This window comes from Levilactobacillus suantsaii (assembly GCF_014069315.1).
Taxonomy (GTDB): domain Bacteria; phylum Bacillota; class Bacilli; order Lactobacillales; family Lactobacillaceae; genus Levilactobacillus; species Levilactobacillus suantsaii.
In genome coordinates this window covers 1669366-1784708 of sequence record NZ_CP059603.1, presented here as the reverse complement: position 1 = coordinate 1784708, position 115343 = coordinate 1669366, and the positions used below count along the sequence as shown (strand labels likewise).

The 115343-nt window shown below is 52.2% G+C and carries 98 protein-coding genes, 1 tRNA gene and 1 pseudogene (2 of these 100 only partly in view); 18 read left to right on the top strand and 82 right to left on the bottom strand.

What is annotated here, in order from left to right:
- On the top strand, window positions 1–196 hold the 3' portion of the coding sequence (def, locus tag H3M12_RS08245; RefSeq protein ID WP_129031873.1) for a peptide deformylase. Its footprint begins 365 nt before the window's first position; only the last 196 of its 561 coding nucleotides appear in the window; its start codon lies off the left edge, out of view; it ends in the stop codon at window positions 194–196.
- A 167-nt stretch (window positions 197–363) separates the two neighbouring features.
- On the opposite strand, the gene H3M12_RS08240 is transcribed toward def, so the two are convergent.
- Entirely contained in the window at window positions 364–861 is a 498-nt protein-coding gene (locus tag H3M12_RS08240; RefSeq protein ID WP_129031871.1) for a hypothetical protein, read from the bottom strand.
- Between the two features lie 198 nt (window positions 862–1059).
- On the opposite strand from H3M12_RS08240, the gene H3M12_RS08235 reads away from it, so the two are divergent.
- The 3 genes from H3M12_RS08235 (at window position 1060) to H3M12_RS08225 (ending at window position 4080) form a co-directional block, all read left to right on the top strand.
- Window positions 1060–1278, top strand: a complete 219-nt coding sequence (locus H3M12_RS08235) for a DNA-directed RNA polymerase subunit epsilon (protein ID WP_129031870.1) — start codon at window positions 1060–1062, stop codon at window positions 1276–1278.
- A complete protein-coding gene (rnjA, locus tag H3M12_RS08230; protein WP_129031868.1) occupies window positions 1275–2954 on the top strand; it encodes a ribonuclease J1 in 1680 nt (559 codons plus the stop codon). The genes H3M12_RS08235 and rnjA overlap by 4 nt, the downstream gene beginning before the upstream one ends.
- Before the next feature lie 163 nt (window positions 2955–3117).
- Window positions 3118–4080, top strand: coding sequence for a diacylglycerol/lipid kinase family protein (locus tag H3M12_RS08225; protein ID WP_233449171.1), 963 nt, complete (start codon window positions 3118–3120; stop codon window positions 4078–4080).
- Between the two features lie 146 nt (window positions 4081–4226).
- On the opposite strand, the gene H3M12_RS08220 is transcribed toward H3M12_RS08225, so the two are convergent.
- From H3M12_RS08220 to H3M12_RS08035, 38 genes are all read right to left on the bottom strand, one after another.
- Entirely contained in the window at window positions 4227–4433 is a 207-nt protein-coding gene (locus H3M12_RS08220; protein ID WP_129031864.1) for a hypothetical protein, read from the bottom strand.
- Window positions 4434–4597: 164 nt separating this feature from the next.
- On the bottom strand, window positions 4598–6253 hold the full coding sequence (locus tag H3M12_RS08215) for a LysM peptidoglycan-binding domain-containing protein (protein ID WP_233449170.1): 1656 nt from the start codon (window positions 6251–6253) through the stop codon (window positions 4598–4600).
- A 465-nt stretch (window positions 6254–6718) separates the two neighbouring features.
- The gene (locus H3M12_RS08210; RefSeq protein ID WP_129031860.1) at window positions 6719–7759 is read right to left on the bottom strand and encodes a DUF1002 domain-containing protein; all 1041 of its coding nucleotides are present in this window, start codon (window positions 7757–7759) and stop codon (window positions 6719–6721) included.
- Between the two features lie 105 nt (window positions 7760–7864).
- The gene (locus H3M12_RS08205; RefSeq protein WP_129031858.1) at window positions 7865–8755 is read right to left on the bottom strand and encodes a C40 family peptidase; all 891 of its coding nucleotides are present in this window, start codon (window positions 8753–8755) and stop codon (window positions 7865–7867) included.
- A gap of 90 nt (window positions 8756–8845) precedes the next feature.
- Window positions 8846–10870 carry a transketolase gene (gene tkt, locus H3M12_RS08200; protein WP_129031856.1) on the bottom strand — a complete coding sequence of 675 codons (2025 nt, stop codon included), beginning with the start codon at window positions 10868–10870 and terminating at the stop codon, window positions 8846–8848.
- A gap of 354 nt (window positions 10871–11224) precedes the next feature.
- Window positions 11225–12145 (bottom strand): ribokinase, encoded by a 921-nt coding sequence (gene rbsK / locus H3M12_RS08195; protein WP_129031854.1) that lies wholly within the window; start codon window positions 12143–12145, stop codon window positions 11225–11227.
- A 117-nt stretch (window positions 12146–12262) separates the two neighbouring features.
- Window positions 12263–13279: a ribose utilization transcriptional repressor RbsR gene (gene rbsR, locus H3M12_RS08190; protein WP_129031852.1), complete on the bottom strand. Its 1017-nt coding sequence runs from the start codon at window positions 13277–13279 to the stop codon at window positions 12263–12265.
- Window positions 13280–13410: 131 nt separating this feature from the next.
- Complete coding sequence (locus H3M12_RS08185) at window positions 13411–14403, bottom strand: aldo/keto reductase (protein WP_129031850.1); 993 nt, start codon at window positions 14401–14403, stop codon at window positions 13411–13413.
- 82 nt (window positions 14404–14485) lie between these two features.
- Window positions 14486–15394 carry an N-acetylmuramic acid 6-phosphate etherase gene (gene murQ / locus H3M12_RS08180; RefSeq protein WP_129031848.1) on the bottom strand — a complete coding sequence of 303 codons (909 nt, stop codon included), beginning with the start codon at window positions 15392–15394 and terminating at the stop codon, window positions 14486–14488.
- Between the two features lie 323 nt (window positions 15395–15717).
- The gene (locus tag H3M12_RS08175; protein ID WP_129031846.1) at window positions 15718–17367 is read right to left on the bottom strand and encodes a peptide ABC transporter substrate-binding protein; all 1650 of its coding nucleotides are present in this window, start codon (window positions 17365–17367) and stop codon (window positions 15718–15720) included.
- 185 nt (window positions 17368–17552) lie between these two features.
- Window positions 17553–18605 carry an acyltransferase family protein gene (locus H3M12_RS08170; protein ID WP_129031844.1) on the bottom strand — a complete coding sequence of 351 codons (1053 nt, stop codon included), beginning with the start codon at window positions 18603–18605 and terminating at the stop codon, window positions 17553–17555.
- 132 nt (window positions 18606–18737) lie between these two features.
- Window positions 18738–19727, bottom strand: coding sequence for a ribose-phosphate diphosphokinase (locus H3M12_RS08165; RefSeq protein WP_129031842.1), 990 nt, complete (start codon window positions 19725–19727; stop codon window positions 18738–18740).
- Window positions 19728–19816: 89 nt separating this feature from the next.
- Window positions 19817–22360, bottom strand: coding sequence for an SF1B family DNA helicase RecD2 (gene recD2, locus H3M12_RS08160; protein ID WP_129031840.1), 2544 nt, complete (start codon window positions 22358–22360; stop codon window positions 19817–19819).
- Window positions 22361–22366: 6 nt separating this feature from the next.
- Window positions 22367–23047, bottom strand: coding sequence for a tetratricopeptide repeat protein (locus H3M12_RS08155; RefSeq protein ID WP_129031838.1), 681 nt, complete (start codon window positions 23045–23047; stop codon window positions 22367–22369).
- Between the two features lie 16 nt (window positions 23048–23063).
- Window positions 23064–23717, bottom strand: a complete 654-nt coding sequence (locus H3M12_RS08150) for a histidine phosphatase family protein (RefSeq protein WP_182150610.1) — start codon at window positions 23715–23717, stop codon at window positions 23064–23066.
- A gap of 249 nt (window positions 23718–23966) precedes the next feature.
- Window positions 23967–25124, bottom strand: coding sequence for a tRNA 2-thiouridine(34) synthase MnmA (mnmA, locus tag H3M12_RS08145; RefSeq protein ID WP_129031834.1), 1158 nt, complete (start codon window positions 25122–25124; stop codon window positions 23967–23969).
- Window positions 25125–25309: 185 nt separating this feature from the next.
- Window positions 25310–25651: a DUF1831 domain-containing protein gene (locus tag H3M12_RS08140; RefSeq protein ID WP_129031832.1), complete on the bottom strand. Its 342-nt coding sequence runs from the start codon at window positions 25649–25651 to the stop codon at window positions 25310–25312.
- Window position 25652: 1 nt separating this feature from the next.
- A complete protein-coding gene (locus tag H3M12_RS08135) occupies window positions 25653–26819 on the bottom strand; it encodes a cysteine desulfurase family protein (RefSeq protein WP_129031830.1) in 1167 nt (388 codons plus the stop codon).
- 25 nt (window positions 26820–26844) lie between these two features.
- Window positions 26845–27537, bottom strand: coding sequence for a 5'-methylthioadenosine/adenosylhomocysteine nucleosidase (locus H3M12_RS08130; RefSeq protein WP_129031829.1), 693 nt, complete (start codon window positions 27535–27537; stop codon window positions 26845–26847).
- A 17-nt stretch (window positions 27538–27554) separates the two neighbouring features.
- Entirely contained in the window at window positions 27555–27851 is a 297-nt protein-coding gene (locus H3M12_RS08125; protein ID WP_233449169.1) for a hypothetical protein, read from the bottom strand.
- A 3-nt stretch (window positions 27852–27854) separates the two neighbouring features.
- Window positions 27855–28397 carry an NUDIX hydrolase gene (locus H3M12_RS08120; RefSeq protein ID WP_129031825.1) on the bottom strand — a complete coding sequence of 181 codons (543 nt, stop codon included), beginning with the start codon at window positions 28395–28397 and terminating at the stop codon, window positions 27855–27857.
- A 3-nt stretch (window positions 28398–28400) separates the two neighbouring features.
- The gene (locus H3M12_RS08115) at window positions 28401–28622 is read right to left on the bottom strand and encodes a cold-shock protein (protein ID WP_129031823.1); all 222 of its coding nucleotides are present in this window, start codon (window positions 28620–28622) and stop codon (window positions 28401–28403) included.
- 162 nt (window positions 28623–28784) lie between these two features.
- Window positions 28785–31586, bottom strand: coding sequence for an isoleucine--tRNA ligase (gene ileS / locus H3M12_RS08110; protein WP_182150609.1), 2802 nt, complete (start codon window positions 31584–31586; stop codon window positions 28785–28787).
- A gap of 413 nt (window positions 31587–31999) precedes the next feature.
- A complete protein-coding gene (locus H3M12_RS08105) occupies window positions 32000–32722 on the bottom strand; it encodes a DivIVA domain-containing protein (RefSeq protein WP_129031819.1) in 723 nt (240 codons plus the stop codon).
- A 19-nt stretch (window positions 32723–32741) separates the two neighbouring features.
- On the bottom strand, window positions 32742–33521 hold the full coding sequence (locus tag H3M12_RS08100; RefSeq protein ID WP_129031817.1) for a YlmH family RNA-binding protein: 780 nt from the start codon (window positions 33519–33521) through the stop codon (window positions 32742–32744).
- Window positions 33522–33545: 24 nt separating this feature from the next.
- Entirely contained in the window at window positions 33546–33827 is a 282-nt protein-coding gene (locus tag H3M12_RS08095) for a YggT family protein (protein WP_129031925.1), read from the bottom strand.
- Window positions 33828–33866: 39 nt separating this feature from the next.
- Window positions 33867–34313 (bottom strand): cell division protein SepF, encoded by a 447-nt coding sequence (locus tag H3M12_RS08090; protein WP_129031815.1) that lies wholly within the window; start codon window positions 34311–34313, stop codon window positions 33867–33869.
- 37 nt (window positions 34314–34350) lie between these two features.
- Window positions 34351–35637, bottom strand: a complete 1287-nt coding sequence (gene ftsZ, locus H3M12_RS08085; RefSeq protein ID WP_129031813.1) for a cell division protein FtsZ — start codon at window positions 35635–35637, stop codon at window positions 34351–34353.
- 21 nt (window positions 35638–35658) lie between these two features.
- Window positions 35659–36999 (bottom strand): cell division protein FtsA, encoded by a 1341-nt coding sequence (ftsA, locus tag H3M12_RS08080; protein ID WP_182150608.1) that lies wholly within the window; start codon window positions 36997–36999, stop codon window positions 35659–35661.
- A 141-nt stretch (window positions 37000–37140) separates the two neighbouring features.
- Window positions 37141–37998, bottom strand: a complete 858-nt coding sequence (locus tag H3M12_RS08075) for a cell division protein FtsQ/DivIB (protein ID WP_129031809.1) — start codon at window positions 37996–37998, stop codon at window positions 37141–37143.
- Window positions 37999–38033: 35 nt separating this feature from the next.
- Window positions 38034–39125, bottom strand: coding sequence for an undecaprenyldiphospho-muramoylpentapeptide beta-N-acetylglucosaminyltransferase (murG, locus tag H3M12_RS08070; protein WP_129031807.1), 1092 nt, complete (start codon window positions 39123–39125; stop codon window positions 38034–38036).
- Window positions 39126–40505 carry a UDP-N-acetylmuramoyl-L-alanine--D-glutamate ligase gene (murD, locus tag H3M12_RS08065; protein ID WP_129031805.1) on the bottom strand — a complete coding sequence of 460 codons (1380 nt, stop codon included), beginning with the start codon at window positions 40503–40505 and terminating at the stop codon, window positions 39126–39128.
- A 109-nt stretch (window positions 40506–40614) separates the two neighbouring features.
- Entirely contained in the window at window positions 40615–41583 is a 969-nt protein-coding gene (gene mraY, locus H3M12_RS08060) for a phospho-N-acetylmuramoyl-pentapeptide-transferase (RefSeq protein ID WP_129031803.1), read from the bottom strand.
- A gap of 22 nt (window positions 41584–41605) precedes the next feature.
- Complete coding sequence (locus tag H3M12_RS08055) at window positions 41606–43762, bottom strand: penicillin-binding transpeptidase domain-containing protein (RefSeq protein WP_129031801.1); 2157 nt, start codon at window positions 43760–43762, stop codon at window positions 41606–41608.
- Window positions 43762–44163: a cell division protein FtsL gene (gene ftsL / locus H3M12_RS08050; RefSeq protein WP_129031799.1), complete on the bottom strand. Its 402-nt coding sequence runs from the start codon at window positions 44161–44163 to the stop codon at window positions 43762–43764. Before ftsL ends, H3M12_RS08055 begins: the two co-directional genes overlap by 1 nt.
- Before the next feature lie 47 nt (window positions 44164–44210).
- On the bottom strand, window positions 44211–45155 hold the full coding sequence (gene rsmH / locus H3M12_RS08045; protein ID WP_129031797.1) for a 16S rRNA (cytosine(1402)-N(4))-methyltransferase RsmH: 945 nt from the start codon (window positions 45153–45155) through the stop codon (window positions 44211–44213).
- A gap of 31 nt (window positions 45156–45186) precedes the next feature.
- Window positions 45187–45618: a division/cell wall cluster transcriptional repressor MraZ gene (gene mraZ / locus H3M12_RS08040; protein ID WP_129031796.1), complete on the bottom strand. Its 432-nt coding sequence runs from the start codon at window positions 45616–45618 to the stop codon at window positions 45187–45189.
- 200 nt (window positions 45619–45818) lie between these two features.
- Window positions 45819–46172 carry a DUF3397 family protein gene (locus H3M12_RS08035; RefSeq protein ID WP_129031794.1) on the bottom strand — a complete coding sequence of 118 codons (354 nt, stop codon included), beginning with the start codon at window positions 46170–46172 and terminating at the stop codon, window positions 45819–45821.
- Between the two features lie 234 nt (window positions 46173–46406).
- On the opposite strand from H3M12_RS08035, the gene H3M12_RS08030 reads away from it, so the two are divergent.
- Complete coding sequence (locus tag H3M12_RS08030) at window positions 46407–46526, top strand: DUF4044 domain-containing protein (RefSeq protein WP_129031792.1); 120 nt, start codon at window positions 46407–46409, stop codon at window positions 46524–46526.
- 82 nt (window positions 46527–46608) lie between these two features.
- Here the strand turns inward: H3M12_RS08030 and H3M12_RS08025 are convergent, their stop codons facing one another.
- The 3 genes from H3M12_RS08025 to H3M12_RS08015 form a co-directional block, all read right to left on the bottom strand.
- Complete coding sequence (locus H3M12_RS08025) at window positions 46609–48981, bottom strand: DNA translocase FtsK (protein ID WP_129031790.1); 2373 nt, start codon at window positions 48979–48981, stop codon at window positions 46609–46611.
- A gap of 27 nt (window positions 48982–49008) precedes the next feature.
- On the bottom strand, window positions 49009–49521 hold the full coding sequence (locus H3M12_RS08020) for a tRNA (cytidine(34)-2'-O)-methyltransferase (protein ID WP_129031788.1): 513 nt from the start codon (window positions 49519–49521) through the stop codon (window positions 49009–49011).
- A gap of 294 nt (window positions 49522–49815) precedes the next feature.
- Window positions 49816–50664, bottom strand: coding sequence for a methyltransferase domain-containing protein (locus H3M12_RS08015; RefSeq protein ID WP_129031786.1), 849 nt, complete (start codon window positions 50662–50664; stop codon window positions 49816–49818).
- A gap of 176 nt (window positions 50665–50840) precedes the next feature.
- On the opposite strand from H3M12_RS08015, the gene H3M12_RS08010 reads away from it, so the two are divergent.
- Window positions 50841–51464 carry a copper homeostasis protein CutC gene (locus H3M12_RS08010; protein WP_129031784.1) on the top strand — a complete coding sequence of 208 codons (624 nt, stop codon included), beginning with the start codon at window positions 50841–50843 and terminating at the stop codon, window positions 51462–51464.
- Window positions 51465–51598: 134 nt separating this feature from the next.
- Here H3M12_RS08010 and H3M12_RS08005 read toward each other — a convergent pair whose 3' ends face one another.
- The 16 genes from H3M12_RS08005 to H3M12_RS07930 all read right to left on the bottom strand — a co-directional run bounded on the left by H3M12_RS08005 (window position 51599) and on the right by H3M12_RS07930 (window position 73756).
- Window positions 51599–53119: a CapA family protein gene (locus tag H3M12_RS08005; protein WP_129031782.1), complete on the bottom strand. Its 1521-nt coding sequence runs from the start codon at window positions 53117–53119 to the stop codon at window positions 51599–51601.
- Window positions 53104–54789: a Mur ligase family protein gene (locus tag H3M12_RS08000; protein WP_129031780.1), complete on the bottom strand. Its 1686-nt coding sequence runs from the start codon at window positions 54787–54789 to the stop codon at window positions 53104–53106. Before H3M12_RS08000 ends, H3M12_RS08005 begins: the two co-directional genes overlap by 16 nt.
- Window positions 54790–54969: 180 nt before the next feature.
- Entirely contained in the window at window positions 54970–55275 is a 306-nt protein-coding gene (locus H3M12_RS07995) for a hypothetical protein (RefSeq protein ID WP_182150607.1), read from the bottom strand.
- Window positions 55226–56845, bottom strand: a complete 1620-nt coding sequence (locus tag H3M12_RS07990; protein WP_129031776.1) for a hypothetical protein — start codon at window positions 56843–56845, stop codon at window positions 55226–55228. The genes H3M12_RS07995 and H3M12_RS07990 overlap by 50 nt, the downstream gene beginning before the upstream one ends.
- Window positions 56846–56857: 12 nt before the next feature.
- On the bottom strand, window positions 56858–57592 hold the full coding sequence (locus H3M12_RS07985; RefSeq protein WP_129031774.1) for a glycosyltransferase family 2 protein: 735 nt from the start codon (window positions 57590–57592) through the stop codon (window positions 56858–56860).
- Window positions 57593–57594: 2 nt separating this feature from the next.
- On the bottom strand, window positions 57595–59196 hold the full coding sequence (locus tag H3M12_RS07980; RefSeq protein ID WP_182150606.1) for a phosphotransferase: 1602 nt from the start codon (window positions 59194–59196) through the stop codon (window positions 57595–57597).
- Between the two features lie 4 nt (window positions 59197–59200).
- Entirely contained in the window at window positions 59201–59632 is a 432-nt protein-coding gene (locus H3M12_RS07975) for an HAD family hydrolase (RefSeq protein WP_202882352.1), read from the bottom strand.
- A gap of 58 nt (window positions 59633–59690) precedes the next feature.
- Window positions 59691–61232, bottom strand: a complete 1542-nt coding sequence (locus H3M12_RS07970; protein WP_182150605.1) for a glycosyltransferase family 4 protein — start codon at window positions 61230–61232, stop codon at window positions 59691–59693.
- 13 nt (window positions 61233–61245) lie between these two features.
- The gene (locus H3M12_RS07965; protein WP_129031768.1) at window positions 61246–62769 is read right to left on the bottom strand and encodes a glycosyltransferase; all 1524 of its coding nucleotides are present in this window, start codon (window positions 62767–62769) and stop codon (window positions 61246–61248) included.
- A 19-nt stretch (window positions 62770–62788) separates the two neighbouring features.
- Window positions 62789–62983 carry a hypothetical protein gene (locus tag H3M12_RS07960; protein WP_404820004.1) on the bottom strand — a complete coding sequence of 65 codons (195 nt, stop codon included), beginning with the start codon at window positions 62981–62983 and terminating at the stop codon, window positions 62789–62791.
- Window positions 62984–62988: 5 nt separating this feature from the next.
- Entirely contained in the window at window positions 62989–64641 is a 1653-nt protein-coding gene (locus H3M12_RS07955; RefSeq protein WP_182150604.1) for a glycosyl transferase family 1, read from the bottom strand.
- Window positions 64642–64781: 140 nt separating this feature from the next.
- Window positions 64782–66170: a hypothetical protein gene (locus H3M12_RS07950; RefSeq protein WP_182150603.1), complete on the bottom strand. Its 1389-nt coding sequence runs from the start codon at window positions 66168–66170 to the stop codon at window positions 64782–64784.
- Between the two features lie 30 nt (window positions 66171–66200).
- The gene (locus H3M12_RS07945; protein ID WP_267905789.1) at window positions 66201–70625 is read right to left on the bottom strand and encodes a KxYKxGKxW signal peptide domain-containing protein; all 4425 of its coding nucleotides are present in this window, start codon (window positions 70623–70625) and stop codon (window positions 66201–66203) included.
- 695 nt (window positions 70626–71320) lie between these two features.
- On the bottom strand, window positions 71321–72223 hold the full coding sequence (locus H3M12_RS07940) for an RluA family pseudouridine synthase (RefSeq protein ID WP_129031764.1): 903 nt from the start codon (window positions 72221–72223) through the stop codon (window positions 71321–71323).
- Window positions 72220–73023, bottom strand: coding sequence for an NAD kinase (locus H3M12_RS07935; protein WP_129031763.1), 804 nt, complete (start codon window positions 73021–73023; stop codon window positions 72220–72222). Before H3M12_RS07935 ends, H3M12_RS07940 begins: the two co-directional genes overlap by 4 nt.
- Window positions 73024–73105: 82 nt before the next feature.
- Window positions 73106–73756, bottom strand: a complete 651-nt coding sequence (locus H3M12_RS07930) for a GTP pyrophosphokinase (RefSeq protein ID WP_182150601.1) — start codon at window positions 73754–73756, stop codon at window positions 73106–73108.
- A gap of 443 nt (window positions 73757–74199) precedes the next feature.
- Here H3M12_RS07930 and H3M12_RS07925 point away from each other — a divergent pair, with 443 nt between their 5' ends.
- Window positions 74200–74853 carry a DsbA family protein gene (locus H3M12_RS07925; RefSeq protein WP_182150600.1) on the top strand — a complete coding sequence of 218 codons (654 nt, stop codon included), beginning with the start codon at window positions 74200–74202 and terminating at the stop codon, window positions 74851–74853.
- Window positions 74854–74999: 146 nt separating this feature from the next.
- Window positions 75000–75860: a DegV family protein gene (locus tag H3M12_RS07920; protein WP_129031761.1), complete on the top strand. Its 861-nt coding sequence runs from the start codon at window positions 75000–75002 to the stop codon at window positions 75858–75860.
- Between the two features lie 73 nt (window positions 75861–75933).
- Here the strand turns inward: H3M12_RS07920 and pepF are convergent, their stop codons facing one another.
- The 7 genes from pepF to H3M12_RS07885 form a co-directional block, all read right to left on the bottom strand.
- A complete protein-coding gene (gene pepF, locus H3M12_RS07915) occupies window positions 75934–77739 on the bottom strand; it encodes an oligoendopeptidase F (protein ID WP_129031760.1) in 1806 nt (601 codons plus the stop codon).
- A gap of 72 nt (window positions 77740–77811) precedes the next feature.
- Window positions 77812–78867, bottom strand: a complete 1056-nt coding sequence (locus H3M12_RS07910) for a competence protein CoiA (RefSeq protein WP_129031759.1) — start codon at window positions 78865–78867, stop codon at window positions 77812–77814.
- A gap of 188 nt (window positions 78868–79055) precedes the next feature.
- A complete protein-coding gene (locus H3M12_RS07905) occupies window positions 79056–79922 on the bottom strand; it encodes an aldo/keto reductase (protein WP_182150599.1) in 867 nt (288 codons plus the stop codon).
- Between the two features lie 156 nt (window positions 79923–80078).
- The gene (gene trmB / locus H3M12_RS07900; protein ID WP_129031757.1) at window positions 80079–80729 is read right to left on the bottom strand and encodes a tRNA (guanosine(46)-N7)-methyltransferase TrmB; all 651 of its coding nucleotides are present in this window, start codon (window positions 80727–80729) and stop codon (window positions 80079–80081) included.
- 65 nt (window positions 80730–80794) lie between these two features.
- Window positions 80795–81586, bottom strand: coding sequence for a phosphotransferase family protein (locus tag H3M12_RS07895; RefSeq protein ID WP_129031921.1), 792 nt, complete (start codon window positions 81584–81586; stop codon window positions 80795–80797).
- Window positions 81587–81647: 61 nt separating this feature from the next.
- Window positions 81648–82874 carry an ABC transporter permease gene (locus H3M12_RS07890; protein ID WP_129031756.1) on the bottom strand — a complete coding sequence of 409 codons (1227 nt, stop codon included), beginning with the start codon at window positions 82872–82874 and terminating at the stop codon, window positions 81648–81650.
- Window positions 82871–83605 carry an ABC transporter ATP-binding protein gene (locus H3M12_RS07885; RefSeq protein ID WP_129031755.1) on the bottom strand — a complete coding sequence of 245 codons (735 nt, stop codon included), beginning with the start codon at window positions 83603–83605 and terminating at the stop codon, window positions 82871–82873. The genes H3M12_RS07890 and H3M12_RS07885 overlap by 4 nt, the downstream gene beginning before the upstream one ends.
- Before the next feature lie 133 nt (window positions 83606–83738).
- On the opposite strand from H3M12_RS07885, the gene H3M12_RS07880 reads away from it, so the two are divergent.
- The 3 genes from H3M12_RS07880 to H3M12_RS07870 all read left to right on the top strand — a co-directional run bounded on the left by H3M12_RS07880 (window position 83739) and on the right by H3M12_RS07870 (window position 85554).
- Complete coding sequence (locus H3M12_RS07880) at window positions 83739–84197, top strand: HIT family protein (protein WP_170954944.1); 459 nt, start codon at window positions 83739–83741, stop codon at window positions 84195–84197.
- Window positions 84198–84200: 3 nt separating this feature from the next.
- On the top strand, window positions 84201–84527 hold the full coding sequence (locus H3M12_RS07875) for a hypothetical protein (RefSeq protein WP_129031754.1): 327 nt from the start codon (window positions 84201–84203) through the stop codon (window positions 84525–84527).
- A gap of 106 nt (window positions 84528–84633) precedes the next feature.
- A complete protein-coding gene (locus H3M12_RS07870) occupies window positions 84634–85554 on the top strand; it encodes a peptidylprolyl isomerase PrsA (RefSeq protein WP_129031753.1) in 921 nt (306 codons plus the stop codon).
- A 174-nt stretch (window positions 85555–85728) separates the two neighbouring features.
- On the opposite strand, the gene H3M12_RS07865 is transcribed toward H3M12_RS07870, so the two are convergent.
- On the bottom strand, window positions 85729–86937 hold the full coding sequence (locus H3M12_RS07865) for an NAD(P)/FAD-dependent oxidoreductase (protein WP_129031752.1): 1209 nt from the start codon (window positions 86935–86937) through the stop codon (window positions 85729–85731).
- Between the two features lie 207 nt (window positions 86938–87144).
- On the opposite strand from H3M12_RS07865, the pseudogene H3M12_RS07860 reads away from it, so the two are divergent.
- A pseudogene (locus tag H3M12_RS07860) lies at window positions 87145–88607 on the top strand (catalase).
- A 208-nt stretch (window positions 88608–88815) separates the two neighbouring features.
- Here H3M12_RS07860 and H3M12_RS07855 read toward each other — a convergent pair.
- From H3M12_RS07855 to H3M12_RS07815, 9 genes are all read right to left on the bottom strand, one after another.
- The gene (locus H3M12_RS07855) at window positions 88816–89787 is read right to left on the bottom strand and encodes a 3'-5' exoribonuclease YhaM family protein (protein ID WP_129031750.1); all 972 of its coding nucleotides are present in this window, start codon (window positions 89785–89787) and stop codon (window positions 88816–88818) included.
- Between the two features lie 11 nt (window positions 89788–89798).
- Window positions 89799–92426 (bottom strand): ATP-binding protein, encoded by a 2628-nt coding sequence (locus tag H3M12_RS07850; protein ID WP_182150598.1) that lies wholly within the window; start codon window positions 92424–92426, stop codon window positions 89799–89801.
- Window positions 92416–93627 (bottom strand): metallophosphoesterase family protein, encoded by a 1212-nt coding sequence (locus tag H3M12_RS07845; protein ID WP_129031748.1) that lies wholly within the window; start codon window positions 93625–93627, stop codon window positions 92416–92418. The genes H3M12_RS07850 and H3M12_RS07845 overlap by 11 nt, the downstream gene beginning before the upstream one ends.
- Before the next feature lie 69 nt (window positions 93628–93696).
- Window positions 93697–94041: a YlbF family regulator gene (locus H3M12_RS07840; RefSeq protein WP_129031747.1), complete on the bottom strand. Its 345-nt coding sequence runs from the start codon at window positions 94039–94041 to the stop codon at window positions 93697–93699.
- An 81-nt stretch (window positions 94042–94122) separates the two neighbouring features.
- Window positions 94123–96231: a PBP1A family penicillin-binding protein gene (locus H3M12_RS07835; protein ID WP_182150597.1), complete on the bottom strand. Its 2109-nt coding sequence runs from the start codon at window positions 96229–96231 to the stop codon at window positions 94123–94125.
- Between the two features lie 268 nt (window positions 96232–96499).
- A complete protein-coding gene (locus H3M12_RS07830) occupies window positions 96500–96967 on the bottom strand; it encodes an arginine repressor (protein ID WP_129031745.1) in 468 nt (155 codons plus the stop codon).
- A gap of 176 nt (window positions 96968–97143) precedes the next feature.
- Window positions 97144–98835, bottom strand: a complete 1692-nt coding sequence (argS, locus tag H3M12_RS07825) for an arginine--tRNA ligase (RefSeq protein WP_129031744.1) — start codon at window positions 98833–98835, stop codon at window positions 97144–97146.
- Window positions 98836–99111: 276 nt separating this feature from the next.
- Window positions 99112–99182 (bottom strand) — tRNA-Gly (locus H3M12_RS07820).
- An 83-nt stretch (window positions 99183–99265) separates the two neighbouring features.
- Window positions 99266–99508 (bottom strand): DUF2187 domain-containing protein, encoded by a 243-nt coding sequence (locus H3M12_RS07815; protein WP_129031743.1) that lies wholly within the window; start codon window positions 99506–99508, stop codon window positions 99266–99268.
- A 344-nt stretch (window positions 99509–99852) separates the two neighbouring features.
- Between H3M12_RS07815 and H3M12_RS12915 the strand changes: the two genes are divergently transcribed.
- The 4 genes from H3M12_RS12915 (at window position 99853) to H3M12_RS07800 (ending at window position 102755) form a co-directional block, all read left to right on the top strand.
- On the top strand, window positions 99853–100440 hold the full coding sequence (locus H3M12_RS12915; protein ID WP_233449163.1) for a peptidoglycan recognition protein family protein: 588 nt from the start codon (window positions 99853–99855) through the stop codon (window positions 100438–100440).
- Complete coding sequence (locus tag H3M12_RS12910) at window positions 100391–101095, top strand: hypothetical protein (RefSeq protein ID WP_233449162.1); 705 nt, start codon at window positions 100391–100393, stop codon at window positions 101093–101095. Before H3M12_RS12915 ends, H3M12_RS12910 begins: the two co-directional genes overlap by 50 nt.
- Window positions 101096–101300: 205 nt before the next feature.
- Window positions 101301–102260, top strand: coding sequence for a 3-hydroxyacyl-CoA dehydrogenase family protein (locus tag H3M12_RS07805; protein ID WP_129031741.1), 960 nt, complete (start codon window positions 101301–101303; stop codon window positions 102258–102260).
- Between the two features lie 153 nt (window positions 102261–102413).
- Entirely contained in the window at window positions 102414–102755 is a 342-nt protein-coding gene (locus tag H3M12_RS07800) for a DUF1516 family protein (protein WP_129031740.1), read from the top strand.
- Between the two features lie 88 nt (window positions 102756–102843).
- Here the strand turns inward: H3M12_RS07800 and H3M12_RS07795 are convergent, their stop codons facing one another.
- From H3M12_RS07795 to H3M12_RS07780, 4 genes are all read right to left on the bottom strand, one after another.
- Window positions 102844–103560, bottom strand: coding sequence for an aspartate/glutamate racemase family protein (locus tag H3M12_RS07795; protein WP_129031739.1), 717 nt, complete (start codon window positions 103558–103560; stop codon window positions 102844–102846).
- Between the two features lie 5 nt (window positions 103561–103565).
- On the bottom strand, window positions 103566–104822 hold the full coding sequence (locus H3M12_RS07790; protein WP_129031738.1) for a carboxylate--amine ligase: 1257 nt from the start codon (window positions 104820–104822) through the stop codon (window positions 103566–103568).
- A gap of 266 nt (window positions 104823–105088) precedes the next feature.
- Window positions 105089–106969: an asparagine synthase (glutamine-hydrolyzing) gene (gene asnB / locus H3M12_RS07785; protein ID WP_129031737.1), complete on the bottom strand. Its 1881-nt coding sequence runs from the start codon at window positions 106967–106969 to the stop codon at window positions 105089–105091.
- 134 nt (window positions 106970–107103) lie between these two features.
- Window positions 107104–107808, bottom strand: coding sequence for a Crp/Fnr family transcriptional regulator (locus tag H3M12_RS07780; RefSeq protein ID WP_129031736.1), 705 nt, complete (start codon window positions 107806–107808; stop codon window positions 107104–107106).
- A 174-nt stretch (window positions 107809–107982) separates the two neighbouring features.
- Here H3M12_RS07780 and H3M12_RS07775 point away from each other — a divergent pair, with 174 nt between their 5' ends.
- Together H3M12_RS07775 and H3M12_RS07770 are read left to right on the top strand one after the other, a co-directional pair.
- Window positions 107983–109389 carry a C69 family dipeptidase gene (locus H3M12_RS07775; RefSeq protein WP_182150596.1) on the top strand — a complete coding sequence of 469 codons (1407 nt, stop codon included), beginning with the start codon at window positions 107983–107985 and terminating at the stop codon, window positions 109387–109389.
- A 69-nt stretch (window positions 109390–109458) separates the two neighbouring features.
- On the top strand, window positions 109459–109698 hold the full coding sequence (locus H3M12_RS07770) for a hypothetical protein (RefSeq protein WP_129031735.1): 240 nt from the start codon (window positions 109459–109461) through the stop codon (window positions 109696–109698).
- A gap of 123 nt (window positions 109699–109821) precedes the next feature.
- On the opposite strand, the gene H3M12_RS07765 is transcribed toward H3M12_RS07770, so the two are convergent.
- From H3M12_RS07765 to H3M12_RS07755, 3 genes are all read right to left on the bottom strand, one after another.
- Window positions 109822–111444, bottom strand: a complete 1623-nt coding sequence (locus H3M12_RS07765) for a glycoside hydrolase family 13 protein (RefSeq protein ID WP_233449236.1) — start codon at window positions 111442–111444, stop codon at window positions 109822–109824.
- Window positions 111445–111911: 467 nt separating this feature from the next.
- Entirely contained in the window at window positions 111912–114422 is a 2511-nt protein-coding gene (locus H3M12_RS07760) for an excinuclease ABC subunit UvrA (RefSeq protein ID WP_182150595.1), read from the bottom strand.
- 235 nt (window positions 114423–114657) lie between these two features.
- Window positions 114658–115343, bottom strand: partial view of an MFS transporter gene (locus tag H3M12_RS07755; protein ID WP_129033377.1) — the 3' portion only. It continues 478 nt past the right edge of the window; the window shows 686 of its 1164 coding nt (coding positions 479–1164); the start codon falls outside the window, past its right edge; it ends in the stop codon at window positions 114658–114660.

Below are 115343 nucleotides of genomic sequence, written 5' to 3'. Positions count from 1 at the left end.
CTTCGTGCCACGCCACGACCGGATCACATTGCGCTATTATGACGTCAACGGTGAAAAGCATCAAGTTCGCTTAAAGAACTATCCTGCCATCGTATGCCAACATGAAATCGATCATTTGCACGGGATTCTCTTCTACGACCACATCAACCAGGACCAACCATTTACGCGGCCTGATGATATGGTCATGATTGAGTAGTTTTTAACAATCGGACCTTTAAAGGTGTCCCCCTTAAAGGTCACCCAAATCAAAATCAAAAAAGCGCGCAAGGCTGTTAGCCTAGCGCGTTTTTTTCGTCCCTTTTCACATTCGTATAGGAACAATTAGTTTTTCAGTTTCTTCCATTATGTACCGTATATTGTGCATCATTGAACAGATGAGCTATCGATTTTCTTTAAATCTTTCAAATACTCAACGGTCGATTCGTTCATCAAATAAGCCACGTCAACGTGTAGCCGTTCCTCGTAGACCCAAATGTCACTGACCACGAAAGCGGGTCCCGAAATCACGGCTTTGACTTGGTGGTCAACGCTAAACCCCGCTAAGGCCTCATTAAAAGCGTGTTCTAAGCGGGCCACCTGGTGTTCAGCCGCCATCCCCACTGCTAAGTGGTACTCAAACGCCATCACGCCGCGCCCCCAAACATCCGCCACCGCAGCCGAAGGTGAAAGGTCACTTTCAGCTACGGTCAGCACACCATCATTGACCAGCCGCTGGACAGCAGCGGTCATCGCCACATCAGTTTCGTCTTGGGCGGTCCGCCGAACCATTCGGGTCGCCCGCTGGACAATGGTTCGGTGGATAAACACGTAAATCAGTCCCGCAATAATAATCCCAATAATGATCTCGGTTGTTAAGGCCATCTCGGTCCCTCCGTTCAAGTTACCTTTATTTTATGATAGCACGGAACGCCAGCTAGGGGTAATTCTATACAATTGGAAAAAACTATGCTAAAATTGTGCTAATTGTTGTGTAAGCAACCCGCAGTTCGGAAAGACCCAAATTATGACTTGCCGCTTAAGTTAGGACAAGTTAAATCTATTGATAAAGGAGTCTTGTTAGTGATTTACAAAGTTTATTACCAAGAAGACAAAAAACGGAATCCTAAGCGCGAGGATACCCATACGCTCTACCTGGAGGCTCAGACGGAAGTCGAAGCTCGTAGCCAAGTAGAAGCCCACACGGATCACAATATTGAGTTCATCGAGCCCATCGAAGGAAATACTCTGGCCTATGAACAACAAAATCCTAATTATAAATTGACGGAGTTCACTGAATGAACAAGCTAAACGTCAAAAATAACGAAACAGCTATCTTTGGCGTGGGTGGATTAGGTGAAATTGGGAAAAATACTTACGGCATTCAGTTTCAGGATGAAATTGTTCTGATCGATGCTGGGATTAAATTCCCCGAAGACGAATTACTAGGAATCGATTACGTGATTCCGGATTACCAATACCTCGTTGAAAACCAGTCCAAGATCAAAGCGCTAGTGATCACCCACGGCCACGAAGACCACATTGGTGGGATTCCTTATTTGCTCCAAGCGCTCAATGTTCCCGTTTATGCGGGGCCATTAGCCTTAGCTTTAATTAAGAACAAACTGGAAGAACACGGATTATTAAAATCAACTGAACTGCACACAATTGACGATGATACGGTTCTTAAGTTCCGCAAGATGAGTGTTTCTTTCTTCCGAACGACCCACTCGATTCCTGATACACTGGGGATTGCAGTGCATACGCCGGTCGGCACCATCGTCGAAACTGGGGACTACAAGTTCGACCTGACACCGGTCACCAACCAGCCGCCTGATCTCCAAAAGATGGCCAAACTGGGGGCAGATGGTGTTCTGTGCCTGATGTCCGACAGTACCAACGCAGAGCGCCCTATCTGGACGAAATCTGAAAAGTGGGTCGGAAAATCCATCCGACGTATTTTCGACCAAGTCGAAGGTCGGGTGATTTTTGCCACTTTTGCGTCTAACATTTCTCGGATTGAAACAGCGTGTGAAACTGCGCTGGCGCATAACCGGAAGATTGCCGTGTTTGGTCGCTCCATGGAAGCCGCTATCGTCAATGGTCGGGAATTAGGTTACTTAAACATTCCTGACGACGCCCTTGTCGACGCCAACACGATTCGCTCCCTTCCAGCCAACAAGGTCATGATTCTGTGTACCGGATCTCAAGGTGAACCGATGGCGGCCCTTTCACGAATTGCGAACGGGACTCACCGGCAAATCACTATTCAACCTGGCGACACCGTCGTCTTCTCGAGTAACCCGATTCCAGGCAACACTATCTCCGTCAACCACGTCATCAACGAGTTGGAAGAAGCTGGCGCCAACGTTATCCACGGCCGCGTGAACAACATCCACACGTCTGGACACGGGGGCCAAGAAGAACAGAAGCTGATGCTCCGACTGATGCAACCGAAGTTCTTCATGCCGATTCACGGAGAATACCGGATGTTAAAGATTCATACTGAGCTTGCCGAACAATGTGGCGTGCCCCTTGACCGGAGCTTTATCCTCCAAAATGGTGACGTCTTAGCGTTGACCAAGGATTCAGCCCGGGTCGCTGGTCACTTTGCTGCGGGCGATGTCTACATCGACGGCTCCGGCATCGGTGATATTGGTAACGTCGTGTTACGCGACCGGCAATTACTTTCCGAAGAAGGCTTAGTTGTTGTGGTCGCCACTATCGACCTCAAACATCAAGAAATCAAAGCTGGTCCTGACTTGCTCTCACGCGGTTTCGTCTACATGCGTGAATCTGGTGAATTACTGAATGAGGGCCGCCGACGCGTCTTCCAAACGATTCGCCGAGCGATGCGGAACCCGAAGGCAACCGAAGCCTCGATTCGCAACGCCGTTATCGACGATCTGCAAAACTTCTTGTTTGAGAAGACTGAGCGGCACCCGATGATTCTGCCAATGTTTATCATGACAAAATAAGTTGCTGTCTGAAGGGCCTGGGATAAACCCAGACCCTTTTCGTTTGCCACGACCTGGTCGCTGCTTAAGTGTTTCTTACGACCGGTCAAAGTTAATTGGGAATGACTAGGCACACGAAAAAAAGTTCGTTATAATAAGAGAGAAAAAAATTGAGAGGAGCAGTATGGTGAGTGTCCAGTACTATATCATCTTAAATGAGCATGCAGGGAGTGGCCAAGCCGGGATCCTGTGGCCCCAAATCAAGGCCCGCCTCGACGCCGCGCAGGTGACCTACCAAGTGGCGACTTCCGAGTATGCCGATCATGCCATCCTCCTAAGTGAACAGTTTGCCAAACAACTTCCCGATACCCCCCATCAAAATTGGGTCGTGCTGGCGGTCGGGGGTGACGGCACCCTCCACGAGACCATCAACGGTCTGACCCAGACGCCCCGCCAATACCCGATTCCCGTGGCGTACTTGCCAGTTGGGTCCGGAAACGATTTTGCCCGGGGCGTCGGGATGGCTCATGATTGGACCAGTGCACTGACCCAGATTATTCAGTGCACCCACCCCACCAATTACGATGTGGGCGTTTATAATGAAACGGTTAAAGAAGAACGCGGTGTTTTTACTAATAACTTTGGAATCGGTTTCGATGCTAGTATCATTGCTCGCGCCAACCAATCCAAGGCTAAAGTTTGGCTTAACCACCACCACCTCGGGTCGTTAGCCTATCTATCCGCCGCTCTAGGCGTCTATTATAACCAGCAAGGTTTCATGTTGACGGTCCACGTTAACGGTCGGCGCGACATCTTTCCGAACGCCTTTTTGGTCACGACCACTAACCACCCCTATTTCGGTGGTGGCGTCGGGATCGTTCCCAATGCGACCTTAACGGACCATCAACTCCACCTCGTCGTTATCGAGAAGCCCAATTTTCTTAAGTTGATTTGGTTGGCGTTACGGCTGGTCTTCAAACGCCACCTAACGTCCAAATCCGTGCATTACTACACCGCTAAAAACTTGCATCTGACCGTCCCCGCCATTGAGTATGGTCAATTAGACGGTGAGGAGATGGGCGGACACTTCTTCGACGTTTACGTAGGGCTCAAGCAGTATCCCTTCTGGATTGACGTGACCATGTGACGCCAATCCTTAACGGTAAACAAAAAGGTGAGACCAATTGGTCTCACCTTTTTGTTTACCACTGTTACCAGTGATGAGCCGCAACTCCCACTAAAAAATGCGGGAACTGTGGATTCTTTGCAATGAATTAGGACCCCCATGTGGGTCTAGTCTTCTGAAGCTGCCATGGCCTCAAGAATCATATCCAGCTGAGCACATTTATTCGTCAGGTAGGTCATCTCTTCGCCATAGCGCGGTTCGATTTTGACCGTCCCTGAACCTGATTGGACCCCAACAGATTCCTTTTTCTTTAACGTCGCCAACTGTGAATTTGCTTGACGATACTCTGCTAAAATCTCCGTCCGATTACTCATAACTTTCAACAACTCCTTTTCCATCAGAATATTAAGTCTTCAATAACCACGAAATGACTACTGGAGAATAATACCACGCGGGGGCGGATTTGTTAACGAAAATCTTAAAAAAACTGGCCACTTTCCTTGAGTTGGTCAGAGCCAACCGGGAAAACTTCCCACTTTTATTTGACCGTCCCAGCAAATGACGGCATAAAGTACTTGCTGATAGTCTGTACAGACACATTTTCACCGGGTTCTGGTGCCGCCACGAATTCATTGTTCCCTAAGTAAATGGCGTCATGATAAGTTGCCCCGTGGCTCCCCCAGAAGAGAATATCCCCGGGTTGAGCTTTAGCCACCGAGTGCGTTGAGACGTAGCTCTCTTGGGCCACCGTATTATGCGGCAAGCTGATGCCCTCCGCGTGTAGGTAGACGTAAGCGACCAAGCCAGAGCAGTCCATCCCGCTGAGCGAAGCACCACCCCAAACATACGGAATATTGGCGGAAGCCAGCTTCAATGCCAGACTGGTCACAGAACCACTAGTTAAGTTAGACGTGGATTTTTTACTCGTCGTACTGCTACTGCTAGAGGCCGTTGCGGCTTGGCTACTACTACTGCTACTGCTCGTTGCCGTTTGCGTTGTCTGTTTGGCCGCTGAACTGCTACTACTCGTCACTGTTGCCGCAGCCGTTGATTGCTTAGTACTGGTTGCTTGACTGGAGCTAGCCGACCGGGCTGTCGTCACTTTGAAAGTCGACCGCTTGGTCGTGGCGGCTTTGGAAGTGCTCGTCGCCGCTTGACGAGTCGAGGATACCGATTGCGACGCCTTAGTCGGTTGTGACGTTGCTACTGAAGATTGGCTTGACGCCACACTTGTTGACGAACTGGTAGGTTGCGTCGCTTGACTCTGAGCCGACCGTGATTGCTTAGCAGCTGACGATGAACTGCTCGTTTGGGTTGAAGCGGATGACGTTGAAGTCGTTGCCGCTGGCGTCGAAACGCTGGCTGAGGCAGCTTGGATACCTGATTTAGCCGTTGTTGTCGCCGATGATGATGACGTCGAGGCTGCCCGCGTATGCGCTAAGGTCGCATTAGTGTTAGACGTCGCCGCTTGGCTCGATTGTTCATTGGCACTCGACGTCTTCGTTTGACCTGATTGCGTCTTAACTTGGCTGCTGCTAGTTGTGGCCGCCTTTGACGTTGCCGTCGACTGACTATTAGCGGTGATCGTTGATGAAGCCGCCGGAGCCACTGAACTACTGCTTTGGGTTGAGGACGATGTCGTCGAAGTCGATGATTGTCGTTGTTGTTGCTGACTAGCCGCAGCTTGCTGCTGGGCTAAGATCTGGGCTTGAAAGGCACTGGCCTTTTGCGTCTGTTGACTAGTTGTTGATGGTGTAGTCGTTGTTGTTGACTTTTGACTGGTGCTAGTCTTAGCCGTCTTCGTAGCACTCGGAATGACTAGTTTCTGGCCAACACTTAACGCTGAGCCCGTCAGATGGTTCGCCTTTTGAAGCTGGGCGACCGACAGGTGGTAGTGTTGCGCCAAATCCCACAAGGTATCCCCCGACTTTACGGTATAGATTACTTTCGTGGTCGCCTTGTTCACCTGCAAGCGCTGACCCACAAAGATCAAGTGGGTGTTGCTATCTAGTGAATTCTGTTGCTCCAGCGTCTTGATTGAAACGCCATATTTCTGGGATAATCCCCAAACGGTATCGCCCGCTTGAACTTGAACACTATCGGCACTGGCGGTCATTTGTGCGCCGGCGGCTAAAACACCGAGAGCGCCAACAACGCCAACTGCGACTTTCGTTTTTCGTTGCTCTGTACTCATCTTTACACACACGTCCTTCATTTCTCAATCTGACTAACTGCTTCCCCCACGGCCGGTCAACTTACAACCGTCCTCGTTGGTTCATACTAAATACGAATTACAAATTTATCTTACCACAGCTTCGGCAGATTCCTTGTGAATTATTAAGAAAACGTTAACAGATTTTTCTTACGGAACTGACGTTCGTTTAAAACGGTTTCATTAATTAAAATCGCGCTACAATCCCAGTCTAACAAGCTTCCCCTTAGGCTTAAAGCAAACGTTAGTTCTTTTTCCGTATACAAGCTTTAATTTGCCGGCTTTTCAACAACTTTTTTTCGCGATAAATTCACAACTAATTGTACCCTACAATAAAATTGCCAGGCCGCTTTTTGTAGATTACAATATCTAATCCCACGCCGACTTTGTGAAATTTAAATTGGAACACAAAAAAACGGGCCATTCGCCCGTTAATTTGTTTAATATCTAACTAAATAGTCCCTGGAAGAAGCTGACAACTTGATGCCAGATACGCACGAGAAAGTTTTCGGCTTTCTTCGCATCGGCACTGTTGGCAAAGTCTTTCACGCTTGCCATCTTGTCCCCAATACTATTAGCAAGGTTATTCGCCACGGTCTTGACGTTGGTGACATACGATTTACTAGTAGACACGGGGGCCTTTTGGACCTTACTTAAGGCCACCGAGATGTTGTTGATCTGCGTCTGGGTAGTTTGGCTCGAGACGCCCTGTTTCGATAACGCCTTTTTCAGCATTGCTTCGATATCGGCCTTCGTGGCGAGTTTGTCGCCCTTCTGCCGTTGTTGCGCAAGGTCTGATGAAACCGACCCTACCGCTGCCATCAGCTTACCCGGATACTTCTTGTTATCACTATTGGAATTGATCGCGGGTTGGGTCGCATCTAAGACGCTATTAGCAGCTTGAGTGTTAGCCGAGTTGAGCGTCAAGCCGTCCGCAGCCAAAGCTTTATAGACTCCGGTCAACGCCGATTCCCCGGAAACAGACTTATCCGCCGTAACCGTGATGATGACGTCTTTGACCCCCGCCATAGTGGCGACCATGGCGTATTGTTGCGATTTGACTTGAGTAATATTGTTTTGACCATCATACTTCACGATATTGACCTTCACACCCGATCCCGGATCAGCAGGCGCTAGGGCAACAGAACTAATCATGCTGGCATCCGTGGTACCGGCTGAATTCAGATACTTGGCGTAGTCACTCCCCGTGGCGGTCAAACTGGTGTAGTTGGACTTCACCCCTAAGGCTGAACTAACCTTGTCCTTATCCTCACTGGCTAAGCCAGCACCATAGACGGCATAAGCTTTCGACAAGGCCTTCGTCTGGACCGTGCTGCCACTATCACTACTGGTAGAACTCTGGTCGCTTTCAACCGAGCTGCTCGTTGTCGTTCCGGTCGTATCGGCGTGACTGGTGAGGCTTAGGCTCCCCGCGGCTAAGGTCGCGCTGACGACGGCCAGCCCGACTAAGATTCGTTTTAATTTCATAAAATCGTCCTCTTCTTTCGCAAGTTTCGTCGACTCCACTAATAGTATAGCATGCCAATCGGCGAAGAAGACCGAAATACCGGGGCCTTAGGAGATTCTTCAGGATTATTGCCAGAACCGCCGGGCACCGGCATATTCTGCCGCAAAGGGCGCGGTAGTCAGTGGCGTTTGGGCGACCGTTTGTCCAGGTCGTGGGGCGTGTAACATTTGACCTTGGCCGGCGTAGAGACCGACATGGTGCACGTGCCCCGTACCGTGGTCGGTTGCAAAGAAGATCAAATCACCGGGACGTAAAGCCTCAGGAGCGATGGGATACCCCGCCGTAAATTGGTCCTGGGCATCCCGCGGAATGCGGTATCCTAACGTCCGGTGCACGCTGTAGGCCAACCCGGAGCAGTCCACGCCCTGCGGTGTCAGCCCGCCCCACAGATAAGGCGTTCCTAAGAGCTGCCGACTTAAAGCCAACAACCGGGCGCCATCATCGCCACCGGCAATGGTCAAGTGTGCTGCTTGCGCGGCGATACTGCCTGAACCTAACGGCGTGACGACCTGAATTCGGTCGCTGTCCTGTCCCGTCGTGGTCAAAATCGTCCCCATGGGTAAGGTCAAGCGGATTTGCTGGTCGGTCGTGGTGAATACCGTTGCGGGTTGGACCAAGCGTACCGTCGTTGTTGGGTAAGCGAGTTCCTGGTCCGCATCGGTCAGTTGACTGAGGGGCAACCATCCCGGATACCCGCGACGGGAAAGGCGATTCGTCTGCCGTTGAACAAAAACGTGGGCCCATCCATCTTGGATCTGATCCAACACGACCTGGTCGTTGAACAAGACTTCGGTCACCACGGCCTGCTGATCAGCCAATTGTTCCTGGTCAACCAAACTTAACTGGGCTAGCCACGGGGCCACTTGCCCTGCTAGCAGGGCTTGGGTTAACGTCTGGGGCTGTACCGGTTTCGCCCAGACCAAAGCTGTCGGTACTTTCACTCGTCGAATCTCCATAAAACCGCCTCCAAATCCGTTTGTCTTCAATATACCAAGAATTTAGAGGTCTGACCAGTCCGTTTTGACACGACGAACGCATCCCCCAATCTAGTCGAGCGCTAAGTAAGTCTGGACGACCCGTTCTGGCGTGAATCCCGCCATGGCAATCACCTGTTCACCATTGCCGCTGGCCCCAAACCGATCCTGCGAGACAACGGACCCATCCAAGCCCGTATATTGGCACCAACCAAAACCACTCGCCATTTCGATGGCCACCCGCCGGCGTAAACGCCGGGGCAAAACCCTTTCGCGGTACTCAACCGATTGGCGATTGAAGACTTCAAAACTCGGGAGGGATACGACCCGCACGTCATGCCCCTGCGCCAATAGCTGTTTTTGGGCGGTCAAAGCGATTTGGACTTCGGAACCCGAAGCCAGGAGAATCCCTTCCGCGGTATTTTGCGCATCGGCCACCACGTAGCCTCCCCGTTTCACACCACTGTGAACCCGTTGGGCGGGTTTTGGCAACGTTGGCAGCCCTTGGCGCGTTAAGACCAAAGCCGTCGGATGATCCGTTGCCTGGAGCGCTGCCAGCCACGCCGCAGCCGTTTCGTTGCCGTCAGCCGGTCGATAGACCGTAAGTCCCGGAATCGACCGTAACGCTGCTAATTGTTCGACTGGTTCGTGGGTCGGCCCATCTTCACCTACCGCTAACGAATCATGGGTAAACACGTAAATCACGGGTAGTTTTTGCAACGCTGCCAAACGAATAGCAGCCTTCATGTAGTCGGAGAAGACGAAGAACGTGGACCCGTATACTCGGGTGCCCCCGTGTAGGGCGATGCCATTCATCGCCGCGGCTTCCGCAAACTCCCGGATTCCAAACCATAGATTCTTGCCACTACGATTCGTCGCACTAAACCGTTCTGTATCGGCCACATTGGTTTTATTGGAACTAAAGAGGTCTGCTGAGCCGCCCCAAAGATTAGGACAAACGGCACTGAGACGCTGTAAAATCTCGTGCCCACTGGCTCGCGAGGCTAGCTGGTCTTTTTTATAGTACGTTGGCAACTGGTCCCGTAGGCCTTTCGGCACCGTTTGACTAACTCCCTGCGCAAACTGCGCCGCCAATTGCGGGTGCCCCGCCGAATAATGGGCGACTAAATTCGACCATTCCTGGTGACTGGCCCACCCCCGGGCTTTAATGGTACTCATGAACCGGTCGTGAACCCGCACCGGGACCGTAAAGGGATCATTTTCCCACTCGTAAAATTGGCGAGTAGTGGCCAAGTCAGCCGCACTTAGTGGCGCCCCATGCACCTGGTTCGTACCTGCGTGGGGACTACCGGCCCCAATCTGAGTCTTGACTTCGATCAAAGTCGGCCCATTTTGATTATCCTTGGCCGCATTAATGGCGGCGTCAATGGCCTGTAAGTCGTTACCGTCTGTGACCCGTAAATAATTCCAGCCGTAGCTCATGAACCGTTGACCCACGTTATCGTGACAGGCATTCGCTAACGGCCCGTCTAACGACACATCGTTGGAATCGTACAGAACAATCAATTTATTCAATTTCAGTTGGCCAGCTAAACTGGCCGCTTCAGCCGCGACTCCTTCCATCAGATCGCCGTCGCCACACAACGCGTAAGTATAATGGTCCACGATAGCGTAATTAGTCCGGTTATAGGTCGCGGCCAAGTGACTTTCAGCCATCGCCATGCCCACGGCCATCCCTACGCCCTGGCCCAACGGCCCAGTCGTGGCGTCGACGCCGGGGGTTACCCCCACTTCAGGATGCCCCGGCGTCTTACTGCCCAGTTGCCGAAAGTGCATCAAATCGTTCCGGGAGACCGCAAACCCACTCAGATGTAAAAGACTATACAACATCGCAGAACCATGACCGGCCGACAAAACGAACCGGTCGCGATTGAACCACTGGGGAAATGACGGGTCAACCCGAAGATGCCGTGAGAACAACACATAGGCCATCGGGGCCGCGCCCAAGGGCAAGCCCGGGTGCCCAGAGCGGGCCCGGGAAATCATATCCATGCTGAGCATCCGGACCGCCGTCACGGCTTGGGTGTCCGTTGCATCAAAACTTGCTGATTGTGCGACTACTTTTTCATTTAACATCTCATAAAACCTCACTTTGATTAACCAGACCATTTGCGGTCATCGAATTTAGGTCAGGACGTTAAACGTTAATTCTACCGGTAAAATCGACGTTATCCATCGACTTTCCTAACTATACCAATTTAATTTAAAAAAGTCAAGCCTTCGCATAAAAGTTATTTTATCAGTGTTTTTAGGGAAATAATTCGCAAATTGGTTCATATGCCGCTCCTATACCAATTTCAAACAACTGGAGATTTTCTCGTCAAATCCCCCCCCCCCCGAGTTGACCATCCGCGTATTTTCTCAGAATCCACAAAAGGCCCCACCGCTACTTCCACGGTGAGGCCGATCCATTAAAATTTTAGTGAGTTATTAAGCTTGGCTGGCCGCTTGGACCTGTGCGTAGGTCGGAATCGACGGCATTGCCCCCAGGCCCTGTACGGTCAGCGAACTAGCGCGTTGAGCGTACGTTAGTGCTGTTTCGATATTACTCAAATCTGGCTTCAACTGGGAACTCAATGCCCCAATGAAAGTATCCCCAGCCGCTGTGGTGTCCACAGCCTTGACCTTAAAAGCCGGCACGAACCCGGAGCCTGCGGGGGTCGCGTAGTAAGCCCCCTTACTGCCGACCGTGATGATCAGACTTTTGACGCCCATCTCCAAAAACCGCTTGGCGTTGGCGTCCATGGACGCCACGTCCGTCACCGGAATTCCCGTCAAGGACGCACTTTCCGTCTCGTTCGGGACGACCAAGTCCGTCACTTTCAGAATCGCCGGGTCGATGGTGGCGGCCGGAGCCGGATTCAGAATCGTAGTGACGCCGTGCTGTTTGGCTAACGTAAACGCCTTGAGTGTCGCAGCTTGAGGCGTTTCAAATTGGGTAATCAGGAAATCAGCCTGGGCGATTTCGTCTTCTACGGCGGCTACTTCCGCGGCCTGCACTTGTTGGTTGGCGCCTCCGTAGACCAGGATACTGTTTTGTCCCGCTTCGTCCAACAGAATAAAGGCGGAGCCAGTCCCCACCGTTTCATCGGTAATGATGGCACTGGTATCGACCTGATCGTCAGTGAGTGATTCCACCATGAATCGACCAGCTTCGTCGTTACCGACCTTACCGATAAAGCGAGTCTGCGCGCCAGACCGCGCCGCGGCGACCGCTTGGTTGGCGCCCTTACCACCAGCCGCACTGGTCTTGTTTTCCGTTAATAGTGTTTCTCCGGGTTGGGGCATCCGCGCCAACCGTAACGTGGTATCCACGTTCAAGCTCCCTAAAACTGTCACACGATTAGTCATCTGACCATCACTCCTCCATCAGGACTCAAAATTTTGTAAAAGGTTTTACGTAAAACTGACCTAACTCACTACAGCATTCCTCGTAAGATTACCATACTTCGAAAAGGCTTACAAGGCCTATTTCGCTGGATTTACGGGCGCCGTGCTCTCACGCCGCCGCAACGTCACGGGTAAATTCACATTTTGCCCGGGTTGCCGTCGATTATGAATCCGATTGATCAACAGCGTCGTGGCTTGTTCCCCCATCGTGACTACCGGTTGATGGATACTACTGAGCTTCGGCACCACGTATTCGTCGAGATCGATATCATCGTAGCCTAAGACCGACATGTCGTGCGGGACACTCAAGCCGCGTTCGTGTAGGCCACGAATCAAGCCCAATGCCGTTTCATCGTTGATGGCAAAAACGGCACTTGGATGTTGTGCCACCACGGCAGCCGTGGCTTGATAGCCCCCGAGTTTAGTCATTGGCGTGGCAATCACCTGATCCGTTTCGAGGGAAATTCCGGCCGTGGCCAATGTCTGGCGAAAACCCGTCAACCGTTCCGCCAGGTTCGGTGTCGGATGGTCCGGCATGACCACCACAATCTGCCGGTGTCCTAAATCCAAGAGATGTTGGGCGGCAACCTGGCCTCCTTGTCGGTCATCGACTCGGAACCAGTCTAAACTAGGCCCCCCATTTTGATCGACCAACAGGTACGGAATCCCGTTTTTCTTGAGGATGGTCTCGATGGCTTCACTAGTGATTGACGCACTGGCAATAATCAACCCATCGACCGCTCGTTTGATCAATTCTTGCAGGTAGTAGCTCTCCAATTTCGGGTCGTGGTCGGCCCCAAAAACCAACGGAATGAAGTGCTGCTCACGACTAGCGGCTTGGACCCCCCGAATAAACATGCCAAAAAACGGGTTCCCCAAATTAGGGACCAAGACGCCCAGGGTTTGCGCCGATTTCATAATCAAATTACGGGCGTTAAAGTCCGGCACATAGCTCATTTCTTCCTGGAGTTGGTGCACCCGCCGCCGGGTATCCAGGCTGAACCGCTCACCCTTTCCGTTTAAAATCTGTGAGACCGTCGTTACCGAGACCCCTGCGGCTTGCGCCAGGTCTCGAATCGTTACTTTCCGTGTCATAGGCCCTCCTCAACGTTTCGTTTAGTTAATTATACCGCATCGCTTGGACCTTTCGGGCGCCTTTTTGGAAATCTCGCGGACCTCAAAAAAGGCGCCGTCTGGGTGGACGACGCCTTAAGACCGATCTTCAATTAAGCCTTTAAAATCTTATCGATAGCGGCCAATTCTTCCGAATCGAAAGATAGGTTTTGAACCGCCTTCAGGTTTTCAGCCAAATGTTCTGGCTTGGATGCCCCGGTAATCACACTGGTGACCACGGGATCGTGTAACAACCAAGCTAACGCCATGTGGGCCAATTTTTGCCCCCGGCTTTGGGCAATCTTGTTCAGCGCCTGCAACTTGTGAAAAATCTTGTCGCGACCATTGTCGAAGATATATTGGCTCGACCAATGGATGTTCAAGTCTTCAGGAATCCCATCCAAGTACTTGTCGGTCAGTAAGCCCTCAGCCAGTGGGCCGTACGCCATGATGCCGGCATTATTTTCCCGCATCCGGTCAAACAGTCCGTCTTGAGCGGCCTTCTGGTTCAACATATTGTACGACACTTGGTCAATGACAAACGGCGTGTGCAAGTCCTTAAAAATCTTGACCATGGCCATGGCTTGGGGCGCCGTGTAGTTCGAAATCCCCACGTACAGCGTCTTACCTTGCTTGACCAAATCGTTCAACGCGACAGCCGTTTCTTCCGGTGACGTGTTGGGATCAAAGCGGTGACTATAGTAAACATCCACGTAATCCAGGCCCATCCGTTCGAGGGATTGGTCCAGTGACGCGACTAAGGCCTTGCGAGAACTCATTTCCCCGTAAGGTCCTGGCCACATGTGGAAACCTGCCTTGGTGCTGATGACGAGTTCATCACGGTAAGGTGCCAGTTCACGATGAAAGACCTGGCCAAAGAGGCGTTCGGCTTCTCCCGTTCCTGGACCATAGTTCGCAGCTAAGTCAAAACTAAAAATCCCGGCGTCAAACGCCTTCAACATGATGTCACGGGTATCCGCGTAGTTCGCGGTCTCTCCGTAACTGTGCCACATCCCAAAGGAGATTGCGGGTAATTGGAACCCGGTGTTGCCGGCGCGTCGAATCGGCATCTTCTTATCGTACCGATGTTCATCTGCTACGTACATATTTGCCACATTCCTTTCTACTCAATACCTACGTCGAGTATAAGGGAATTGGTGCGGACCAGTCAAGGCGGTCGACCCGATTTTAATGGCGATTGTCACTCAACTTGACGGCTTGTGACACGTGGCCGTCGGTAGCGGCTAAAAGTTCCTTAGCTTCGGCAATCGTCCCCTTGGTATCAATCAAGACGATAGCGAGCGGTACGTTGTTCTTGGCTCGGGCCAATGCGCGTTCCGCCGCTAACGTCGATGTCTGGGTCGCTTCGGCAATGATCTTCTTGGCCCGTTCAAAGGTCTTATCGTTGGTCGGGACCACATTGATCATCAAATTCTGGTAAACCTTTCCCGTCTTGATCATGATGCCAGTCGACAGCATGTTCAAGACCATCTTTTCTGCGGTCCCCGCTTTCAACAGCGTGGCCCCGGTAATCACTTCGGGACCGACCACGGGCGTGATGGGATAGTCCGCCAATTGGGCCAAGGGGCTGTCGGCAATGCAAGAAAAGCCAATGCCTAAAGCGCCCTGGTCTTGCGCTGCCTTCAAGGCCGCCACCGTATATGGCGTCCGCCCTGAAGCCGCACTAGCAACAACAATATCTTGGTCGGTCAATTCGACCGCTTGCAAATCCTTTTGGGCCAGCTCCGGCGAATCTTCAGCGTCCTGAATCGTTTTGGTCAGCGCCGCCGTACCCCCGGCAATCAGCCCAAACGTCTGTTGGGCCGTTAAACCGTAAGTGGGTTGTAATTCCGTGGCGTCCATCACCCCTAATCGACCGGACGTCCCGGCCCCAATGTAAATCAGCCGACCGCCCTGGTCGAATTTAGGATAAGCCGCATCGATGGCCGCCGCAATCTGGGGCAACTGTTTCTGCACCGCGCGAGCAACCCGCTGATCCTCACGGTTAATCGTGCCCACCATGTCGAGCGTGGATTCCCGATCAATGTGCGTCGACCGGTGATTGCGTTGTTCCGTTAAGATTTCATCTAATTGCATCTCGTCATCCTCCAACCTAACCGTTCCGTCGTTTATGTATTCGTTTTCACGAGTCCTAACTTAGGTATACCATGTTCCATAAAAAATTTCAATTCTTTACTGAAGAATGTTAGTAACCGTTTTCATTTCTCCCAATAATCCCCATCTGTTGAAACACAGCTCGAAAGCCCCGGCGCCACAGCAAAAAGGCCGCCCAGCAAATCCGTAGATTTAACTGGGCGACCCCCATTGACAATTTATTTTATTTTCCCGCGGTTAACTCGCCAAAATAGAAAGTTAGGCTTGTGATTACAAAAATTTATTCCTGCAACTGGAAAATCAGCTTACTTTTCAACTTTCATCCATTGATAACCACGACTCATTCCGGCGGGGTTCCAAACGTACACTTTAACCTTCGAGTTCCAAAGCTCGGCTGTCGCTGGTTGATACAGTGGCACGACCCCTTGTTGGGTCATCAAGCGCTTTTCGGCCTTGACCAAGTCATTGTATCGGGCAGTTGGCCGGTTGGCATCCTGGTTCTCGGAGCGCTTGATCAACGCGTCGTAAGTGGCATCGCTGAAGTCCCCGTTATTATTAGTATTTCCGGTAGCCATCAGTGACAAGAAGTTGATTGGATCCGCGAAATCGGCGCCCCAACTAGAAATAACTAAGTCAAAGTTCCCGGAGTTCGACCGGCTCAACCGCGTCTTGTACGGTAAGGTATTGATCGATACCTTAACATTCGGCATTTTCTGCAGTTCAGCCTGAATGTACTGGGCCACAGTCTTGGTAACTGAGGTATCATCGCACATCAGCGTCAGGTTCAATTGCTTGGTCCCACTAGCCTTCAATCCGGCCTTCATCAGCTTCTTAGCTTGTGGCAGATTGTGGGTGACACCTTCCTTGACGTAAGCGTCCTTGGCAAAGTCCTTCTTAGTCTTCGGGTTTTGGGTCAAATTCTGGGAGACGAACCCTAACGGCGCTTTCGAGCCATCCCGCAGGACCCGTTTAGCCAACTGTTGTTTATCGATGGCTAACGACAACGCTTTACGGACCTTCACGTTCCGTAAAGCCTTAATGCGTTTCTGGTTCATCTGCATGTAGTAGGTCGTCCCACCCACGTAGGTCTTCAAGTTGGGATTGTTCTTCAAATTAGCAACCTGCGTCCCATCGAGGGTCGTGGCGTCCAAGGACTTCTTTTGGAACAAGTTCAAGCCCGTCGATGCGTTGGAGACCACTTGGAAGTTTAATGACTTCAACGTGATGTCCTTGTGGTCCCAGAACTTCGAATTCTTCACCAGTTTCCAGCTCTGCGACGTCCCGGTCCACTTGGTCATCTTGAACGGCCCATCGTACGCCGTAGCGCTACCTGAGTGACCGTAATTGCTACCCTCTTTTTCCACGACGCTTTGTTCTTGTGGGAAGAACGTTGGGAAAGCCAGCAGCAACTTGAAGTAAGCCACCGGTTTACTCAACGTGACTTCCAAGCGGTAATTGTTCAATGCCTTGACGCCCAATTTGCTAGGTTTCATCTTTCCGGACTGAATCTGCTTATAGTTCTTCACACCAGCCATTAAGTAGGCGTATTCGGACGCGGTCTTGGGGTTGACCGTCCGTTGCCACGAGTAAACGAAATCGTGGGCTGTGACCGGTTTGCCATCATTCCACTTGTTGTTCCGCCGCAAGTTGAAGACGTAACGGGTCCCGTCCTTGCTGACCTTGGTCTTCGTCGCTAAGGCATTGATCAGCTTCTCGTTTTTGCCTAATCGAAACAACCCTTCTTGGGTGTGGTAGAGCATGGTCAAACTCGTCGAATCAGAAGCCTTAGAAACATCCAGTGTCGTGACCTCTGACTTGGCCGACAGGTTGACGGTCTGTTTCGCCGCCAACTGCCCCTGGCCTGACGACTGGCTACTCGACTTGCCACAAGCGGCAAGACCGCCGACGACTAAGAGGGTAATACCTAATAAAGCCCCAATATGTTTTCCGTTCACAATGGATCCTCCTCAATCTATGGGGACCGCTAGCTGCCGCACTGATCATCCCAACCTCATGCGCCGAGTCGGCCCCATTAAAATGCTAATTATTCGTAAGCAAAAAAATCCTGTTCAACCATACCGATTTTCAAAATACATTGCAAGTCAGACGGCTTCCACATTAAAAATTATCACCATTCTCCTCATTGCGTTGTCATCTTTACTCGTTGCCAGCCCCAATGCAAACAATAAGTCGTGGCAAAAGCAACAATCCAGGTCGCCCCATAACTAAGTAAGATTCGCCAGCCCAAGGCCAGTCCGTCCGTCAACGGCCACAACCAGTAGAGCCAAAACGCGTGACTCAAATAGGCCCGATAAGCGTACGTGGCCAACCAATGAATCACTGGAAGCCACGTTGAACGGCGCTGTAATTGTGCCACAGCTAGGCAACTGACCAACCCAATCACGCCCAACGCGTACATCAGAGCAGACGGCTGGTAGTAACCGGTGGCTGGTAAGCTGACCGGCAACCCCCGCCGTTTTAGTTGCCAGCCCAGCCACATAAATCCTAGCGCCCACCAGAGTAGTCCCACGAGCCAATGGTGACGCAGTGCCACGGCCACCCGCGGAAACTGCCACCACAGTACCCCTAAGACGGCGTACGGCAAAAAACTAAGGGCTAAGCGGTCCACTAAGTAAGTGGGCGCATGCGGAAACCAGGCCAACCACAACGCGTAAAAAATCGCCACCGCGCCCACACTTAGTTGAGCGCGGTATCGGGAAGACCCGACCCAAGCCGACCAGGCCCAAAACAGTGGCATGACCACGATAAATTGCAACATCATGGTGTTGTACCAGAGATGTGGGGCGGCATTACCGTTCACCGCCTGCCACAAGAAACTACCTAAATCATGGAAGGGCTGATGTTGCTGCAACTTAGGCGTGATAATCAAATACACCAAGGTCCACCACACACTGGGCACGCCCAACGCGGCCCACTGTTGGCGCCAGTATTGGCGCTTAGTCACGGGCGTCATCGCATGCTGACGCAAGGTGGTGTACAGGATACCAAAAATGAAGGCCGGTGCCGTAAACTTCACCAGGTCATAAGCTTGTCCAATCGCCCATTGCGCCGCGGCGCCTGGTCGGGTGGCCAGCGCCAAACCAAGTACGGTCTGGGCCATGACCGCCGTACACGCGGCGACCTTCAAATAATCGCCAATATCAGTTACCGCTGCCGTTTTCCTCAATTGCATCTACTCACTCAGTCCTTACTTTCTTAGCGCACACTTTTTCTCATCACCATAAACAAACGGACCTGAGAGTTACCCCCAGGCCCGTTTTTCGGTTGACTATTCCGGTCGAGTCACTCCCGCCGGTCAGTCAGCTTATTGTTGTTGCATCTTCAACGGTGACCGGAAGAGCTGGTCGACCGGTTGTTCGTTGTAAATCAACGTGATGGCCCGCCCGAAGAGTTCATCAACGGACATGACCACAAACTTATCACTCTGCTTTTCGGCGGGGATTCGAATGGAATCCGACACCACGACCTTTTCCAACGGTGAGGCGTCGATATGCTTGGTCGCATCCCCCGACAACACGGCGTGGGTCGCACTGGCAAAGACATGGGCCGCCCCCGCGTTACGCAGCGCTTGGGCCGATACGGAGATCCGCACGGCCGTGTCGATGATATCATCAACTAAGATGGCATTCTTGCCGGTCACATCACCAATCACGGCGTCCGGATGAGCCGCATTTTCGGTCTCACTGCGGTTGTCGATGATGGCGATGGGCGTGCCTAACAGCTCGGCTAAGCGCCGTGCTCGACTGACCCCCGCGTGATCCGGGGCGACGACGACCGTGTTATCCGCGGTCAAATCGGACCGACCTTCAAAGTAGCTGGCCAACAGCCGGTCACTTTGCAAGTGATCCACCGGAATATCAAAGAAGCCTTGTAACTGGGCAGCGTGCAGGTCCAGCGCAATCACACGGCTGACCCCATCCATCTGCAACAACGACGCCACGAGCTTGGCCGTAATGGGTTCCCGCGACCGGGCTTTCCGGTCAGCCCGAGAATACCCATAGTACGGGATAACCACGTTGATCTTCGCTGCGCTGGCCCGCCGAGCGGCATCCACCATGATCAGTAATTCCATGAGATTGGTATTCACGGGATCAGAGACGGATTGAATGATAAAGAGTTCATCACCCCGGATGCTTTCATCAATACTAATTTGAATTTCACCGTCACTAAAATGATTAACCGTTGCCTTTCCTAATTCGACCCCGGCGACCCGGGCAATCTTTTCGGCTAAGGGCCGGTTAGAGCTCAAGGCAAACACCTTCATCTTGCCCGCTTCGACCTGTTCTACCACCATAACTGCCTCCTATGCATATTCACTGTTCCATAAATGTGTCTTTATTATCGCAATTTATCCCCGTAAACGCAACGCTTAACCGAACGTTTTTAAGCCTGGGGCATAAATTGTTGGGGCGTAATCCCCTGCATGCCAATCATCGGGTCAATTTGCCCCGCTAAGGCCAGTTCGGGGGTCAACCGGTAATCGGTGGGCGTCGCCGGTGCCGCGGTCGCTGGCGTCCTTTTTTCGGCGTCTGCGGTGGGTCCTGCCGTCACCGATTCACCCGCAGTCGGCGTGGCGTCCTTTTCTGCTGGCTGGGTCTCAGCTTCAGCGGTGGGACTAGGCGTCTGGTCCGGTGCCAGTACGGCTTGAATCCGTTGGGTCAAGGTAGTGGCCCGGTTGACCGAAAGGTTCTCCACACAAGTCGCAAAGGCTTGGGGTTCCCCGACCAGAATCAGCATGTCGGCGGCCCGCGTCACCGCCGTGTAGAGCAAATTCCGTTGCAGCATTCGGTTGTACTGACTGACCATCGGCAAGATGACCAACTTAAATTCGGAACCCTGGGCTTTGTGAATTGACATGCAGTAGGCCAAGGTCAACCGAATCCAGTCGTTGCGTTGGTAGGTGACCTCGGTCTGTTCAAAGGCAATCGTCAATTGATCGCTTTTGACCTTACTGTGGGGGTCACTCGCCAAATCGATTCCGGTAATGGTCCCGATATCGCCGTTAAAGACGTTGTTCTCGGGACTATTGACCAGGTGTAAGACCTTGTCGCCGATACGGAATTGCTGATTCCGGAAAGTGACTTCCTTGGTCCGTTCATCTTTCTTGGGATTCAAAATCTCCTGCAAGATCTCGTTCAAGTGATCAATGCCGGCTGTTCCCCGGTACATCGGGGCCAATACTTGGATATCAGCGGCCGAGAAGCCCTTGACGTGGGCTTTAGCCACAATCTGGTCGATGACGTCGGCTACTTGGTTGGCCCGGCACGCAATAAACGACCGGTCCCGTTGATTCTTGGTGAAATCAGCGGGCAATTGCCCCTTCTTGATGGCGTGGGCTAACGGGATAATCGACGACCCATCGCCTTGGCGATAAATCGTGTCGAGTTGAATCTTTGGCAATTGATCACTGGCCAAGAGGTCGTGAAAGACCTGGCCGGGGCCCACGGAAGGTAATTGGTCCTTATCACCGACCAAGATGACCTGCATGCCTACCGGTACTGCTCGCAAAAGCACCTTCATCAGTGAGACATCGACCATCGACACCTCATCGATGATTAATAACCCGCCTTCCAAATCCTTGGTGGTGGCGTCTTCAATATTGCCTTCCCGGCCGGTCAAGCCTAATAAGCGGTGAATCGTACTGGCTGGCAGATCCGTGGTCTCACTCATCCGTTTTGCGGCCCGCCCCGTGGGCGCCGCTAGTAGGACAGGAAACGGTCGTTCCTTATACTCGTTGATGTCTAACGAAACGTCGTGCATCTTGGCGTACAGGTGGACTAGTCCGCGAATAATGGTGGTCTTCCCGGTCCCTGGGCCCCCGGTCAACAGCAGGACCTTAGCGCGAATCGCCGCGGTCAACGCGGCCGTTTGCGACTCGTCGTAGGTGATGTCGAGTTGCTTTTCGACTTTCCGCAACTGTTGCTGAATGGCTTTATCGCTAAAGGTCTGCTTATTTTCTTCATCGTCATCCTGCAACAAGCGGTTGAAGTGTTCGGCAATCTGCCACTCATCGTCATAGAGCGGTTTTAAGTAGATGCGTTGCTCATCGCCGACCACTTTTTGTTGCTTGGCCAATTCTAAGAGTTGGTCGGCCAACTGTTGCGGGTTCAAGCGCACGTTGCGGCTATTTTCAAGTAGGCTCAACGTGTTGGTCAGTAACGGCTTGGCCGTGGTGTAAGTATCCCCGTTGGCCACCGACAGATCCCGCAAGGTCTGTAGGATCCCAGCGCGTAACCGTTCGGGCCGGTCCGGGGCATAGCCCAGTTGCGTGGCAATCTGGTCGGCACGCTTGAAGCTGACCCTAGTGATGTCTTCGGCCAACTGGTACGGGTTATCGTGAATCACATCAAGAGTCTTTTCTTGGTAGCGGTTATAGATGGCGGCCGCTAAGGTGCTGCCAAACCCGTACCCATTCAGCCCGATGATAATCTGTTCCATCCCATTATTGGTCTGAAGTTGGGTGACCAACGTCTGGGTCACCTTAGGCGACAACCCCAACGGATCGAGGACCGAGTGGTCGTTTAAAATCGCATCGATAGCATCGGCACCCAGGGCGTCGACCACCTTTTCCGCCGTTTTCTTCCCCACGCCAGGAAAGTCATCCCCACTCAAATAGGCAATGACCCCGTTGCGGGAAGTTGGCGTTTCGTTTTGGTAGTTCGTAGCCTGAAACTGCACGCCGTACTTGGGGTGTTCCACCCGTTTACCCGTAAAACGATAGACCACGTCATCCTTGATGTCGGCAAAGTTACCCGTGACTACGATTTCGTCTTCGTGCCAATCTAAACTGGTCTCGCTGACTTTGATCAGTAAGACCTTATAAAAACTATCCTGACTGGTGAAAAAGACCGCACTGACCGAGCCCACGACGTAATCGCCCTGTTGGCCCCGGTCCGTCGCCAGCAGGTCCATAGATTCGGTTGCCATCCCACATTACTCCTTCTGTTGATGCTGCGTGTGAATGAATTTCTCGATATCGACCAACTTCTTCTGGCCCTTGGCATAATACGCTGGATCAAGTTGTTTGGCCTTAGCAAAGTAATCGGCATAAGCCTCGCCTTGCACCATTGCCACTAGTCCGCGGTCGAATTGTGCGTGCCCGTTCTTAGCATCCAGTGCCAAGACCCGGTCATAATAAGTAGCGGCTTGGGCCATGTCACCCACGGCTAAGAGGTTTTCGGCAACCACCTGGAGGGTGGCCACATCGTTGGGTTGGCTGGCCAACGCCGTTAGCGCAAAGGCCAACGCCCGCTTATGGTCGCCATTTGCCATGTGAATTTGGGCGATCATCAAATAGCCAACCCCTTTGAACTGGTCACCCAACTGGTCAAACTGGGCGATAGCTTTGGGGTAATCCTGGGCCGCATAGTACACGTTCCCCAGCCCGTAGTGTAAACGTTCGACCGCCTCGGGTTGCGCCTGAAACAAGCCGAGCGCCTTCATCAAGAGCTCTTCGGCCTGGGCATAAGACTTGAGGTCGACCAACACGGTGGCTAGTTCGTAATAGGGCTTGAACTCCCCAGGGTGTTGGGTAATCTGTTGCACCAGTTGATGGACTAATTTTTCCGAGCGTTGTTTGTCCGCTGCTCGCTTGGCGGAAGGTTCCGTTGTCATAACATTATCACCTGCATTAAATAGTATCGGTCGGGGTGGCGCTGGCCGTTAGAAAACTAGTATTGTTCCAGTCCAACAGGTCAAAGTATTGCCCGTCATGGGTCTCGAGCACCGTCACGCTAGTATTCCGAATACCGCCCCGTTTGCGCAGGTCGGCTAACGGCGTCTGTAACAACGCGTTGATCTCGGCGTTGAGCGCTGCCCCGTGACCCACGATCATCACGTTGGCGGTGTCCGGGTTATGCGCCACAATGGTCTGAATGGCCGGCGTCATCCGGTCGATGACCTGCGTAAAGGTCTCGCCGCCCACCTTTTGGGTGGTGTAGCGATCCGGATGGTTACGAAACGCATCCAGCTCCGTGGGGAACCGTTCCTGAATCGACGCAAACGTCTGACCTTCCATCACGCCTAAATGAAACTCTTCTAAGCGACTCATTAGGGTCAGTGGCACGCGTTGATGGGCTTCTCGCAATACCCGCCGTGCTGTGACCCGGGCTCGTTTGATGGGACTCGAATAGGCGTGCGTGAATTTAACATCGCGCAAAAAACGCCCTAATTGAATCATTTGCTGATAACTAGCCGGCAGTAACGGCGAATCACCACCGGCGCCCTGAAACCGTCCTTCCAAGTTCCACTGTGTCTTCCCATGTCGAATAAAGTATAGTTTCATTGTTTGTAAACGTCCTTTCACCATTAATTGCGCTCACTGTTACCCGATTAGCAGACGCGAAAACTCATTTACCGCTTAAATCGAGTCACTGCGCTCAGCAATTAACGACCCAATCTCTACATATTATGCCAGTTTTTGCCGCGTTTTCAAAGTAACTGTGTCAAACTGCCGGCTCGTTAGTCCGAAAAAGGGCCTGATAACTCAAAAAGGGTCCGAGAAATAACTCCCAGACCCTTTCGTCGCACTAAATTAGATTAATTGTAACTTGCCAGCACCCTCGTGTGTAGCGTTAATGCTGGTCTCACCGTATGCCGCATCGATAATCGCACTGCCCAGGCACTCGTCGCCGTCGTAGAAAACGACCGCTTGGCCGGGTGTGATGGCCCGAGCTGGCTCGTCGAAAGTTACCGTGACCTTCTGGCCATCGTCACTCAGATGAACGGTCACGCCGGTATCTTTTTGGCGGTAACGGAACTTCGCCGTGCAACGGAAGTCTTGACCCCGGTCAATCGTGTTGACCCAGTGGATATCCGAAGCTTCCAAGTACGTGGCGTAAAGGTGCGGGTTGTGGTACCCCTTGCCCACGTACAAGATGTTCTTGGACAGGTCCTTACCAATGACGAACCAAGGCTGGTTGTCGACTCCGTCGCCACCAATGCCTAAGCCGCGCCGCTGACCGATCGTGTAGTACATCAAGCCGGCGTGCTCACCCTTGACCTCACCGTCAACGGTCATCATCTTGCCAGGCTTGGCTGGTAAGTAGTGGTTCAAAAAGTCCTTGAAATTACCTTTTTCACCGATGAAGCAAATGCCCATGGAGTCGGGCTTCTTAGCGGTCGCCAAACCGGCGTCTGCCGCCATCTGCCGGACCTGGGTCTTCTTGACCAAGTCCCCGATTGGGAACATGACCCGGTCGAGCTGCTCAGCCGAAAGCTGGCTCAAGAAGTACGTCTGATCCTTGTTGGCATCAACGGCCCGCAACAAGTGATTATGACCGTCAGCATCCCGCGTCAACTGGGCATAATGCCCCGTGGCGATGTAGTCGGCCCCCAGCTCTAAGGCGTAGTCGAGAAACGCCTTGAACTTGATTTCCTTGTTACAGATGACGTCCGGGTTGGGCGTCCGACCCTTCTTGTACTCGTCCAAGAAGTACGTGAACACGCGGTCCCAGTACTCCTTTTCGAAGTTGACCGAGTAGTACGGAATCCCAATCTTTGCGGCCACCTTGGCCACGTCCTTGTAATCTTCAGTTGCGGTGCAGACGCCGTTCTCATCCGTGTCGTCCCAATTCTTCATAAAGACGCCCACGACGTCGTAGCCCTGCTGCTTTAAGCGCAAGGCCACGACGGAGGAATCCACACCACCACTCATTCCGACAACGACACGCGTTTGGCTGTTGTCTTGCATGGTATCACCATCATTTCTATCAGATTCTGGAGAATCTACGAGTTGAAGGTCGCACAAGTCCAGTATTTATCAGTGTAACGATTTAGCTTACATTTTGCAAGCCTGGTGTTTCTTTTCCTGAAAACGGCTCACAGCCCATGAAAAAGGGAGTCCCAGCGTTCCTGCTGGTGACTCCCTACACCCGGTTACTGTTTCTTCAAAATCTCCCGGTCGATTAGATTTTGCATGATGAAATGGTACTGCTCAACGTTACCCTTGGCGTGGGGGCCTTTAAAGATATTCAGCCGCCGATTGCCCGACGCGTTGGTGGTCGCCATCTTGAACCCGGACAGGTCCTTGGCCACCGTCACCTTGAGCATCTGGTTACGGTTATACGGTGAAGTCGGGTCGACCGACCGTTCCAACGTGTAGTTGCCCGCGTTTGTCACCTGAAAGCCGACGTCCTTTAAAGCGTACGGCTTAATGTTGGGGTGGAGCGTATAGCTGTCCTGGTCCCCTTCAATCTGCATCGTTTTTTTAAATAACACGCTACTTCACCTCGTTGGTGTGCTTTAATCGCGTCACAATTTTAGTCACGGCCTGGATAAAGGCGTCCAGGTCGGCTTCGGTGGTGTAGGTCCCAAAGGACAACCGTAACGACTCACCGATGCGGGGACTATCAGCCCCGAACATCGCCGTCAAGACGTGCGACGGCTCGATGGAGCCCGCCGTGCAGGCCGAGCCACCGGAAACGGCGATCCCCGCGAGGTCCAGGTTAGTCTGCATGACGTAGGTCGAAATACCCTTGATCCAGAGGTTCAAGACGTGGTTCAGGTTCTCTCCGTCTAATGACCCGTTGACGGCAAAGTCAACACCGTTAGCGGTCAGACCGTCGACCACGTGTTGCTTGAAGCCCTGATACTTAGCCTGGCGCTTAGCCTTGACCTCGGGCGTCAACGCCTGCACGGCCGTGGCAAAGCCCGCCATCGCCGGGACGTTCTCGGTCCCAGCCCGGCGCTTTTCTTCTTGGTCGCCGCCCTTGACCAAACTCGGGAAGTTCACGCCTTCCCGCCGGTACAAGAAACCAATCATCTTGGGCCCATTGATTTTGTGGGCCGATGTTGACAGCATGTCGATGTGGTCGCGTTGGACGTCGATGTCCAGTAACCCATAGGCTTGCACGGCATCGGTGTGGAACCACGCCTGGTGGTCCTTTAAGATTTCGCCGATTTCGTGGATTGGCATCCGACTACCAACCTCGTTGTTCCCGGTCATGATGGACACCAGGATGGTATCATCGCGCAAGGCGGCCTTGAAGTCGTCAAGACTGATGTGTCCCTGCTGGTCGACCGGCAGGTAGGTCACCTCAAAGCCCTCCTGCTCTAACGCCCGGAGCGGCTCCAAAATCGCCTTGTGTTCGATGGCCGTCGTAATGATATGCTTGCCCAGTTTTTGCCGGGCGTGGGCCGTTTGGGTAATCGCCGTGTTATCACTTTCACTACCGCCACTGGTAAAGATGATTTCGTCGTCGCTAGCGGCGTTGATGCTATCCGCAATCACCTGCCGACTATTTTCCATCACCGTATGAGCTTCGCGTCCCAAGCCATACAACGTTGAGGCGTTGCCAAAGACGTTAGCCATTTTATCCGTCATCTCAGCTAAGACGGCGGGCGACATGGGCGTCGTGGCCGCATTATCTAAGTAAATCTCCTTCACAACTAAACCCTCCTAGAAACTGAAGCTAGTGCTGCGCGGCAAACAGGGCCAGTAACATCTGGGCCGATTGCCGACCAGCATCAATAATAAAGTCATCAAAATCAACGCCGGAATTGTTATCCGCCGTATCGGACATGGCCCGCACCACGACGTAAGGCACGTCGAATTGGTGGGCGACTTGGCCGACCGCGGCCCCTTCCATTTCACCGGACAAAGCTTCGGGGAAGTGTGCCAAGATGGGGTTCGTGGCTGCCGGCCCGTTTAAGAACTGGTCGCCGGACACGATCAAGCCTTGCTTGGTGGTCAGGCCCGTTTGCTTCGCGGCCGCAGCTAATTCCGCGCCCCACTTTTTGGACGCTTCAAAACGTGCCGGTTGTTGCGGCAATTGGCCATAAACGTAGCCAAAGGCCCGGGCGTCGGCATCGTGGTAGGCCGTTTCGGTCGAGATGACCACGTCGCCAATGTTCAGGTCGGGCGCTAAGGCACCAGCTGAACCCGAATTGATGACGACATCCACGTCGAATTGGGTGATCAGTAAGGCCGTGGTTAAACCGGCTTCGACTTTCCCAATTCCGGAACGCACGAGCACCACGTTTTGACCGGAAATGGTCCCGCGGTAAAATTCTAACCCGTGGATGGTCGTGGTTTGACCGTCCTGTAAGGCGGCCTTTAATTCTTTGATTTCTTCTTCCATGGCACAAATTACGCCAAATGTCATGATGCTTGGTCACTCCTTTAAAATTCAACAAAAAATAAAATAATATACACGGTAATAATCAAAACGACCAGCCAAAAGATGACCCAGTTTAACCGACGACCTAACCGCCGCTGCTTATACTCAGACTGGCTGAGTGGTGCCGTATCGCCATTTTGTTCCAGGCCTTGCGGATTATCCGTCACCGGACTGTCAGGCCTTACGTCCTGGCCCCGCCGGCGTTGGTGTGACTGGTTGGCTTGCTCTTGTTCGCGGCGGTAATCCGCTCGCGTCTTGGGTTGATCGTCGTCCGATTGCCAATCATTACGCACTGCCATCACCTACTTCTGTAAGAGCCAGTAGTAAATGGCCATAATGGTCTTGGCGTCTTCAATTTCGCCGCTAGCAATCATGGCCTGCGCCTGGGTCTTGGTGACCGTGGACAACTCGAGGTTTTCCCCCTGGTCACGCGGTAATTCCGTCTTGACGGGCGTTAAGTCAGTTGCCATAAACAACGTCATGTACTCGTCGGAAAAGCCAACACTGGAATAAAAACCAGTAATCCGTTTCAACGTCCCCGGTTCATAGCGAATCTCTTCATTGAGTTCGCGCCGGACCGCATGCTCAATGTTATCGGCGTCGCGACTATCCAGCTTACCAGCCGGAATCTCTAACGTTGCCTTGGCAGCGGGGGCCCGCCACTGCCGCTCCAAAATCATGTGGTCGGCGTCCGTTAAGGCTAAAATACCTACAGCACCTGCATGCCGCACGATTTCACGCGTGGCTGCTTCGCCGTTCGGCAAGCGCACCTGTTGACGTTCTAAGCGCACGATAACGCCATCGTACAATGTTTCAGATGATTCAACGTGTTCTTCTAAATCCATACTCTATGCCTCCTGGTCTGCGGTCACCACGGGCGTGACTTTAGCCGCTTGGGGCCCCTTTTGGCCCTGAACGATCACGAACTGAACCGTTTGACCCGCTTCGAGTTTCCGGAAACCGTCACCTAAAATCCCCGTGTAATAAACGAAGACATCGCCATCATCCGGGGTCGTGATGAAGCCAAAGCCCCGTTGCTCACTATAACTTTTTACTTTACCGATTAGCATGATGCACTGGTCTCCCTTCCGTCTTGACATACAAGCAGATTATACCCGTTTTAGCCGGCCCCCGCAAACCACGAGGAACGCCCGGGTGATTCGGATTGGAAAACACAAAACGGACCTGGTTTATCCAGGCCCGTTTACGGGTAAATCTAAAGTTTCATTTAATTAGTCATCAAAGCCGGTCGTGGCTGTTTCTGGGTAATCCCGGCGGACGATAGCGGCACAGCGGGCACAGAAGTGCGGATAAGCGGCGTCACTGCCGACATCGGTCTTGATCAACCGGCAGCGTTGGCATTCGTCCCCTTCAGCGGCGGTGACCACAATGGCCACGTCGTCAAAGTCGACGGCATCAGCCGGCTTTTGATCGTAGTCTTGAACGTCCAGACCGGAAACCAGCAGGATCTGTTGCACGTTGATGTCCAATTGCTTGAACAAGGTCGCAATCTCAGGCTTCACGTAGAGGTCCAAGTGCGCTTCGGCAGCCTTCCCAATCAACTTGGCGTTCCGGGCTTCTTCGAGCGCCTTCAACACATCGCTACGGACCGTCATGAATTGGTCCCAAGCCGACGGGTCACCGTCTTCGTTGGTGGTTGGCAGGTCTAAGACCTTCGGCATTTCCGCTAATTGGACGAAGTCTTCCGGTTCCTTCAAGAAGGTCCAGATTTCTTCGGTCGTGTGCGGGATGATGGGCGTCAACAGCTTGGTCAACGTCACCGCAATCTGGTAGAAGACCGTCTGCATCGAGCGCCGGACCGGACTGTTTTCGGATTCGATGTACAAGACATCCTTGGCGAAGTCCAGGTAGAAGGCGGACAACTCGGTGATGACAAAGTTCATCAGTTCTTTGTAGATGCTCAAGAAGTCGTACTGGTCATAGTGACCCTTGACCGACTTAGTAAACTCATTGAGCCGGTATAGCATGTGCCGGTCGACGGCTTGTAAATCGGCCACGGCAACGGCGTCTTTTTCCGGATCGAAGTCCGTCGTGTTGGCCAACAGGTAGCGCATCGTGTTCCGCAGCTTCTTGTAGCTGTCCGAAATCTTCACGAAGGCTTCGGTCGAGACCCGCACGTCAGCGGACGCGTCCACGGACGTGACCCACAACCGGACAATGTCGGCCCCCATCTTCTTGATGATTTCGTCTGGGGCAATCGTGTTCCCTAAGGACTTGGACATCTTGTGGCCGTCTTTATCCAAGGTAAAGCCTTGGGAAACGACCTGCCTGTAAGGCGCCTTGCCTTCAGCGGCCACACTGGTAATCAAACTAGAGTTGAACCAGCCCCGGTATTGGTCGGACCCTTCCAAATAAAGGTTGGCTGGGTAAACCAGGTCATCACGCTGGGCTAAGACCCCTTGGTGCGAGGAACCGGAGTCGAACCACACATCCATGATGTCAGTTTCCTTAGTGAATTCACCGTGCGGGGAGTGTTCGTTGGTGTATCCATCTGGTAAGAGGTCCTTGGCGTCACGATCGAACCAGACGTTGGAGCCGTACTTGCCAAATAAGTCCGCCACGTGAGCAACCGTTTCTGGTTCGATGATGGCCGTGCCATCTTCCGCGTAGAAGATTGGCAGCGGCACACCCCAGACCCGTTGCCGGGAGATGACCCAGTCGCCACGGTCCTTAATCATGTTGGCTAAGCGCCGTTGACCCCAGTCTGGCTTGAAGGAAACGTCCTTTAAGTTGTCCAGAATCTCATCACGAATCTTATCAACTGAGGCAAACCACTGTGGCGTGGCCCGGAAGATGACCGGCTTTTTGGTACGCCAGTCAAACGGGTAACTGTGTTCGTACGGCATGTAATCCAGCAAAGCGTTCGTAGCCTTAAGCTTGTCCAAAGCAATTTGGTTAGCATCTTCGTAGAAGACACCCTTGAAATCAGGACCAGCTTCTTCGGTCATGTACCCCTTGTCGTCAACAGGGACTAAGACGGGTAAGTGGTATAAGGCCCCCACGTTAAAGTCATCTTCCCCTAAACCAGGTGCCGTGTGGACCAACCCAGTCCCGGAATCGGTCGTCACGAAGTCGCCTAACATGACCACGAGTTTCCGGTCGGCGATAAATGGATGTTGAGCCGTGATGTTTTCGAGGTCCTTGCCCAAAACGGTCTTGACCACTTGGACATCTTCCCAGCCAAACCGTTCGGCATTTTCCGCCACTAAGGTGCTGGCCAGAACGAACTTCCGGTCATCGTTGGCGGGTTTGACCACCGCGTACTCGATACCGGCATCAATCGTGATCCCTTCGGAAGCGGGAATGGTCCACGGCGTCGTGGTCCAAACCACAAAGTAGGTCTGATCATCCAAGACGCCCTTGCCATCGGCCACTTCTTCCACGAAGAAGGCGGACGGTGAGGTCACATCATGGTATTCAACTTCGGCTTCGGCCATCGCAGATTCAGAAGACCAGGACCAGTAGACCGGCTTTTTGCCCCGATAGATCAAGCCGCGCTTGGCCATTTCTCCGAAGACGCGCACTTCTGCGGCTTCGAATTCAGGGGTCAACGTCATATACGGGTTATCCCAATCGCCAGAAACGCCTAAGCGTTTGAAGCCTTCACGTTGTTGGTCGACTTGCTTTAGCGCGTATTCGCGACAAAGATCCCGGAACGCCGACGTCGACATCTTTTTGCGGTCGTAACCGGCCTTGGTCAATTGTTGTTCAATTGGCAGTCCGTGCGTATCCCAACCGGGCACGTACGGGGCGCGAAAACCGTTCATCGACTTGTAGCGCACGATGATATCCTTGGAAATCTTGTTCAACGCGTGACCCATGTGAATCGGGCCGTTCGCGTACGGGGGACCATCATGTAGAATAAAGGTCGGTTTCCCCTCGTTTAATTTCTGGCGGGCTTGATACAAATGGTTATCAGCCCACGCCTTTTGCCGGTCAACTTCCTTGACCGGCAAATTGCCTCGCATTTTAAACTTGGTCTTACCCAAGTTCAGCGTGTCTTTTACTCGCATACCAGCAATTCCTCCTTGTTGTCATGACTCTTCCACGGTGCGTGACCGGTGAGCTCAAGTGTCCCACTGGAGGCCACCTCAGCTCACCGGTCAAACGCCTTATTTTTCACTTGCATCCTAACCATAAAAAAACGACCCGCCGCAAGGGACGAAGTCGTTCGTGGTACCACCCAAATTTAGAAATTAACTCCCGCTAATTTCCCTCAATACCGTAACGGGGTACCACCCAAATTTAGAAATTAACTCCCGCTAATTTCCCTCAATACCGTAACGGGGTACCCGTTAAGACCTACTTCGTTTTCAGTCCTAAAGCCACTCAGAATGATCACGCCAAGGTCTCTGAATCGCTGGTCTTCCACCTTCACCAGCTCGCTAGGACCGTCTACCTTGTCGTTGTGTTTCCTCAAGCATTTTTATTGTTGGTTGTAATGTTTTTGATCATTGTCCGGGAAGATGACGACGGTCTCTTGACTCGGGTCACCCGTGTCCGTGACGGGCGTTTCGGTGACTTGAGTCTGACCATCTGTTTCGTCAGTCGCATCCGTTGACGATGATGTTTCTGAGTCTACGCCTTGTTCTGGCGCCTTGTCAAGTCGGTCGCCCACGACCTTCTTAATCTCCTCATAGCTGGACATGGAACCTTCCTTGAGCAACTCGTCCCAATCGTTAGATTTAACGACTTCCAGTTGGCTTTCTAACATGACTTGGAGCCGTTGCCGGAAGACCCGGGTACTCTTCTTCAAGTCGTCCGTCTCGACCGCCAGTTTCTTGGCGCGTTTCGAGGCTTCCGTCATAATTTGGTTGCCCTTGTTGGTGGCTTCGGAAACGATGTCGGAACTTTGCTTTTGCGCCTCACGAATAATAATTTCGGATTCCTTTTGCGAGTTGGCCTTGACCTTATCAGCGGCCTCCTGGGCGACCAAGATCGATTGGTTCAACGAATCTTTTAAGTCGTTAAAGTATTTCAACTTTTCGTTGGCTGCATCTAACTGTTCACCCAGCTCCTTATTATGGTTCAACGTGATTTGATAATCCTTGATGACCTGATCTAAGAAGTCATTGACCTCATCAACGTTGTAACCCCGCATTTTGGTTCCGAACTCTTTATTATGAATATCTAATGGACTTAGTACCATTTGTACGTTCCCTCCGCATCTATTTCTTCAGCACCGCTAGGATGACCCGAATTTTTTCTTTTTTCGTCCGCCCGCCGACCTCGTCGAGCCGAATCCGCCCGAAATGTCGTACGGACACAATATCTGCCACGGCTAACTCGTAGTCGGGCTTTTCCGTATCGGCCCAGTTGACCCGGACCCGACCGCCCTCGATGAGTTCTTTGGCGCGGTGACGGGATAAGTGAAAGCCTGTCCCGACGATACTATCTAATCGTAGCGACGATAACGTCGCCGCTTCAGGTTCCCACTCGTCTTCTGGCTGGACCAACGTTTCCAACGTGGTAGGAACCAGGCGAGCCTTGACCCGACCAATACGGTCGACTTGGCCCGTTAAGTAATCGGTCATCGCCGATTCGGTCACCAATTGCCAGGTGAGACCGTCCGTGACGATATCGCCGATGATTTCACGTTCAATGCCCGACCCCAGGAGGGTGCCTAAGATCTGACTATGATGTAACGTGGCAAACTTGATGGGATAATCGACCTGCAGTAATGCCAGCTCGAAGTCCCGGGTTTCCGGCGTGTAGTACTCCGGATAAAAGAGGGCTCGTTGCATCTCCGCCCCCGCGTAACCACCGTTGAACCGAACCGCAATGTCGGCCCGATGGGCTAACGTGGTAGCGACGTAAACTTGACGCGGATTCAGGAAATGCGTGAGCACTGGCCGGTACTCATCCTGAACCCGCTGCAACCAGTTCCCAACCGCATCGATGAAGGGGGCTTCATCCGGCCGGAAATGTTGCGTGATATTCTCATCCACGGCCGTTTCCTCCTCTCATCATCGTCACAGTAATAACTGGATAACGAACCCTTCGATGGCTTGTAGCCCGATCTGAACCACCGATAACACGACGATGGCAACAATTGGGCCAAAACCTAAGGGTCCAATGGCAATGAAGTTAAAGTAACTTAAGAACGGTTCGACTAAGCGACCGATAATCTGACCAAACCGGGACTGATAGCCTCCGGGAAGCCAGCTTAGTAACGCGTAAATCACGATTAACAGGATGTACGCGCCGACCAACCAGTTCAAAACTTGAAAGACAAACATGACCAATTTGAGCATGGCTGCACTTATTCCAGCGTTAATCAAAGCATCCGCTCCTTATGACGTAAATTGATTGCCGAGATTGGCCGCAACATCGCCGGTCACCTCGAAGTTATGTGGCGTGCAAAGAAAGATTTCTTCGCCAATTCGTTTGATTTCACCGCCGACAGCAAACGCCGTCCCGTTCAAAAAATCCACAATGCGCTGGGCTTGAGCTTCATCGACCCGGGCAAAATTAACGATAACGGCATCCCCGCTGGTAATTTGCTTGGCGATTCCCTTCGCATCTGAGTAAATCCGGGGCTCACAAATCGTGATGTGACTTGAATTAGTAGCGGAACGCATAGCAACCACCTTCCGTGTGTCAACTGGACGTTGCGGCGCTACTGGATGAGCCGCTTGAGGCTGTCGTTGAGCGACCGAATTGGATTTTTGATAGTCGTCGTCATCATCATAATCATCGTTCATGCCGAAAAACTTGCTGAGACTAAACTTATCCGCCATAGCTAATCACTCCTCTCACAACAGCTCACCACATCAGTTATTTCCGCCGCCGCTTAAAGAACGGTGGCGTGTCTTCACCCTGATTGTCGTCCGCCGCTGAATGCTGGTTAGAACTTGGGTTGAAAATATTAAAGTCAGGCTTGTCGACCCCGGCAAACTCATCGCTACCGGATGATGGCTTGGGTTCCGGCCGGTGCGCTGGTTCACGAATATCCCAGTTACCAAACGGATCACTCTTTTGTTCACGATGGTCAGCTTGAGATTGACGCGTCTCACCATGGTTGGTCGGTTGGCTCCCCGCGTTATTATTATTTTGCGCATTCGCCCGCCGAGCTACCCGAGAACGGCCTGCCGCTTTTTCTTCCCGCTTCCGGTCAATCCCGGTTGCAATCACGGTGACCCGAACTTCGTCGCCTAACTCTTCGTCGATGGACGTTCCAAAGATGATGTTGACATCACTCGTCGCAGCATCTGACACGATTTGGGAAGCCGCTTGGGCTTCAAACAAGGACAAGTCGGGACCACCGGTAATGTTCAAGAGAACTTGTTCGGCCCCGTCAATGGACACTTCCAGTAATGGTGACGAGATGGCTTTCTTGGTGGCATCCTCCGTGCGATTTTCGCCGTTGGCCGAGCCAATCCCCATCAACGCAGATCCTTGGTCCTTCATGACCGTCTTGACGTCGGCAAAATCCAAGTTGACATAGCCGGGACTCGTGATCAAATCAGAAATCCCCTGAACCCCTTGCCGTAAGACATTGTCGGCTTCTTGGAAGGCTTCCATCATTGGCGTCTTCTTGTCGACGATTTCTAACAAGCGGTTATTGGCGATAATAATCAACGTATCGACGTTCTCCTTCATCGCCGCGACCCCTTCGGCCGCAAAACGGGCCCGCCGTGGACCTTCAAAGCTAAATGGACGGGTCACAACACCAACGGTCAACGCACCGCCTTCCTTGGCGATTTTGGCCACGATTGGGGCGGCACCGTTCCCGGTACCACCGCCCATGCCGGCCGTAACGAAGACCATGTCGGCGCCTTCTAAGGCTTCCGTGATAGCTTCTTCGCTTTCTTCAGCCGCCTTGGCGCCGATTTCAGGATTGGCACCGGCACCTAACCCCCGGGTCAGTTTCGGCCCTAATTGGATTTTGGTCTCCGCTTTAGACGCTTCTAAGGCTTGCACGTCGGTGTTGGCGACGATAAATTCAACCCCCTTCACGTCTTCGGTGATCATTCGGTTAACGGCGTTGTTGCCCCCGCCGCCGACGCCAATGACTTTGATGTTGGCGCCGTGATTTTGAGCAGAATCTAATGAATATTCCATTGTGTATTCCTCCATCTCACATTAGTCGAAGAAGTCGCTAAAGAACTTCTTTACCCGTTCAGTTCGGCTTTTCTTTTTAGGTTTTGCTTTCTTGTCGTTAGTCTGACTGTGCGGTTGCGGCTCGACCGAAGCATCACTTTGTGGTGCCGCTTCAGCCTCCCGTTGACGAATTTCATCAGTTTCATCGGCTAACTGAGTCGACCCCGTCAAGGCGCTCTTAATCAATAAATCAATTTCATTGAGGCCACCAAAGTAGTTCACTAAGGCCAGGGCCAAGGTAAACGATGGATGCCGCAGTCCCATTTGATCCGGAACGTACACCCGCACGTTGGTGCCAAACTCATCGGTAGCCAGCTCCGTAATGCCCGGTAAAGCCGCGACCCCACCAGTCAATACGATACCACCAGGTAACTCTAGTGCCTGGACCTTATCTAAATTGGCCCATAGCCGCTTCAAGATTTGGTCTAAACGCGCTTCGATAATCTCTGCTAAGTATTTTTCCGAAATGGGTGTTGGTTGGCTTTGGCCGACCACACCTACCGGGAACTCATCCTCATCGCTGGCCTGGGTCGAATCCGCATACCCGTAATCGCGTTTGAGCTTTTCCGCGCTGTCCAGTGAAGTGTTCAGAACCACCGAGATATCCTTGGTGATGAACTGCCCACCTTCCTGGTCCACGTCAATGTATTTGAGCTGGTGATCGTGAATCACTGCGGCCGTCGCTTGGCCACCACCCAGGTCAACCAGGATAGTGCCAAAGTCTTGCTCGCCGTCGTTCATGACCATCATTCCTTGAGCCATGGGGTCGATAACGGTTCCCCGGATGGCCAAGCCAGCTTGCTCAACCGCCTTACGGGTATTATGCATGATGGTCTTCGGTCCCGTAAACAGGGTCCCGTGAAGTTCCAACCGGACCCCCACCATTCCGCGGGGGTCTTTAATCCCGTCGAAACCGTCCACCACGAATTCATCGGCTAAAATATCAACGATTTCGCGCTCGGGGGGCAGGCTCTGAATCAAAGCGGCCGCCGCAACGTTGCGGACATCGCGGCCGGTAATCTCACGAGACTGATCATCGATGGCAATCATGCCACTACACGTTTCAATTTTTAACATATTTGCGGGTATCCCCACAATGACATCGTGGATTTCGATACTAGCCTTTTCTTCGGCTTGTCGAATAGCGCGCTGAATCGCTTCAGCTGCTTTGTCAATGTCCACGATCACACCGCGGCTGACACCATTCGAACGTTCATTCCCCACGCCAATAACGTTCATTTGCCCTTTAACATTTTCAGCAACAATGACTTTTATTGAGGTGGTTCCTATATCGAGACCTACGTACATCCCTGAATTATCCATAGAAAAAGGAACCTCCTAAGCTAATCGATCTATTAACACGTATGAATTCGCTTTTTCTCCTAATTATTCTTCAGCTTACCACATTTACTAGGGGTTGAAAAAGCCTTTATAAACGCTTTTAACGCTGAAATCAAAATGAAATTATTTCGTAAAAGCGGACGAATACGCGCCGACTTCCAAATGCACGACACCCTTTTGTTTCATCCTGTGTGCAATGCTGGGATAATACGCCATCTTTTTGGCGAAGCTCCCAATACTAGCATACACTTCATTGCCGTCATTCATGAACAAATGCACTCGCTGAGCGTTCATTTTTGTGGGTGCCGCTTGAATTTCACTAATACTATGCTTGATAGCGGTGCTCAGTCGTGCGTACTGCAAGATCATGCGGTGCAATGCTTTCGTGGATTTAAACTTCCCGTAAACCGGGGTCCCACTCTTCGGTTGACTGACCGATTGTTGACTGACGACACCGTTCTCCAGCACCTCGTAGTACTGGCCGTTACGAACCACGTAACCAGCAGTTGCGTATTCATGGACCCGAACGGTCACCCGGTTAGGCGCCTGGAACTGCACTCGCACCCGTTTCAACCGGGTACTGTGCTGAGGTGCTACCCGTTGCAGGCGCTTTTGGTGTCCAACCACCTTGAAGATGGAATCACCTGGCCGAATTCCTACGGCCCGTTGCACCTGTTTGGCTGACAATTCTTGAGTCCCCTTCACGGTAACCGCCTGCACGTGACTGAGCGGAGAAATCAAGTAAACCATGACCCCGATGACGACCAAAAAGATCGACAAGAGCAGGGCTAACCGCCGAGCCAATTCTCGGTGACGTTGCTGCCGTAACCGGGGCAGCTTATCCCCAATCCGCTTGGTTCGGCGATACCATCTTGGGGTCTGAGCCCGTTTTCGCTGCTGGGCCGCCCGTGATTGGTACTTTTCCCAGGGCGTTTGCTCCCGGGACCTTGGGGCTTGTTTTCGGTCGTGCCGAAATTTCACGAGCGTCCACCTCCGCTTCTGCTAACTAGCCAACTTTACTTTTTTAGGGACAAGACCACGTCTAAGACCCGGTCGGCCGCATCTGGCACTCCTAAGTGCTTCGACGCTTCGGCCATCCCCTGGCGCAACTGGTCGTCTTGCATCAGTTGGTCGGCCTGCTTCACCAGGGACTCACCAGTCAAATCGGCTTCCTTGATGATTTCCGCCGCCCCCACGTTGACCAACGACTGGGCGTTCTTGGTCTGGTGGTCCGCCGTGACGTACGGGCTAGGAATCAAGATCGACGGAATCCCGTCGGCCGTGATTTCGGCCAAACTAGTCGCCCCGGCGCGGCCCACAATGGCCGCCACGTGCGGCAAGACCTCCGGCATGTTACTGATGTATGGCTTGATAACCACGTTGGGCGCCACCGTCTGGTCCTTGAGCTGGGCCATCACCCCATCGTAGCGTTTCTGCCCGGTCACAAAGACTACCTGGTAGTCGCGCTGGTTAAACGCCGGGATTGCCGCCACCGTTGCTGCATTGATTTTTAACGCCCCTTGGGAACCGCCAAAAATCAGTAACGTCGGCACGTCAGATTTTAAATCGTACTCCGACCAATCAAAGTGACTGACCACTTCGGCGGCTTCTTGGGCCCGCGGGTTCCCCGTCTTGACCATCTTACTAGCCGGTAACTGGTCGACAGCCGCGTCAAATACATAAGCAATCTTATCGACGTAGCGACTCAAGAACTTGTTGGTGATGCCCACGACACTGTTTTGTTCGTGAATCATCGTCGGCACGTGCAATCGACTGGCCGCATAGACGACGGCCCCGGAGACATAGCCCCCGGTCCCAACGACAACGTCAGGCTTGAACTCACGAATCAGTTGCTTGGCCCGGTGCACGCTCTTCAAGAAGAGATAAATGGTCTTGAAGTTCTCCAGCGACAGCGAGCGCTTGAACCCCTGAATGTGCGTGGCTTCAAACGCGATTCCCTTAGCAGGAACGATAGTACTTTCTAGGCCCCGCTGTGAACCGACGTACATCACCGCGGCATCCGGGTCCCGTTTTTTTAAGGCCTTGATCAAAGCCAGTGCTGGGTATATGTGACCACCCGTGCCACCACCCGATACCATTAAACGCATTTAAACTTCCTCCTGTTTCCCGGTCAATTTTTCGACTGCTTGAATAAACTTGTCACCCCGAACTTCGAAGTTCGGGTACTGATCCCAGCTAGCATTGGCCGGTGACAGGAGAATGATATCGCCTGGGTCACTCAGCTCATACGCGACCGGCACCCCGGTCTCAGCGTTTTCCGTCATCTTGATAGTCGCGATCCCCGCTTGTTTAGCGGTCTCCGCCAATAACTTGGCGGTTTCCCCAAACAAGACGATGGCTTTGACGTGTTCCTTGAATGCTGGAATCATCTTTTCAAAGGTGTACCCGCGGTCCAAGCCCCCGGCAAGCAAGACGACTGGCGCTTGGAACCCCTTGAGGGCCATTTCCGTTGCTTCCATATCCGTGGCCTTGGAATCGTTGTAGTACTGGCGACCATCAGCTTCAAGGACGAACTGGGTTCGGTGCCGTACCCCACCAAAGGCCCGCAGAACGGACACGATGGAAGCGGTGCTGACGCCCTTGATTTTAGCGACCGCAATGGCCGCCAGGGCGTTTTCAATATTGTGGTCGCCAGGGACCTTGACTTCACTTGCCGGCATGATGGCTTCTTGTTGGTAGTACAACGTCCCGTTGGCTTCGTAAGCGCCATCCTGGGTCACGTTTTGCCGGGAGAACGGCACGACCTGAGCCGCCGAGTGGGTACTGAGTTCCCGCCATTCGGGATCATCGAAGTTCACGACGAAGTAATCGCTGGCCGTTTGGTTAGCCGTAATCTTCATCTTCGCGGCCACGTAATTGGCCCGCGTCTTGTGGTAATCCAAGTGGTTCGAGAAGATATTGGTCAGCACCGCAATGTGCGGGTTGAACGTGGTCGTCCCCACTAACATGAAGCTGGAGACCTCTAAGACCAACGTATCCACGCTGGTGACCTGTTGGGCCACCTGACTGGCCGGAATCCCGATGTTGCCGGCGTAGACCGACTTACCCGTCTCACGGTCGTGGGCCAACATCTTTTGAATCATGGTCGTCGTGGTGGTCTTACCGTTACTGCCAGTCACCGCCACGAGTTCGGCATCGGCCACCTCGCTGGCCAGTTCCATTTCACTGATAATGGGCAGCTTTAGTTCCAAGGCCCGCTTGACGACGGGAACATCGTACGGAATACCGGGATTTTTGACCACTAAGTCGTACCCCGCATCCAAGAGATCAGGCGTTTGCTGGCCCGTAATCACTTTGAAACCCGCTTCTTGTAGTTCTTTAGCCTCCGTATTTTGGGCCAAAGGTTGCACGTCACTAACGGTGACCAAAGCCCCTAGGCGTTTCAACAGCTTGGCGGCGTTGAAGCCACTCTTGGCCAACCCTAAAACTAAGACCCGTTTATCCACATACGTTGTGATCTCTTTCATAACTACTGCTCGCTCTCCGTTCACTCTTATTAATTTCGTTGTCATGTTCTAAAAAAGGGCTAACCCAACTCTAACGAGCCCGGTTAGCCCATTAGTCGGTCGCTGATTATCAAGCAAGGATGGCCCAGACGCCGGTCAGCGCCGTTACCAAGCCCACACCCCAGAAAGTCAAATCAATCTTCCACTCACTCCAGCCTAACATTTCAAAGTGGTGGTGGATGGGACTCATCAAGAAGATGCGCTTCCCCGTTAATTTATACGAGGCTACTTGCAAAATCACACTGGCCGTCTCGATCACGTAGACCAGACCAATCCATAATAGGGACACTTCGTGGTGTAACAGGATGGCCACGGCGGCTAAAGCGCCCCCTAAGGCCAACGACCCGGTATCCCCCATGAAGATTTTGGCTGGTTTATGGTTGAAGATCAAGAACCCTAGCAGACCGCCGACTACGGCAAAACAAAAGATACTGATATTGAATTGGTGTTGGATCAACGCAACCCAGCCGTAAGCCGCAAAGGAAATGCTGGCTAAACCACTGACTAGGCCGTCCAGACCGTCAGATAAATTGACGGCGTTAGAAAAGCCAACTAACCAAATGATAGCAAAGAGGGCGTACCAACCACCCATCCGCCAGGTGCCGAGGCCCGGAATCGCTAAGGCCATGGGCAACCCTTCATGCGTGTAGACCCCAAAAAGGAATAGTGCCCCGATGATTTGACCCAGTAACTTTTGCCAAGCCTTGAGGCCTTCATTCTGGCGGTGGAACAGCTTGATACTATCATCCCAAGCGCCCAACGCCCCGTACAGGACCAGGATAAACAGTAGAATCCAGGTCGTGGGCAAAACGCGATGTGGCGCAGCGCCCCAGCTTACCAATAAGGTCACCACCAGAATCGCGATGATGAAGAGCAAGCCCCCCATCGTTGGGGTCCCGGACTTTTTTTCGTGCCAGCTCGGACCCTCTTCCCGAATCATCTGTCCTTCATGTCGGGCGCGGAAATACCGAATCAATGCCGGCATAAACGCTACCGTAATTATAAAGCCGCCTAAAAGGGGCACCAGTGCAGTTATCATGTTTTCTACTCAATCCCTATTCTCATTTATTTTGTTTCAGTGTGACGGTCAATTTGTCCCCTGACGAAACGGTCGTTCCAGTCTTCAGACTTTGCTTGGTAACGTAGCCGTCACCGTCAGTGGTCACCTTGAGCCCCAGCAACTGTGCTAATTTTACCACATCCCCCTTCGACCAACCGGTCAAATTCGGGATAGTCACAGTACCGCCAGTCGATAAGAAGACCCGTTGGCCCTGGTAAAGTACGCTATCGGCCTTCACCGACTGCCGTTTGACCGTCTTACCACTACCTAGGCGCGTGACCGTCATACCCAATTTCTTGAGCTGCTTGGTCGCCTTAGTCGCACTTGACCCGGTGACCGTTGGCATCTTGACTTGCTTGGTTGTCGTCGCGTTGTCTTCTTGAAGAGCTCGGGCCAACACGGGCTTCGTAATGGACGCCAACAGTTTCGTCGCCGTCTTGCTCCCCAAGTGGGGCTGTTTCATGGTGATATACATCACGTACTTTGGATTGCTAGCCGGCACCATGGCGGCAACGGAGTACAGATAGCTATCGTCGCCCGATAAATAACCGGATTTACCATTGCTGACCTGCGCCGTCCCGGTCTTAGCCGCGACGAGTTGCCCGCTCATCTTGTAGTCGCTCCCAATCCCATAACTCTTGTAGACCACATCTTCCATGTGCTTACGCACGGCCTTGGCCGTCTTGGCCGAAATCGGGTGACCCACCTTCGTTGGTGAGTAAGACTTGACGGTCTTGTTGGTGTTTGGGTTAACGACTTTACTAACGATGTACGGTTTCATCATGGTCCCATTATTGCTGACTGCCGTCAAGGCCTGTAGCATCTGAAAGGCCGTGACTTGAATCCCCTGGCCGAACGAGGTATCCGCTTGTTCGATTGGCCGCGAGAAGGCGATGCTCCCGCTCAGCTCTCCGGGCAAGCCCGAATGGGTACTCTTTAAGAAACGGAAACGATTGATATATTTTTTCCAAGTTTTAGCCCCCATTTGTTGTTCCAAATGGGCCATGGCGACGTTACTGGAAAGGGCGAACCCTTTATTATAAGTAATCGTTCCCCAACCAGAGGTGTTCCAGTCGGGTACGACTTGGTTCCCAATCTTGTAACGCCCAGACTGGTAAGTCACATTCCCGTTGTAATTCCCACTATCGATGGAAGCGGCTAGACTGAAAATCTTCATCGTGGACCCCGGCTCATAAGCATCCTGGACCAAGGTGTCCCGCCAAATCTTGCTCAAGCCCGATTTGGTGGTGGCATTGAACGTCGGCCGCTGGGTAGCGGCCAAGATGGCCCCGGTCTTCGCGTTCATCAAGACCGCGTTCATCGACTTGGCCTTGACCTGCTTTTGGACGTTACTCATTTCCGTTTCCAGTAGCGTCTGCAAGCGAGTATCCAAGGTGGTGTACACGTTGTCCCCGTTCTGGGCTTTGCGATACTTTTGCTTGGTCCCCGGTAACTGGTAGCCATAAGTATCCTTCTTGATCTTTTGGGACCCATCCTTCCCGGTCAGTTCCTTGTTGAAGGCTTGTTCAATTCCCATCGTCCCCGTCAAGGTCGTCTGGTTGTTCTTCGTGGACGACTGAGCCAAGCCAATCAAGTGGGAGGCAAAGATCCCATTCGGATACAACCGCGCCTCTTGTTGGACGAAATTGATGCCGCTCAGGTGGTAGTGCTGGATCTTTTGCTTGGTCGCCAGTGAAATGTTTTGTCCGGCCGTCCCGAATTCTACTTGGAAGGGATTCCCCTTGCTCGGATTCAGAATCTTTAACGCCTTTTTTTCACTGATTGGTAAGTATTTGGCCAAGACCTTGGCAATCTTGGGCTTGTTGGTGGCGTACAACTTTTGATTGTTGGTTCCCACCTGCCGTTTGTCCAGGACCACGTATAGGGAATACACGCTGGTGTCCTCGGAAATCGGCTGATTATTGGCATCATAAATCGTGCCCCGCTTGGCCTTCAGCGTTTTGTTCGCCGTGTAGAGTTTCTGGGCTGACGCACTCAGATTAACGTTTTGGACTTTCTTGCCAATGGAGATGTAAGAAAAACGCACCGCAATGAGAATAAAAACGCCGATGAAAAGGAAAAACAGAAACTGGCCTACGATCTTCCGGTTTCTGCGCGCGTTTGTATTTTTCATTGGGTGCTTTGGGGAATCATTCATTATTTATCAACAGTCCTTATTCGCGCATTTTCCAAACTCAGCCCTTGCTTCTGCGCAATCTTATCAAGCCGGGTCCGACTCTGCAACTCGTTGATTTCTTGTCGCGTGTTGGTGTTCCGATTGCGATAAGTCGTCGTTGTCTGATTAACCGTTTGTAAATCATGCTGCGCATTGCTCATCGCAATTTTAGCGGAAACGACACACACCATCAAACCAGCTAAAACCAGGCCACAGACCAAGACTAGACATTTCTCAAATTTGGAAACGGGTAATTTTTGCCGGTGAAGCTGCCCTGCAGGTTGCCCCTGGGGCTGCACTTGCGGCTGTGGTTGTGCTATGTTTGGGCGTTGCTGCGGTTCTTTTGTGAGTGGAACCGCTTCTGCTAAGCTATTTTGCGCCATAAATAATCATCTTCCTATGTCCGAATAATTAAGTTCTCATCAGGGAGCTAGTCTAGCTTTTCTAAGATCCGTAATTTAGCACTATGGGCTCGGTGATTAGCGGCCAACTCCGCCGCAGATGGCAGAATCGGTTTACGATTGACAAGTTTATAATCCGGCTGCATTTGTTCCGGAATCACGGGTAACCCGTGTGGGAGTTCTGGTAACGAAGACTGTTCCCGAAACATGGTTTTGACCAGCCGGTCTTCCAACGACTGAAACGTGATGACACTGATCCGGCCTTTCGGCGCGAGTAAGCCAATGGCTTGTTCTAACGACGCTTCCAGGGCACCTAACTCGTCATTGACCGCGATGCGGATAGCTTGAAAGACCTTCTTGGCGGGATGTCCCCCGTGCCGGCGAGCGGCCGCGGGGATGCCTTCCTTGATGATCTCCACCAGTTGTCCCGTCGTGTCGATGGGAGCCGTCGCCCGGTGCCGTTCAATGGCTCGGGCAATGGACTTGGCGAATTTTTCCTCTCCATAACGGTGGAAGATTCGCAAAAGTTCGTTAAATGACCATTCGTTAACCACGGTCCAGGCGCTCAACTTCGCGCTTTGGTCCATTCGCATGTCCAGCGGCGCGTCGTGTTGATAGCTAAACCCGCGGTCAGCCTCATCGAACTGGGGTGACGAAACCCCCAAATCGTAGAGTACGCCATCCACTTGGGTGACGCCTTGGTCGGCAAGCTGTGCCTTTATGTCCCGAAAATTACTCTTGATGAAGGTCACCTTGCCGGCAGCCAACGCCGTTTTTAAATGGTCTTGATTATAGTCGATTGCGGTCTGGTCTTGATCAAAGGCGTACAGGTGACCGGTCGTCAGTTGGTCCAAGATCTTCTGACTGTGTCCGCCACCCCCCAGCGTGCAATCCACATAGGTCCCGGTTGGTTGAATCGCCAACCCGTTGACCGCTTCATTTAAAAGTACCGTAACGTGATGAAAGTCTTCCAATGGGCACGCTCCTTCCGTCTAAAATCTCAAGTTACAAGTCAAAATCAATCAAGTTTTCCGCAATATCATCGAAGTTTTCCTCCGCTGAAGCTGAGAATTTCGCCCAGCGGTCGGCACTCCAAATTTCAAAGCGATTCGCCACGCCCACAATCACGCAAGCCTTCTGGAGGTCCGCGTGGGTGCGTAACGATTGGGGTAAATTAATCCGCCCTTGCTTGTCCAAGTCACACTCGGTGGCCGCCGAATAAAAGAACCGCACGAACGCCCGTGCATCTTTGCGATTCACCGGCAACGCCTTTAATTTATCCTGCAAAGCGGCCCATTCCGTCATGGGATAGCCGAATAAACAACCATCCATGCCTCGAGTCACCACGAAATGGGACCCGAGTTGCTCCCGAAATTTAGCGGGGATAATGAGCCGGCCCTTGGTATCAATCGAATGTTCAAATTCGCCCATGAACATAGCCATTACCCCTAACTTGTAACTATCACCAAGTTTACCACATACCCCCACTTTCTACCACAATGTTACCGTATTTTTATAAATTTCTCCCCAGAGACCCCAAAAGCCGCGGCGAACACTTGTTCACCGCGGCTGGAAACGTTTCCGTATTGTCCCGAAAAACGAGTCAATACTCAACTTAATTTATATTTATACATTTTCTAACTAATCGTAAGTAAAAAGCACGCGGCGAACCCAAACAACCAATACAAGTCCGATAACCGCCAAAAAGTTTTCCAAAATCGCGGATAAAGTAATTCGTGATTATGCACCGCCTGGAGCAGTGCGACCCCGATGCCAATCAGCATCCATCCAATGACCACCCAAGGAAGGAGGTGCCCCGCCCCTTGAGGAATCAAAATGATACTGCACAAGATAAGTAATGGTGTCATCAAATCCCACGGCACCAGCTCTTGCGGCCAATGATGGCGCATTAACCGACGCACACTATGTATCACCAACCATCCCAACAGTAAAATAGCCAATTGGCCTCCTGGCGAGACCCAAAACCGCATGTCGATTCCCCCTGTTCATCCGTCCACCACTATGGTTAAGTTTTGGCAACGATACTCGCTGTTCCCCGTAACTGATCCGAGTACCCGTGTAATTCATGTCCGTCCTATTATAAATATTTTGTGAATAACTTGCAATTCATAACTCACGCATCACGGTCAAGAGTTGCAATTCGGCGGCACTCACGGTAAACTATTTGGGAAAGAACTGTAGGTAAAGAGGTGGCTTAAGCTCGTATGGAAAAGAAAAAGAAATCAACATTTCAAAAAATAACTAACGTCTTTGTCTGGATTATGATTATTGCAACTTTAGGCTCACTGATTTTCGGCGCCATTTCCTCAATTATGACGGCTTAATATCACGGTTAAATGTCAAAATGGTCGGTAACTTTCTGCGTGAAAGTTACCGACCATTTTTTGACTCATTTTACATTGTCGTTCAATCCGCCTTTGGCGTTTCACTGCCTTCCGGCGGATCCGGTTGCTTATAGACCTGGCGGGGTTTGCTCCCCTCCTGGGGGCCAATATAACCCCGTTGTTCCAAATCATCGATGATGCGGGCCGCCCGATTATAACCGATGCGAAACCGCCGTTGTAACAGCGACGTGCTGGCTTTTTGCTGGTCCACCACGAAGGCCAAGGCATCGTCGAACAAGGCGTCATCGCTGTCGCCCTGTTCGGTCTGCTGCATTTCTTCGTCGGTGACCATCATGTCTTCGTCGTAATCCGCGGTCTGTTGTTGCTTGATGAAGTCCACCACGTGGTTAACGTCTTCGTCCGGGATAAAGGCACCCTGGACCCGAACCGGTGAGTTGGCGTCGACTGGCTGGAAGAGCATATCTCCTCGACCAAGTAACTTTTCGGCGCCGTTGGTATCCAGAATGGTCCGCGAATCGACCCCGCTGGAAACTGCGAATGCGATACGCGATGGCACGTTGGCCTTGATCAACCCCGTAATGACGTCGACCGAGGGCCGTTGGGTGGCTAAGATCATGTGGACCCCGGCGGCCCGCCCCATCTGGGCCAAGCGAATGATGGCGTCTTCAACTTCACTAGAGACCGTCATCATCAAGTCGGCCAATTCGTCGACAATGACCACGATGTACGGTAGCGTGGGCCGCGCCTGATTGTCTTCAGCGTTGGCCTGCTTGACGTAGGCGTTATACCCGGCGATTTTTCGTTGCCCAAACTGGGAAAAGAGATCGTAGCGCCGTTCCATTTCCGCCACCACTTTATGTAACGCACGGGCCGCCTTTTTCGGCTCAGAGACCACGGGGGTCAAGAGATGTGGGACCCCGTTGTACACGCTCAGTTCGACCTTCTTAGGGTCAATCAACATCAGTTTGACCTGGTCTGGCCGGGCGTTCATCAAAATACTAGTGATAATATCGTTAATCGCCACGGACTTCCCACTCCCGGTCGCTCCCGCAATCAGTAAATGGGGCATCTTGGTCAAATCCATTGTGACCACTTGTCCCGTGACGTTCCGACCCAACGGTACCTCCAAGGGGTGTCCCGGGTGTGGTGGTTGCGACTCGACCACGTCGCGGAACGAGACCGTGGAAACCTCCTTGTTCGGGACTTCAATCCCAATCAAGGACTTGCCCGGAATCGGCGCTTGAATCCGAATCCCCTTCGCGGCTAGTGCTAACGCCAAGTCGTCCGCTAAGTTCACGATACGGGACACCTTGACCCCGATGGCTGGGTGCAACTCGTACTCGGTCACGGACGGTCCTAAGCTCACGTTTTTGACCTCGGCATCCACGCCGAAGCTATCCAACGTCTGTTTCAAGATTTTAGTATTGGCGTCGATAGCGTTCACTTCCGCGGTCTGATCAGCCGGGGGCACTTGCTTCAAAAGGTCAGCCGTCGGTAATTGGTAATTCGGGTCGACTTCAGTGGTTCCCACTAACGCGGATTCAGCTTCTTCACCATCATCCGGCGCCGACGTTTCTGGTGCCGACGCTGCCGATGACGGTGTCGGTGCTGGGTGTTCGTTAGCGGCCACCGTCACGTGATAACTGGGTTCGGCCGACGAAGACGCCGGCTGAGCGGGCGCCGTGGGTGCTGGCTGATCTGCCGGTTGCTCATCTTTGGGGGCGGCCGATGAATCCGGCGACGTGGCCACCTGTTTAGCGGTCCGTTCCCGGTGCGCCTTGAGTGCTGCGCGTCCCCGGTCAACAGTGGCTTGTAACCAATCTAACCCTGCCACTAACCATCGGCCGATCCGTTGCAGACCGTGCTGGACATCGGTCAGTGGAATCTGGAAGAAGACTAGAACCCCGCCAGCCATGATGACCCACGCGGCAATCTGGGCACCCAGTAAGGCAATCAACCAGGCGATGACTGATAGCGCCAGCGCCCCAATCAGGCCGCCACCCAAGTCGCTGGTCCGGCCAGCGGAGACCAGGTCAGCCAACCCATTATTCCAGATGGTCACCAAAAAACCGCTGTGTTGGTTAGCCGCCGTGAACGTGGTCGCACTAGCCCATAAGAGCCACCCGGCATACACGATACCACTGCCCACCAGATAGTGCCGTGGTAAGTCCGGCCAGGTGCTGGTCACGGCCAACGTGACGCCTAATGCCCCAATGACCACCAGACCAACCTGGTACGATTCACCGACCAGTAGCCGGGTCAAATTGGCACACAACGTCCCTAACATCCCTAAGTTGAATAACCCCAACGCCGCTAACACCAGCAAGACTAGGCCAACGACGTTACGCGTATACGGAAACGGTTGAGTGCTTTTGCGTTTCGCAGGACGCCGCCGGGAAGTCTTGCGGCGAGTTGTTTTTCGTTTTGTCGCCAAGTTGCGGCCTCCTTTCTGCTCAAACGATTATTTTAATTTATCGTGTGGGTACCGGTGCACCCGTTCCAATTGTGGAAAAGCCTGTTGACGTAAAGCCTCGTAAATCACGATAGCCGCACTGTTCGACAGGTTCAAAGCCCGAATATGGCTGTCATCTTGCGGAATCCGGATACATTTTTCCGGATTTTGGCGCATGAAGGATTCCGGCAAGCCCGTGGTCTCCTTGCCAAACAAGAAGTAGTGGTCGTTGTCGTTGACCGTGTAATCGGGCTCGGTGTAGTCGCGTTCGGCAAACTTTGACACCAAGTACAACTGGGTCTGGTCCGGAATCGTCGCCAAAAAGGCTGGCAGGTTTTCGTGATACCGTACGTCGACCTTATCCCAGTAATCTAGGCCGGCACGTTTCAAGTGCGTATCATCGACCGAAAACCCGAGGGGCTTAATCAAATCCAACACGGTATCGGTCCCGGCACAGGTCCGTGCAATGTTCCCGGTGTTTGCCGGAAACAACGGTTCAAATAAAGCAATATGATTCGTCATAGATTTTTCTCCGTCCTCTGCTCAAACATTCGTTCTGTCTCATTATTATAGTCAACCCACCTGGGCTTTGACAAGGCGTGGGGCTTAAAAGTCCCCAGATTCAAGCTCAGCCCACAAAAAAAGTAGCTCCTCGGTGTGGGCACGGCGAGGGACTACCTTAGTGAAGTACTACTTGTCAGCCGCTAACAGTTACCCGCTGATATCGACTACCAAACGATTTCTCATTGCTCAATATAACACGCTCCTGCGCGGTCTTCAAGGGGCAATGGGCAAATAATTCACCCACTAGCCTTACTAAAACCGGGCCTGTAAGAGCGTCACGTCGACCGTGATCTGGGAAAATGGCGCCGCGGCAACCCGTTCTAACTGTGCCTCACTGGCGCCCCAATGCATCGGTGTCATCAGCATCAAATCACTAAAGCGTTCGGGCGCAATTGGTACCTGATAGCGGATTCGTTGGCTGGTCGCTTCCGGATAGTGGCGCTTGAACAGGGACAATACGTTGCTATTATCATACTGCGCGTGCGGATTATCAGCGGCAAACAAAGCCTGCCGCAACTCGATTAGGTAGTCGGGATTCGGAATGACCTTTAATAACTGGCCGCCCGGGGCGATGATCCGGTTAAACTCCTGGTAGGCCGACGGGGAAAAGAGGTCGAGGACCGCCGTGAATTGATGGTCGGTAAACGGCATTTGGGCCAAATCGGCGACACAGAAAAAGGCTGGCGTGTCCAGTTGGGTGGCCAGGTTGATCCCAGGCTTGGAGATATCGAACCCCACGGCCGTGTCGTTTCCCGCGCGATGACTCAACACTTCGGTCAGCGGGGTCCCCTCGCCACACCCCACGTCCAGAATCGTCTGCGGCTCTTGGGGCAATTGGTTGGCAAACGCGGTGGTGATGCCCGTGAACAATCCGGCTTGTAGCATGCGTCGGCGGGCCGCTAGCATCGCGTCATCGTATTCACTGGCCACCGCTCGTTGCATAAAGTACAGCGTCCCCTTCTTGGACAGGTCCACATTGTGTCCAGCCGGACAAATCAGGCTGTTGCCGGCCACGTGATCGTAAGCGGCGTGACACACGGGGCAGCGAAACAGGCTGGCATGGCGGGATAAAAAGGCCGCCGCCCGTTCAATTTTCTTCATGTTTTTTCTTACTCCCATCACTACGAGGCTCGCCCCTTTACTTCCGACCGCAAACCTGCGTAAAATGTAGAGTGCATGATTACCCGTCAGTTGCCAAAGGACGCTCGTGAAATTAGTGCATCAATTGTACCATACTCCCCGCTGTCCGCGGCCGAATTTAGAAAGGATGACCTTTTTTGCGATTAATTGAACCATTACTTGAAAATTACGGCCCCCTGGTCACCGCCGTTGAAGCCGGGGCCAAACGCGTCGCTCTCGCCGATAACCTCGCCGTCGGTGGCACTACCGTCAGCAAGGGTGTCATCGGTGAAGCTGTCCGTTACGCTCACGAACACCAAGTTAGTCTTGATTTGGTGATTGCCCCTAGAGGTGGCAACACCCCCTACGATGACGTTGAAATCAAAATCATGGAAGCCGATATCTTAGAAGCTCAACAACTCGGCGTCGATGGTGTCATCTTTGGTGCCTTAGACGCCAACCAACGTATCGACCGTGAAGGCTTACGGCCGCTAGTAGCCGCCGCCGGTGGAATGACCATGACCTTCAGCCGCGATTGGGATGCCATTCGGCCCCAAGATCGTGGGGGCGCCATTGATTGGCTCAACACCCAGGGCTTTGACCGACTCATGAGCGTGGGGAACCCCAAAGACCGCTTTAACGATTGGCAGACGACCAAGCGCCTCGCCGATAGTGTCGGTATCACCTTAGTGGCGGCCGAAGTCGCCGCAGCAGACATCCCCGAAGTGGCCGATAAACTGGGCCTCAACTTTTTCATCGGGACGAATAGCTTAGCGTTATAGACCGTGCAAAAACGACTAAGTCGCTCGTAGTCTAACTAAAGCTTCATAGCAAAAGGTGGGAAGAAAAGCCTCGATTTTAGAGGACTTTTCTTCCCGCCTTTTAATTTTTGATCAGGAGACTAATACTCTGTTTGCTAAAATGGGAGGACTAGGGCATTGACGTTCCCCGCCAACTGCGTCACTGCAAACCGCGGTTGATTGAACTGGGCCACCTTCTCAAAGTCAGCGGCCGAGACAAAGTCCGGTTGCCAAAAAGTTTTTAGGTTATTGGCGTAGATGGGGCACCAATAGAGTTGTCGCTTGGCCAAATCTAACCGTAAAACCGCCGCATACGGCGGAACCCCCCGGCGTTCAAACTCACCATCGTTATTGAAGACACCATTGCCAATGCTGTAAAGGACTGGTACGGCCCCCACGTATTCGATCGGTTGCAGACGGTGGGGCCCATGACCAATAATTAAGTCCGCTCCCGCCCGCACGAGTCGTTCAGCGGTCGTCCGTTGCGCGGGTTTAATGACTCCGTAATCGGTCCCCCAGTGTGCACTCACGATGACCGTCGCCCCTGGATGGCTCTGTTTATATTGCCGAATATCATCAGCCATCATCGTATCTAGACAATTCACCCCGGCATGGTCCGCACTCGCGTAAAAATCAAACAGATTATATGCTGGATTACGGTACCAGTACCCATTAAACAACGCCACTTGCTGATTGCCGTAGGTCAATTCAACGATTTTACGAGCTTCTAACCGGTCATTTCCCGCGCCAATGGTCGAGATTCCCGCCTGATTAAATTGAGTCAGTGTCGTGGACAGTGCCCGTGACCCGTAGTCGTTGGCGTGATTGTTCCCTAACATAGCTAAATTAAAATGAAGATGCTTAAACTCAGCTAACGTTGGTGCTGCAGCCGCATCTAAGACGAACGGTTTGACGGCATCTAATGGACTCACCCCCTGGGCAAATACTGCTTCAAAGTTAAAGACATTGTACGCATCACGCCCAAAGAATGGACGGAGCTTTTCAAACGAATGACTATAGCCGAATTTTTGCAGAGCATCTTCCCTGCCGTGTCGCTTGCGGCGCCGCGTATAGTCCTCGCCAAAATAAGTATCCGCCAAGAAGTTGACCACTGGACTCGTCAACGTAACGGATTCGACCTTTGGTGTCCCTGGCTGTGCGTCTACGGTCACCATATCCTCTGCTAACGCATCCGCATAGGCAACGTGGGGACTATCCAAGACTGCCAACACGTGTTTTTGCCGCTTAGCGACCCAAAACAGCAGCCCTGTCCGCTCTTGTTGATCTTGAAAAATCGAGCCTAGCGTTTTACCCGTCTTCGTCAATTGCGACCGTTTCTGCAGCCAGTGGCCATTGAACATGGCGTGTTGTGCGCCCAATAAACTAAAGACTTCGTTTGGGAGTTGGCAATAAGCCGCCCCAATTTTTTTCAGATCCGCCAGGTACGTTCGTTGAGCCCGCTTCGTTGGCCGACCGGTAATGTTATGCGTGGTATCTGCCGTTAATCCTAAGGTCCGACCCATATGTTGAACCCCAATGAACGCTTTATGGTTACTGCCATACAGATATTCCGCCAAATTAAGAATGACATCCGGAACCGACGCCACGATAGCAGCGGTGACTAATTCATAGACCAATAGCTGGTCCCCTTGCGGACGTCGACCTTGTTGACACTGCGTTCCGCCGCTAGATCCGTGACGATGGGCACCTGGTCCGTCAACCGTAATTTACCGTTCGCCAGGCGTTTAAGTACCTCCAAAACGACCAATAATCGGCCAACACCGATGGTCACGTATGCCGCCTCATTTTCCGCCACGACCGACATGGCAAAATGATTATGATCACTACTTGTATAGGCCAACCGTTTTGCTAACCGCGGGGCAATTGAATCGATTGTGCTATCTCGGCTACTTCCCTTGATAAAGATGACCAAATCTTGGTGTGGTTCCGCAGCAATTGCCCGTAAAATCTGATTGGGTGTCGTATAGTAACCAGCAAAAGTCCCTGGTTGGGCTACCGGAATCACCTGGTCGATTTCCGGTCCATAAAGATAAAAGTGATCAAAATGCGCTTGATTTAATGATTCCAGGACTTCCTTGTGGACCTGGTAAGCGTGCTGCCGCAAATTGATGATGCGTCCCGCAATAAAAATCTTTCGGGTCCGTTCCCCAACAGGATAATTCTGGGCATAATCAATAAAATTCTTAACCGATAGTCGCTCAGCGTTATGCGTGTCATCAATAATCGTGACATGGCGTTCATTCGCTTCAAAATGCATTACTTTTCGGGTAGTTGTATGTGCGCACTGCTGACTGAACTCGGCCATAATCGCGGAACTCATGGTACCTCCTAGTAAATCGTAGGCAGCTAAGGCGCCAATCACATCACTAATGGTCCCCGTATCTAATCCCGATACCGATAGCGTCGTCAGCTTATTTTCCCCGTGAAATAATGTTAATTGGCCATCCGTGACTTGCCCCCGATAATCACTATCCGCAGCCAATCCGTACGTGACCAAATTTTTAGTGAACCGGTAGACGTCGGTTTTAACTTCCGCAATATTCTTAATGTCCGCATTGACTAAAAATGGTTGACCAGGTTTTAAAGCGACCCCCATCCGAGTCTTAATGTCCGCTGTGCGACTGGCACTCCAGCCCTTTTGCCCCGCATCGACTTGGGTCAAGACAGCCAAATCAAGCGACAATAGCGACGCTACGCCACCCAACCCGTGACCGGGTTCCTTGTAGCTCAGTCCCGTAGCAGCAATCTCTAAAACGTTGAATTGCCGACAATCGTGGTTCATCGCCTGAATTTTGACACTGGTCCGGGAGTTGAGATTCCCTGGTGTGGTGCTGGTCGTGCCAATGTGGCTCAGTAAGTCTGCGATAAATTTTCTGGTCGTACTCTTACCGACCGTCCCCGTGACGCCAATACTCTTACCGGTGTAATCTTTGGCCGTCGCAACGACTAATTTTTCCAGAGCATCGTACGCGTTTGGGACCATCAATTGAGGAACTTCGGCTTCAGTAACCGGCCGTTCGACAATGGCCATTCCTATGTACGGCTGTAGCGTTAAAACCATTGAATGATTGTCACGAAACGTCGTGGCGTAAATTCCGGTGTTTTTCGTCCCCGCTTGCCAATGCTTGAGCGACATCGCAAAAAGTAGATTTGCCGGCCCGATATCCTGTCGCAACTCACCCTTATACAGGGCATAATGCAGCACAGGTTGATCCATATCTGCTGGTGCCTTCACCCATTTTCCGCCTACGATTGCTGAAATTTGCCGCATCGTTAGTGGTTTCATCCCATCGACCTCCTCACAAAGTTAAAATGCACCAATTGCTCGTCGTCACTCAACTGGCCCTCCACCATGACGCGTAAGTTGGCACATTTACGAAAACAATCATTTACTTACAGCTATCGACATCCCCACTTCACCTCATATCTCCGTGGAACGTCTTTTCAGTTAGTCCTGAGCTAACCTTTACTTCGCTTGTTTCATCGGTCCAAACAGCTGGTGCTTCACCAAATAGGTGTATGTTTGTTCATAACGCTTGAACCGGCCGTTGAAGAACTTCTGTAAATACGTCCAATACTTGACGTCGTGGGTAATCTCTAAGGCCATTTCGACCACCCGTTGACGGGTCTTACGTTTCTGAGCTTTTCGTAATCGTTCGATTTCGGCATCGAACAGCGCAATCATTTTCTGCGGGTCCTTTCCAACTGCCTCTTCAAACACCTTAAATCCCGTGGGGAAGAACGCCTGAAAAACGAACTTGGTCTGTACCACGCTGTTCTTGGCAACCGGTTTTCCCTGGTCCACAAAGTATAGATACCGGGCCAAAATATAACCGGCCGTTTCGGCGTCCATCCGGTGATGTTGCATATGAAAACGCCCGAAGAAATCCGTGATGCCGCAGGGCTTCGGCTTGATCACCTGGTGATAAGACCCCCTGGCGGAGCAACCAACCCACGACCAAGGTACTGAAACGGTTCCCCGTGCGAGCGCTACTCATCAAATAAGGGGCACTATCGGCTGGTTGTAAATCGTGTTCCAACCAGAAATCAAGTAAGGTCTGACTGACGCGCCCATCCCGTTCGCAAGTTCGCCAAATTTTGGCAGCTTGATCTGGCGTGATACCCGGCAACTGATACTGAACTGACTGGGCATAATCCCCCGGTTGGTCGGCTAAAGGTGACGCCAATGGTCGCAACCACTCACGCGGCGAGAAGTCTTTATTCTGCCGAAAGTCTTGCATCTCTTGGTATTCCGCCGATGTCATCCGACCAAAAAGGTCCGCCGTGGGGTGCTGTAATTTTTGCAGAATATTCTTGGTCGCCACTTCTTTAACTGGTGGCTGTTCGGGTTCGGGTGCCGACTTACGCCACCAGTGCTTACGTTTAGGCTCTGTCGATTCCGCAGTAACGGGTTGAGCCAAAAACTGGTCCAAAATCGTTTGCGACCTAAAAGTGACCCCGAGTTCATTGTGGCGCAAATGCCCCGCTTGACCGGAATGGAAAAAGTCGGAAAATTCGATGGGCAAAGTCACCTTGCCTAAACTCTTCGCGGCAACTAAAGTACCGATACGAAAATGGGTGGCAAGCAACCCAAAGTACGTCGCGTAAAGCCGCTGGAAAAATTGCGGAAATTGGGTTCCCCCCTGTTCTGTGTAGGTCTTAAGATCCCTTAGCAAGAACCGAAAATTAATGACTCGATAGTAATCACGCAAAACGGGATAGTCCCGGACGAACGGGTAAATGAAAAACTGGATGTTAGCAACTAATTCCCGGTTCAGATATAACTCGGCGGCGTCAAAGTTGATTAGCTTTGCCATATCCTCGCGATACCCCATAAACGCAAAGTCCGCGAATTGGACCAACCGGCCAGACCGCGCCTTGAAAATGGCAATTTGGCGGTGAAATTCCTGCGGGAACGCGGTGAGGCCCCGTTGCTCGGCCACTTCACGGACCAACGGCAAGGGATCCGGCTCATCCAACATCTTCATCAATTTTCGTGTTGCCGGTAACGCCCGGTCCGTTCGGGTCTTGATCACGATGGCGTCGTCCGGAATAAAATCCAAAGCCGCCTGAAGCTGTGTGGCTTGGCGCCAATAATTAAAGGAGTTCGTCGTCGAGCGACCGATTTTCTTTTCGAGCGGCTGTGAGGTGACTACCGCCACGTGATTGGCAGCTAATTGCTGGTCCAAACCCGGAATGGTGGCCACCTCATCGCGCCAAGTGCTCAACACGATACCCTGAATGATGCCTTGGTCGCGACACCGCAACAAATAGTCCAGCATCAACCGAAAATCCACTTCGTCCCGTAACGTTCCACAAATGACTGCCCACACAGTTCGCACAATGAATCCCTCCTAGTCCGTCGTTGACGGCTTTTTAGCGTCCCGAAAAACGGCCAATTCTTCCGGCGTACCCAACACATGGACCGTCTTCGCCGGAATCTCCTTGGTGGTCACCGTCCCCGGGTGATCTTGAATCAAATAATGATAAAACGAGGCCACGAAGGTCTCGCCGTAATCTTCACGGACCTGGGCCGCGTGATGGTGGTACAGGTTGGCAAAATCCAAGAAACGGTCAAAGTAATAAAACCCGACCGACGCTAACGATGAAATGTGTTTCTTTTCGACCACGTCAACCACCTGACCCTGATCGTTCAACTTCACGAATGACCAGTGGTCGCCCGGCGCGGAAAAGGTGGTCAAATGACCGGTACAATTCGTCAAATCCGACCGCAGAATTTGACCGGGTTCAACGTAGGTGTCGATGTTATAAATCGCGACACTTTCCAGCGGGTTCACCACGGTCAAGGCCGCCATGACGGTCGCCGCTTGCCCCGATGTCAAGGCATCAATCTCCACCAACTGGTAATTTTGAATCCCAGCGGCCGCAATCAATTCCTTAAGCCGGTCCGGGTCGTACTGTCCCTGCCGGACCACAAAAAAGAACTTTTCGTGGATAAAGTCCTGCAGTGAGCGCATCGCCCATTCAAATAAAGTCTTCCCGCGCACCTCAATTTCGTGCTTGGGCTGGGTGTAACCGACCCGCTTGAACCGCGACCCGCGGCCCGCCATCGTAATCACAAGTTGCATGTCTAATCCTCCCTTACTTGAGCCATAAACGGCGCAAACTTAGTGACCCCGACCGCCAACATGGCCTTTTGACGTTCTGGTTTATCTTTGTGTAACGGAATCATACTCAAGAACAGCAACGCCTCAATCAGTTGGATTTGACGATAAACCGTTGTATCCCCCAGATGTTGCTGCAATTGTCGTTCGAAGAGCTCACCGACCTGTTGTTCATTTCCCGTCACATCTAACTGGTAGTTAATTTTTCCCGTTGTATCCGCCTCAAGTTGGAACATATCCGAAATAATGCAGTCATACTTGCCCGAAAAACTGTGCATCATCTTGGCATAGTCGTACTTGGCATCCCCGTAGATGTCGAAGCGCCCGAACTTACCCCGCGGGTCGATCAAGCGCATCACCCGCTGCGTGTTGTCGTACAAGACATTGCTCAAACAAAAGTCCCCGTGAATGATGCTGAACCGGTGACCGATCAAAACGCCCGATTGAGCCAAGACTTCCGGTAGCGCTGTCAAAATAGTCGTCAGACTAGGAAAAGTCTGACCGTTGATCTGTAACGGCTTATCGGCAATCTCAGCAAAGAAATCCTGTTCCTTGATCAGCCGGTGCAATCGGTCAGTGGTTTTAGTCAGATACATTTCACTGACCGTGGTTCGATACTCGCTTTCATCCACGTCCACCTGGTAGCGTTCCATTTCGGCCCGCAAAAAGAAGAGTTCGTCGATAATCTCCCGCCAGACCCCAATCTCCAAGTTGCCGTATAAAAAGAGATTATGGAGACTCTCGTACGAGAAGTATTCCATTTCAACAAACGGTGCGTTGTAGTTCAACGAATAGTCAAAGATTCGCGGCGCCAAGTAAGTCAAACGCTTGGGCAGCTTCAAATACCACTTGATTTCACCTAGGAATTTGTCGACATCGGTACTCTCTTTGCGCAAAATGCCGCGTTTGAAATCAACGGTCGTGTGATTGAAGAACCGCGCTTCGACCGCTTTTTTGGCCTCGATGTACTTATCACGATGACCAAAGTCCATCCAGTGGGGGGCATCTACCGGCGTCAAGGTTTGGTACTGGTCATAACGACATAAATTATCATAAAATCCCCGCTGGCCTTGCCAGTGCTCAGCTAACCAGTCGCCCGCACTCAGGGTAAAGACCCCCACGGCAGCGTGCAGTGTTTCGCTGGTCGGGACTGGCACAACCTTATCGTTAAAGGCTAAATGGTGCTGGTCATCGACCGTAACGGTGGTCCACCGCCCAGCGTCGGCGACCGTGTGCGTCAAGATGACGTCCGGTTGGGTCACGGCGTCAGATTTGACCACGGTATCGCCAAAGATGATGGTTAAGGTTCCCAGCGGTTCCTGGTCCCGCAACTGGGCCAAAGCCTGGGCGACCGACTCGCTCAGACTCAGCCCATCGGCGACCACCAGGGGGTTGATAGCTAAGTGCTTAGTTTGGATATAATCCGTAATCGTGGTGTCTTGGGCGTTGACCACGATAAATAACCGGTCGTAAGCGGCCGCATACTGGGTCACGGTTCGGTCGATGATCCGTTCACCATCGGTCACGGGAATCATGGCGGGATAGATAGAACCAAAATTATTTTGCATATCTTCAGCCACCTTGGCGGCTGATAGCATCACTAGAGTTCGCCTCAATGCACGTCACGCTCCTTTGCGACCAACGCTTCCAGTTCCTCGGGCGGGTGATAAACTCACTGGGCCGAAACGCCCGGTCATCGATGTAGTATCCCCCACGACCCGCCCAGGGCTTACCAAAGAGGATCTCATCGTAGGGCACCGCGTATTTGGCCAGCCACTGGGCGGTCATGGGCGCCGTGTACTTGTTGATTTTTCCGAGATTGCCCTTGTAGGTGCGCATCTGCCGTGACGTAAACAAGATGATATGAAATCCCGCGGCCTGGTAGCGTCGCAATTGGTCAATCACTTGCGTCTTCGGCGCCACGTCTAGGTAACTTTGTTCCGACGTCTTCAAGTCACATAATGTCCCGTCAATGTCGACCACTAAACTGGTTGTTTGATCCATCGCTATATCTCCCAACTCCTGTTGACTGACTTAACCTAACGACTGGGCAACCGGCTACTTAAGCAGTCACCGTAGCTTGTGGCGTTTTGGCCGCAAAGTAATCGATCAATTCCTGCCACTTGGCATAAACCGCGGCGGCGGAGTAGCGCTTAGCGTTGTCATATGCGGCTTCACGGTACTGGTCCAGCAATTGTGGATCATTGAATAACTTCAGCATCGCGTCGGCTAATTGTTGGACTTGACCGTCCTGCGTCAAGATCCCACTGACACCATCCTGAATGATATCACTTGGGCCGTATTTGACGTCGTTAGCAATCATCGGCACACCATGGGCTTGGGCTTCCAGCAAGGTCAAAGAGAACCCTTCGGCCCGACTTGGCAGTAGGCCCAATTCTGCCCGGTTGTAATCTGCGTTGACGTCCATCGTGTACCCCTTAAACAACACCGCGTCTCCTAAGTGGAGCTTGGCAACTTGTTGATGCAACTTCTTAGCAGTATCCCCGTTGGCGTAGCCCCATAGTTCCAGCTTAGCGTCTGGGAATTGCTGGTGGACCTGCGCAAAGGCCTTGATGGAGTGTTCCTGTTGCTTTTCGGGAGCTAAACGGGCCACATGGATGACCAGGTGTTTCTGCCGTTGCGTCCCGTCATGGTGTGAGGCCGCCAAAGTAGCATCGCTGACGTACCCAACTGGAATCGTGAAGGCTGGAATATCGGTCCCAAAACGGGCTTGGACGTCCCGTGTCTGTTCTGGCGTAGCCGAAATGACCGCGTCCCATTGTTGCCAGTTCACCAGCGCATTTTGGTAATTATTATTGAGCGGTGAATGCAACATGTCGTTTGAATCACTGACATGGTTATTATGCAAGTGCAAGACCCGGTAGACCGGGGTCTTCATGTTGAACAATCCCCAGTCACATTCCACGGTCCGGTCACAGATCATCACGTTGCGTTCCTCGTTCAAACTGTTGAGTTCATCGTAGAAGAACCGCGTCAACGCGTTCATCCCGCGGAAGGTCCAACTTTGGCCCTTGTAATTCAAGACACGCCAGCTGATTTGTTCCTTACCAGCCCGATTCAACAGATGGCTCTTCTCGACGTGGACTTGACCGTCAGGACCGAAGTATTGTTCCAGCGCGATTTTGCCATCCCAGTCGAAATTTTGCTCTAAGCACTTGAAACCCCGAACATCCCACCAGGTCATCTTCAGAGTCCGGCCATTGACGTCGAAATATTGGATGTTGCTGATGACATCCGAATCAGCTGACCGTAAGTAGACAATCATCAGTAGCTTGCCCTGCATGAAGACCTGACATTGCTTATCCTTTTGGCTCACCGTGGTATTCGCAGGAAGCGCCAAAGTCTTCAAACTCATCTCCCGCGGTGCCACGTCACTGCTGCCACAGAAGAACTCAAATAAGTTCACGAAATTTTTCCGGTCAATCCCAGATTGTTCCAACACATCGGTCAAGTTCATCGCAAAAATGCGCGTCACGATTTTAACCGGGATACCATGCTGGTTAAAGAGCCGTAACCGATTGATCTCGGCGTGTTCGATTCCGGACTTAGAAAATTGCATATTATCATTTAAAAAGTAGTACATCGTCATTCCCCCTCTACGCCAATACTGGTTGCCCTAAAAGCTTCTGCCAGCGGTTCCAGACCTTTTGTTGCGTCCAAGTGGTATGCGCCGTATGGTACGCCGCCGTACTCAACTTAGTCCACAAATCGGGGTCCTTGAACAAGTCGGCGATCTTTTCAGCCACAGCGAGTGGATTCCCAGGAGCGACTAAGTACCCGTTGGTGCCCGATTCGAGGACTTCCTTTGGGCCGTAGTTGAATGGATAACTGACGACCGGAACGCCATGACTCAGGGCTTCCAGCATTCCGAGTGGTTCCGCATCGGCTAAGGACAAGTTGACCATCGCCCGGTAGCGGTCGTAATGCTGGCTCAGTTGCGGGTCGTAATCCTTAAAGGTTACGGCATCCGTCAGGTTCAATTCCTTGACCAAGGCAGTCATTTGCTTGACATAATCGGCTTGACCGTACCCGTACAAATCAAAGGAGGCGTCAGGAACACGGTCCTTGACCAAGGCAAACATCCGTAAGAGTTGGTCGACTTGCTTGTCTGGCGCGATCCGACCCACGTATAGCAATTGGTGCCCCGGCCGTTCGGTGACCGGAACCACTTTGGTCTTGTTAGCCGGCGTCGTGGTGACCGGTGGTACGGCCGCCACCCGGATGCCCGGAAAACGGGCGGACAAGTGGTCAGCTTGCTTGGTGGTCGCCGTGATAAAGCCATCAAACTGTTGGTAATGCTCGAAGGCCGGTTGTAAGAAACCGTCGAGTTCCGCGTGCAAGGGATCACTGGGGTCCTTCACGTGATTAATCGGTAAGTACAGGTATTTCTTCGCCGCACTGGTCAAGCCCAATAACGGTTGAACCGCCGTTCCCGGCCGGTCACCGATAAAGGTGGTCTGACCAGTATCCTGGCGAGCTAACTCTTCCAAGAAGAAGCTAAACAAATCGTCACTGTTTTGGAAGAACCGGTCACCCTTCCCTTGATAATTCTTCAAGATAATTCGCGATGTCAGCGGGTTCCCTGCCGTATCCGGAACCAGGTATTCATCCATCACGATACGTCCAGTCGGGGTGTAGTACCGTTGCATCATCAATTTCCCGTTCTGACCAAAGTACTGGGTAGCGGACTTGAACCCCCGCCAATCCCACAGATCAGTCTCAATCACGTTACCTAGCGAATCCATGAATTCCTGGTAGAAAACTCGGCCAATGGTGCCCGGGATAAAGCCGACGTTACCGGTCTGCACGTCACCTTCAAAGACCCGGCTGAAGTTGGCTCCAACCATGACTTCCGATTCAACTGGCAGGTGAATGTCGTCCGTATGTAGGACTTTCGGGGTCCCCAAATCGGTAGCTTCTTGAAAGAAGTCGAACATGTTGACAACGTCATGATTTCCCAACCCAAAGGTGTCCATCGTCCGGTGCAGGAGCCGGTCATAAATCTTGGTTACGATTTTAGCGGGTTGTTTGTAATGGTTGAACAATTTGACCCGCTTCATCGCGGTATGTTCAACACTTGAGTTTTTTTGCAAAATATATTCATTAATAAAGTAAAACACGGCACTCACTCCATTCTACTTAATATTCCCACGGGTACTTACCATTGCGGTCTTTCTTGGTGTGCTTCATCATATATTCGGTCCGCTTATCGATACGCTTACGGGTCTTCTTCTTATTATGCGCGCGAACACATAAAACAATAATACCCAAAATGATGTATAGCAGCATGCGCAAGAAAAACTGAATATTCTTATAAGCAATTACTGCTCCCACGATTGTCATAGGCTCACCCCTTGATTGGTATAGCTATAGTAGTTAATCAGTCCTGATAGGAAATGTTCACAATCATCGATTCGCGTCCGGAAGTGGTCGTGCCGGGCGAAGAAGCCCCCAACGAATTTCGATGGATGGTAAAAGTACATCGCCAGTTCTGGCTGGAAGCTTCCCGTTTCCAGTTCATAACTCGCTCGGTAACGCCAAGCCCGATGGAGCCGGCCTAAATCATATGGCGCCAGCAAATCATCGTTACCGGTTCGCTTAATGAGATCGGTCATCTTGATTGCCGCATCCAGAAGTTCCAACAAGGTCGGGTAAGACGTATCCCGTTCCTCGATAAAGGTCAAATGGTTGTAGACGTTCTCCAACCCCATCTGCATGTAATCACGGTTGGCTGGGAAAATCTGCAAGGCTTCATTAATAGCGTAAGACAACCAGTGGTCATGGTACTTACCGTAATGGTGCGCCACCATAAAGTCCAAAGTTTGTTGCATCAGTTGCGCAACCTGGTCGTTAGGAACTAGTTCATAGTAACGCGCCATCGCAAAGGTGATTTCCCCTTCATAGTAAATAATCCGGAAAGCATCTTTGACCGTTAAGTCGGCATTGAGCACGTGATTGAACTGTCCTGACGGCTTCAAGAAACTCGTGATTCCAGCAAAAGCTTGCTGGATGATGGGTAAATACTCATCATCCTGGGTGACTTCTTGATATTTACATAGTGCCAACATCAGCATTGCCTGACCGCCCAGCTTCAACTCAATACTACCATCTTTTCGGGGTTCACTGACGAAGATGGCGTCACCTTTAGTAAGAACCAAGTTTTTAATTCCCCATTGAAGCGCTGACTTGACTTTGGGCAGATCTGCCGTTCGCCCCGTAAAATTAATCGCTTCCAATAAAGCGTAAAGCGAGGAAAAATGGCGCACGCTGTTATAACTGCTCAAGATACGTTGCCGGGCTGGGTAGTATCCATAGATAAACTGACCGCTATCTTTGATTTGCCGGCATAAGAAAGCTTCGCCTGCTGTAATCGTTGTGCGTAACTCGGTATTCAAATCCGTCAGTTGGCGAATCCCCTGGCCATGGACATCTTGGCTCAGTTTGCGAATTTTATCGCCATCATAGAAGATGCCTGCCGTCAAAAACGTCCATACAAATGAAGACTCAGCCAAATCTTGTGGTTGTTCCCCATTGCGGCGGGTCAGGTACTTTGTCATAGCCGGGAAATCAAGATAGCTATTGGAGGCCGTCTTACCAATTTTATGGCCTTTCCCGGGCCTGATGAACTCATGACCGTTGATTTCCATTTCTAGTAATGCGGTCTTAAAGTCGGAATCAAAGCTAATTCCCCGGCGCCAATAGTTCATCCGAAATAGTTTCTTCAGTTGCTGCTGCAACCGACTCAGTTCAATCTTTTGAATGGCTTGGGGCACGTCGATGCGGGCCCAGGCTGTATTGGGTGTCGATGCCATGAGCGTTGCTACTTGGTCCCAGGCCTGATTAAAGCTCGTTCCCCGGAAGAAATGGACCTCGGCTCGGTGTCGCTGATCAGACGTTGAGACCGCCAAAGTAAAGGTCCCGGTCGCTACATCACAGAGGTCGCCTAAATCAGCCACCCGCGCTTTGAGTTCTTTCACAATTGTCTTCTTCATTGGATAACCGCCCACCTTAATCATTAAATTTAAAAACTCATATGTACGCAGAAACTTCCACAGGTAAAACCTATGGAAGTTTCTTGCCTAACTCGATTGTACTAATCTTGTTGCACAAACGAAACTATTTAGTCTCGTTTTTAATTATCATCGTGCTTACGCCGCTTGCCAGCGAAGAACCACCAGGAGCCACCAGCCAAGGCAATGAGGGCGGCTGCAAGAGCACCCCACAACGTCTTGTGATCCGATTGCTCATCAGCTGAGCGGTTGACGCCGTCATTCGTTTCACCCGCGGTTGCAGCTTGCGAGCCATCCGCAGCTTTCTTCTTGTTGGCTGCTTGCTTCTTATCCGAATTGTTAGTATCGGAATCAGAATCGCTGACTGCTTGATCCGCTGAAGCTGCAGTGGTCAAATCAACTGGTGCTTGCGGTGCCGGTGCTTGTGGTGCTGACGCCGTTGCTGCCGTTGCCGTTTCACTTGGGTTGACACCCCGGTAAATTGGCGTTGCAGCTAAGTTGGTTGCCACTGCCGTTTGCGTAGCGGTTCCTTGGTTACCAGCCCCACTGTTCGTTGCATTAGTGGTTCCAGTAGTCGTGGTTCCTGAACCGTTGTTAGTGCCACCGGTAGTAGTCCCAGATCCATTATTGGTGTTGGAACCAGTGTTGGATCCATTACCGTTGCCAGTTCCAGCATCACCTGCTGAGCCGGTATCTGCATCGGTGTCGCTATCAGAGTCCGTATCACTGTCAGTATCGGAATCGCTGTCAGTGTCGGAGTCACTGTCGCTATCGGAATCCGTATCACTGTCGGTATCGCTATCGCTGTCCGTATCGCTGTCGGTGTCGGAATCGGTATCGCTATCGGAGTCCGTGTCACTGTCAGTATCCGAATCAGTATCGCTATCGCTGTCAGTATCACTGTCGGTGTCGGAGTCCGTATCGCTGTCAGTGTCGGAATCACTGTCGGTATCCGAATCAGTGTCGCTATCGCTGTCCGTATCACTGTCAGTATCCGAATCACTGTCGGTGTCAGAGTCCGTATCGCTATCGGTGTCGGTATCGCTGTCCGTGTCGCTATCAGAGTCCGTATCGCTGTCAGTATCGGAATCACTGTCAGTATCCGAATCAGTGTCGCTATCAGAGTCCGTATCACTGTCAGTGTCGGAATCGGTATCACTATCGGAGTCTGCGTCACTGTCGCCTTCGTCATCGCTATCATCGGAATCAGAATTATCTTCAGCGCCAATTGCCAAATTAGCGTAAGAGTGCGCATCACTGGCTGAACTAGAAGCCTTGTCTTTTGACTCTGCTGCAGTAGATGCTGCATCAGAGGCCTCTGCAGCGTGACTTTGAGCAGCCGAGTTATCACCCGCTGCTTCAGCGGAATTAGCATTTTCATAAGCTTCGGAGGCAGCTGCAGCCGCGGAAGAAGCAGCAGTGGCTGCAGAAGCAGCTTCACTAGCAGCATTTGTAGCTTGAGCTGCATATGAGCTAGCTGCCGAATTCTGACCACTATATTGATCCGCCACATTCGCGTAAGAATTTGCGACGGAAGCATATTATCCGGCTTCGTTAGCCGCAGAAGACGCCATCGTTGCGGAGGATGAAGCAGCTTCACTAGCCGTTGCGTTGACCGTCAATTGACCGGCACCTAACGTAGTCGTTGCTGTACCAGATGTTACAACCAGGTAGTAGTACCCTGCATCGCTGGACTTAACATTACTTAAACTCAGAGTTGCATCTGTCGCTCCGGAAATTGCCGTACCACCAGAAGTGGCATCAGTTGTGGAGTAGTACCACTGATAAGTGACAGAGTCATCATCGGAAGTGGTACCACCAACTGGCTTCCAGTCAAGTTTACTACCTGCATCGACTGTTTGATCTTCCAGTCCGCTACCGATTGTAATTTCCTTCGAGGCCGAATAAGTGGTGCCATCTGCGTTGGTGATTGTGGCCGTCAACGTAATCGTTCCACTTGCACCAGTCACTGGGGCAACATAACCATCATCATTAATAGTTGCAATCGACGTATCACTGCTGGTCCAAGTAATTGTTCCCGTAGCGTTCCCCGGATTCGTGGTAGCCGTGTAAACACCCGTTTCGGTGTTCAACAGGTAGTCATCCCCGGAGACTTCGATTCCTGATGCGTCAATGTCCTTATCGTAAACATCGACTTCAGCTAAATTACTGTAGTAATTGGTGGTGTACGATATTGTCGACAAGCCATAAGCCGCACGGAATTGGAACGTTAGGTTTCCGGTAAAACTAGAATCGACCGTTACCGTTAAGGTACTGGAAAGGTTAGCCAAATCCCAGACACTCGTATTTGCTGCCTGGCTCACTGTAATAACATCCGGGACATTACCCGTCGTAAGATTATACCATTCTCCATTATATTGAACATACCAGTAGGCCTTCGTTGCGCCATTAACTGCGATTGCGCCAGTTCTAGCCGCCCCCGTTAACGTAAAGGTACTTCCGGAAGTCGTCGAGGTTACCGTAGCAGGTTGTTGCGTAATCCCGCCCAAAACTGTCCAGCCAAAGATCTTCGTGGCATCACCTGTTGGCTTTGACTGCCAGGATGACAGGTTATTCGAGTAATTTACTGCGTCCACCGCTGCCGAACTACCCAAACTAGCAGCAGTCGTCGCCGCCGTAGCGTAAGAACTAGCTTCAGACATGGCATCATTTGCGGCAGTGACATAAGAACTAGCTTCGTTGAAACTACCAGCTGCAACTGCTGAAGAGGCCATCGTCATGTAACTTGTCGCTGCCGAAGCCGCTTCACTGCCCATTGCTGCCGCGGATTGTGCGTCTTGAGCATAACTGGCGGTCATAGCTGTGTAGGAAGCCCCTAAACTCGTATTAGTCGTATTAGCTGCTGCTAAGGATGAAGCAACCGAAGCCGCCGAGGAGCCTAATTCATTAGCTGCTGAAGCAGCTTCAGTCGCTGCCGTGGCAACGGAATTTGTATAAGATGATTGCGCATCAACCACGCTCTGGGTCGCTGCTGCGGCAGCACTAGAAGCCGCACTAAGATTATCATTGACCAGAGCCAAATAAGTGTTCGCGTCATCGGCGGCACTAGAGGCTTCAGCGAAGTCTGATCCCGTAAAGGTTGCCGCTAAAGAAGCTGCTGAACTGGCAGCCGCCGCGTTAGAAGCAGCCGCACTAGCTGCTGAATTAGCCGCATTCATATAATCTGTTGCGGTTGAATTAAAGTCCGGTGCAGACGAGTAAGCATTGTTCGCATCGTTCGCGTGCGAATTAGCTATAGTGGCAACACTAGAAGCCGCACTAGCTAAGGAAGCCGCCGTTTCCGCATAACTGGAAGCCAAATAATTCGCGGTTGAGTCCTGTCCAGAACCCGCAGCCGCTTTCTGTAAGGCCGTATCAACATAACTCAATGCAGTGCTTGCCGCCGTACTGGTCTGAACGCTGTATGAACTGGCAACCGTCGCATAAGAAGCCGCGTTAACCGCGTAGGAACTCGCGAGATCGTAACTCCCGTTAGTTTCGTTTTCAGCGGCTAAGCTTTGGGCTTCACTAGCTGCTGTAGCGGCTGAAGTTGCTAAAGTTGCGTACGAACTAGCTTCATTGTAACTAGCAACGGCTTTAGTCGCGTAAGAACTTGGCGTAACACCGCTTACATTGGCAATGTCATACATGTTGTCGATTGCCGAACTTGCTGCAGTGGCTGCAGAATTAGCCGCTGAAGCGTAATCCGATGCCAGACTTGCTGAACTCTTCGCCTGCGTTGTGTAATCCCCGTTTTCATCCGTTACAACGACCGTTACAACATCAGATGCTACACTAAAGCTGGTTCCCAGTAAGCCCTTTTTCCCAGTAACAAGGAGTTGATAGTAATAAGTTCCTGCCGAGGCTATTGTTGCCGTGTAGTTATCCGTTTTGCTTGAAGTCGTTGATGCTGAAGTCTGGACCTGTGTCCAGGTTTTACCATCTGTCGACATATACCAAGTATAAGTAATATTTGACGTTGAACTAAGTGATGCTGAATTCGAAACGGTGGCATCAATATTGACACTGTCGCCAACAGATAAAGTATCGTTCGTCACATCCACTGCTACTGAAACGCTACTATCTTCACCAGTTTGTGCATTATCAACATCTGCGTAAAATTCTTGCGCGTACATGGCGGCACTCGAAGCTTGTAAGGTTGCTTCCTGTGTCGTGTTAGCCGCACTCGAAGCTACCCGGTATAACGAATTAGCTTCTTTGGTAGTCGATGCTACCGCTGCCGCAGATGCCGCGCTGCTGGCTACTGCCGCTGCTGATTGCGCAGTAGATGCATATTCAGAAGCCGCTACAACATACAGTGCAGACTGCGATCCGCCACTATACTGAGCGGCATCACTGGCATAACTTGTTGCGTCAGTTGCGGAACTAGCCGCTAACTGAGCACTGCTGCTGGCCATGCTTGCGGCTGTGCTGACCGTTGTAGTCGTCGCCAGACTGGCCGCCGATTCAGCCGTGCTGGTTGCGGTGCTGGCAATAGCATAATTATCGCTACTTTGACTGGCTAATGTTTGAGCCGTGACTAAAGCATCACTGGCTGCCGTGTAATCGCCACTTTCAGCGGCACTATTGGCTGTGCTGTAAGCTGCTTGAGCGGCAGTCGCTAAGCTGTTAGCGGTAATCGCGGCACTCGAGGCAACCTTAGCAGCACTGTTGGCTTGCGAGTAAGCGTTTGCAGCTGTCGAATTGGTTTTATCGTATTGCATCGACTCATAAGCGGCACTAGCTGCCGCCGAAGCCGTAGTAGCCATGGAATTCGCGGCACTGGCTTCAGAGTAAGTCGTACTATTCGTGCTGCTGACCAAACTATTAAGGTTTTGAGCTGCCGCTAATTCTGCCGCTTCGGCTGCGCTTGTAGCTACACTAGCGTAACTAACGGCTGCTTGAACATATGAATCTGCGGCCGTTGAAGCTTTTCCATAGCTAATCGACATGTCTGATGGTACCGAAGCGACATCTAATGCATCTATATACATTGATGCCAAACTATTGTAGTGCAAGGCTAAGTCAGCAGCCGTTGATGTTGCGATATAAGCACTTTGAGCCACTGAATTAGCGGCCGAAACTGGGTTATCAGTCGAAACAGAAGAGGCGCCAGAAGTATTGAATATTTCTGCATAGCTGCTGGCAGCCATCGCAGCGGAAGACGCACTAGCCGCGGTACTAGCAGCTGCAGTGGCAACTGAAGCATATTCGCTACTCAGCTTATCCTCTGCAGTTAATGCCGCAGCCGATTCTGTAGACGCTGCAGACGACACAGTTGCTGCAGTGGCCACGGCCGTCGTAGCGCTTTTACTAGTCGTAGTCGTTTGGGTGACGGCCGACGTAATGTTAGTCGTTAACGTCACATCCGCAACAGTTGCGGCGGCTGAACTTGCGGCCGAATTAATCGTTTGGTCGGCCGTAGCCGTACTAGTGGCCACCGCCGATGTTTGACTCGATTCAGTTGTGGCTGCGCTGACCGCTGACGTGGCACTAGAACTCGTCGTAGCTGAACTCAGGGCTTCACTGGCGACAGTTACGCTGCTTGAAGCTGCACTACTCGCGCTTGAGCTGGTAGCTGAACTGCTACTGGTACTGCTCGAACTACTACTTGCGGCACTCGAGCTAGTAGCTGAACTGCTACTGGTACTACTCGAACTGCTGCTCGTGGCGCTCGAACTGGTAGCTGAACTGCTACTGGTACTACTCGAACTGCTACTTGCGGCGCTCGAACTCGTCGCCGCACTACTAGTACTGCTCGAATTAGACTGGATCTCAGACTCTGTCGTTGTATCCTTAGTAACTACACTACTGCTTTCAGCTTGTGCGGAGGTATCCGCATGAGCCATCATTTGAGGTGCCCCCAAAAGTGAGAACGATGCCATAGCAGTGAAGACCCAGATCTTCCCAACCTTAAACATCTTGTATCTCAGCTTCGGATCACCGTAAAAAGCTTTATTCCGCATGAATTTCACTTTATACGTCCTCCTTTTAAATTACTCACTCGAAAAATAACTCTCCCTAAAATTGATGTATGAGACCATTAAGTAAGATAAGCGATTGCATCTATAATTTGTTCATATTGAAAACAAACGCTTATTCATAAGAAATGTTATAACAAATACATCATATATACCATTAAAAAAGGAACTATTTAATCCAAATATGATTCATAACTAAAAGATAATTAGCGATTCGTTTCACGACTTAATACATTATTTTTTATAAAATAAGAAAAAATATTAGAGTTCTAACTCAATCGACAAAATCGCTCTATGCCGCTAAAGAAAACGATTAAAATACCATCAAACGCCGCAAGTACGCGCTTGCAAAAACATTTTTAACGAAATATTTATTTTTGATTTGTGTATTAATTCCATAATAATTAAAAAAATAATATCTAGACCAATACAATATTTTTGCCCATTTTTAATGTCTTGTGTATAAATTATTGTGGCTTTTTTTACTGTGGTTTTAGACAAAAAAGTTTAAATGGACAACTCATTTTTGGAAGGAATTGCTTCAAAAATTGCGTCGAGATTCTTTTACACCCCTTAATTGCACACGATTTTCTGCCCTTATCGTCAAAATTTTCGTTCAAAAAAACCGTCCATGATCGACAAAATTCATCGATCATGGACGGTTCGTTTTAAATTTTTGGTTAGGAATCTAGTCCTTCATGCGTAATCAAGCTGGCCAAATCGGTCGGTAAAGGTGCGTAGCAAGTTATCCAGCGTTCCAAAAACGGCTGGTAGAACCGCAACCGTGCACAGTGCAAGGCTTGGCGGTGAATCCACGGATTAGTAGCATCGCCGTACAGCCAATCCCCCATCAAAGGATGGCCAATGGCCTGACAATGGACCCGAATCTGGTGCGTCCGACCAGTATGCAGCTTAATTGCCAACAACGTGGCCGTCGTCGACCGCCGCCGACACCAGAGTTCCGTCTTGGCCGCCTGCCCTGAGGCGCGCACGGTCCGCTTGATAAAGGACCCCTCCGCGCGCCCCAGCGGGTACGTGATCACCTGGTGGTCGGGTTCGACTCGGCCAGTAGCGACCGCAATGTAGCGTTTATCCAGTTGACCCAACTTCAACTGCTTATCCAAGATGGAATGGGCAAAGTGGTGTTTAGCAAACAGGACCGCCCCACTGGTGTCCCGGTCTAGGCGTGTCACGATGTGAGTCACCGTGCTGGGCGCGTGAATCGTCGTGAGGTGGCCTTTGACTCGGTTGGCCAACGTATCATCCGGGTACAGATGCGATGGGACACTCGCCATCCCCGCGGGCTTATTGACCACCAGAAAATGGTCGTCTTCATATAAGATGTCTAGTGGCTGAAACGACGTCGCCACGTGCGGGTTGGGCGCTTCCGGGGGCAACTGCAATCCCACAGTCTGCCCCGGGTGTGCCATGGCAATCACCCGGACGGCTTGCCCATCGAGTGTCACGACCCCGCCGTGGAACTTGACGCGTTTGAGATAGGTCCGTGTGACCCCGTGGGCCATGAGCACCGTGCGCACGTGCATCGGCGCGTCCCCCGTGACCGCCCATTCAAAGGCCGTCATAGGCGTTCTCTCCCGATGAAAGACGTCTCCACCCGTTGCCAGAAATGCGTGTGTCGATACTCCGCAAAGGAGATGCGCTGCTGGGCGATACGGTAGGTGATGGCCTTGATGGGCCGACCCTCGATACTGAGTTGGTCACACATCAAGACGTTGCCGGCGGATTTGACCGGTTCGATGCGGATCCATTCATCATCGGGAATAATCAGGGGCGAGCCCAACGTTCGAAAGACCAAATTGTTGATGGACGCAATCTCGGCCATTTGAATCGCGTTGAAACGGGGGTTGATCACGGCACCACCAACGGACTTATTATAAGCCGTCGAGCCGGTCGGCGTGGAGATACACAGGCCATCCCCCCGGAAACTTTCAAAAAATTCATCTTTGATGTAGACATCGGCCACCATGGTTCCCGAGACCTTTTTGATGGTCGATTCGTTTAACGCCAACGCCTGGTCTGGTTGGGTCCCATCGGCGTAATCGACGCGAATCGTGAGTAACGGGTAGCTGACACTTTGGCCATTATCCTGGACCAAACTTTGGATGAGCGCTTGGACCTCGTAGTCGCGCCAATCCGTATAAAACCCCAGGTGCCCAGTATGGATTCCCACGAAACGAATCTTGTCCAAGCGGTCGGAGTAGTGGTGAAACGCCGACAACAACGTCCCGTCGCCCCCCACCGTGACCACGATGTCGGGGTTCAGACTATCGATTTCGACCCCGCCGGCGACTAAGCCCTGATGCAATGCCGTCGCCACTTTGCGGGACGCTTGGCCATCATTACTATAAATGGATACTTTCATGAACAACGGGCCAATCACCACTGATCACCAGCAGCATGGCCCGCTTCACCTCCTAAATCATTTGATGACTGATTAATCAGGACTACTCGACGTGGTGCGCCGTTGGTGGCGTCGCATCGGTCTTGCCCGGTGTGTAATGTTGCGCTTCTTGAATCTCTTCTCTAATTTCTGACATTTCGGTATCCAGCTTAAAGGCCGCCTCCGCCGTACGTTGCAACCGCTGGCTGAGGTCTTCCGGAAAGGCCCCTTGATACTTATAGTTTAACGAGTGCTCAATCGTAGCCCAAAAGTTCATGGCCAGGGTCCGCACCTGAATTTCCGCTAAAATTTTCTTTTCGCCCGTCACTAACTGGACCGGATATTCTACCACGATATGATACGAACGGTACCCACTTGGTTTTTCGTTGTGGATGTAGTCACGTTCTTCCAAAATCGTTAAATCGGTCCGTTGCCGTAAGAGGTCGACGACTTGGTAGATGTCTTCGACGAACTGGCACATGATTCGTAACCCGGCAATGTCTTGCATGTCCTTTTCCAGCCGGGCTTCACTCACGTGACGACGCGTCATTTTTTCCTGGATGCTCGGGACCGGCTTGACCCGCCCCGTCACAAACTCGATGGGCGAACGCTGATTTTGGTTTTCAAATTGTTTACGCATCCCACGTAATTTCACCTTCAGCTCACTGACTGCTTGCTGATAAGGTAGTAAAAATTGATCCCAATTTTCGATCATAACAACTTCCCCCAGCCTTGTTTCCACATTTTACCCCTTGATTTTACCATATTTCGTCCGTAGCCGACTCTAATTCATCACATTCCCCTCGAATTGTGAAACCCTTCTCAACCATAAATAAACGGTTAGGTCAGCTTGCAAACTAAGTGCATTAACCACTTAATTTTTCCCGCAAGACCGGTCTTCCCCGGCATCGCGCCATTGGAAGCGATAAATTTTAAAGCCCCCACTTTTCACACTGATTTTTATAAGGCGTTTAACTTTACCTCCCCGGAAAAATGTTGCATGATTAAGTTGTGCCAAAACGTAAGGGGCATGAACGACTTAGAACGCATGTTCCGATTGCGTTTTTTTCATTTTTTGCTAATGTAATTATATTGTGACTTTTAAGTTTGGTGCCTCAACGCGCCAATTATTGAGGACGGATTATAGGAGGAAGCAATGTGTTAGAAGTTTATTTGTTTGTCAACCCACTGGGTGCACGATGTATGCAGTCCGAGCGCAACATCCTAAAGTTGGCCGACCATCTCACTACTAAGGTTTCATTTCAGTTTGTCCCACTACTCACGCAACAGATCGTCGAACAGGCATTAGCCACCACACACCCGACGTTAGCCGAGCGCAATGCCTGCTTCACGACTTATTATCAAGCTATCTTAGCCTATAAAGCCGCCCTATTTCAGGGGAAACGCAAGGGGCGAAACTTCTTATTAGATTTGCAAACTGCTATTATTAATCAGCACCAAAAGCTTTCCAACGATTTAGTGATTGCGCTGGCTAAAGATTGTCACCTCGACTTACCGATGTTTCTTGAAGATTGGGACTCGGACCTCGCTAAACAGTCCTTCCAGACCGACCAAAAGCTCGCCGCAGAAATGAAGATTCAACAATCTTCTTCAGCTGTCATTTTCAACTGTGACGTATCGCAATACGGCTTACTGTTAAACGACGTCACCTACGACGCGCTTTGCGACGTTTGTGAGAACCAAGGCGTGGCCACCAAGGAATCCTTGATGCAGGAACTCAATTACGCGGACGCTACAACTTCTGCCACTGCCAGTGCTAGTCATCAACATCCCCACCTGCATATGTTGTAAGTCAGCAAACTGAATCGTTTTACTATTAAAGTGTTTGGGTTCAGCCCCAAGCCTTTTTTTAGTTTACGAACTATTTTGCCCCTCGCCAATTCGGCCCTCCAAATATGGTATGATGGACTCATTACTTGACCGAAGGGGCGACACTTATGTCTATTGCCATCGTTACCGATTCCGCAGCCTACCTGACACCGGCGCAACTTAACCGATATCACATCACCGCTTTACCCATCACCGTAATTTTAGGGGCCCACCAGTACCCCGAATCCGAGTTGACCGCGGCGACCTTTTACGATTACTTGAACAGTGACCAGCCACTGCCAACGACGGCTCAGGTCTCATTGGGCCAAATCGAAACGGCCTACGACCACCTGGTAAGCCAGGGTGTTACCCAAATCATCTCCATCCACCTGTCCAGTGGCATCACGTCCTTCATGGATAACCTGCGGGCGTTTTGCCGGACCTACACCAAGGCCGAGATCTTCCCCATCGATTCGTTGATGGCCAGCGCCAGCGAAGCCAATCTGTGCCTGTTGGCTGGTCGACTGATTGAAGCCGGTTATGACGCCGCGTGCATCGCTCACGCCTTAGTGACCTTCCGTGATACTCAACACGTGTACTTCGCCGTCGACAGTCTGCGGCATCTGGCCCGGACCGGGCGGCTCTCGAACCGTTCGGCCTTAGTCGGTAGCCTGCTCAACATCAAACCGTTATTAACTTTTAACGCTGACGGTCAAATCGTGGCCATCGCTAAGGAACGCACCATGCGCCGGGCCTTTCAGTACATGGAGTCGCACCTCGCTACCGACCTCAAAACGGTCGACTACCCGGTAGCCGCCACGGTAATCGACGCCAACAATCCCGACTTAGCCGCGCAGTGGCGGGAACACCTCACCACCGCCTTCCCCCAGGTCCGCTTTACTCAAAGCCAGTTGGGCCCCGCTATCAGCATCCACACCGGCGAAAAGACCATGGGCCTGTTCTGGCAACAGGACTGGCAAGAATTCTAACCCTAACTTTCTCCACGATAAACGTGGTCCTCACAGCCAAATCGGCTCTGGGGACCACGTTTTTTAAGTGATTTTACTTTAAGTTTTGTGCTAACTGGCTGAATTCCTTCAACCGGTCGGCGAAGGTCTGAAAGGCCGTTTCCAGGTAATCCGGTTGGGTCATATCGACCCCAGCTTGCCGCATCACATCGAGCGGTAATGCCGAACTGCCGGCCTTCAGGTAATTCAAGTAAGCCGTTCGCTTGGCATCGTCGCCGCTTAAAATGCGTTGCGAGAGCGTCGTCGCCGCTGCAAAGCCGGTCGCGTACTGGTAGACGTAGTAGTTATAGTAGAAATGCGGAATCCGGGTCCATTCGTCCGCAATCTGCGGATCTGAGATGACCGCATCCCCGTAGTAACGAGCGTTGAGCTTGCCGTAGAAGTCGCTCATAAAGTCCGCCGTCAACGACTTTCCTGCCGCCGCTTGACGGTGAATGTAATCTTCAAACTCCGCAAATTGGGTCTGACGGTAAATAGTCCCCTTGAACCCGTCGAGGTATTGGTTCAACACGTAGGCCCGAACTTGCGGATCCGTTTGGGTCTTCAAGAGGTAGTCGGTCAGGAGGTTCTCGTTCGTGGTCGAGGCGATTTCCGCCACGAAGATCGAGTAGTCGCCGTACTGGTAGGGCTGGTTGGTCCGGGTATAGTGACTGTGCATGCTGTGGCCCATTTCGTGGACCAGCGTGTACAGGCTTTCCAAGCTATCCTGCCAGTTCAACAGGATATACGGCTTGGTATCATACATCCCACCGGAGTAAGCGCCGGAACGCTTGCCCTTGTTTTCCACGACATCGATGCTGCGTTGGTCGAACATCTGTTGGACGTTGGCCACGTAATCTGGTCCCAGCACCGCTAAGGCCTTGAGCGCCTCTTCCTTGGCCTGGTCGTAGGTGTAACTCAGGCTCGGTTCCCCGGTCAACGGCGTGTAAAGATCGTACATGTGTAACTCGGAAACGCCCAAAAGCTTCTTGCGCAACGCGACGTACTGGTGTAAGAGGTCCAGGTGTTGGTCAACCGTCTTGACCAGCGTGTCATAAACCACGGCCGGCACGTTGTTTTGACTCATCGCTGCTTCGCGCGCACTGCCGTAGTGCCGGACCTGTGCTTCGAAGTTATGGGTCTTGACTTCACTGGCCAACGTTGAGGCAAAGGTGTGGCGGAATTGTTGGTAGACGCTGTATAACGCTTTGAAAGCTTGTTCCCGGACTTTCGGCGTCGTGGATTCCAATAAGATACCGTACAATCCCTGCGACAGGCGCACGTCGTTGCCGTTTTCGTCTTGGACGACAGGGAATTGTAAGTCCGCGTTGTCCAAAACGCCAAACGTCTTTTCCGACGCGTCGAAGATGTCACTGGCGCCGGCCAAGAGCCGCTCTTCTGGAATCGACAAGGTGTGGGGTCGCTGTTGCCCCAACACATCAAAGACATGTTGGTAGTCCGCTAAGCGGGGTTCCGCGTCGATCAAGGCTTGCAATTGCTCAGCCGATAACGCCAACACTTCGGGTTCGTACCAGGCCGTCGCTGTGGCCACAGTTGCGACCAAGCCGCTCGCCTGGTCCGCGAAATCCTGATACGTGGCGTTGCCGGTATCCTGGTCGTTCTTCAACGATGCGTAGACGTAAGCTCGTTCAAGTTGCCGGTTCAAGTCCATGACGGCCATCGTGACCCGGTACAGGTCGGCACCGCTAGTGGCCAACTGGCCCTTCAACTTGGCGACCGTTTGCGCTTGTTGCTTGATTTTCGCTAGCGCCTGGGTAAAGGCCGCATCGTCAGCGTAAATGGTGGTCAGGTCCCAGGTCAACGCCGTGGGGACCGCCGAACGTTCTGGAATTTGTCGCATCTTACATCATCCTCCTTAAAAGTTATCTAAGCCCCAGTTTAGCACTTTCCAGGCGTCAGCGCCCTTGATTCTTCAGTGCCGCCACTGAGGTTGTCGGCAAATTACCCACCCCGTGGCGGTGGCCCGTAAATACCCCGCGGTCGTCAGTTCCGCAAGAAATTGCGTCCGGAGGTGGTCGCATAAGTGCGGCACTTGGACCCGTACGGCTTGGTCGTGGGCCGCGACCAAGCAAAAACTGCGATGGGCCAAGGCGGTCACGCGCTGTTGCGTCAAGGGCGCGGTGGTCGCAAACAGCCAGGTTCCGAACACGATGCGCCACAATAGCAACCCCCGCCCCAGAAATGGCGGGGTAATCGCCGTTGTTGCAAACGCCAGCGGAAACCCCAGTAAATGGTGCCCCGTGAGATACACCTGTTCTTGAATCGGCCGTAAAGCTGGGGCTGAGCGGGCCAGTTGACGGGTCCATCGCCGCTGGACCGCCGCTAAATCCAAGGACGGGTAAGTCACCATGTGGGTGGGCCCCACCATCAATGCTGCGACACTACCCACCACGGTCGTCTGACCCCCGTAACGTCCCGCCGCATCCTGGTATAAATGATGGACCACGCGTAGCCGATTAGTCGTGACATCCCAAAATAACAGGCACAGCTCCCACCGTGGCAGCCAAGTCATGAATCGTTCGAGTAACGACCAGTTCAGCTTCTGGTGAGCGTAGCGGTGGCCCAACACCCACAACGGATAACAGCCGAGGCGGTGGTAGCCAGCGGTGCGGTGGGTCACACCGTGAACACTCAGCGGGCTACATTGAAACTCCACGGCCACTGGCTGGGTAGCCCGGTCGACCCACACGTCGGCGCGTTGTTGAATCGCGGGTAAGACGCGCTCCAACGTGGTCAGGCCCCACGACGCAAAAAAGGTCGCCAACTGACGTTTGCCCCGTAAGTGTTCGGCCGTCTCCCCCTCGCCGGCCAACCGACAAGGACTCGCGGGCAGGTGGGCAAAATACGGGCCGACCTGCTGGCCGCGATGCAAGCGGACTGGCCCGTGACAAGCCGGACAACGGTAATCAGGGCGCCGAGTAGCCGCCCGTGCGTCGATCAGGTGGTGGGCTAATTCTGCAATTAACAACTCATCGCCTCCTTAGCACTAACTCCGTAAAGAAATTGCTTCTGGTTGTTGTCCCACCTAAAAAGCGGTGTTTCCAGACTTTAAAGCCTGAAAACACCGCCACGCAGATGCGCTCCTGAGTTGGCGCTGCCCCACTCAAGAACCGTCAATTCATCATGTTTTATTTGTCGGTTCTAGTCAATTAGAATTTAAAGTTTACCACCAAAAACGGGGTAAGCACTCGCGTCGCCATATGACAGATTCCCCACCTTAGCGAGGGCCTGCATGTCATCTGCGCTAATTTCAAAATCAATTTCGGCGTTGGCCCGCATATGATCCGGGTTGGCCGACTTCGGTAACACGATGGTGTTCAGTTGCCAATCGTAGCGAATACACAATTGGGGCACGCTGACTTGATACTTTTGGGCCATCTTCACGATCCGGTCGTCATTCATGGCCGCCCCGTGGGCCACCGGCGAAAAGGCTTCGACCGCAATGTCGTTATCCTGCGAATACTTGATGATGTCGAGCGGGGTTTCCCCGATGTGCACCTGCACTTGATTGACGGCCGGCTTGGTGATGCTATTTTGAATCAAGTTATCCAAGTCGGCCTTTTCAAAGCTCGAGACCCCAATCGTCTTGAGCTTACCGGCCTTCACCGCGTCTTCCATGGCGCGCCAAGCCTCGAGATTGCCTTCAAAGTGGCGGTCGTCGGACTGGTTGACTTCCTTCCAGGGTTGCGGGTTATGGATGATCATCATGTCCAAGTAGTCCAAGCCCATCTTGTCCAACGTAGTGTCGATTGAGTCTTTAGCGCTATCATAGTCCTTGTGTTCGGCCGCGACCTTCGAGTTGACGAAGAGCTGGTCCCGGGGGATATCTGAATTTCGAATGGCTTCGCCCATCCCACGTTCATTACCGTACGCTTGCGCGGTATCCACGTGGCGGTAACCGATTTCCAGGGCGTGTTGGACCGCCGTTGCGACCTGGTCATCTGGAATCTCCCAAACACCCAAGGCAAAGCGCGGAATCTTAATCCCATTATTCAACGTGAACGTTTCATCAAAAACCGTCATGTAAGTTCCTCCTTCAAGTCTACGTGTGCCATAATCATTGTTTACGGGACACAGTCTAAACGTTCAGGGGGCAAAAGCAAAGTAAAACGATTTCAAAATCGCATCCGAAAAAGGCCTGATGCCCGCATAAACGAGCACCAGGCCAGTCAGTTGACTTTAGTTCGTTGATTCTGGAAAATGGGCAATCACTTGGTAGATAGGACCCTTAGCGGAGAATTTTTGCTCGTACTCCGTTTGGATATCTTCCACGTCGTCGGTCGCTTGGTGCAGGTCTAACCACACGCCGTCAAAGACCATCGGGAAGTTATTCAGACCCTGTAAAGAGTACTCGAACAAGCCCCGATTGTCGGTCTTGAACTGTAACTGTCCGCCTGAAGCCAAGACGTCCTGGTAATGCGCCAAGAAAATCGGTGACGTTAACCGCCGCTTGGTGTGGCGTTTTTTGGGCCACGGATCAGAAAAGTTCAGGTATAACGCGCTGACTTCGCCGGGAGCAAAGAACGTGTTCACCGCCTCGCCGTCCGTATGGACCATTTGAACGTTGGTCAAGCCGCTATCCACGACCTTGCGTAATGCTGTGGCCACCACGGATTCTTGGATTTCAATCCCCACGAAGTTGCGTTCAGGGTGTTCACGAGCCATTTCGACGATGAATTGGCCCATCCCCGTGCCGATCTCGACCCCAATCGGTTGGTCTTGCGGGAAGCGGCTCTGCCAGTTTCCCTTGAGAGTCTCTGGTTGGGAAACAAGGTGGTCAGGATGATTGGCCAGGTAATCCTTGGCCCAGGGTTTATTGCGTACACGCATGTTGAAACGTCCTCCTTAAGACGAACGGCGGGTGTGGAAATGGTCTTTCCACCCCGCCGTCAAGTTTAATCGTGAACTGACTGACGCGTCAGTTTCTCTAATAAAATCAAGTGTTGGTTCATAATTTGAAAACGTTGTTGCCGGTAACTTTCGGTAATCACGCTCAAGCAATGAATCCGCGCGTACCAGTTGACCCGAGCATTCAAAGCGGGCGTGACCCGTTCACCGTAGTCTTGCAACCAGCGGCGCCATTCATCCAGCGGCACATACTCACAGAGCAAGGCCCCCAGATCGAACGCCGGGTCCGCAAACGTCGCGGCGTCCCAGTCAACCAGATACAGGCGTTGCCGGTCTGACAACAGCCAATTTTTATGGTTTAAATCTCCGTGACAAACTTCATACGCAGTCGTGGGCAATTGGGGCTGTTCCGTCTTGAGCGCTTGGACAGCGCGTTGAATCAACGGATGTTCACTGAGCTCCGGCGCAATGGTCGGGGCCAAGCGGTCCAGCAATTGGGCGGGCGTCGTAGAACGGCCGCCGACTTTGGTCAACATGTTATGAAGTAAATCAGAATGGTGCACCCGATGAATCAAACGGGCCACTCTTTGCTGACGCATCTCAGTCCGGTGAAGCGTCCGGCCGTTCAACCATTCTTGAGCGGTCATCACATCGCCGCTAGCTAAGCGTTGCGTCCAGACTAACCGGGGCGTAATCCCCTCCATCGATAGGGCGGCTAGAAACGGTGACGCGTTTTGCTTCAAGAAAACCTTTTCGGAGGCTTTCGTGCCCATAAACGCCGTTCCGGTATTACCGCCCAAGGGGGATAACTGCCAGCCATCACGGATATTTGGTGTCATCATGCCACCCCTTCCTCAATTTGTCAGCTATCATCCATTTTAAAGGGCTAGCGAACCAGCGTCAACCTTTATTTTCAGCCGCGCGCTTCAAGCGTTGCGGGGTGTAGCCTCGTGCAAGGTAGGCGACCTCGACGATGGCGACCAGTAACGTCACTCCGATAGTCGTCCAGTCGCGGTTCACTGCCACGACCACCAGCCATAATAAGAGCGCCGTCGTGGACAAAATAATGGTAATCAGCGTCACGAAACTGTGCAGACGTTGGTCCCAACTCAACGGGTAGACGTGGGTGAACACAACGTCATCGTATTGTTGAAAGAATGGCAGGAGTTGAAAACCAATCAGATAGATGAACAGCGCCGTCAGGATCACCGGTAACCAGCGGCCCTGGATAAAGGCCAACAACAACATCCCAATCACGGTCAGCCGCACGACCAGGCCACTAAATTCGGTGCCCCGTAACATCCCGCGACTATACAAGTAGAGGTAGGTCTTATCGTGACGCACGGGAATCCGCCGTAACAAGCCATCTAAGTACCGGCGGCGGTGGATAGTCCCCTGCACCATCGGCACGTCCGTGAAGAGGTTAAAGAAGCGGTAAATTCCGAGCATCCGGTTGTCTTCACTGGCAATCTGTTGCCGCCAGCGAATCTGCTGGCTAGCCCAGTGGCGGCGTAACCAATCGGCCACGAGCACATCGACCACCAAGCTTAAGACCACTGCCAACCATGGGGTCAGCCAGAGACCACAAGCTAGCACTATCAGACTCACGCCCCACTTGATCAGCCAGTGGTTCATTCGCCTTTGCCCCGTAACTTGGTAAGCACTGGCCAGATCCAATCGTAAAAGCGCATCTTTTAAGAGCACCTGCGCAACGACCAGGATGAGGACCTGCAATAACGACCAATTCAGGGTAACCCGTAAAAACGGCGTCAGAATGAACAGGATAATCAACTGCGTCGCCTGGGCTAGGCCCTGGCTGTACCGGCGGGCGGCAACCAAATAGTCGTGCATCGCCCGTTCCTTGGGTAACAAGAAGACTCGGTCGGCATCTTCAATCAACGTGGCGAACCGGCCGACTTGTGCCGTGATAGCGAGCACCACCAACGCCACCAGCGGTGCCCACCAGAAACCGGGGCGTAACTGCTTTAAGACGTTGGAGTAGCCTAGGCCCAAGCCCCCCAAGAAGAATAGTAGCGCAAAGACGAAGAAATCGTTGAAGACCAACCGTAAGTATTTGGCCATTTCGCGAAGGTGGCGTTGTTTACGAGTTTTAAAAAGTACCTTCATGCGCGATCGACCTCGGTCATGGATAAGTAGATATCGCTCAATGACTCCCCCGCCTTGGGTAAGGCTTGCCGCAAGTCGTTCAAGGTCCCTTCGGCTTCGACTTGGCCGGAATGCAACAGGACGAAACGGTCACAGTAACGCTGGGCGGTGTCCAGCACGTGAGTCGACATCAGGATGCTGGCCCCCTGCTTTTTCCGCTCTTCAATCAGGTTCAACAAGTCGTTGACCGCCAAGGGGTCCAAGCCCAAGAAGGGTTCGTCGATGATGTAGAGTTTGGCCTGGGTCAAAAAGGCACAAACGATCATCACCTTTTGCTTCATCCCCTTAGAGAAGTTGGCCGGAAACCAGTCTAACTTGTTCGCCAGCCGGAACGTCTTTAAGAGTTGCTTAGCCGTGACCCACGCTTGGTCCTGGTCCAAATCGTAGGCCATCATGGTCATCTCCAAGTGCTCGCGTAGCGTCAGCTCCTGGTAAAGGACTGGCGTCTCTGGAATGTAGGCGATCTGTTGCTTATACGCCTGACTATCCTGGGCGATTGTCACGCCGTTCAGGGTGATCTTTCCTTTGTGGGGCGTCAAGAGCCCAATAATGTGATTGATCGTGGTTGATTTTCCGGCCCCGTTCAGCCCAATCAGCCCGACTAGTTCACCGTCTCGCACATCAAAACTGATATCTTTTAAGACGGGAATCTGGGAGTAGCCCCCCACAACATGGCTCACTGTTAATGCCATCATTATCCCCTCATTTCTTCTATAATTAACCGCCCCATTATACCATAGACCGGCTCGTAAACGCGGCTAACGTCTGAACGGAACGGCGACCTGGTGTATAATGAATGAAACTGATATGAAAGAAGGAGTTTCCATGGAACCAATGACCCTTGACCCCCATTACGCTGATGATTGTGTCTTTTGCAAGATTTTGCAGGGGGACATCCCGAGTTATACCGTTTATGAAGACAACATTGTTAAGGCCTTCTTAGACATTTCGCAGGGGACGCCCGGCCACACCTTGGTCATCCCCAAGACCCACGTCAAAGACATCTTTGCTTACGACCCCGATTTAGCCGCGGCGGTCTTCGCCCGGATTCCCAAAATCGCCCGGGCAATCAAAGCTGCCGACCCGACCATCATCGGTATGAACATCATCAATAACAACGGCAAGGTCGCCTACCAGTCCGTATTCCATTCACATTTCCACTTGATTCCACGTTATTCGGACCAAGACGACTTCAAGATGCTTTTCAAAGACAACGGCGCTAACTATACGCCGGCGAAATACACCGCGATTCAAGACCAGATCAAAGCACAATTGGAGGACTAGCTTATGAGCGTAGGACGTTTCGTGGCTGGAGTCGGCTTAGCGGCCGGCCTTGGATTGGCCACTTACCTAACTGTCACCAAGCAGGATCCCCGCACCTGGGGGCGTAAAGTCAAGCACTCGGTCACCCAAACCAAGGCGGACCTCACCGACGTCAAGCACGCCAAAGACCGGGTCATTTCTAACGTGACCAAGCTGACCTCTGCCCTAGAAGACGGGACACAGGCCCTGACCACCATTCAACATCAGATCGAACAATTTCAATTCAAAATTGCCCCACGTGTGGCGGCCATCGAAGAAACAGTGAGCCACCTGGAAAATCACCAATCTTGAAGGTTTTATAAAAGTTCTGGGACCTTTTTAGGTTTGTCATTTTTTGTGTTATGATGTCTGAGTATGGTGTTTACACCAATTTTGATGAATGGATGTGTTGAGGAATATGAAGAAATGGTTTATCGCCCTGGCCGGCGTGCTTTTATCCGTCACGCTTGCCGGTTGTGGGAGCCAGACCGTTGCAACGACTAACGGTGGCAAAATCACCGAGAGTGCTTACTACAGCAGCCTGAAAGGGACTTCTTCTGGTAAGCAGGTCTTGCAACAAATGATTTTAAACAAGGTCTTAGAGAAGCAATACGGGAGCAAGGTCAGCAAGTCTGCCGTAACTAAGCAATTCAACAAGTACAAGTCCCAATACGGGTCTTCCTTTAACAGCGTTCTGACCCAAAGTGGTATGACGCAATCCAGTTTGAAGACCGAAATCCGGTCGAACTTACTGCTGAAGGAAGCCGTTAAGGACAACGTGACGATCACCAACAAGCAACTCAAGAAGCAATTCAAGAGTTACGAACCTAAGGTCACGGTTGCTCACATTCTGGTCTCCAAGAAAGCCACGGCCAACAAGGTCATCGACAAATTGAAGGACACCAAGAAGAGCGACTTGACTAGCGAATTCTCCAAGTTGGCGAAGAAGTACTCCACGGATACGGCTACGAAGAAAAAGGGTGGCGTGTTAAGCTCCTTTGATAGCACGGACACTTCCTTGGATTCAGACTTCAAGAAGGCGGCCTTCAAGTTGAAGACTGACGAATACACCACGACGCCAGTTAAGACCCAATACGGCTACCACGTTATCTTGATGAAGAAGAACCCTGGTAAGGGGACGTTGAAGCAACACAAGGCTGAACTGAAGCAACAGATCATCACTAGTGATATGAGTGACAGCACGGTCTTACACAACGTCGTTTCCAAGGTTCTGAAGAAGGGTAATGTTTCCATCAAGGATAGCGACATGAAGAACATCTTGTCGGACTACTTGTCCAGCAGCTCTTCATCATCATCATCCTCTTCTTCTTCGAAGTAAACCTAACCAGACAAATTCATCAAAGGGCCCGGAGCTTTCCGGGTCCTTTTTTGTGTCCCATCTTCTCATGCTCATTGCCCTGGCTATCGGACACGCACGATGCCAAACACCACTAAAACGCGCCCCGATTCGGCACTCAGGCCAAACCAGGACGCGTTTGCGTTTCAAAACCGATTATTCCTCTTTCACGGGCAGTGACCCTAGCAAACGTTGCGGGTCTTTCGGCGGATTCGCCAACAACTTGCGGACATCATCCAAATCGACGGCCACGTTCCAAACCAGGACGCCCGCCAATTTACCGGCGTCCAGAAAGTACACGATGGTCCCCATGCCCCGACGCTCAGCCTGCTGGTCTAACGCTAAGTCGATATTGCCGATTGCTTGCCAGGAAATGTCGAAAGTCATCGAGTAGAAATACGGGGTGTGTTGGTAGACTTGATGGGCGCCTGCCAAATTAGCCCCCGCTAATTCTCCGGACAACCGGGCATGGTCAACGTGTTCGAAGCGCTGCCGCCCCAATAACTTATCTGGATAAGCCGCAATGTCACCGGCCGCCCAAATGTGGGGATCGCTGGTCTGCAAGTATTGGTCGACTTCCACGCCACCTTCCGTCAGCTTCAAGTCACTGTCACGGGCCAAATCAAGCCGTGGCGTGACCCCGAGGCCCATCACAATGGTGTCTGCCGTGAGCGTCGTACCATCTTTAGTCGTCAGGACCAAGTGGTCGTCTTCACGTTGATAGGACGCAACGACTTGCTGATTACATAGTTCGACGCCGTTACGTTCAAAGGTCGTCGCAAATTCTTTTTGCAAGTCTTCCGGGAATTTGCCCATCCCCAGATCTTCTTCGGGGAAAACCAGCGTGACTTGCGTCTGGTTTTGGGCCAATGAAGCCGCGAGTTCGGTGCCGACGAACCCGCCACCGACGATGACCACGTGCTGGTTCTGGCCACTGAATTTACGCAATTTCCGATAGTCCGACCATTGCCGAAAAGTTAGGACGTGCGAATCGTCCGGCCCGTCGAGTTTGCGCGGGGCACACCCCGTTGCCAATAACAACTTGTCGTAGTGGACCGGGTCCCCCGCCGCTAACGTCAGGGTCTGCGTTTGCCGGTCAATCTGCGTTACGGTCGTCTTGAATCGAAACGTGACGTTGGCGCAATCTTCCGCGCCGATACGAATGTCTTCTTCTGTGAATTCATCATCTAGCCATAATTTTTTACTCAGGGCGGGCCGTTCGTACGGGGCGTCCGCTTCCGCCGAAATCACCAAAATGGCACCGGTAGGGTCTTGCTGGCGAATCCCCTTGACCGCATAGCCAGCCACCATACCGCCGCCCACGATTACATAGCGATACTGGTTATCCTTTGTCGTCTCACTCATTCGATCGCCTCCATAAGCTTTTTTGTTATCGATTCCATTTTAAGCTAAACGCCGGACTGGATCAACCATTACGCATCGTCACTGGGGATTGTTTTTGCACACTGCTGATACCATTCACAATTCGCTTTCGTTGAAACTCTCTGCTAATCATGGTAATTTTTAAGCGGTTACAGTATTTAAAGGTAAATCAGAGAAAGGACATGCACAATGACTGATAAATTAACCACTAGTTCCGGCCAACCGTGGGCTCATAACGAACATTCCCAAACTGCGGGCGCTCGAGGTCCGGTACTGATGCAGGATTACGATCTCCTGGAAAAACTGGCCCACTTCGACCGTGAACGGATTCCGGAACGGGTAGTCCACGCAAAGGGTGCCGGCGCCAAGGGCGTTTTTGTGCTAGAAACGATATGAGTCGCTACACCAAAGCCGACCTATTTAACGGTGTTGGCAAAAAGACGCCCCTCATCATCCGCTTTTCGCAGGTCGCTGGTGAAAAAGGGTATCCGGACACGGTGCGTGATGTGCGGGGTTTCTCGTTGAAGTTCTACACGCAGGAAGGTAATTACGATCTGGTCGGCAACAACACCCCGGTCTTCTTCGTGAACGACCCGCTGAAGTTCCCCGACTTCATTCATTCCCAAAAGCGGGACCCTAAGACCAACCGCCGGACGCAGAACATGCAGTGGGATTTTTGGTCACACTCACCAGAATCGCTCCACCAGGTGACTTACCTCATGGGTGACCGTGGCCTCCCCGCCTCCTACCGGACGATGAACGGCTACGGGTCACACACGTTCAAGTGGGTCAACCAAGACGGCGAACAATTCTGGATCAAGTATCACCTACTCTCTGATCAGGGCGTGAAAAACATGTCCGCCAAGGCGGCCGAAAAAGCCATGGTCCAAAACGTCGACTACCTACAAGACGACCTCTACGATGCGATTGAAAAGAAGAACTATCCATCCTGGACCCTCTACGTGCAGATTCTGCCGTACCAGGACGGCTTGGACTACAAGTGGGACATTTTCGACATCACCAAGGTCATTTCCCACAAGGATTACCCGCTGATCAAGGTCGGCAAGCTGACTTTGAATGAGAACCCGACCAATAACTTTACCGACGTCGAAGAAGCCGCCATGTCCCCGGCCAACTTTGTTCCCGGCATCGAACCCTCACCAGACAAACTGTTACAGGGCCGCTTGTTCTCCTACAAGGACGCCCAGCGCTACCGGTTAGGGGCCAACTTCGAAGACTTGCCGGTGAACCGGCCCATCGTCCCCGTCCACAACTACGCTCGTGACGGCGCCATGAAGAACAGCCAAGACGACCAGGTCAACTACGAGCCAAATGGTCAAAACGGTCCGGTGGAAGATACCAGTGCTGAAGTCTCCCCGGACACCGTGTCTGGCCAGACCGGCGCTCAACCTTACCGTTATAAAGTGGATTATACGACCCAGGCCGGTGACTTATACCGGCTGATGTCCGCCGACGAGCAGGACCGATTGATTGAGACCATTAAAGGTGCCCTGGGTCAAGTGACCTTGCCCGGCGTCAAGGAACTGGAAATCAAACAGTTCTACGCCGCCGATAAGGATTACGGTACCCGCGTCGCCAAAGCCCTCGGTTTTTCGATCGATGACCTCCTCAAGGATGACACCACCAAATAAATCCAGCGTCACACCAACTTTTGGTGGTGAGCTAGCAGAATAAAGAACGACGAAACGCCGCTTTACGGTAACCAACAGGTTGCTGTAAAGCGGCGTTTGGCTTAATCCTATCGGGGTGACTGGGACTAAAAAGTCCAAAATGGTCTGTGAGCACCTGACTAGTGGCCACAGACCATGATATAACCTTATTTTTAAGTCGTTGTGCCCTCTAATCCGGCTTTTTAGCCTGGGGTAAATCCGGTCGGTAGAACCGCCGCCCATCGAGCGCGAAGACCCGCTCGGAGAATTCGCCCGGTTCCGTGTGTCCCACTACGGTGTCCAGCATCATGATGGAGGCATCGAGTTCATCCAACTGGTGTAGGACTTCCGCCTCCTTAAGCGCTGGTCGGACCGGCGACCCGTACTCCAACAATCCGTGGTGACTTAGTACCATATGGCGTAAAAGCAACACGTCTTCCGCCTGGGGGTCCAATTTCAACGGGTCACAAGCCCGGACCAGTTCCCCGTCCAACAAGACGATGTGACCGACTAGGTTGCCCGCCAACGTATAGGTGGTCGCTTTAGGGCCGGATAGTTCAATCGTCTTGCCTAAATCGTGTAAGATGGCGCCCGCAAACAAAAGCGAACCGTTCAAATCGGGATATTGTTTGACCACGTGATGGGCTAACTTCAAGATCGAAATCGTGTGGAATGCCAAGCCCCCTTGAAACGCGTGGTGGTTGCTTTTAGCCGCCGGGTAAGTAAAGAACTGGTCGTGATAGCGCGTCACCAACTCACGCACTAATCGTTGCCAAGTTGGTTGTTCAATCTCAAATAAGGTCTGGTTGATGTAGTCTTCCATGGCCGCCCGCGTCATCGGCGCCCGTTCAATGAAGTCACTGGCGGTCAGCCCCACATTAGTCGGCGCTAACTGCAAGTGAAAAATCTTAATCTGTGGGTGGGTCTGGTAATTCTCCCGGCGTCCCTGCAGATGAACCACTTGTCCCGCCACGAAGGTATCAATGTCCTGCGCCGAGGCGTCCCAATATTTGCCGGAGATTTCTCCTGACCGGTCTTCGAACACCATGGCGATATACGGTTTCCCGTTCTTCGCCGTCCGAACATCAGCCGACTTCAGTAATACGAACAAATCCACCGCCTCATCGACAGCGTAATCTAGTAATTGTTTTTTGGTCGTCACTTGAAACCCTCCTAATTTGCGGTCAATTTTAGGACCCGTTGATCCGCGACCGCAGTCCCGGCCGCTGGGTCTGCCGTGAGCAAAATCACCTGTAACTGTTGTGAGACCCGGTTCAATAATCGGTAGGCTGCTTGGCGTCGAGCGGCATCAAAGTTCACAAACCCGTCGTCGATTACCACGGGCATCGCGGCTTGCGCCTGCATCACGACGGCAAAGGCTAATTTCACGGCCAAGTCGAGTTGTTCGGCCGTCCCGCGGGACAACTGCCCCACCGTCCGCCACTGACCATCGGCCCGTTGCACCCGCAGTGTCGCCGCGGTCAACTCAATTTTAGTATACCGGTTTTCGGTCAATTCTGCATAGAAATCCCCTGCTTGGGTCACGATTTGGGGAAACCGGTCGCCAGAAGCCGCCTCGAGGGTCGCTTCGATCCATTGACTGGCTAGCCGATCGACGAGCCAATCACGGGCCGTCAGTTGCATCCTGGTCTCTAAGTTAGCCAGTTTTTGGCGTAACGTTGCCTGCGTCCCACTAGTGGTCAACTGCTCCAACTGCCCGGCCAACGTCGCTAAGTGTGTCGTGACCGCGTCAAGATCATGTTGGAGATTGGTAGTCGTTTGTTTCGCCGTCGCTACATCCTGGGTGACTTGTGCTTGAGTGGTCTGCTGGAGTTGCGCCAATCGTTTAGTGCCCAATTGGTCGGCCAAGGCTTGTCGTTGGGCTTGTTGGTTGCCCTGTTCCCGCGCAGCTTGGTACCGCTGATAAAAGACCCCACTGGTCGCCACGTTCCGGGTCTGCAGAAAGGTGTCTCGGGCCGTTTGGGCCGTGGTCAGTGCTTGCTGGTCGCGTTTCAGCCGGCCGCTCAAGTCCGCCAACTCACCATTTTGACTTGCCAATTGCCGCTGCGTCGTCCGCAACCGGGTTAATTGCTCGACCACCGCGGCGACGGATTGGTTCGCCAGCGTTGGTAACGCCGTAGTCACCTGCGTCAAGAAGTGGTGTTGCGCTTCATCAATCGTCGTCAACCGCTGGTGGACCTGGTCAAGTTGGTGCGTCAAGCGTTCCCAATCGCTAATCGCCCGCTGCACCGCTAACCACTGTTCGGCCGGGAGCCGGTCGAGATCGTGGGCCGTGCCGATGGCGTCGATCTGCGTGGTCAACTCATCGAGGCGTTGGCCCCCTTCGCGCAATTGGGCCTGCAAATCTTGAATTTCCGTCGATAACTGTTGGAGTTCCCGACCAACTGGCGTTTCCCCGTCGACGATAAAGACGCCGTAATAACCGATGGCAACTCCTCCCGCGGCCCCAATGAGCTTGATCAAGGCACCCGGTAAAAACATGGCTCCGACCAAGACCACTAAGCCCGCAATCAACCAACCAACTTGTTTATTAGCCAATAAATTTTGGCGCTGGCGCGTCGGTCGCAGCTGGCGGTAAGTTTCGTTGGCCTGGTTCAACTGCTGTTGCAACCGGTGGCGTTTCTGGGTCGCTAACGCCAGACTGGACTGGAGCTGTTTGAATTTCTGGGTCGTGGCTAACGAAAATGCTTGGGGCATCTGGCCGTTAGCATCGGCATACTGTCGTTCGTAATCATTAGTCCGTTGTTCGAGGTCCTTTTTTTGCGTGAGGAGTTGATTGCGTTCCTGGTCACGCGCCGTCACGGCGGCCAGGTCGTCAAAGAGTGGCGTCACCTGGTCACTTACCGCTAGATAGGCCTGGAATAATTTGGGCAACTGCGTGTGGGCCTGTAGGGTCTGCAATTGGCGCTGATCCGTCTGGAGGGTCGTTTGAGCCGCTTTCACCTGACTACTCAGCCGTTCAAAAGTCGTCATGTCCGCTTGGGTAAACCCACTGGCCGCAACTTTGGGAGTCGCTTGCAAGGCTTGCCACTGCTGATAGACTGGCCACGCTTGTAACAAGTGCTCCTTAGCGGTGGTCACCTGCCGTTGCTGGTGCAGTTGTGTCGTCAACTCAGTTTGCTGGCGTTTATTAGCGGTTTGTTGCTCACGCAACGTTAAGTACGTTTGATAGGCCGCATTAGCTTTCGTCAACTTAGCCGTCAACGCGGCATGTTCGGCCAATAATTGATTCAACGTGGGTTTGCGGCCCTGGGGCTTATAACGTGTGGCCGACGTTTGGTCCAGTGCGTGGGCCTGGTCCAGCCAAAAATCACTCCCCACGGCACCCACGTGGCGTAAACGGTCGATCAACGCTTGCTTCGACGCTTGAAAGACCGTCCCTAACCGGCTTTCATTGAGTGCATATACTGCCATGAACAATTGCGCGTCCACCGGGGCCAACAAGCGCTCAAGCTGGCTGGCCGGAAGGGGGAGGTCCGTGGTCAGGTTCTGTAACGTGACTTTCCCGCCGCGCGGTCCGTCCACCCGGGTCACCCGGTAAGTCACGTCATCCTGCTCGAATTCGATGGCACCCCCGAAACGGCTGCCGTCTAATGGTTCGTAGCGCAATTCGGGGTGCTTTTTGGTCGGAAACCCAAACAAAATCGCCGTAATAAATTGCGTGATGGTCGACTTTCCCGCCTCATTGGGGCCCAATAAAACGTTGAAGCCCGCTTGAAGGTGAAAAGTCTGGTCGTGAAATTGACCAAACCCAAACAACGTTAAAGTTTTAAGATTCATGGTCGCCCCCCTCTCGTAGACGTTGGTTAAGCCGTTCCGTTGCAGCTTGTTTGAGGTCCGCTGGTGATAAGTCTTGCGCCCACGCTGCTAAGGACGGTTCTTGCAATAGCTTACCCAAAAGGTCCTGTTGATTAGCTACGGTAAAGACTTGCTGACCGCCTCGTTTCCAATAAGTCTGATCTAACTTGGGGGCGGTCAACGGTTCGGCAGCTTGCTGGACCGTGACCCGGACGAATTCACGTTGCGCAGTTTGCAGTACTTTGTGTTGGGTTCGTTGAAACAATGCCACCCAGTCCGTCAATTGCGCCGTATCGCTCGCGGACAACGCTTGGCCTAACGTGACGTGTAACACCGTCAGCGTGGGTTGTGACGCTGGATGAGCTTGCAGCCAGGCCACGAGCTTCTGGCCCAATTCGACCAACGTGGTGGCCGAACTGTCCAGGGTGACTGGTTCCCACATAATTGCCGCCGTAGGGAAGAATTCTGGTACCAGCTTAGTTCCGTGACTGGTTACCAAATAAGCCCCCCGGGCCCCCGTCTCTTTGACGGAACGGCCCTGTGGGTTCCCCGCATACACGATGGGGGGGTCACTGGCCAACAGTTGATGGTGATGGATATGACCCAACGCCCAATAATCATAGTGTTTCGCCTGTAATTCGGCCACGGTAAACGGCGCGTAGTGGTCGGCCGGGCCGCCACTTCTGACCGCCCCGTGGAGCATCCCCACGTGCCAATCCGTCGCCGCGTGGTCCGGATAGTCCGCCAATACATCGTCGGCGACCCAGCGTTGCGGGTAGCTGAATCCACTCACGGCCACGGTTTCCCCGGAGGCTAAGGTCAGCGTGTGTGTCGTGACTTGCGACCCAAAGACCGTAACGTTATCGGGATAAGCCAACGTCTGGTGTTGGTCGGTCGCATAGTCGTGATTGCCAAAACTGATCAGCACCGGAATCTGGGCAGCGTTAAGCCGGTTGAACTGGTCGAATAAGTAGGCCTGAGCCGCCACACTCTGTTCGGCCCGGTCGAATAAGTCCCCCGCCAATAACACGAAGTCCACGTGTTCGGCTAACGCCCGGTCAAAGATCTTGGTCGCCGCAGCGAATGTCGAGCGTTGGACCTGGGTCAGAAACGCTGGCGGTAAGCTAGTCAGCCCTAAAAACGGACTATCGAGATGTAAATCCGCTGCATGGATAAATTTCACGCCGCATCACTCCTTAAAAAAACCGCCGGTGTCCCCCTCACACAGAGGAAAACACCGACGGTTTGAATTTTAGCCTTGGTAAATTGCTTGAATCGGCTTGGTAATCGTGTTATTCAACTCGTTTAAGAGCGCATTAACATCCTTTTCCTTAGCCATCAGCGTCTTGATAGCCGGCTTGGACCCCACCTGCGTTGCCAGGTCTTGGGCTTGTTTCAACTCATCATCGGTCAGCTTTTGACCGCCCATTTGCTTTTGTTGCAGCTTCGTTTGCAGGGCTTGGAAATCTTGAAACAGTTGGTAAGTGTCCGCGTCCGCCTTCATCTCAGCAAAAGCGGCTTGTAGTGCTTTGAATTCCGGCGTTGCTTGCAGCGTTTTGGCCACGGTCGCACCTAGATCTTGCAGAGTTTCAGCCATAAATGAAGTTCCTCCTCAAATTTAAATCGTTCATCAATCATTGTACCATGCTTTGCAGTGGGACCCTAGCCCAGGATTCGGTTAATCAACGGCTGATTTGGCCTTTTCCCACCAGGACTTGACCTTGTCGGCCACATTATTGAATGACTTGCCAGCATTATCGATGCCCTTTTGGACCGAATCCCAAATATCACTGGACGAATTCGACGATGAAGACGAGCTATTATTTTGAGCCTTGGCCAGCGTCGACGCATCCTTGGTGTCAAACGACGTGCCCTTGGTGTTCGGCAAAATCCCCTGCATTTCAGCTTGGAACAATGGGCCTTCTCCGGTCCCACTGACGTCTTCCAAGTGCTGTTTACTGCTGGTACTGTCGAATCCTTCCCAGGTGGTCACGACCACGTCGGGGGTGTAACCCACAATCCATTTGTCCCGGGTCGCATCGGCATCCCCGTCGGCTTCGGTACTCCCAGTCTTCCCGGCAATCGTGTAGCCGTAAGGTTTAGCCGTAGTCCCGGTCCCATAGTTGAAGACGCCCATCATCATACTGGTCATCTGCTTGGCCGTCTTCTTGGACATGACCTTCTTGGTCTTGGCCTGCGTGTCGTCTGTCGATACCACCACGTTCCCGGAGGCGTCCACAATCTTACGGATGTAATGGGCCGAATGCCGGACACCGTTGTCGGCAAAGGCCGTGTAAGCCTGTGCCAACTGTTGCGGGGAGACCCCGGTCTTCAAGCCCCCTAGCGCTAAGGCCAGGTTCTTATCCGACTTGCTGACGGGCAGGCCGAACTTCTTCACGGATTCGTAACCCTTGTCGACCCCTATCTTGTTCAATAACCACACGGCCGGCGCATTGGTACTTTGCGCTAACGCTTGGTACATCGGCAATTTTCCACTGTAAGTGCCACCATAGTTATGCGGCGTGTAGTGGTTACTACCATAAGACTTCTTCTTATCGGTCAATTGTGAATCGTAGAAATAGCCGTTTTCGAGCGCGGGAGTGTACACCGCTAACGGTTTGATGGTCGATCCGGGTTGCCGCCGCATCTGCGTCGCCCGGTTATAACCCCGAAAGACGTGCTTGCCTCGGCCCCCGACGACCGCCTCGACACCACCCGTGTTAGGGTCAATGGCGATGCTAGCGGCCTGGACCTTGGTGCCATCACTCGCGTTAGACGGGAAGTAGCTGTTGTTTTTGAACAGCGTCTGCATCTGTTTTTGATTGTCCTGATCTAGGGTCGTGTAAATCTTATATCCCTTGTTCATGATTTCGGATTCCGTCAAACCGTACTTCTTAATCGCCTCATTGATGACGGCGTCAAAGTAGTACGGGTACTTGTACGAATTTTTATAGGTGTAATCGTCATTGGTCACAATCGCCGTGGCCTGGTCGCGCTTGGCCTGGGTCTGACTCAAGTCCCCATTCTCGACCATCAGATCCAGCACCACGTTACGGCGTTGCTTAGCCGCCTTGGGGTGGTCGATTGGGTTATAGCCGTTGGGGTTGGTCAACATCCCCGCTAAAACCGCCGATTGCGATACCGTGAGGTTGGCTGCCGAGGTGCCAAAATAACGCTCCGAAGCGTCCTGGACGCCCCAGACCCCGTTACCGAAGTAGGCGTTGGTCAAATACATCGCCAAGATATCTTTTTTGTTGTAGACGTTCTCCACTTCAATCGCCAAGAAGAGCTCTTTGAACTTCCGGGTAAAGGTCTGTTCCTGCGTCAAGTAAGCATTTTTTACCAGTTGTTGGGTAAGTGTACTGCCCCCGCCACTGATGTAATCGCGACCCAGTAGTTTGTTTTTAGCGTACAAAAACAGCGCCCGGCCAATCCCCTTGACGGAAAACCCATGCTCATGATAGAAATTCCGGTCTTCCGTTGAAATAACGGCCTTTTGCAGGTTCGTGGAAATCTTACGTAACGGAACCGACGTCCCTTTTTGGGAGTAGAGGGTCCCCGCCTTGTTATTCTTCCGGTCATAAATCTGCGTTGGGTTATCTAAAGCCGCCTTTAAATCGCCGACGTTGGCGGTCTTAGCAATAAAGGTCAAGTAGCCACTCAGCACTAAGAACCCGGTCAAGACGATCACGATGAGCCAGCGGGTCAGCTGAAACCGGCGCCAAAACCGCTTAAAGTGGGCCTTGAACCCCCGTTCAGTAGGTTGATTCGGTTGTTGGTTATTCATGAAATAGCCTCTTCTAATTAGAAAATAGACGTGGACGCGCAATGGTCATCACCACTCGCCACATCACCTGAAACGTGTCGGTGAGCCCCCACATCAGTAAGAGCCGCACATTCGGGATTCTCAAAGACAGAACTCCGGATAATATGGTCTATTTTAGCATAGACTTCCCGCTCCGTTTCGTTGGGCACGAAAACTTTAGAAAAGTCTTTAGCCCCCACACCAAAACGACCGGTCCGTCAAAACGGAGCCGGCCGTGTGGACTGCTCATTTAATGCACGATTTCGGGATTCATTTCCGCGGCGATCCGGTCGTGGAGCTTAGCCGCAATCGTTGCGCTGGGACTGATAATAAAGATGGTATCGTGTCCCGCTAAGGTCCCCGCAATCTCCGGGAGATTGAGGTCATCGAAGATGGCAGCTAAGAGATTACCGTTACTCGGCAGCGTTTTCAAAATGTTGACAAACTCAACCCGGGTCAGGCCAGTGACCACTTCGTTGATGGTCTCGCGGAGGTGCTCTTCTTCACTGCGGTTGCCTGCCTTAAAAATCGTATACCGCAGATGGCCGTGGCCGTCCTGCGCCTTCACAATCTGCATCTCACGAATATCACGGGAAATTGTCGCTTGTGTGGCCTGAATATCCACTTCCTGCAGTCGCTCCATCAGTTCCTCTTGGGTCCCAATGGGATATTGATTGATCAGTTGTTCGATCCGTGCCTGGCGAATGCTTTTCTTCATGACAATAGCCCCCTCCGCATAAACTTTCATTGCGTCAATTCTAAGAAAGGGACTTCCACCCTCTATCGTTGAATATTTATGAACTCAGTGTACCAAATATTCGTTTTCAACGCAAAAAAAGACCCCATTGGCGGATTGCCAACGGAGTCGCGGTGACACAGATTTTAAATTCAGAGTTACATTTCGTCAGGAGATTCGACACCCAACAAGCGCAGAGCTTCCTTCAAGACCCCGGAGACTGCCTTGACTAAGGCCAAGCGGGCTGGTAATTGCGCGTCATCGGTCAAGACCTTAGCGTGTGCGTAGTACTTGTTGAAGGTCTTGGCTAAGCGAATCGCGTACTTGGCAATGACGGATGGTTCGAGTTCGGCACAAGCCATCTTCACGATTTGCGGGAAGTCCGCCAACGTCTTGATAGTGTCCCAAGCTAACGGATCGGCCAATTCATTGCCAGCCGCCGCAACGGTCACGTGTGGCGCCTTGCGCAAGATGCTTTCGGCCCGGGCATGGGCGTATTGTACATATGGTCCAGTCTCCCCTTCGAACTTCAACTGGTCGGCTAAGACAAAGTCGATGTTGTTGGTCCGTTCATTCTTCAAATCACCAAAGACGATGGCACCAACGCCGACTTGACGGGCCACCTCATCTTTGTTGGCCAAAGATGGGTTCTTTTCAGCGATTTCTTCTTGGGCCAACTTGACGGATTCTTCCAAGACCTTGGCCAACAAGATGATCCGGCCGGACCGCGTCGAGAGTTTCTTACCATCAGCGGTGATCAGTCCGAACGGCACGTGTTGCAAGTTTGGGGCCGACTTCACGCCCATTTCCTGTAAGACGGCCTTCAATTGCTTGAAGTAGTAGGTCTGTTCGGACCCCACGACGTACAAATTCTTCACGGGGCTGTAAGTCCGGTCCCGGTAAAGGGCCGTGGCGATGTCTCGCGTGATGTACAGCGATGCGCCATCACTTTTCAGAATCAAGGCCGGGTTCAAGTCGTACTTGCTCAAATCTACGACCTGGGCGCCTTGCGATTCGACCAACAGGTGCTTGTCGCGTAAAATCTGCACGACTTCTTCTAACTTATCATTGTAGAAGGCTTCCCCGTGGTAGGTATCAAATTTAACCCCTAGTTCCTGGTAAACGTCGTTGAATTCCTGTAAGGAAACTTCGCGGAACCATTCCCAGAGTTTGTGGGCTTCGGGGTCACCGTTTTCCAGCTTGCGGAACCACTCGCGGGCCACATCATCTAATTCGGGCTTGTCGACGTCTTCCTTATGGAAACGCACGTAGTATTCGACCAACTTGTTGATGGGATCTTTCTTGACGTCGGCTTCGTTCCCCCACAGCTTGTAGGCGGTGATCAGCTTCCCAAATTGGGTCCCCCAATCCCCTAAATGGTTATCCTTGATAGGATGGTAACCATTCTTAGTCAAGATGTTGGCGATGGCGTTCCCAATCACCGTGGAGCGTAAGTGCCCCATCGACATCGGCTTAGCGATGTTCGGGGACGACATATCAATCGGGACGTTCCCGTTTTGACCGTCCTGGTTCTGGCCGTAAGCTGCGCCAGCACTCAAAACCGTCTCTAGGGTATCCGCACTGTAAGCCGCCTTATCAAAGAAGAAGTTCAAATAAGGTCCCACGACTTCCACCTTTTCGAAGCCGGTGGTGTCTAACTTGGCAGCTAAATCCTGGGCGATCTGTTGGGGCGCTTGGTGCAGCGTCTTGGCTAAGGTAAACGTCGGGAACGCTAAATCCCCTTTATCAGACGTCTTGGGACGTTCTAACTTATTGGTCACTTCATCAGCCGTTAATTGGCCATCTAAGGCAGCAACCAACGCAGTCACGGCCTGTTGTTTGTAATCCATCCAAATTTCCTCCTTGATTGTTGACAATCATGGGACAAAAAAACGCCCCTTACATCCTTGTAAGAGACGAGTTTAGCCCGCGGTACCACTCTAATTGACCGTTCACGGTCCACTTAAATGATCAGTTTCTGTCTTGAACTTGGTTAGTCCGTTCGGCTAGTTTGTCAATCCGGCTTTCACCCTCCCGGACTCGCTTAATCACATGAGCTAACCTACTATTCTAACGCCTAAACTTTCGAATAATAATAAAGACGGCCACTGGCCGCCTCCTTCGAAAGCGGGTGACGGGAATCGGACCCGCGACGCAAGCTTGGGAAGCTTGAATTTTACCACTAAACTACACCCGCACAACACAAATGAGTATATCATACCATTTGTGAGTTGTCATTACTTTTTGCAAAAAAATTCAAAATATCTATTTTTATGATGTTTAGTTCTCTGGAGCTGTCGTCAATTTAGCGACCGACTTCCGCACTACGGCGCGGTTGTTCATGTCACCGACCGCCGTTTTATCGGCGGGATCGTACTGACGGATTTCAACGAGGACTGAATTATCATACACTTTGGTAATTTCACCCGTAAAATCATGTTCTAACGGCCCAAACTTCTTGGCCGCAATGTAATTGCCAACCTTAAGTTCCGTCTTACCAGTGTTATCAGCTGCTTCAGCCATCACTGATCGCCCCTTTCATCTCATCATACAAAATATCATTATACCCATCTTATTAGCAGACCGCAAGTCATAATGTCTCAGCTTGACCTGCAATCTAATTGTAAGCTTTTTGCAACAAAAGATAAAAGCCGAACTTTAATTATTATTTACGCCTTATTCGGCAAAAAGTCGTTAGATAACCCCATTATAGCCGCCTTAGTCGTTAAAATACGGTTGATTTGCGAACAATTAAGTATGACAGCTTAAAAATAATTTATACCCAAGTTCACACAGATACGTTATAATCAACTTGTTGCAGTACGAAGAAATTGAGGATGAGCCACTTATAGGAGGAGAATGTGAAAATGAAGACATGGCAACATTGGGTGGTTCGAGGTACCGCCCTCGTCGCTGGTTGTTTCGGATTGTGGTTAGGGGCCACGACATCCGCCAGCGCCAACAGCATCAACGATTACATTGCGCGTCAAGATTATTCGACGCCCAAGATCACCAGTAGTATCTGGTCCGAATTTCCCAAGTTAAGCTATCGGAATGGCCACCCTGAGGGGGTCGTGGTCCACGAAACGGCTAACCCAGATTCGACCATCTATAATGAAATTTCCTACATGAAGCGTAACTATCAAAACGCCTTCGTGCACACGTTCGTCGATGCCAGTCACATCATCAACATCGCGAACACCAAGTACTTAGCGTGGGGCTCTGGTCCCATGGGAAACGAGCGTTACGTCCAGTTCGAACAAGTTGAAGTCCACTCCAAGAGTGCCTTCGCTTCCGAATTGAACAACGCCGCCTACTACACGGCCTACATCTTGAAGCAATACGGGTTAACTCCGAAACGTTACACCACGGTCCTGTCCCACCACGACGTTTCAACGCGCCTAGGTGGCACCACCCATACCGACCCCGGATGGGTACTGGTCGACGAACGCTAAGAAATACTTCGGGACGACCTACACCATGACGAACTTTGTCGCTTTGGTCAACACGCAGTACGCCAACCTCGGGGGCACGGTCACGACGGCTGATTCTAACACCACGACCAGCACCCCGCACGTTACCGCGCAAAAGAAGACCGTCACCTACAATCATGGGGGCAACAACGAAACGGCGACGTTGGCGAACAACTACACCAACTGGACGGTCTACACTCACGTCAAGGGAACCAGTAATTCCCGGCGGATCGGTTGGGGCAACCTGAGTAGTGACCACCGTGGCACCAAAGTCTACGTCGACAGTCGTGGCGTAAAACGCGGCGGCTGGAGCGGTACCTGGTACCGAATCCGTTTCGCTAAGAATTCGACTCACAAGTACTGGGTCTACCGTAAGGTCTTGAACTTCCCGAAGGTCACTTACAGTGACGCCAGTGGGAAGGCGACGTTGAACACGGCCACTAACGCCCCGTTGTACAACCACGTGCTGAACTCGACTTACTTGTCCAAAACCATGGGCCACACCGGTAGCTATGCCGCTGACACCCAAGTCACGGTCAACAAGAAAGGCTACAAGGCAAGTGATGGGACCACTTGGTACCGGCTCATCTTAAACGGCAAACCATACTGGACGCAAGCAGCTAACCTCACTTTCTAATACTCACAACGATTAAGGGCCCGCGGCGATTGCCGCGGGCCTTTTTTAAAGCCCATTTGTGCATCTCTTCACGCATTGCATTTCTAAACTGAGCTTGGTATGCTAATTCTTGAAAGCGCTAACCATCACCGACTACTTTCGGCAACCAGTTGATAGGTTGCGCGAGTTTTAGACCCTCTCACCCGCTACAAAGGAGATTTTTTCAATGACTTCACTTCAACGTTTCAAAACCATCGGCAATATCGGCGCCGGTACCATGGGCCACGCGACTGCTCTGCAGTTTGCCTTACACGGTTACACCGTGAATTTGCTAGATACCAGCCAAGAGGCATTAGACCACGGGTTACAGCTGATCAAAAATGACCTGAAGACCTTCCAGGAAAACGACTTACTTACAGACGACCCGGCCATCATCTTAGCGCGGATTCATCTCACGACCGATTACCAGCAGGCCCTACACACTGCTGACTTCGTGATTGAATCCGTAGTTGAGGATCTCGCTGTCAAACGCCAAGTCTGGCAACACGTCGAACAAGTCGTGCCCCAAGACACCCTGTTAGCCACCAACACTTCCGGCCTCAGTCCGTCCGCCATCCAACGGGTCTTAACCCATCCCGACCGCTTCGTCGTCGCCCACTTCTGGAACCCGGCCCAATTGATGCCGTTAGTTGAAGTCGTGCCAGGTGAGCAGACCGCTCCCGCCACGGTCACGACCACGGTGGCACTAATGACTGCTATCGGGAAACACGCCGTTCCCCTCAAAAAAGAGTCGCTAGGCTTCGTGGGCAATCGTATCCAACTGGCCGTCTTGCGAGAAGCTCTACATATCGTTCAGGAAGGTATCGCCACGCCTAGTGCCGTCGACGACATCGTCAAATACAGTCTGGGACGCCGCTGGAGTCTAGTCGGTCCCCTTGCCAGTGCCGACCTCAGTGGGTTAGACGTCTTCAACAACATCAGCCGTTACCTCTATGCCGATTTGGCAAACGAAACCGATGCCGATCCTACTCTGGCACGCCAAGTAGCGGCCCACCAATTGGGGCTCAAGACGGGACAGGGCCTATTCGATTGGACCGGTGACCGTGGGCAAGCTATTGTCGCTCAACGTGACCAACAACTGCTCACCTTACTGAAGCGAGACCACCAGCAAGACGAAACCCGCTAACCCCCACGGATTTTTCTCCCCCAGGTGACTACATCTGTCCCCATTTAAAGGGCACAGATTAAATTAACCTTATTAACGGCTAAATTAAGCGCCCACGGCCCCCAGAATATGGTAGGCTAAAGTTAACCGAGTTTGGGGGAAGGAAGCGATTAGATGTGGTTAGCCGTCCATTTTTGGACTTGGATTGTCTTGACCTTAGCGGTGTTGTTGGGATTGACTCGTCACGCTGAAAAACGGGTCATTCAATTTCTCCTCTTGGCCCGGTGCGCCTATTTGGTCATGATCATTAGTGGCGTCGTCCTAAGCATTCGGACCTTCGGGCACGCCCCGTTACTGGTCAGTTTCAAGTTTGCCCTGGGAATCGCCACGATTGCCCTCATCGAAATCAGTTTCGGACGCAAAATGGAACGCGACCAGACGCACCTGGTCTACTTCGTGATGGGCATCGTCGGGTTGATTACTGCCGGGCTAGGCTTGATGCTGGCTTTCAAGTAACTTTCGATAGTCTAATCTTTCAGTTAAACAAAAAGCGGATTGTTCCAGCCAGTTTTGGCTGGAACAATCCGTTTTAATTTTTGGTCACTTAAGCTTTTTCGGGCTTTAAAGCTAAGGCCTTTTCCAACGTCCGGTCGACTAAAATCGACTGACTGTCGGCGACCGGGTAAGTCGTTTCCGGTTCCCGTTCTTGGGCCAGTGATAATTCGGTACACCCCAGAATCACCACGTCGGCCTTTTGTTCCTGAATCATTTCTTGAATGATGGTGTGGAACAAGCGCGCATCGACCACGTTATGAGCCTTGATGTTGTCGTAGATCAGGCGCATGGTCTGGGCTTCGATGGTCTCGGTCGGTAACACCGGCGTCAATCCCGCGTTGGTAATCTCGTGTTCGTAGATTTTATCCGTGATGGTCCCCCGTGTCCCGGTAATGCCGATACGCTTAGCTTCCGGGTACTTGCGCTGAATCTCCTTAACGGTTTCGCGCGGCATGTGCAGGATGGGGATCTCCGTAGCGGCCTGTAAGTCATCAAAGAAATAGTGGGCCGTGTTGCACGGCAAGGTGAAAAATTCCGGCTTCAACTGGCTCTGTTGCTGGATATCTTCCAACAAGCCAGGCAACGGACTTGCCTGGGTGTGGTCTAAGATGTAGGCCGTCCGGTCCGGTACCGTGGCGTGATTGACCAAAATATAGTTCAAATAGTCTTGGTCGGCGTGCGCCGGGGTGCGCAAATTCAACTGGTGAATGTAACTTTCGGTCGCCATCGTGCCCATGCCGCCAATAATCGTAAAGAATTTTCTCATTATTCTTACCCCTTATTTTCCGCAAAGTACTTCTTAAAGTTCACCGTATAGTTGTGTTCCATCCACTTGATCAACAACCGTCGTTTCAAGCTCAAGTCCGGTTGGTACCGGTAGGTGGTGCCGTATTGCCCCGCCGCGATCAACTTCAAGGCGCGCTCTTTATCTGCGTTTTCTCGAGTATAGCGCTTAAAAACCTTAACGGGAACCCCCAACCACAAGGCGTGTTGCTGTTCGTCTTGGTTACCGTAGACCGTAGGCGCGTCCTTCAAACTGTGCTTGACGTAGTCTTTGACCACCCAATCGGCCAGATTATAGCCGTTGAGGGTGACGAAGAAACTACTCCGACCCTGACGCAAATTGATTTCAAATAACTTGAACGAGTGGTCGCGCACGTCATACTTCATGTCAAAGTTGGCGTAGCCGGTAAAGTCGATAGCTTCCAAGAAATTCTGGATGTCGTGGTAAATCGTCTCGTTGTATTCAGGGATGATAGCCACATAATTTCCGATAGCGGACGGTGCACAATCTTCCAATAACGGGTGCCCCAGGCACATCATTTTGACATGGTGGTCCTGGTCGACGTAGGCGTTGACCACCCGCATATTGCTGTCATCGCCGGGGATGAAGTCCTGTAAGATCAAATCGGACGTGTACCCGTTGGTATAAATTTTATGCACGATATCTTTGAATTCGGCTTCGGATTGGATTCGAAAGGCCTTCTTACGGCCCTCGAAGTGCACGTCCAACCACTCAACACTGTTGGCCGGTTTCAACGCGACCGGGTAACCAAAGGGTTGTTCAATGGGCGCATCGCCCGTGGCTTCCGCCTTGGTGATGATGCGGGTGTGCGGGTACGGCAAACCGTACTTGTCACAGACCTTGTAGAAGCTTTCCTTATTATTCAGTTGCCGCAATAAATCGTAATCCACGTACGGACAGATAAAGACGTCTTCTAGTTCGGCCTTGTGCTTACTGATCAATTCAGCGTAGCCATCCCCGCACCCAATCAAAATGACGGGTTCCGGGTGGTTGGCGTAACGTTCCTTCAGCTTCCGCATGGTCTCAATCCAGACTGGGTCCTCATCGAAGCCCGGGATGAGTTCTAGATTCACAATCTTGGTGTAGCGGGTCGGCGCCAATTGGATGCTGGCAAAAGCCTGCACGGGTTCGTGGTACAGGTCGTAAAACGACCGGGCCATCCCATAAACGTTAAAATCGCTCCCCAGCAAAACCGGGGTGAATTTTGCTCCATTCGTTTCCATAACTCAAAAAGTCCCTTCACAACTGCAAAATGTCGTTGACCGCGCCCGCCTAATTCGCCGCAGGGGCTGACTCACGGCTAAACCCCCGGTCAGCTTTGACCAATGGGCTTAGCCGTGGGGGCGAAGCCGGAATTCCCCCACCTCGCCCCATTAGGCTGGGGTCAACAAAAATATTTATTTTTAATCGTAAACAGAATCAAGGTTGTTAACGGACGAATCCAATAGCAACCTTGATCGGTGGTGCCGACTAAATTAGCCGACTGGTCTTAAATTTGCGTCCGGTGAACCAGGTCAACCGTCTTGGCCGTGGTATTTTCAGGGAAGTAAACTTCGTACCACAAGATAAAGGTGTAGATGGTGAAAATCTTTTGCATACTGGATTTTCCATTGATATGTTCGTGCAAGATATCCATCAACGCGTCCGTATTGAAGAACTTGTGGGCCACATCCGAGTTGAACGCCTCGATAATCCGGGACTTGTAAGGTTCTTCCTTGATCCAGGTGGCGATTGGGGATGGGAAGCCCATCTTTTCCTTCTTCGCGACCCGTTCCGGCAGTTCGGCTTCCGCCGCGGTCCGCAACGAGACCTTAGTCTCATCTGCATGGATCCGCGTCTTGACCGGCATGGTGGCCGCAAACTTGGCGACTTCCTTGTCGACTAACGGCGTCCGCACTTCTAGGGAGTTGGCCATGCTCATCCGGTCTGCCTTGTGCAAGATGTCGTACGGCAACCAAGTATTGATGTCAAAGTACTGCATCTGCGTCATTTCGTCTAAGCCCTTCACGTCATCGAAGAGGTGTTGGGTGTAAGCCCCGGCATCTTGATTCAAGGCTGGGTTCTTTAAGATCTTATTGCGGTCATGGTAGTCGAACACGTAGTTGACCCGGTAGTACCGTTCACTCAACGGTTCGGCCCCACGGACCAAGAACCGCCGGCCATGGAACCGTGGCAACTTATCGGCAATCGCGCCTAAGCCCTTACGAATCGGCTTGGGTACCCACTTCTGGTAGCGTTCGAACGGGATGGCTTCCAGATAAGTGTTATAGCCACCGAAGAACTCGTCGGCCCCTTCCCCGGACAAGGCAACCTTCACGCTCTTGCGCGTGCCCTTAGATAGGTAGTACAGTTGCATCGCCGATGGGTTGGACAACGGTTCGTCCATGTAGTACATGATGGTCGGTAAAATATCGAAGTAGTCGTCACCGGTCATGTAAAGTGGCGTGTTCTTTTGCTTGATTTCCTTAGCAAATTCCGTGGACCAGCTCAATTCACTGTACTTGGAATTCTTGAAGCCCAAGGAGAAGGATTGAATCGGCTTTAACTTGGCCGCTTCGTTCAAGACATAAGAAGAATCAATCCCACTGGACAAGAAACTGCCGACTTCCACGTCAGCAATCATGTGGGCCTTGACGGATTCGTCGACAATCTGGCGAATCTTCTTGGCGTCACCTTCGACCGTCTGACTGTTGTCGATGTGGTCGTAGCTGTACTTGAAGTAGCGATGCGTTTCGGTCTTGCCCGCCTTGTGCAGGAAGTACTGGCCCGGTAAGACCTTGTACACGTGCTTGAACATGGTGTCGCGCGACGGAATGAACTCAAAGCTCAAGTGAATCGGCAAGAGTTCTTCATTAAATTCTTTTTTAAAGTTCGGGTGTTCCAAGAACGCCTTGATTTCGGAACCCCACAGGAAGGTCTCGCCATCATCATAGTAGTACAATGGCTTGATGCCAAAGTGGTCTCTGGCCCCGAACACTTCATTATTTGTTTTATCGTAGATGACGAAGGCGTACATCCCCCGTAACCGGTCCAACAATTTTGGTCCCCAGGCGTCGTAGCCGTGAATCAAAACTTCGGAATCCACATCCGTTTGGAATTCGTACCCTAGCTTTTGTAAGTCAGCCCGAATCTCTTGGTAGTTATAGATTTCACCGTTAAAGGTCAAAACTTTAGTTTGGTCCCGGTTGTACATCGGTTGCTTTCCGTGGGCTAAGTCAATGATTGACAGCCGCCGGAATCCCATCACAGCTTGGTCATCGCTGAAATAGGCCTCGTCATCCGGTCCCCGGTGCTTGATGCGATCCGCCATATCGTTGATGGTATTAGCGGGAACATCCTTCTGGTTCACATAACCAACGAATCCACACATGTGCGTATCCCCTTTTAATTTAATCTGCGTTTTTACTCTAAGCCTCTATTGAAACACAACACCCATCATTTTAGCAAATTTAATTTGGGAATACCATGCTATTTAAGATTCTTAACCGGAGCGCAAAGATTAAGTCACTGTGGCGCTACGGCTTGTAATTTGGCGAGCGTCACAATCGTAATCTCACGCCGACCATGCGTGGTAATCGCCCCCAGCGTGACCAGTTGTTTCAACTTGCGACTCAACGACTCCGGCGTCATCCCCAAATACGCGGCTAAGTCCTGCTTACTCATGGGTAAAGTCACCGTAGTCGCTTGACTCTGACTCAAGTCTAACAGGTACCCCGCTAACCGCGGCAAAGCATCAGGAATCGCCAATAAGGTGGCTTGATGTTCGGCGGTCTTCAAGCGTTGCGCCAACGCGTTCAAGAGCGCCAACGCTAACGTCGGCAATCGCCGAACCAGTTGAGTCAAGTCAGTTCGCGAAATCGTGCAAAGTTCCGTGGTCTGGGTGGCTTCGGCGTAATCGCTGTGGATTTCGTCGGTAAACAGCGCAATCTCCCCGATGAAGTCGCCGGGATTCAGCACCCGCAAGACCCGTTCCTTGCCGTCATCGGCCAGGTGGTACAGCCGGACCTGGCCAGTATTCACGATATACAACGTCTGGGAGACCGCATCCGGCCGGAAGACGATCTGACCCTTTTGGGCGTGGATGGCACGGGTGACTTCGGCGACCGAAATCATCTGGTTGTGTGCGAGTTGTTGAAAGATGGGCACTCCGGAGACACATTCCAATTCGCGGGCCAAGCTGTGTTGATGTGACTCAATTTCTGCTGCCATGTTACCAACCATCCCTTCCTATTCTCTTCCATTTTAGCAAACTTCCCCCAGTTTTTTTATTAAAACTGATTGTCCCATTCCAACGTGGCCGCGCAAAATGTGCTATATTAAGGTCACTTTCACGCCCCACACCTAATGGGACGGTTAATCGCACCCTTTCAAGGAGGAATTTTTGTGACCCGTTTACCCCATCAAGCCTGCACCTCAGTTTTAGTCGGCAAGTTAGCCACCCTGGATGGCAGCCCACTCATCGCCCGTAACGAAGACAATGCGGTGGCCATCTGGCCGAAACAAGCCGTCAGTCATCCCGCCAGCACGAGTGGCACCACCCACTTCGTCTCGAAAAACAATCAGTTCACGACCTCCCTGCCGCAAGCCGCCGCCCAGTACACGGCGGTGCCCGACAGCGACTCGAGTGCCGGCGATTACGGCGAAAGTGGCATCAACGCCCACCAAGTCGCCATGAGCGCCACCGAGAGTGCCTACACTAACAGTCGCGTGCTGGGTGTCGATCCGTTGGTCCCTAACGGTATCGCCGAAGATGCCATGCTAACGGTGATTCTGCCTTATATCGACTCCGCCCAAGCTGGCATTCAACGGCTAGGCCACCTGGTGCACACCCAAGGCGCCGCCGAGACCAACGGGGTGCTCTTCAGTGACCTCGACGAAGTCTGGTACATGGAAATCGTCAGTGGTCATCACTGGGTCGCTCAACGCATCCCGGACGACGCTTACGCCGTGGTCGCCAACCAACTGGCTATCGAAGAAGTCGACTTCGATAGCCCCAACTTCTTGACCTCACCAAATCTGCGCCAGTTCGTCCAAAGCCACCGCTTGAATCCAGACGGTGGGGGGTTCAATTCCCGGCACATCTTCGGCACCCACAGCGAGCAAGACGCCCATTACAACACGCCACGGGTCTGGTACGGTCATAAAATTTTGACGCCCAGCGCCTTTGAGAATCCGACCGATATGACGTTGCCCTTTATCCAACACGCCGAACGTAAAATCGGTCTCGATGACGTGGCCACGATCTTAGGTTCCCACTACAACGGCACCCCTTACGATCCGCTAGGCCACGGGACGGCTACCGAACGGACCGCTTACCGGGCGATTGGCTTGGCGCGAACCCAGAACAGCCACATCTTACAACTCCGCCGCAACGTCCCACCCTTACGCGCTGGCATCGTGTGGCAGGGCTTCGGGAACCCGGCGTTTACGCCCTACGTGCCGTTCTTTGCGGCCGGCGACCAGTTGGCGCCCACTTACGCCGCGGCTAATCCAACCTACAGCGCCACCAACCCGTACTGGCAAGCTAAGCTGGTCGAGGTCTTAAGTGAAGCCCACTACCACCAGAATCGCGGGCTCATTGACCATTTCTTGCAGGCCAGCCAGCAACGCGGAATTCAACGGGTCCAAGCGGGTGATGACCTAACACCTAGCACCCCAACGACCCTCGGCGAGTTCAACGTGGCGACCGCAGCTAGCTTCGCTACGGCTTTGCAGGCCCACATTGGGGCGTTGGTCCAGGCCAACGCCGAACAATCGGCGCTTTCGTTTGCCATGGATTCCCAACTGTAAAGTGATATCGTTTTCATAACGAGTGCGGTATAATGACCTTAGAATCTAATTCTGAAAGGAATGATGATGATGGATGAAGTTGTATTTTTCAATCCAGGAAACTCAATTGGTAACTTTCATGATTACAACGAAGCCGTGCAAACGGCCCAAATCTACCGGGCCCGGCACGCCCAATCGGGCCACGTGCTCGTGGTCAAGAGTCCCCAGGGCGAGCCGTCCTTTGACATCTTCTTGGCGGACCAAAAACTGGGTAACCAAATCACCGAAAATGAATCTTCCAAACGTTACACCGTTTCTAAAGAACTCTAACGTCTTTTTAGACCTTCTAAAGGGCCCCACCAGCGCGCTTGCCGGTGGGGCCCTTTAAACTTTTCGTGATTGAAGTAAATGGAAACTAAGCTCCCACCCACCAGCCTTTCAGTCCAAGACACCTTAATCTTGTAACAAGTAGACCTTGCTTTCGTACGGCCGCAACGTGGTCCCCTGGTCATCGGCATAGTTGCTGATGAGTAAGCGGTCCGCTTTGGCTTGCTGGTAGTCGCGTGTCACGGTCTGGTCCGTAAAGTTGACCATGACCAGTAACGTTTGGCCCTGATAATGACGCCGGTACGTCATGACCTGATCGTCTTGCGGGTCGATTTCCTCGTAAGTCCCGTAGAGGATAATGGCATTTTCGTGGCGCAACTTGATCAACTGCTGGTAGTAGTAATAGACCGAATCCTGGTCGGCCAATTCGGCGTCGACGTTAATCTGCTTATAGTTGGGGTTCAGCGCAAACCACGGCGTCGCATCCGTAAACCCGGCGTGCTTCTCGGCACTCCACTGCATCGGCGTCCGGGCGTTGTCCCGCGAAATGTTGGCCAAATACTTCAACATGGTCGGGCCATCGACGAGGTGCTTTTGGTCCACGAACTCATGGTAGAAGTTGATTGATTCCAAGTCCTCGTAGTCGCTCAATTGGGTGTAGTGGACGTTGGTCATCCCCAGTTCCTCGCCTTCGAACACGTACGGGGTCCCCTGCAGCATGTGCAACGCCGTTCCTAACGCCTTGGCGGACAAGGCCCGGTATTCCGGTCGGTCATCGCCAAAGCGGGACACGGCGCGCGGTTGGTCGTGGTTGTTCCAGTACAGACTATTCCAGCCCTTGCCGTCCAGTTCGGTCTGCCAGCGACTCAAGGAGTGCTTGAGTTCCGTCAGCTTGACCGGTTGATCGTTCCACTTGCCTAAACGGGTATCTGGGTTGGGACTTAGCGACACGTGTTCGAACTGGAAGACCATGTTCAACTCGTGGCTGTCCAACCCCGTGTATTGAATGGCGTCTTCTGGCTTGGACCCGGGCATCTCGCCCACCGTCATCACGTCATAATGGGACAGGACCTTGTCGTTCATTTCGTGTAAGTAGTCGTTTAGTTTCGGGCCGTCGGCGACTAAGTCCCCCACGGCACCGGCCGTCCCACCATCGGGCGCATCGGGCAAGCCCGCTGGTTTGGAGATGTAATTGATGACGTCCATCCGAAAGCCGTTGACCCCTTTATCCAACCAGAAGCGCATGATGTCCCAGACGCTTTCACGCACCTTGGGATTTTCCCAGTTCAAATCGGGTTGAGCCGGGGCAAAGAGGTGTAAGTAATACTGCCCCCGCGCCGGAACGAAGGTCCAGGCTGGACCCCCAAAGGCCGCTTGCCAGTTGTTCGGTTCGTGCCCGTCGACCGGATCGCGCCAGATGTAATAATCGGCGTAGGGATTAGTCCGCGATTGCTGGCTGGCTTGGAACCACGCGTTTTGATCGGAGGTGTGGTTAACGACCAAGTCCATCAAGAGTTTCATGCCGTGCCGGTGGGTCTCCGCCAACAAATGGTCAAAGTCGGCCATCGTACCGTAAACCGGATTCAACGCCTTATAGTCCGCGATGTCGTACCCGTTATCCTTGTTTGGGGACTTGTAAATCGGGTTCAACCACAGCACGTCGACCCCTAATTTCTGTAAATACGGGAGCCGCTGGACAATACCGTTCAAATCACCAATGCCGTCGTGATTACTGTCCTGAAAACTCATCGGATAAATCTGATACACGACGGCGTCTTGAAACCACTTTTTTTCTGCCACTTCGATAACCCTCCTCAGCTTAATCAATGTCCCATGCCACCGGGTAAATGACTAAGCATTCATCTGGCAGTTGAGCCATTGATGGGATTCCAGTCCAACAGTTCAGGAAGCGCTACCATTTTATGGTAGCTCGTCAACCACGGGGCCTAGAAAACCTACATTTAGTTTACCACGCTTCCTAACCTGACCCAAATCAGATTTTACCGTGTAGTGCCGGCTTAGGCCCACCCCAACCGGTTGCGCGGGGGGATCTTGTTGAAATTAACAGCTTACCAGTTCACTAAGGACCCCTAGCCCATTACTTAAGAAGCGTGTCCCAGCTACGCTTTATGTAGTTGGAACACGCTTCATTCACTTGACGCTTAAGTTTTAATGACAGTGTCTAGGATTGACACTTCCGCCCCCTTTAGGCCAAATCAGTCCATTTTGGTCTGCGTTAACGCCTGTTTCAAATAACGGCCGGTGACACTTTGCTCGTTATCACTGACGGCTTGTGGCGTGCCCGTTGCGACCAATTGGCCCCCCAAGCGGCCACCGCCAGGTCCCATATCAAGGACGTAATCGGCGTTAGCGATGAGCTCCAAGTCGTGTTCGATGGCCAGCACCGTGGCCCCCTGCTCCAGCAGGCGGTCAAAGACGTGGATCAACTGTTGGATATCCAACGGATGCAATCCCACAGTGGGTTCATCGAAGACGAACAACGTACCCGTTTGTCGCTTACCTAAGCGCGATGTGAGTTTCAAGCGTTGGGCTTCCCCACCGGATAACAGTGGCGTGCTTTCGCCTAACAGCAGGTAGCCTAAGCCCATGTCGTGCAAGATACTGAGCGTTTGTTCGATGGCGGATTCCGCTTTAAAGACCGGTAACGCTTCGTCCACGGACAGGGCTAAAATATCGGCGATGCTGTACCCGTGCCAGGTCACGGCGAGTGTTGCATCGTTATAGCGCTTGCCGTGACACTGCGGGCAAACTTCCGTGATGTCCGGCAAATACTGCACGTCTAGTGAGATTTGACCGGTTCCGTTGCAGACCGGGCAGGCCCCCGCCGCCACGTTATAGGAAAAACGACTGGCAGTGTAGCCCAATTTTTGGGCCGCGGGCGTAGCCGCAAATAGTTTCCGCAACCGGGTCAGGATATCCGTGTAGGTCGCTACTGTCGAGCGGACGTTTTTGCCGACCGGAACGGAATCGACCACCACCACGTGTCGAACACCATTGCGGTCCAGCTGGGTCACGTGCTTGGGCAACGGGGTCTTGGCGACCTGTGCGCGAATGGCTGGGATCAGGCTATCTAAAATCAAGGTGGTCTTTCCCGCGCCACTCATCCCCGTGACCGTGGTCAGGCGGTTCTTGGGAATTTTGACCTTAATATCATCAATGTTGAAGCGGTGCTGCACCTCTAAACTCAGCGCGCCCTTTTGCCACAACGTTTTGGCTGGCAGTTGAGGCCGTTGCCGTAAGGTGGCTTGGCCCGTTAAGAACGGCGCAATCAATGAGTGTGGACTATGGGCGACTTGGGCCACGGTCCCCTGGTCGACCACGGCCCCGCCCAATTTACCGGCACCTGGGCCAATCTCTAAGACGCTATCGGCGGCCGCAATGATCCGCGGGTCATGGTCGACGACCACCACGGAGTTGCCCTGCGCCACCAACCCACGGAAAGTCTTGATTAACCCAGTTACGTTAGCCGGATGTAACCCCACGGACGGTTCGTCGAGAACGTACAACACCCCGGTCGTCGCACTACGCAACGTGCGGCCCAGCTGGATACGTTGGAGTTCGCCGGTCGACAACGTGGCCCCCGGCCGGCTGAGCGTCAGGTAGTCCAGGCCCAAATCGAACATGGGTTGCAGACTGTCCTTTAATTCGGTCACTAGCGATTGGCCCATCTGGTGCATCTTGGCCGGTAACCAATCCACGATAGTTGGGATAAACGCTGCCAAATCACTGACCGGTAAGTCGCAGAGTTCGGCGATATTCTTACCGTTCAACAGTTGCGTCAACAGTTCCGGTTTGAGCCGGGTCCCGTGACAGGTCGGGCAGGTCGAAAAGGTGTAAAACTTGTTGAGTTTCGCGATGGTTCGTTCGTTTTTGGTGGTCTTCACACTGTCTTCGACCGCCGCAAAGGCATTTTCGTAGACCGCGTTATCCATGTGAAAGATTTTGCCCTTGCTGCTGGGGATGTTAATAGCCACCTGCTGGCGTTTGCCGTGGAGCACCATGTCTTTCATCTCGGGGCTCAAATCCTTATAGGGCACGTCGATGGGGATACCGATAGCGTTGGCCACGATAGGCATAAAGTTCCGTCCCGGCAAGTGCCACGACGCCACGGCGCCCTCTTCTAGCGTCTGATTCTCGTCCGCAATCAACAGGTCCGGATCCAATTGCCGCACCTGACCCAGGCCCCCACAGGTCGGGCAAGCCCCGCCGGAATTAAAGGCGAAGTCCTCGGCACCGGGCGCCGTGAACTGCACCCCACAGACCGGACAGGTCACGTGACCCATGTTGCCGGCCACGTCTAAGGTCGGTGCCATCCGGTGCCCATTAGGACACACCATGGACCCCAACCGTGAAAAGACCAACCGCAAGATGTTCAAGCTTTCGGACATGGTCCCCACGGTCGAGCGCACGCCCGGGACGGCTGGTCGTTGTTTCAAGGCCAACGCGGAGGGCAGATACTCCACCGAATCCACGGCGGCCTTACCCACTTGATTGATACGCCGCCGCGTGAAGGTCGACAGCGCGTTCAAATAGCGCCGGGCCCCCTCGGCGTACAGCACACCCATGGCCAGCGATGACTTGCCGGACCCACTGCGACCGGTGATGGCCACGAAGCGGTGCAACGGAATGTCCACGTCGAGGTCCTTCAAGTTATTGACCCGGGCGCCCCGGACCTGAATAGCTTGCGGCAATTTTGGTTGTGACATCTCAATTCCCCTTTTCTTGTAACTTACGGGGTCAATTTTCGCGCTAACCGGGGTTGGGTGCAAGGCAGACGGCTTTTGGGCCGAACACCTCAAAACGACTTAAGCCATTCAGCGGGATTAAGCAAGCTCTCCTGTCAAACTAGTCGCCAATCTTCACACAATTGAGGACAACATAAAACCCCATCGGATTAGCTCTAATGGCCAATCTGATGGGGTCAACGTACTGCTAGCTTATCTAGGCCTTAGCAGCAATGATTTTATTCAATTGACGGCTGATCAGTAGCGCCCCCACCGCAAAGAGCGAACTGCCAAACCCAATCATCGATAGACCGAAGTGGCCCACGATGATCGACCCGACTGCGGAACCCAACGAGATACCTAGGTTAGAGAAGACGGGGTTGAGCGACGACGCTAAGGTAATGGCTTGCGGGTAGTCGTCGTTTGCCGTGTTAAGAAAGTGAATCTGAATCGGCGAATTGATCAAGTACATCACCACACCGACCAGCAACAAGTTGATGATACCCAAATACTTGTTTTGCGTAAAGAATGGCAAAACCAAGAAAATCAGAATTTCAACCAGATAAACCTTGGGCATGAGCTTTAACCCGCCGTGGTCCGAGATACGGCCGGACAGCTGATTGCTGACCAACGACGTGATGCCGAAGACAACCAAAAACAGGCTTAAGCTGTGCGCCGAAAAGCCCAGAGTGCCGTACATTGGTTGGAGGTACGTGTAGGTCACGTAAATCGCGGACATGGCTAAGAAGGGTAACAAGACCCCAAACGAAATCCGCGAATCCTTCAGCAAGTCAAACTGGTTGCTTAAGGCACTGCTCTTGCCTTGGAAATCCCGCGGTAGTGACACCATTAATAAAGCCAGTGTCACTAACCCCAGCCCCGAAACCAGCAGGAAGGTCACGT

Coding starts and splice junctions, on each gene's coding strand:
- H3M12_RS07815 (WP_129031743.1), bottom strand. CDS start 99,508: ATGGCTGAAGCAGCTGATAACACTGGTAAGACGGAACTTAAGGTTGGC.
- H3M12_RS07840 (WP_129031747.1), bottom strand. CDS start 94,041: ATGGCTGAAACTCTGCAAGATCTAGGTGCGACCGTGGCCAAAACGCTG.
- H3M12_RS08035 (WP_129031794.1), bottom strand. CDS start 46,172: ATGCGGTTTTGGGTCTCGCCAGGAGGCCAATTGGCTATTTTACTGTTG.
- H3M12_RS07890 (WP_129031756.1), bottom strand. CDS start 82,874: ATGAAGGTACTTTTTAAAACTCGTAAACAACGCCACCTTCGCGAAATG.
- H3M12_RS07830 (WP_129031745.1), bottom strand. CDS start 96,967: ATGAAGAAAAGCATTCGCCAGGCACGGATCGAACAACTGATCAATCAA.
- H3M12_RS07870 (WP_129031753.1), top strand. CDS start 84,634: ATGAAGAAATGGTTTATCGCCCTGGCCGGCGTGCTTTTATCCGTCACG.
- ftsZ (WP_129031813.1), bottom strand. CDS start 35,637: ATGGAATATTCATTAGATTCTGCTCAAAATCACGGCGCCAACATCAAA.
- H3M12_RS07770 (WP_129031735.1), top strand. CDS start 109,459: ATGGATGAAGTTGTATTTTTCAATCCAGGAAACTCAATTGGTAACTTT.
- H3M12_RS08215 (WP_233449170.1), bottom strand. CDS start 6,253: ATGAGTACAGAGCAACGAAAAACGAAAGTCGCAGTTGGCGTTGTTGGC.
- H3M12_RS07920 (WP_129031761.1), top strand. CDS start 75,000: ATGTCTATTGCCATCGTTACCGATTCCGCAGCCTACCTGACACCGGCG.
- H3M12_RS07880 (WP_170954944.1), top strand. CDS start 83,739: ATGGAACCAATGACCCTTGACCCCCATTACGCTGATGATTGTGTCTTT.
- H3M12_RS08185 (WP_129031850.1), bottom strand. CDS start 14,403: ATGTACGTAGCAGATGAACATCGGTACGATAAGAAGATGCCGATTCGA.
- H3M12_RS08150 (WP_182150610.1), bottom strand. CDS start 23,717: ATGAAACTATACTTTATTCGACATGGGAAGACACAGTGGAACTTGGAA.
- argS (WP_129031744.1), bottom strand. CDS start 98,835: ATGGATTACAAACAACAGGCCGTGACTGCGTTGGTTGCTGCCTTAGAT.
- H3M12_RS07885 (WP_129031755.1), bottom strand. CDS start 83,605: ATGGCATTAACAGTGAGCCATGTTGTGGGGGGCTACTCCCAGATTCCC.
- H3M12_RS08155 (WP_129031838.1), bottom strand. CDS start 23,047: ATGACAACGGAACCTTCCGCCAAGCGAGCAGCGGACAAACAACGCTCG.
- H3M12_RS08165 (WP_129031842.1), bottom strand. CDS start 19,727: ATGGTGGTAGAACAGGTCGAAGCGGGCAAGATGAAGGTGTTTGCCTTG.
- asnB (WP_129031737.1), bottom strand. CDS start 106,969: ATGTGTGGATTCGTTGGTTATGTGAACCAGAAGGATGTTCCCGCTAAT.
- H3M12_RS08225 (WP_233449171.1), top strand. CDS start 3,118: ATGGTGAGTGTCCAGTACTATATCATCTTAAATGAGCATGCAGGGAGT.
- H3M12_RS08020 (WP_129031788.1), bottom strand. CDS start 49,521: ATGACGAATCATATTGCTTTATTTGAACCGTTGTTTCCGGCAAACACC.
- H3M12_RS07800 (WP_129031740.1), top strand. CDS start 102,414: ATGTGGTTAGCCGTCCATTTTTGGACTTGGATTGTCTTGACCTTAGCG.
- H3M12_RS08220 (WP_129031864.1), bottom strand. CDS start 4,433: ATGAGTAATCGGACGGAGATTTTAGCAGAGTATCGTCAAGCAAATTCA.
- H3M12_RS07795 (WP_129031739.1), bottom strand. CDS start 103,560: ATGAGAAAATTCTTTACGATTATTGGCGGCATGGGCACGATGGCGACC.
- H3M12_RS07980 (WP_182150606.1), bottom strand. CDS start 59,196: ATGCAAAATAATTTTGGTTCTATCTATCCCGCCATGATTCCCGTGACC.
- H3M12_RS07955 (WP_182150604.1), bottom strand. CDS start 64,641: ATGAAGAAGACAATTGTGAAAGAACTCAAAGCGCGGGTGGCTGATTTA.
- H3M12_RS08130 (WP_129031829.1), bottom strand. CDS start 27,537: ATGACATTTGGCGTAATTTGTGCCATGGAAGAAGAAATCAAAGAATTA.
- H3M12_RS07935 (WP_129031763.1), bottom strand. CDS start 73,023: ATGAAAGTATCCATTTATAGTAATGATGGCCAAGCGTCCCGCAAAGTG.
- H3M12_RS07940 (WP_129031764.1), bottom strand. CDS start 72,223: ATGACGGCCTTTGAATGGGCGGTCACGGGGGACGCGCCGATGCACGTG.
- H3M12_RS07805 (WP_129031741.1), top strand. CDS start 101,301: ATGACTTCACTTCAACGTTTCAAAACCATCGGCAATATCGGCGCCGGT.
- H3M12_RS08000 (WP_129031780.1), bottom strand. CDS start 54,789: ATGAAACCACTAACGATGCGGCAAATTTCAGCAATCGTAGGCGGAAAA.
- H3M12_RS08055 (WP_129031801.1), bottom strand. CDS start 43,762: ATGAATGATTCCCCAAAGCACCCAATGAAAAATACAAACGCGCGCAGA.
- ftsL (WP_129031799.1), bottom strand. CDS start 44,163: ATGGCGCAAAATAGCTTAGCAGAAGCGGTTCCACTCACAAAAGAACCG.
- recD2 (WP_129031840.1), bottom strand. CDS start 22,360: ATGGCAACCGAATCTATGGACCTGCTGGCGACGGACCGGGGCCAACAG.
- mraZ (WP_129031796.1), bottom strand. CDS start 45,618: ATGTTCATGGGCGAATTTGAACATTCGATTGATACCAAGGGCCGGCTC.
- H3M12_RS07835 (WP_182150597.1), bottom strand. CDS start 96,231: ATGAATAACCAACAACCGAATCAACCTACTGAACGGGGGTTCAAGGCC.
- H3M12_RS07930 (WP_182150601.1), bottom strand. CDS start 73,756: ATGATCGAAAATTGGGATCAATTTTTACTACCTTATCAGCAAGCAGTC.
- pepF (WP_129031760.1), bottom strand. CDS start 77,739: ATGCGACAAATTCCAGAACGTTCGGCGGTCCCCACGGCGTTGACCTGG.
- H3M12_RS08170 (WP_129031844.1), bottom strand. CDS start 18,605: ATGCAATTGAGGAAAACGGCAGCGGTAACTGATATTGGCGATTATTTG.
- mnmA (WP_129031834.1), bottom strand. CDS start 25,124: ATGCAAGACAACAGCCAAACGCGTGTCGTTGTCGGAATGAGTGGTGGT.
- ileS (WP_182150609.1), bottom strand. CDS start 31,586: ATGCGAGTAAAAGACACGCTGAACTTGGGTAAGACCAAGTTTAAAATG.
- tkt (WP_129031856.1), bottom strand. CDS start 10,870: ATGTTAAATGAAAAAGTAGTCGCACAATCAGCAAGTTTTGATGCAACG.
- murG (WP_129031807.1), bottom strand. CDS start 39,125: ATGCGTTTAATGGTATCGGGTGGTGGCACGGGTGGTCACATATACCCA.
- H3M12_RS08030 (WP_129031792.1), top strand. CDS start 46,407: ATGGAAAAGAAAAAGAAATCAACATTTCAAAAAATAACTAACGTCTTT.
- H3M12_RS07975 (WP_202882352.1), bottom strand. CDS start 59,632: ATGGATCAAACAACCAGTTTAGTGGTCGACATTGACGGGACATTATGT.
- rnjA (WP_129031868.1), top strand. CDS start 1,275: ATGAACAAGCTAAACGTCAAAAATAACGAAACAGCTATCTTTGGCGTG.
- H3M12_RS07760 (WP_182150595.1), bottom strand. CDS start 114,422: ATGTCACAACCAAAATTGCCGCAAGCTATTCAGGTCCGGGGCGCCCGG.
- trmB (WP_129031757.1), bottom strand. CDS start 80,729: ATGCGTGTACGCAATAAACCCTGGGCCAAGGATTACCTGGCCAATCAT.
- ftsA (WP_182150608.1), bottom strand. CDS start 36,999: ATGGATAATTCAGGGATGTACGTAGGTCTCGATATAGGAACCACCTCA.
- H3M12_RS07985 (WP_129031774.1), bottom strand. CDS start 57,592: ATGCAACTTGTGATTACGATGGCGGGCCGCGGGTCGCGGTTCAAGCGG.
- mraY (WP_129031803.1), bottom strand. CDS start 41,583: ATGATAACTGCACTGGTGCCCCTTTTAGGCGGCTTTATAATTACGGTA.
- H3M12_RS08125 (WP_233449169.1), bottom strand. CDS start 27,851: ATGGCAGTGCGTAATGATTGGCAATCGGACGACGATCAACCCAAGACG.
- H3M12_RS08115 (WP_129031823.1), bottom strand. CDS start 28,622: ATGCTAATCGGTAAAGTAAAAAGTTATAGTGAGCAACGGGGCTTTGGC.
- H3M12_RS07790 (WP_129031738.1), bottom strand. CDS start 104,822: ATGGAAACGAATGGAGCAAAATTCACCCCGGTTTTGCTGGGGAGCGAT.
- H3M12_RS07905 (WP_182150599.1), bottom strand. CDS start 79,922: ATGACGGTTTTTGATGAAACGTTCACGTTGAATAATGGGATTAAGATT.
- H3M12_RS12915 (WP_233449163.1), top strand. CDS start 99,853: ATGAAGACATGGCAACATTGGGTGGTTCGAGGTACCGCCCTCGTCGCT.
- H3M12_RS08240 (WP_129031871.1), bottom strand. CDS start 861: ATGGCCTTAACAACCGAGATCATTATTGGGATTATTATTGCGGGACTG.
- H3M12_RS08095 (WP_129031925.1), bottom strand. CDS start 33,827: ATGCTCAAATTGGTCATGTTTGTCTTTCAAGTTTTGAACTGGTTGGTC.
- H3M12_RS08015 (WP_129031786.1), bottom strand. CDS start 50,664: ATGAAGAAAATTGAACGGGCGGCGGCCTTTTTATCCCGCCATGCCAGC.
- H3M12_RS07895 (WP_129031921.1), bottom strand. CDS start 81,586: ATGACACCAAATATCCGTGATGGCTGGCAGTTATCCCCCTTGGGCGGT.
- rbsR (WP_129031852.1), bottom strand. CDS start 13,279: ATGACACGGAAAGTAACGATTCGAGACCTGGCGCAAGCCGCAGGGGTC.
- H3M12_RS07850 (WP_182150598.1), bottom strand. CDS start 92,426: ATGAATCTTAAAACTTTAACGTTGTTTGGGTTTGGTCAATTTCACGAC.
- H3M12_RS08205 (WP_129031858.1), bottom strand. CDS start 8,755: ATGGAGATTCGACGAGTGAAAGTACCGACAGCTTTGGTCTGGGCGAAA.
- H3M12_RS07875 (WP_129031754.1), top strand. CDS start 84,201: ATGAGCGTAGGACGTTTCGTGGCTGGAGTCGGCTTAGCGGCCGGCCTT.
- H3M12_RS08105 (WP_129031819.1), bottom strand. CDS start 32,722: ATGGTACTAAGTCCATTAGATATTCATAATAAAGAGTTCGGAACCAAA.
- H3M12_RS07970 (WP_182150605.1), bottom strand. CDS start 61,232: ATGTACTACTTTTTAAATGATAATATGCAATTTTCTAAGTCCGGAATC.
- H3M12_RS08210 (WP_129031860.1), bottom strand. CDS start 7,759: ATGAAATTAAAACGAATCTTAGTCGGGCTGGCCGTCGTCAGCGCGACC.
- murD (WP_129031805.1), bottom strand. CDS start 40,505: ATGAAAGAGATCACAACGTATGTGGATAAACGGGTCTTAGTTTTAGGG.
- H3M12_RS07945 (WP_267905789.1), bottom strand. CDS start 70,625: ATGCGGAATAAAGCTTTTTACGGTGATCCGAAGCTGAGATACAAGATG.
- H3M12_RS07865 (WP_129031752.1), bottom strand. CDS start 86,937: ATGAGTGAGACGACAAAGGATAACCAGTATCGCTATGTAATCGTGGGC.
- H3M12_RS07765 (WP_233449236.1), bottom strand. CDS start 111,444: ATGAGTTTTCAGGACAGTAATCACGACGGCATTGGTGATTTGAACGGT.
- murQ (WP_129031848.1), bottom strand. CDS start 15,394: ATGCAATTAGATGAAATCTTAACGGAACAACGCAATCACCGGTCGACG.
- H3M12_RS08120 (WP_129031825.1), bottom strand. CDS start 28,397: ATGGATTTAGAAGAACACGTTGAATCATCTGAAACATTGTACGATGGC.
- rbsK (WP_129031854.1), bottom strand. CDS start 12,145: ATGACTAATCGTGTGACAGTTTTAGGGAGCTTGAACGTGGATACCACG.
- H3M12_RS07780 (WP_129031736.1), bottom strand. CDS start 107,808: ATGGCAGCAGAAATTGAGTCACATCAACACAGCTTGGCCCGCGAATTG.
- H3M12_RS08090 (WP_129031815.1), bottom strand. CDS start 34,313: ATGGCGGATAAGTTTAGTCTCAGCAAGTTTTTCGGCATGAACGATGAT.